The following is an 83,379-nucleotide window of genomic DNA, read 5'->3' on the forward strand; positions in this document are numbered from 1 at the left end:
GGGCCTCGCCGCGGCGGCGGGCGGGGGCCTCGGCGCGGCGGGACGCGGGGAGGCCGGCGCGGACCTCCTCGCCACGGCCGGGCGCGGCGGCTCCGGCGGCGCTGCGCGCACCGGCGGCCGCGGCTCGTCGTCGACGACCTCGTCCGCCTCGGCGGAGGCGAGCGCCGCTGCCTCGGCGAGCGCGTCCCCGGCGGCGTCGAGGTCGCTCTCGGGCACCTCGATCTCGATGCCGACGTGCACCTCGCGCGCGGGCGCGGGACCGACCGGCTCGTCCTCGACGATCTCCTCGCTCTCGTGGTCCGCCGCGGCGAGCGCGAGCGCGTCGTCCTCGGGCGAGGGGACGAGCTCGTCGGGCTCGATCGGCTCGAGCTCCAACTCCTCGCCGCCGCCCAGGACCGCGTTTAGCTCCTCGAGCTCCGGGAGCTCGGGCGCGAGCTCGCGCAGGCGCGCCACCGCCTCCTCTGCGCGGTCGTGCCGACCGCGCGCGAGGTGGGCGCGCGCGGCGCGGACGCCCGCGGCGGCCGCCTCGTCGCGCCGGTCCGCCGCGGCGTGGACGTCGCGGGCGCGCTCGTGCGCCTCGGGGCAGTCCGGGTCGAGCGCGAGCACCTTGCGCACGTGATCGAGCGCCTTGTCGTGCAGCCCGTACTTCACGTAAACGTCGGTCTCGGTGAGGAGCTTCGCGACCCCGCTCCCGGCCCCCCCCGGCGGCGGCACGGCCGCGGCGGGCGGAGGAGGCGGCGCGATGACCGACGGCGACGGCGCCGGGCTGCGCACCCCGGGCGGCGGTACGGCGAAGGACGGGGCGGGCGGCGGCGCGCGGCCCGGCACGGGCGGAGGCGTGAACGTCGGGCCGAAGGCGAGCGGCGTCGCCGCCGGGTGACCCGGGGCCGCCGGGCGCGCCGGGGCCGCTCGCGACGGCGCGCCGGCGCCGAGCGCCGCAGCCGCGTCCGGATCGCCCGGGGCGAGCTCCTGGACCTTGCGCCAGGCGGCGCGGGCCTCTCCCGCATGGCCGCGCTCCTCGTGGACGCGCGCGAGCTCCTTGTAGACCGAGATCGTCTTCGAGGTCTGACCGAGATCGCGAAACGCCTGGGCGAGGAGCTGCAGCGTCTCGACGTCCTTCGCGTCCACCTTGAAGCAGAGCTGGAGCTTGGCGAGGGCGCGCTTCGTGTCGCCCTTGCCGAGGTAGACGTGCGCGAGCTCGCGGATGAGCGCGTGATCGTCCGGCGTGAGCACCGCGATCCGCTCGGCGACCTTGAGGTACTCGTCGGCGCGGCCGTTCCGCTTCAGGTAGGCGGCGGCGCGGCGGAAGCACTCCAGGGCCGCCGCCGGCTGGCCCGCGCGCGCCTGCATCTCGCCGAGCTTGATCGACGAGGCGATGTTGTCCGGGTCGAGCTCCACCATGCGGCGGAGGACGTCGGTGAGCCGGGCGAGGTCGCCCGCCTTCTCGTGGGCGGCCGCGACGGTCTGGAGCTGGCCCATCGCGTCGCTCATGAGCCCGAGTTGCTGGTAGAGCGCGGCGAGCCGCTCGTTGGCCCGGACGTCGTCCGGGTCGAGCTTCACGATCTGCTTGTAGACGGCGACCGACTTGAGGAAGAAGCCCTGCTCGGCGTAGGTCTCGGCGACCTTCTGGAACGCGGCGGCGGCGGCCTTGTCGTCGCCCTTCTTCTGGTGGAGCTCGCCGACCTTGAGGAGGATGCGGACGTCCTTCGCGTCCTCCGCGAGGATCTTCTCGTAGCTCTTGATCGCCTTGTCGTACGCCCCCTTCTGAACGAGCTTCGTCGCCTCGGCGATGATCTTGTTCTTGTCGACAGCCATCGGGCCGAGGGATCTCGCTGCGCTGGGGGGGCCCCGGGCATGTGCGCACGGGCGCACCGGCGCCAGCGGAAGGGCCCAGGGGCGGCGTCGAGCGTAATGGAAGGTCCGGGGGCGGTCAAGGAGCCACCCCCGCGAACCTACATAGGAATTCGGGTGTTGGAGCGGCCGCGGAGGCGCCCTGCGCGGGCGCGCTCCGGAGCCGTGAGCCTACCCCGCCGCCGAGGTCTTCGGCGCCTCGACGGGCGCGGGCGGGTTCAGGATCTGATCGACGATGCGGGTGTCGTACTGACCGCCCGCGAAGCCGGCGTGCGCGAGGACGCGCTTGTGAAAGGGGATGTTCGTCTTGATCCCCTCGATCACGTACTCGTGCAGCGCCCGCGCCGCCCGCTGCAGGGCGATCTCGCGCGTCGCGCCGGTGATGACGAGCTTGGCGACGAGCGAGTCGTAGTAGGGCTGCACCTTGTACTGCTCGTACGCCATGGTGTCGACGCGCACGCCGTAGCCGCCGGGCTGGTGATAGCCCGTGATCTTGCCGGGCGAGGGCGCGAAGGTGACCGGGTCCTCGGCGTTCACGCGGAACTCGATCGCGTGGGCGTGCGGCACGACCGACTCCTGGGTGCGCTCGAGCGGCTCGCCCGCGGCGAGGCGGATCTGCTCGCGCAGGAGGTCGAGCCCGTAGACCTGCTCCGTCACCGGGTGCTCGACCTGGATGCGCGTGTTCATCTCCATGAAGTAGTAGCGGCCCTTCTCGTCCATGAGGAACTCGATGGTCCCCACGTTGTTGTAGCCGATGCGCCGCATGGCCGAGAGCGCCACCTCGCCCATCTCGCGGCGGAGCGCGGGCGTGACGGCGGGCGACGGCGCCTCCTCGATCATCTTCTGGTGCCGCCGCTGGACCGAGCACTCGCGCTCGCCGAGGTGGATCACGTGGCCGTGCTCGTCGGCGACGATCTGGAGCTCGATGTGGCGCGGCTCCTCGACGTAGCGCTCGAGGTACATCGAGCCGTCGCCGAACGCGGCCAGCGCCTCGTTGCTCGCGGTGTCGAAGAGCTGGCGGATCTGGCCGCGGTCGCGGCAGATCTTCATGCCGCGCCCGCCGCCGCCGGCGGCCGCCTTGAGGATGACCGGGTAGCCGACCTCCTCGGCGATCCGCTCGGCCTCCTCGGAGTCCTTGAGCTTCCCGCGCGCGCCGGGCAGGAGCGGGAGCCCGGCCTGCTCGGCCGCCTCGCGCGCCGCCACCTTGTTGCCCATCAGCCGGATCATCTCCGGCCGCGGGCCGATGAACTTGAGGTTCATCCCGGTGACCATCTCCGCGAACTCGGCGTTCTCGGAGAGGAAGCCGTACCCGGGGTGAATGGCGTCGGCGCCGGTGACGTCGGCGGCCGACAGGAGCGCCCGGACGTTGAGGTAGCTGTCCCGGGACTGCGGCGGCCCGATGCAGATGGCCTCGTCGGCGAAGCGGACGTGGAGCGACTCGGCGTCGGCGGTCGAGTGGACCGCGACGGTGGCGACGCCGAGCTCGCGGCAGGCGCGGATCACCCGGAGGGCGATCTCGCCCCGGTTCGCGACGAGGACCTTCTTGAACATTCGGTGTGCTCCCGCGGGGGACTACCCCGGGACGATACGGAAGAGCTGCTCGCCGAACTCCACCGGCGTGGCGTTCTGGACGAGGATCTCGGCGACGGTGCCGTCGATCTCGGCCTCGATCTCGTTCATGAGCTTCATCGCCTCGACGATGCAGAGCGTCTGGCCCTTCTTGACCTTCTGCCCCACGTCGACGAACGGCGGCGAGTCCGGCGACGGCGCGCGGTAGAACGTGCCGACGAACGGCGAGCTCACGATCGTGCCGGGCTTGTCGCTCTTCACCTCCGCCTTGGCCGCAGGCGCGGGGGCGGCGGCAGGCGCCGGCACGGGCGCCGCCACGGGCGCGGCGTGGACGGCCGGCGCGGCGTGGAGCGCGACCGGCGCGGGCGCGGCGAGCGCGCCGCGGCGGATGACGACCTTCTCCGGCCCCCGCTGCCAGGCGATGTGCGTGACGTCGCTCTTCTCGACGAGCTGCACGAGCTTCTTCACGTCCTCCATGGAGAAGCCCTGCCCCGCGCCGTTCTCCGGGGTGCGCGCGGGCTCCTGCGAGGGCTGCTGCTTCAGCGGGCGGGTCGCCATCGAGTGGATCTCCTTCGGTTCGGGACGGTGGGGCGGCTAGCCGGCGACGCGGGTCAGGTACTCGCCGGTGCGGGTGTCGATGCGGAGGAGCTCGCCCTCGTTGATGAAGAGCGGCACGTTCACGACGTAGCCGGTCTCGAGGGTCGCGGGCTTCGTGGCGCCGGACACCGTGTCGCCGCGGATGCCCGGATCGCACTTCACCACCTTGAGGTCCATCGCGTTCGGCAGCGTGACGCCGATCGCCTTCCCGTTGAAGAACAGGATGTGCGTGGTGGTGTTGTCCTTGATGAAGTTCTTCGCCTCTCCCATCTGCTCCTCGGTGAGGAACGTCTGGTCGTAGGTCTTGTTGTCCATGAAGTTGAAGTGGTCGCCCTCCCGATAGAGGTACTGCATCTCCTTCTCCTCGATGTCGGGCTTGCCCACCACGTCGCCGGACTTGAACGTCTTCTCGATCGTCCGCCCGGTGATGAGGTTCTTGATGCGCGTCCGCACGAACGCCGAGCCCTTCCCCGGCTTCACGTGCTGGAACTCGATGATCTCCCAGGGCTCGCGATCGATCTCGATCTTGAGGCCGCGGCGGAACGCCGAGGTGTCGAGCGTGTCGGCCATTGCTGTGTCGCTCCTTCGAAAGTCCGATGTGAAAGATGATCCGCCCCGCTGCGCTCCGGCAGCGGGGGCTGCCTGTTCCGACGGTCGGCCGCCCGTCCGCTAGAGCTCTTCCTCGAGCTTCGGCGCGGTCACGCGGAGCAGGTAGCGCGCCTTCCCGAGGTTCCCGCCGGGCGTGAGCGCCACGACCATGAAGTACTCCGGGGAGACCTGGCGGGCCACGGCGACGAGCCGGTCCGTCGAGATCGCCACCTCCGCGACGCCGCCCGCCTCGTGCGCCTCGGCCGCCTCCCGCGCGCCGCGGAGGACGCCCGAGTACTCGACGAGCAGCGACCGCACGTCAGCGACGTCGCCCAGACCGGTGAGGTGCGTGTCGACCTCGATGCCGTCCATGCCCATGAGCGAGCACGCGACGGCTCCGTCGACGCTCCGGCAGACCTGCTCGAGATGGGCGCGGAAGCTCATGTGCGAAGGCTCCGCCGGCCAAAAACCTCCGTCATTACGAGCACGGACACGCGGAGCGGGCTCGTACTTAGCCCGCCCGCGCGCTCAACGTCAAGCGTTCGGCCGGAACGCGGCGCGTCAAGGCGTGGTGGTGGTGGTGGTCGGCGCCGCGCACGCGACGCCGAGCGGCACCTGCCCCACGGTGCCGCCGCAGGTGCCGACCACCGTCTCGCCCGTCGGGCACTGCGGCGGGCCGACGGGCCCCACGATGATCGGGGTCTCGTACGCGGCGGTCTCGAAGGTCGACTGGTCCGCGAACCGCCCCTTGAGCTTCAGCTTCGCGACGAGCTGACCGGCCACGAGCGGCGGCTGGAGCAAGAGCCCCACGACGGTGCTGCCGTCCGCGGGGATCATCGCCTGGGTGTGTCCCGCCGAAGTCCCGCTCGCGGCGCCGTCGTACTCGACCTCGTACTCCGTCACGTAGGCGTCGTTCGTGTTGAGCCGGCCTGCGGACAGGTCCGTGTTGTCCGGCAGCTGGTTGTTGACCTGCATGTACACGGAGAGCGTCGCCGTGAGGCTCGGGTCGATGCGCAGCGGCCCCATGTGCACCATCGTGCAGGTCGACTCGAAGACGCAGTCGGCGCCGGAGGCGTCGGGCGGGGCGCAGATGGCGAACGGCTGGATCGACGCGGCGTTGTCGGCGCAGGCGAGCGCGAGCGACGCGAGGGCGAGGGCCGCGAGTCTCGTCTTCATGGCAGCTCCTAGTTCCCCGCGGCGACCGCGGTCGACCGGTTCAGGATGCGGGGGGTGATGAAGATGAGGAGCTCGGTGTGATCGTCCTGCTCGCTCGTGTTGCGGAAGAAGTAACCGAGCAGCGGGAGCTTCCCGAGGAAGGGGACCTCGCTCGTGCGGTTCGCGGTCTGGCGGGTGTAGATGCCGCCGATGACGGTGGTCTCGCCGTCCTTCACGAGCACCTCCGTCTCCGCCTCGCGCTTCGAGATCGACGGCTGCCCGTTCGCGCCGGTGAGCTGGGGGTTCGGCTGGTTGTTGGTCGCCTTGATCTTGAGGAGGATCGAGCCGTCCGCGGAGACGTGCGGGGTCACCTTCAGCTCGAGCTTCGCCTCGATGAAGGTGGTGTTCACGCCCGAGGCCGACACCTGCGAGAACGGGATCGAGATGCCCTGCCCGATCGTCGCCTCCTTGTTGTCGATGGTGGCGATCTTCGGCGCGGAGATGGTCTTCACGACGCCGTTGTTCTCGAGGGCGGAGAGCCGCAGGTTCAGGTTGAAGGCGCCGCCCGCGGAGCCGAACACGAAGCCGAGCGCGCCGCCCTGGCCGTCGCCCACCGGCGCGGGGAGCGACACCGCGTAGTTCGGGTTCGCCGCGGTCCCGAAGCTGTTGCCCGGGCCGGCGCCACCCGCGGCCGCGACGTTGTTCGGGAACGAGAGCCCCGTCGGGTTGCCGGTCACCTGCGTGAAGGAGGCGTTGCCGCCCCACTGCACGCCGAGCGCCTTGTTGAAGTTGGACGAAGCCTCGACGATGCGGCTCTCGATGAGCACCTGCGGGATCTCGGTGTCGAGGTTCCGCACGAGCCCCTCGGCGCGCACGAGCGCCTCCGGGACGTCCTTCACGATGAGGACGTTGGTGCGCTCGTCGGTGGAGACCGAGCCGCGCTCGGTGAGCACGTCCTTCACGCGGCCGGAGACGTCGCCGGCGCGCGCGAAGTTGATCGGGATGATCCGGACCTTGAGCGGCATGAGCGGGATGCGGGCCTTCTCGGCCTCGACGCGCGCGAGCTGCTCCTTCGCGATGTCCTCGAACCTCGCGATGCGGATGACGTTGCCGAGCTCCTCCTTGCCGAGCCCCTTCGACTTGAGGACGAGGTCGAGCGCCTGGTCCCAGGGCACGTTGCGGAGGGCGACCGTCACCTTCCCGGTCACGTCGTCGGCGACGACGATGTTCTTCTTGGAGACGTCGGCGATGAGGCGCAGCAGGTTGCGGATGTCGATGTCGTGGAAGTCGAGGGTGATGCGGCGGCCGGTGTAGCCGCGCGACTGCGGCGCTCCGGAGAGCGCGTAGGCGGGGGCCTCGGCCGCGAAGCCCGCCGCCTGCGCCTCGCTGGCGCGCACCTCCGGGACCGGCGCGGGCCCTGCCGCGGACGACTCCTTGTCCGTGGAGGCGAACGTCCAGGCGAGGCCGCCCTTCGTCTCCACGATCTCGTCCTTCGCCGCGCCGCGCAGCGTGGCGACGACCTTCACCTGGCCGGTGGACGGCTGGTTGAAGGAGGAGACCATGAGGACCGGCCCCTGGAACGCGCTGGTGTCGAGCGAGCGCTCGAGCTTCTTCGGGATCTCCGCGTCCTCGAGCGACAGCACGATGGTGCGCGGGTCGGGGCGGGAGAGCGTGTAGCGCGCCTTCCCGCCGATCTCGATGCGGGCGGCCTTGCCCTGCTGGCCGAAGCGGACGTCGGAGATGCGGGCGCGGGTGGCCGGGGCCTTCTTCGCAGTGGCGGGCGCGGTCGGGGTCGCGGTCGCGGTCGGGGTCGGGGTCGCGGTCGCCGCGGCCACCTGCGCCTGAGTCGGGGCCGGCGCCGCCTTCGCGGCGTGGGCCTCGGCCCCCGCGACGATCGCGACGCCGCCAGCGACGCGCTTCACCTCGTACTGCGGGAGCCCTCCGGCGGCGTCGAGCACCGCCCGGATCTTGCCGTCGTCCTTCCCGAAGCGGACCTGCGTGAACGCGCCCGAGAGCTTCACGGCGCCCTTCGGCGCGCGCGTCACGCCGTGCAGGTCCAGCACGAGGCGCGCGGGGTCGCGCAGCTCGAGGATCTCGATCCGGCCCAGCTCGCCGTCGGTGGCGAGCACGAGGCCGTCCTTGCCCGGGCGCACGGCGCGGAGCGTGCGGGCCGAGCCCGCGCCGCCCTCGTCCACGCGGCGGGAGACGACGTGATCGTCGGATGAAGGGGTCGGGCTCTGGGCCGCAGTCCGGGTCGTGGTCGCGGCCGTTGCCGCGGCCGCAGTCGAGGTCGACGCCGGGATCGGGATCGCAGCGGCAGTGGCCGCGGTGGCAGGCTTCGCGCCCTCCGCGAGCACCCGCACCACCACCGCGTCGCCGCGGGGCGTGACCTCGTACGGACGGGCGGCGTCGAGCGCGACGATGACGCGCCCGACCGCGTTCCGGTCGTCCTGGTACTGCGCGGTCGTGATCTCCGCGACGCCGCCCTTGTTCACGGCGACGGGCGAGGCGAGCTTCGAGACGTCGGCGCCGGCGAGGTCCACCACCAGCCGCGGTGGATCCTGGAGCTTGAAGACCGTGTAGGACGGCGGGCGCGTCCCCTGGATCGCGACCTCGATCGCGCCGTCGCGCTCCGCGACGTCGAGCGCGTGGATCGCGTTCGGCTCAGCGGCGAGCGCCGGGACCGCGAGGGCGCCCGAGAGAACCACGGCGAGGCGCAGGTGGTGGACGTTCATGGGTGCTACTCCTCGAGGTTCATCGCCGCCTCGCGCGGGAGGCGGATGACGGTCTGGGTCCGGTCACGGGTCCCATCGGCGCGGATCGCCCACTCGGTGACGACCACCTCGCCCGAGCGGACGGCGGCGACGGTACCCCCGTTCTTCCCGATGCACACGCCGCGGCGAAGCGTGTAGCCGACGCCGTTCGGCGCCTGCACCATGGCCACGGGGTTCTCGAGCCCGGTCACGACGGCGACGAGCTTCAGCTGCTCGATCTCGAACTTGCCGAGGGGGGTGGCGCAGCGGGTGGCGAGCTCACCGCCCTGCTTGGAGAGCTCCGTGAGGTAGCTGCGGAACGGATCGCGCTTGCCGACCGACGAGTACGACCACTCGGGCGCCTTCACCGGCGCCTTGGAGGTAGCGGCGGCGGGCGCCGCCGGCTGGGGAGCCGCGGCAGCGGTGGCGCCCGGCGCGGGCGGCGGCCGCTGGGCCGGCTTCGGGGAGCTCCCGCAGGCCACCGCCAGGCCGAGCAGCACGAGGAGCGCGAGACGCGGGCTCATCACTTCGCTCCTCCGGCGCCGGCGCCAGGCGCTTGCGTCTCGACGAACATGAACGCCGTCGCGAGGAACCTGGCGCTCAGGACGACCTTGCCGTTCACGTCCTTCGGGGCGTCGAGCGAGATGTCGTTCACGTTCACGATCCGGCGCATCCGCCCGAGCGCGTCGAAGAACGTCGCGATCTCGTGGAAGTTGCCGGTGACCGTCATGGGGATGGGCAGGCGGGCGTAGAAGCGATCGCGGACGGGCGCCTGCGGCTCGATCGTGCCGATCTCCAGCCCCGACTTCCGCGCGCGGTCCTGGAACAGGAGCAGGAGCTCGTCGACCTTCTTCTCCTCGGGGAGCTCCGCGAGCGCCTCGCGGAGCTGCTGCTCGAGGAGCTCCTTCTCGCGGCGGAACTGGTTCAGGTTGTTCGCGATGGCGGTCTTCTCGGTGAACTCACGGTCGAGCTGCGCCTGCTCGCGCCCGGCGCGCACGATCCGCTCGTTCAGCTCCGAGATGGACGGACCGAAGGTCATGGAGAGCACGAAGTAGTTGAGGACGGTGAGCAGGGAGACGACGAGGCCGACCACCGCTACCTTGGTGCGGACGGGCTCCTTCGCGATTCGCTCGATGAGCTGGTCCATGGCGCCTCTAGCCCCCCTGACGCGCGCCGGCGGCCGGCGCCGGACGGACGGCGTACGCGACGTTGGCGGTCATCATGAAGTCCACGACCCGGAACCCGTTCTCCACCTTCGACGCCGTCTTCTTGAGCTCGATCTCGCGGAACTGCGTCGAGCCCTTGAGCGCCGCCATGAGCTCCGAGACGTCGTCGATCGTCGCGGCCGTGCCCTCCAGCGTCACCGCCCCGCCCTTCTCCTCCAGCCTCCACAGCCAGAGCCGCTTCGGCGTGAGCGTGGCGAGCTCGTCGAGCATCTTCACCGGACCGGTGCGGGCGGTCTTGAGCTGGGCGAGGACTTCCAGCTTCTCCCGAAGCTCCGCCTGCTGCGCCTTGATGTCCTTCACCTCGCCGATGATGCGGTCGAGCTGCGCGATCTCGCCGCGCGTGCGGGCGATGGCGGCCTTCTTCGCGGCGAGCTCGCTCGCGCGCGAGGCCGCCCAGAGATAGTTGAGGACGACGCCCAGCACGAGCACGAGCGCGAACAGGAGGAGCTGCTGCTTGCCCGCCTCCTTCTTCTTCGAGACGCGGGCGGGGAGGAGGTTGATGCGGACCATGGCTACTTGTCCCCCGCGCTGCGCAGGGCGAGCCCGACCCCGACCGCCGCCGACGGCGCCGCGGCGAGGAGCACGCCCGCGTCGAACTTCCGGTTGTCGACGTCCACGTTCTTGAACGGGTTCAGGAGCTCGACGTGCACGCCGGCCCGCGCCTCGAGCACCTTCTGGAGCGCCGGGATCCGGGCGGTGCCGCCCGAGACGAAGACCCGCCCGATGCGCGCGTCACCCGAGGTGGAGGCGAAGAAGTCGAGCGAGCGCTGGATCTCACCGCCCATCTGCTCGGCGACGGCCTGGATCACCCGCTCGACCTCCTGCGGGACCACGGCGTCGGTCTCACCCTGCCCGCCGACCTTGAGGGCCTCGGCCTCGTCGTAGGAGATGTTGAGCTGCTTCTGGATCTCCTCGGTGAAGGCGTTCCCGCCCATGGTGATGTCGCGGGTGAAGGTCGTCGCGCCGCCGGAGAGGATGTTGATGTTGGAGACGGCCGCGCCGACGTTGATGAGGACCACCGTCTGGCCGTCGAGGTCGTAGTTCGCCTCGAACGCGTTCTGCACCGCGAACGCGTCCACGTCGACGACGGTGGCCGTGAGCCCGGCCTCCGCGCAGACCGACGTGTAGTCGTTGATCATGTCCTTCTTCGCGGCGACCAGCAGGACGTCCATCTGCCCGGCGGCGTTCGCCTCGGGCGAGAGGATCTGGGTGTCGATGTTCACGTCCTTCACGTCGAAGGGGATGTACTGCTCCGCCTCCCACTGGATGGACTCGTCGAGCTCCTCCTGCGTCATCCGCGGCATCGAGATCTTCTTGATGATCACGGAGTGGCCGCCGATGCCGATGGCGACCTCCTTCGTCTTCACCTTGTGCTGCGCGACGAGCTCCTGGATCGCCGAGACGATCGCGCCCGAGTTCATGAGCGCGCCGTCCACGATCGCCTCGGGCGGCAGCGGCGCGGTCCCGAACGCCTGCAGCGCGTACCCGCCCTTCTTCTCCTTGAGCTGGACGAGCTTGACGCCGGACGAGCCGATGTCGAGGCCGACGGCGAGCTTCCTCTTCGCCATGGCGGTTCCCTTCAGGCGACGGCCGGGCGGCGCCCGGCGTCCAGTTGACGGTAGGTCACGCGCGCCCTCCGCGGCCGCGTGCGAAGACCTTGAAGCGATCGGAGGGCGTGAGGCCCAGGGCGAAGATGATCTTGCGCTGCGTGTCCATGCGGCAGTCGAGGCCGCTCTCGATGCGGGCGACCGTCAGCGGCGACACCCCGGCCTTGCGCGCGAGCTCCGCCTTCGTGAGGAGCTGCTCCTCGCGCAGCCGCCGGACGTTGTTCACGGCGCGCCGGTGCGCGTCGTTCCGCTGTCTGGACGGTCGGGCAGGCATGCGAGCGCACGCTAAGCCAAGGCCGATGAAGGGATCAAGAAAGCGACCTGTGCGCGAGTCGGCAGGTGTGGGGAAACGACGCGTCGTCGAGATCGAGTGATATCTAATTGATAGTTTTCACTCTGGGTCGGTGGAGAGAGCTTGACGGGTGGAGGGAATGGAGGGCCGCGCCCAGCGCGCGGGGGACCTCGAGCTCGACCCCGCCCGCGAGCCAGCGCGAGCGAGGCTACCCGAGCCCGTAGTCCTTGATCTTGTAGAGCAGCGCCCGGTACGAGAGCTCGAGCAGCTCGGCCGCGCGGGTCCGGTTCCCGCCGGTCCGCTCGAGCGCGGCGCGGATGAGCTGCTCCTCCACGGCGCGGATGGCCCGCTTCACGGAGAGGGAGTCGTCCGGGAGCGCGGCCGGCCGCGTCGAGCCGGGCGGCCCGCGGACCGCGTCCGGCAGGTCCTCCTCGCCGATGATCGCCCCCTCGGCGAGCACCACCGCGCGCTCGACCACGTGCTCGAGCTCGCGGACGTTGCCGGGCCAGCGGTGGGACCGCAGCGCCGCCTCGGCCTCCGGGGAGAAGGACATCCCCACGAGCTCCGGCCGGAGCGGCGCGTAGCGCGCGAGGAAGTGCGCCGCGAGGGCCGGCACGTCCTCGGGGCGCTCCCGGAGCGGCGGCAGCCGGACGCCGACGACGTTGAGGCGCCAGTAGAGATCCTCGCGGAAGCGGCCCTCCGCGACGGCGCGGGCGAGGTCGCGCGCGGTCGCCGCGACGACCCGGACGTCCACCTTGCGCGCCCGCGTGTCGCCGACCGGGCGGACCTCCTCCTCCTGCAGGAAGCGGAGGAGCTTCACCTGGAGGTGCAGCGGCAGCTCGCCGATCTCGTCGAGGAAGAGCGTGCCGCCGTCGGCCTCGGCCGCGAGCCCCTTCTTGTTGCGGGTCGCGTCGGTGAACGCGCCACGCACGTGCCCGAACAGCTCCGACTCGAGGAGCTCGCCGGGGATGGCCCCGCAGTTCACGGCGACGAAGGGCAAGGCCGCGCGCGGCGAGCGCTCGTGCAGCGCCCGCGCCACGAGCTCCTTGCCCGTGCCGGACTCGCCCTCGAGCAGCACCGTCGTCTTCTGCGGCGCCACCTTCGCGACCTGCCGCAGCACGCCCTGCATCGCCTCGGACGCCCCGACGATCGCCTCCGGGCGGTACTCCGCGGCGAGCTCCGTCCGCAGCCGGCGGTTCTCGCGCGCGAGCCGCTCGCGCTCCTCCGCCTTCCCGAGGACGAGCAATACCTCGTCCGGCTTGAAGGGCTTCGAGAGGAAGTCGTACGCGCCGGCCTTCATCGCCTCGAGCGCCGCGTCGTGCGAGCCGTACGCGGACATGACGATGACGGTCAGCTCCGGCTCGCGCCGCTGGATCTCCCGGAGCAGCGCGAGCCCGTCCATGCCGGGCATCCGCACGTCGGTGAGGACGAGGTCGTACTCGCGGAGCTCGAGCTCGCGCAGCGCGTCGGCGGCGGTGGCGACGGCGCGCGCCTCCCGCCCGTGATCCGTCAGGATCACGGAGAGGAGGTGGCGCATGGAGGGCTCGTCGTCGACGACGAGGACGCTGCGGAACGTCACGGCGGGCACTCTAGCACGCGCCTCCGCTCCGCTCCGCGCCGCGCCCCGTCAGCCGGCGGCGCCGTCCCGCGGCGCGCGCCGCAGGCGGAGGACCACGCGCGCGCCGCCGCCCGGCGCGTTACCCGCGCGGATCTCACCCCCGAGCGCCTCGACGATGCCGCGGCAGATGGCGAGGCCGAGCCCGGTCCCCTCCCCCGCCGGCTTCGTCGTGAAGAAGGGCTCGAAGACGCGCGCCAGATCCGCCGCGGCGAACCCGGGGCCGCCGTCCTCGACGGCGAGCTCGACGGCCGGGCCGTCCTCGCGCGCGCTCACCCGCACCGCGCCCGCGCCCCCCGTCGCGTCGCCGGCGTTGAGGAGCAGGTTCAGGAGCACCTGCGCGAGCCGCTGCTCGTCCGCGAGCACGGCGGGGAGGTCCTCCGGGATCGCCTCGGTCACGTCCACGGCGCGGAAGCGCGCCTGCGCCCGCGCGAGCCGGAGCGCGGCGTCGAGCGGGCCGCGCACGTTCACGGGCCGCACCTCCGGCGCGCTCGGCCGCGCGAGGTCCAGGAGGTCCCGGACGAGCCGGTCGATCCGCGCCGTCTCGGCGGCGATCCGCTCGGCGAACTCCGCCGCCTGCGCGAGCGCCGCGGGGCGGCCGTCCCGGAGCCGCGCGCGCGCGAGCTCCGCGTACCCGGAGATCGCGCCGAGGGGGTTTCCGACCTCGTGGGCGATGCCGGAGGCGAGCTGGCCGGCCGTCGCGAGCCGCTCGGCGCGCACGAGCGACTCCCGCGCGTCGACGAGGGCGCCGTTCGCGCGCTCGAGCTCGGCCACCTTCTCGGCGAGGCGGAGCCGCTCCTCGACGAGCGCTCCGGCGAGCCGCTCGAACGCGACCGCCGCCCCCGCGACGCCCCGGCCGGCGGGTGCGGCGGGCTCGCCGGTGGGGGCGAGCAGCGGCAGCGCCTCCGCGTGCGCACCCGCCCCGAGCCGCTCCGCCGCCTCGAGGAGGCGGTCCACGGGGCGCGCGACGGCACGGAACAGGAGCGCCGCCCCGAGCGCGACGCCGGCGCAGGCGCCCGCGACGACGACGAGCGCGAGCGCCCTGGGCGTGAGCGCGCCGCGGGCGGCGAGCGGGAGCCCCGCGGCGAGGACCACCGCGGCCACGGCCGCGCCCGCCGCGGCGAGATCGAGCAGGAGGACGGGGCGGACTCCCGGACGCATGCTCAGCGGAACGCGCCGAGGGCGGGGAACGCGCGCGCGAGGAGCTCCGCCCCGTAGAGCCACTCGATGGCCCCGAGCGCGAGGAAGGGGCCGAAGGGGACCGCGTTCTTCGGAGGGACCCAGTCCTCGTCGGCGGCCGGGTGCTCCGGCGGCGCGGGGGTGTCCTCCGTCGGCCCTGCGGACGTCTCCGGCGCGGCATCGGCCGGCGGCGTCTCGAGCCTTGCCGCCGTCTCGCCAGCGGGCACCTCGATCTCGGCGGGAGCGGACGCGGCAGGGCCCTCGGCCGGAGCAGCCTCGGTGCCCGCACGCGGCGGCCGCTCCCCGGTCTCGCCCTTGCCGAGCAGCACGAGCGCTATCCCGACGGCGCTCCCCTGGACGGACGCGAGGAGCACCACCGGCAGAAGCGCCCCGAGCCCGAGCCACGCGCCCAGCCCGCCGAGGAGCCAGACGTCGCCGAACCCGAGCGCCTCCTTCTTCAGGATCTTCTCCCCACCCCACGAGAGCGCCGCGAACGCGCCCCAGCCGACGCCCGCGCCCCAGAGCGACGACGCCAGCGACGGCGCGGCGCTCCAGCCGAGCGCGGAGGCGACGATTCCGGCGCCGAGGAGCGGCCAGGTGATGACGTGCGGCAGGAGCCAGGTGTCGAGGTCGATGAAGGCGAGCGCGACGAGCGCGAGGACGAGCGCGAGCTCCGCGCCCGCCGCCGGCGCGATCCCATGCCGGCGCCAGGCCAGGTAGCCCGCGGCGGCGCCGAGGAGCTCGACGAGCGGGTACCGGATCGAGATCGGCAGCGCGCACCTGCGGCAGCGGCCGCGCAGCAGGAGCCAGGAGACGACCGGGACGTTGTCGTACCAGGCGATGGGCTCCCCGCACCGCGGGCACCGCGATCGGGGCCGGACGACGGAGAGGCCCGCCGGGACCCGCGCGATGACGACGTTCAGGAAGCTCCCGAAGAGCGCCCCGACGAGCGTGAACCACGCCGCGACGAGGGCGTCCACCGGCCCGCTCATCCGCGCCTCCCGCGGCGATGCTCGACCCTTCGGCTCATGTCCGTGGCAGGTCGCCGAGCGCGATGGTCGCGCCGGTCCGGACCGCGTCCTCGGGGAGCTCGAACTCGACGGGCCGGCCGCCGTTCGAGGAGACGGTCCACCGCGCCTCGGACCGGAGGCCGGGCCGCAGCATGCCGCTCGGGAAGGGCAAGACGAGGGTCCACGCTCCGTCACGCCCGGCGTCCGTCCAGGCCTTGTAGGTGTGGGCGCGGCGGTTCTCGGTGAAGCGGAGCTCCGCGATGACGCGCGCCCCGGCGGCGGCCGTACCGCTGACGGCTGCGCCACGGACGCGCTCGTACGTCCAGAGGAAGGGCAGCGGGAAGGCGATGCCGTTCACGATGGCGGAGGAGGCGTAGCGCGGCATGAGGTGCGGCAGGTGCGGCACGTCCCAGCCCGGCACGGCCGAGCCCGCGATGAGCAGCGGCGACAGCGGGGCTGACCTCATGTAGCTCGCGTTCAGCGCCCCCCGCGCGAACGCGTTCGCGTCACCGGCGCCGGAGATCTCGCTTCCGGCGGTGGCGGCGCCCGCCACGACGGCGCCGATGCGGTTCCTCACCATGTACGCGTCGAGGTCGCCCGGGGTTCCCTTGAAGATGTCCACCGCGTTCCAGAAGGCTCGCTCGTCCAAATACGACCCGAAGCCGTTCACGACGACGGGCACGTCCGCCTGGACCTCGAGCTGGTGGCCGAAGGTCCAGTTGGACAGGACTCCACGGTCCGGCGAGGAGAGCGGCAGATCGCGGAGGTTGAACGCGGCCTCGAGGATGGGCTCGGGCTTCACGCGCGGCGCGAGCTGGACGAGGAGCCGGGTGGGTGGATCCGCGACGAAGAAGACGAGCAGCAGCAAGGAAGGAACTGCGCTCGCGCGCAGCCACGGCCAGCGCCGGCCGAGCTGCCGGCACGTCGCCGTCACCGCGAGCCCCGTCGTGACCGCGACGAACGGCACCGCGACGCGGCTGAAGCGGGTCTGGAGGAGCGAGAGCGCCGCGAGCGCGGCGGTGAAGTACAGCAGCGCCGCGATGCGCGGGCGCTTTCCGAGGCGCACCGCCACCACGAGCGACGCCAGCGGCAGGAAGAACCCGGCCCACCCGAGCGACCAGTACGACTGCATCCAGCGCGTCTCGTCCGTCGGCAGGCGCCCGAAGAGCGGCTTGAACTCGGCGACCGTGGCGAGCCACGGGTCCCGCCGGAACAGCCAACCCTGGACCCCGCTCGCCACCTCGAGGAGCGCGCCTCGCTGGAACGCGACGACGACGGCGACGGCGGACCCGAGGGCCGCGGCGGCGGCGACGAGGCGGGCTCGCCGCCGGCCGGGCTCGGCAGCCGCGATCCACGCCCACGCGCAGAGCCCGAGGCCGGCGGCGCCGAGGAGCGCGGGCTGGAGGAGCGACGGGAACTTGAAGCTGACGAGGTGACCGTGGTCCAGGACGGCGGGGATCGAGAGCAGCGCGGAGAGCGCGCCGGCCGCCAGGAGGGCGGGACCGCCCGAGCCGACGATCCCGCCGTCCTTCCTGGCGGCCCACGCGAGCGGCAGCGTCGCGAGGGCGACGTAGATCGGGGAGCCGCTGAACACCCAGACGGCCAGCGCCGCCACGATCGCGCCCTCGAGCTCGAACCAGGCGCGGGCCGGCGGCACGACGCCCCGGCGAACGGGCACGCGCGCGAGCGCCCACGTCGCGAGGAGCGTCATCGCGAGGGCCTCCACGACGTGGTGGTCGATGCGCCCCAGGCGCGAGTGCACGACCGCCTCCGGAAGCAGCGCCGCGGCGACGCCCGCGGCGAGCGCGGCGCTCTTCCACGAAGGGCCGGGCGCGACGCGCCTGGCGAGCCGCACCGTGGCCCACACGGTGAGGAGCCCCAGGAGCACGGGCCAGAGCGCGACGGCGATCCGGGTCCGAGCAGGGTCCGCTCCTCCCGCCGCGAGCGCGAACGCGGCCGCGGAGAGGTCGAACCCGTCCGCCCAGGGGCAGAAGCCACCCTCCGGCCAGTTCATGAGCGGATCGAAGTGCGGGACGCGCGGGAAGCGCTTCACCGTCTCGAGCACGCGGTGGAGGTGGTACGAGGAGTCGCCGTCGATCTGCGGCGCGAGCTCTCCCCGCCCGAGCACGGCGGGGAAGTTCGCGACGCGCGCCCACGCGGCGAGGAGGAGGATCGCGACGAGCGCCGCGAGCCCCGGCGCGGCGCCCCGCAGCCTCGAAGGATTCCAGCTCATGCGACGGCGCGGGCCGCGCCGCTCTCCGGGCGCGCCTCGGAGGACTCACCGAGCCTGCGGAGGAAGAAGTCCTCGAGCGTCTCGCGGTGGCGGGTGAGCGAGACGAGCCTGCTGCCGGAGCCGACGAGGCCGCGCACCGCGGCGTCCGCGGCCTGCTCGTCGTCGAACGCGACGGTGACCCGCGGCCCGTCGCACGCGACGATGCGCCCTCGCGAGAGGTGCTCGGACCCGCCGCAGAGCTCGACCGTCAGCTCGACGCTCCGGACGCGCGGCGAGAGCAGCTCGCCGATGCGGCCCACGTCGCGCAAACGGCCCCGCATGATCACGCCGACCCGATCGCAGAGGGCCTCCACGTCGGGCAGGATGTGCGTCGAGAAGAAGACCGTCTTGCCCGCCCGCTTCAGCTCGAGGATCAGGTCGCGGACCTCCTTGCGCCCCACGGGGTCGAGCCCGCTCATCGGCTCGTCCAGGATGACGAGCGCTGGATCGGCGACCAGCGCCTGCGCGATCCCGAGCCGCTGCTGCATGCCCTTCGAGTACTTCCGGATCTGCCGGTCGGCGGCGCTCGAGAGCCCCACGAGCTCGAGCAGCTCGTCGCAGCGGCGGGGCGCCAGCGGGCGCGGCACCTCCGAGAGCGCCGCGAACAGCCGGAGCGCCTCGCGGCCCGTCAGGAACTCGTGGTACGCGGGGTGCTCGGGGAGATAGCCGATCCGCTTCTTCGAGGCGTTGCTGGGGATCGGCGCGTCGAAGATGGAGGCCTCGCCCGCGGTCGGGTAGATGAGCCCCATCAGCATCTTGATGGTGGTCGTCTTGCCCGCGCCGTTCGGCCCCACGAAGCCGAAGATCTCGCCCTCGTGCACCTCGAGGCTGACATCCTCGACCGCCCGCACCTTCCTTCGCCTGAAGCCGACCTCGAACGTCTTCGACAGGCCCTGGGTCCGCAGGATCATTCGAGCGCATCTTCAGACGCACCCGGCACGCTGTCAAAGCGCGGGCGGTCGGAACGGCTGACGAGAATCGTCACCTGTTCCGACCCGGACCGACCGAACGCGGCAGGGGACGCCGGAGGCCGTCCTCGTGTTTCGGAGGGGTTGGAGAGGCCGTGGCCCCTGGCATCCCGCTCGCAGAGGGCTGCCGCATGAGAACCGGGCGCCGGCTGTCGACACGCGGCGTCCCACAGCAGCGTCGGCGCGTCCACCTGGTCGCCCGGCTCATCCAGGAGGTCACATGAAGAAGACGAAGGGCTTCACCCTCATCGAGCTCATGATCGTCGTCGCGATCATCGGCATCCTCGCCGCCATCGCCATCCCGAACTTCCTGCGCTACCAGCTCCGCTCGAAGGCGAGCGAGCGCAAGATGAACGTCGAGGCGATCTTCAAGGCGCAGGAGGCCGGGCGTCAGCGCGAGGGTGGCGTGTACAAGAGCCTCGGGGCCACGCCGGCCAGCGGCACGGTCGGTGCCACGAAGATCGTGTGGCAGACCACGGATTACGCCGCCGCGTCGGGCCTCGACTGGGTGGTGCAGGGTTCCACCTACGGCAAGTACGCGGCGAACCAGACCGCGAACGTCGCCGTCTCCATCTGCGGCTGGACGGACATCGACAACGACGGCGTGCTCGCCGGCGATGCCCTGTGGCAGCCGCAGATCCGGGGGAACGGAGCGCTGGGCCAGGCGCCTCCGGACGCGCCGTGCACCGTCGATTTCACGGGCCACGTCGCTGCCTTCACGTTCGGCACGGACGCGCCGGGCCAGGTGACCGGGCTCTCGGGCGAGTCGGTCTTCTAGACACGACTTCGCGGGCCGACCGCCCGCGAGGTATCCTGCGCGGCACCGCCCGGCCTCCGGGCGGTGCCGCTCTTCGTTTTCGGTGCCCCGATGAAGCGCCTCCACGCCTCCGTGCTCGTCCCGGCCGCCCTCCTCATCGTGCTCGCGTTCGCGCTGGCGGGCGCTGCGACGCAGGTGTTCCGGATGCAGGAGGCGCAGCGCTTCGACATCCGGTACCTGCCCGCGAGCCGGCCGCTGCAAGCGCTCTCCCCGGCCGTGCAGCTCAGCGTCGCCAACTACTGGTGGCTCCAGACGGTCCAGTACCTGGGCGATCAGGCGCTGCGGCGCGGCTCGTTCGAGCAGGTCTTCCCGCTCGTCGATCTCGTCACCGACCTCGATCCGGGCCACGGGTACGCGTACCAGACCGGCGGGCTCGCGCTCTCCTCCGCGCTGCGACTCGAGGAGTCCGACGCGATCCTGAAGAAGGGCATGCAGCGCGGTCCGGGCTGGTGGTCGTACCCGTTCTACATCGCCTTCAACGACTTCTATTACCGCGGCGACTACGCCTCGGCGGCGCGCTGGGCGGAGATCGCGGCGCGGACCCCCGGCGCCTCGACCCGGATCGCGGCCCTCGCGCTCGCCCTCAACGTGAAGAGCGGCGCTCCGGAGCACGCGGTGCGCTTCATCGAGGAGATGCTCGCGTCGGCGACGGACGAGGGGCTGCGCGCCGGTCTCGAGGAGCAGTACCGCTCCGCCCGGCTGCAGCACGGGTTCGCGGTCCTGGACGCGGCCGTGGAGCGCTTCCGGACCGCTCGCGGACACGACCCGGCGCGCCTCGAGGACCTCCTCGCTGCGGGCTTACTGGAGCGCGTCCCGGAGGAGCCGTTCGGCGGCGCGTACGTGTGGCGCGACGGCGCCGTTCACTCCACGGGGCGCGACGTCCGGGTCGAGCCCGCCGAGCCGGGCCGGCTGCGCCGCCCCGTGCCGTACAAGGAAGCACGATGACCAAGGTCCTCCTCCTCTCGTGGGTGACGCTCCGCGAGGCGCTGCGGCAGAAGCTCGCGGTCAACCTGCTCGTGTTCGCGCTGCTGCTCATCGCGGCCTCGATCACGCTCTCCGAGCTCACCTACGGCGAGCAGCACCGCATCATCTCCGACCTCGCGCTCACCTCGGCGCAGCTGTTCGGCACGCTCATCGCCGTGTTCCTCGGCGCGGGGCTGGTCGCCGGGGACGTGCAGCGGCGCACGATCTACCCCATCGTCGCGAAGCCCGTCGGGCGGTGGCAGTACCTGCTCGGCCGGTACGCGGGGCTCGTCCTGACCCTGTGGCTCAACCTGCTCGTCATGGCCCTCGCGAGCGGGGGCGTGCTCGCGCTCTACACGGGCGGGCTCGCCTTCCTCTCGAAGACCCCGCTCGTCGCCGCCTTCGTCGGCATCGCTGCCCAGCTCGCCATCGTGGCCGCGATCGCGACCGTCTTCTCGAGCATGACCAATGCGACGCTCGCCGCGATCTTCACGCTCGCGCTCGCGCTCGCCGGCCACTTCTCCCGCGACGTGTTCGTCTTCTACAAGGAGCGGCAGCTCGTCCGGTGGGTCGCGTACGTCATCCCGAATCTCGGCGCGCTCGACTTCAAGGTCCAGGTCGTCTACCAGACCGCCATCCCCGCGGCCCGCGTCGCCTGGCCGCTCGCCTACGCCGCGCTGTACGTCGCGTGCGCCCTGGCGCTCGCCTCCGCGTCGTTCGCGCGGCGCGACTTCCGATGATCTCGCGGCAGCCGCGAGGGTTGGCCCTGCGCGCCAGTCGGTCCATTCAAGTACCGAACCCCCGGGCTGCTGCTGGGCGCGTCGCTCGCCGCCGCGCTCGCGGCAGGGTTGCTCCTGTGGGAAGCGGCGCGCCGCAGGTCGGCGCTCCGCCCACATGCAAACTTTAGCGACCGCTGCAACGAGTAGCGTCGCCGCCGGCCATCCGTACCTCGGCCTGCGGGCAAGAGCGCGGCGTCTCTAGGAATCTCGAGGAGTCGACGCCCCAGTCGTGGGCCCGCGGCTTGCTTGGCGTGAGCCCATGCGCCGGAGCCGCGGGTTCACGCTCATCGAGCTGATGGTGGTCGTCGCCATCGTGGGGATCCTCGCCGCCATGGGGATGGTCGTGTACCGGATGGCCCAGCGGAACGCGAACCTGGGCAGCGCGACGTTCGAGCTCGCCATGAAGCTCTCGGGGCTCAAGGCGCAGGCCATCTCGGACCAGAAGGACTACCTCCTGGTCCTCGTCGACGGCACGGATCCGGCGGCTTGCGGTGCGCTCGCCCGCGCCACCTGCACGCGCTACTTCATCCTGCGCGACCCGAACGCCTCCTGGACGCTCGCCGCGTTCTCTGCGGCGAGCTCCGCCACGAACGCGGAGTACGTCGACGAGGTCGCGATGCCGGCCGGCGTTCGCCTCGACCCGAGCGCCACGGGCGCGCCGCCCGCTCCGTTCGCGGCCATCCCCCTGTTCGATGCGGACCTGACCGCGACCGTCTCCAGCAAGAGGCGCTTCGCCTTCCGCTTCGCTCGCGACGGGAGCGTGTCCGCCGAGGGTGCGTCCGGGAAGCCGGGCTACGCCTTCGCGCTCACGACCGAGACCGACTCCCCCGCGGCCGACCGGCGAGGCATGGTCGTCGCGTTCCCCGCCGGCATCGTCCGCACCTTCGCCCTGAACTAGGAGCCGCCTCCATGCAGAGCCGCGCAAACGAGCGCCGTCCGCCGCCGCGGCGCGAGGCTGGGTTCACGCTCCTCGAGGTGATGATCGCGCTCGTCGTCCTGACCATCGGGCTGCTCGGGATGATGCAGATGCAGATCATGGGGATCACCTCCAACCAGGGCGCGCGGGTGCAGACGACCGCGTCGCAGCTCGCGACCGAGCTCGCCGGCGCGCTGGAGGCGCTGCCGTTCGACGACTCGCAGAGCCGACTCTCCGGACCCGCCGCCACCGCGACGCCGCCGGCGGGGTTCGGGCGGCTGCTCGAGGCCGGCACCGGCGGGAGCAACGTGCATACGTGGGACGACTCCACCAACACGGTCCCGGGCGCTCGCCTCGACGCCGCACTGGAGTCGGATCCGCTCGACCCAGGCAAGCCGCTGTATCGCCGACGCTGGACCGTCTGGAACTACTCGGCTGAAGGCACCGCGAGCGGCGCCTCCGCGAGCAAGGTGATCGCCGTGTCGGTCATCTACCACGAGCGCGGGAACGGCACTCCGCGCGAGGTGGTGGTCCTCTCGCAGCGCTCGAACGCTGGGCTCGCCCTCTCCTACGCCGCGGCGTACCGATGACCTCCATGCGCTCCCGCCCCTCCCCACGCGGCGTCACGCTGGTCGAGCTCCTCATCGCGATGGCGGTGTCCGCCATCGTGCTCGTCGGGATCGTGGCCGTCGTGCAGGCGCAGCAGCAGGCCTACACCGACGGGCACCGCGTCCGCGCGGCACAGTCGTCAGCGCGGAGCGCGCTCCTGTTCCTGGAGCAGAAGCTGCCCCTCGCCGGCTACGGAATGGCGCCGTCCCTCGCGCTGGACCTCGACCGGTACACCTCCGGCCCGTGCCCCGCCCTGCTGCAGGTCTCCGGCGCGTGCAAGCGGGACCGGACCGACGACTCGGACGAGCTCGTCTTCTACGCGCGAAATCCCTCCTACTGGATCCCGCCCACCGGGGTGGGGACGGCGGCGGGACACGCCTGGACGCTCACGACCTCGGGCGTCACGACCGCGGTGGCGAACATCCAGGCCCGCGACGGCGACGTCTTCCGCAAGGGCCGGATCCTGCAGGCGGTCTGCGAAGGGGCGAGCCAGTACGCTTACTTCACGGTGAGCACGACCACGCCTGCGCCCGCCGGTGGCGGTGCCGTCGCGGTCCCGCTCGAGGCGGCGGTCAGCGGCGATCCCTTCAAGCGCCAGGACGCGGCCACCGACGACTGCTTCGAGACCGGCACGGCGCGGGTCTTCGAGATCGACCGCTACCGCCTGCACGTTCGCCCGGTGACCGTCGGCACGCAGACCGATCCGTTCCTGGTCCTCGATCGCGGCGTGGACTCGGCCGGGAGCACCGCCGTCGACGAGGCGGACGAGGAGTTCGTCGCGGAGGGCATCGAGTCGATCCAGGTCGCATACGTGCTCGCGAACGGCTCCGTCGTCGGCGCGACCTCGGGAACGGCGATCACGCTCACCGCAGGCGCGCCCGGGTCGGCCTCCAGCTCGAACGCGCTCACGACCCTGCAGTTCCCCGGGGCGGCCCCCGAACCCGACGAGAGCATGTACTCGCCGACGAGCTGGTACCGCTACCTCATGAACCCCCCGGATCCGGCGCGCCTGACGGACCATCAGGCCAACATCCGCGCGGTGCGCATCGCGATCGTCGCGCGCTCTCCGGAGCCCGATCCGAACGACAGGGGCACGCCCCCCATCCTGCGGCTCAACCAGTCCGCGGTGCCGAGCTGGGCGGGCGCCGTCGGCGTCCAGGACGGGTACGAGCGCGTCGCGTTCGAGGCCACCATCCCCCTCCCCAACATGCTCTCGCAGGGCATGGTGTTCTTCTAGGAACGCCTCCATGAGACCTCGCGCGGCACCCCGCGGCAGCACCCTCGTCATCGCGCTCATCATGCTCGCGGTGCTCTCCGTCATCGGCGCCGCCGCCGTCCTCCTGTCCTCGCAGGAGCGCCAGAACGCCTCGGCCAAGTCCCGTGTGGACGCGCTCGCGGCCTGCGCGCAGGCGGCCCGGGCGAAGATCTGGGCGGAGATCGCGCGCTACGGCCCCCGCTACCTCTCGAGCGACGACCTGCTCACCACGCCGCTCGAGATCTCGGGCATCGGCAAGCTCCAGGCGCCCGCGCACTACGGGTCCACCGAGGCCATGAAGGTGAACGACGTGGTGCTCGCCGTCGAGAAGGCGGTCAGCGACGGCGCCCCCACGCCCGTCGTGGACCTCACGAACCGCACCGCGTCCCCCGACGCGCTCACCTCCGGCCGCGCCTACCGCGTCGTGGCGCGGTGCACCGACGCGCAGAACCGCGAGCTCGAGGTCGAGTTCGCGATGCGGTTCGCCCTGTTCTAGCTCGAGGCTCCGCGCATGCTCTCCTCACGACGAAACGCGCTCCGATTCGCCGCCGCCGCGGCGGCGGCCGCCCTCCTGCTCCCCGCCGCGGACGCGCCGGCCGAGACCTGCTTCACCCCCGCGGCCGCTCGTGGGCTCGTCGCGACGAGCTACACGGACACGGCCCTCAACGGCGCCGACCCGGAGGACGCGACCTTCTTCACGAGCGCCGGCGGCGTCCCGAACATCTTCATCCTGCTCGGCAACCCGACCTCGATGCGGCGCCTGCCGCCGAACGGCCCCTCGTCGTACCCCGGGACGCGTCCGCCTCTCGTGAACCCGCTCGACGCGATCCCCACGCTGAGGCCCTTCGACGCGGACTGCGATCTGATGGCGGGCTGCCCGGTGATGGGGTGCGGGGACGATCCCGTGTCTGCGGCTTACCTGGGCGACGGCTCTCTCCTCAACTGGCTGCGAGAGCGCTCGTTCCAGTCCCCCTGCGGCCAGGTCGCGACCGCGGGCGCCGCCGGCACCTACAGCGCGTCCATCGACTACGCCGCCGAGGGAAAGGCGTGCCCCTACTACTCCCAGGGAACCAACGCCACCGTCCCAGCCTTCGACTCGAGCCATCCGGGCGGCTACGATCCCGACTTCTACTGCGGGAGCAACGGCGACACCGTCGCGTGCGGCGCCCGGACGAACTTCTTCGACAAGGACCTCGTCTACCACGACACCGTCGTCGAGACGCCCGCCGGACTGCCGGTCAACGCGAACGACGGCTGGACCGCCCAGAGCGTCAACCCGGCGGCGCGCAAGAGCGGCACCATCCTCGCCATCGACAACTTCTGCACCAGCACCTACGGCAACGCGGATCAGGGCGCGGTGCCCAAGGCGAGCATCTGCGCCTCGTGCCTGCGGACGCGCGGCTTCTTCCTCGACGGGAGGCAGTTCCGGACCACGGTGGACGGCGTCGCGAACGTCACCTATCCCTCGATCTACTTCCTGGGGAACTGGCTCAACTTCTACCCGCCCAAGTTCCTCGTGGCGCGCAAGATCATCAAGGACGTGGTGAAGGACAAGGCGAACGTGCGCATGGGCCTCGCGCACTTCGGCGACACCGGCGCGGACCACACCTCCGGCGAGTGGATGTCGCTCATGCCGAGATGCGATCAGCCGGACTCGAACTGGACGGCCTCGCGCAGCACCTACATCAACGAGATCAACTCGTTCCACTTCAACAAGGGCGCCCCGCTCGCGCGCGCGCTGCTCGACCTCGGGCAGTACTACCACACGCCCGAGCTGCCCTGGTTCGACCTCGGCACGACCTGGAACGCCAACACCGGCACCACCGGGAGCGGCGCGTCCACCAACCAGCAGTCGATCTGCTACGCGTGCCAGGCGAGCTCCGTCATCGTCATGCTGGACCGCGCGCCCGCCTCGACCGAGGGCAACGCGCTGCCCGCGGGGAGCGTCGACGCGACCGCAGCCGAGACCCAGTACGCCGGCGCGACGACGACGGGCGTCGTCCCGGACACCACCGGCGCGACCGGGATCCCCACCTCGCTCTGTACCGACTGCGCCAAGTTCCCCGCCGACAAGGATTGGCTCAACAACCCGATCCGCGTCGCGTGGTACCTGCACAACTTCGATCTCCGTCGAAACAACGAGAGCACCGAGGACTGCGCCGCCATGGGCGGCAAGCAGGTCCTCGACGTGTACACGCTCGGCCTCGGCGCCATCGACGACGGCGCGACCATGCTCCAGTCCGTCGCGAGAATGGGCGGCGGCGCCTACGAGGCGGCGAACGACGCCCCGACGCTCAAGCAGGCGCTCGAGAACATGTTCCTCACCATCAGCGAGCGCTCCACGTCCTTCAGCGTGGCGACGGTCTCCACCCTGCAGACGACCTCGGGCCAGTCGGTGATCGTGCCGCGCTTCGAGCCCGGCGCGCCCAGCGATCGGCTCTGGCAGGGCCACCTCCTCCGCTACGAGCTCTACAGCGAGTTCATCAACGCCTGCCAGGAGACGGCGGACGGGACCGGCGCGGGCGACCTCGACTGCGACGGCAAGTGCCTGAGCGTCTTCCTCAAGGACAAGGACGGCGACTTCATCCAGGAGGACGGCACGGGCGCCTTCCGCAAGAACGACCCGCCGGACGCGGCGCCCTGCTACCAGGCCTCGGCGTGCGTGGCGAAGGGCGGGACGTGCGCCGTCGCGGGCACGGCCGCCGCCGCCGAGTACTGGGACGCCCAGAAGGCGATGCGGGCACCGAGCTGGCTGACGGACCGTCGCGTCTACACCGTCGTGGACGACGCCGGCCCGACCGGCGCCACGCCCGACGGCAAGGTCGACGCCTACGACACGGTGTTCCGACTCCTGCCCACCGACGCCGTCGCGACGAAGCTCCTGCCCTACCTCGCGCTCGAGGGCGGCGTCTGCACCCAGCTCGCCCTGAAGCTCGGCGCGGCCGGCGACGCCCTCACCGCGAACGCCGTCTCCGCGTCGCGCCTCTTCTGCGCGAAGACGCTCATCCGCTACGTGCTGGGTGCGGACGTCTTCAACGAGAACGAGGCGAAGCCCGAGCAGGGGCTCTGGCCGAAGGCCGCCGACGACGCGGGGCAGAACACGCTGCCGAATCGGTTCCTCATGCTCGGCGACATCTTCCACTCCGCGCCCGTGGTCGTGGATCCGCCCCTCCCGCCCGACGGCATCCTGTGCCCGAACGGCCTCCACAACCAGTGCCTCACCTCGCTCTGGGGAACGCCCGTCCCGGATCTCTCCAGCACGGAGGACGCCTACGCTGGGTACGCGAAGAGCGACACGTACAAGAACCGCCGCAAGGTCGTGGTCGTGGGCGCGAACGACGGGCTCTTGCACGCGTTCGACGGCGGTGCCTGGATCGCGGACCTGAACGATCCCACGACGACCGGAATCGACGAGTCGAAGCCTCCCTTCAACGGCTACTACACGCGCGGCACCGGGGCGGAGCTGTGGGCGCTCCTCCCGCCGGACATGCTGCCGAAGGTCGGGCTCCTGCTCCAGGGGCACCAGCTGTTCGTGGACGGCTCGCCCATGGTGCGCGACGTCTGGGTGGACGGCACGGAGAACGCCCTCGGCTCCGCCTCGGCCCTCAAGGACGGCAAGAAGGGCAAGGCGGAGTTCCACACGGTCGCCGTGGTCGCCGAGCGGCGCGGCGGGACGCACTACTTCGGCCTCGACCTGACGGACGCGACCAAGCTCCCGTCCGAGACGGGTCACCAGGCGCCGAAGTTCCTGTGGATCTATCCCCAGCCCACCGACAGGGAGTCGCTCTCGTTCGGCGCCACCTACGCGGACTTCCTGCCCGTCGGGCCGCCCATCGGCCCCGTGCGCATCAAGTCCGACTCGACCTCGAACGCGCTGTTCGGGACCCTGCCGCAGTCGACGCTGACCATGTCCGTCCCGGGCGCGACGACGGGGACGTCCACCGCCGTCCCGTATCACGAGCGCTGGGTGGCGCTCCTCTCTGGCGGCTTCGATCCCCAGTTCGTCCGCGGCCGCGGCGTGCACATGGTGGACGTCTGGACGGGCGACGAGCTCTTCGACTTCAGCCTCCCCACCCAGCAGGAGAGCCCCGCCCCCGCGACGGACGATCCGCGCTGGAAGCTCCGCGCGCCGGTGCCGGCCACGGCCGCCATGATCGTGTGGGGCAAGAGCGCCCGCCGTCTGGAGTCCTCGCCCAACGACGGCTACTTCGACACGGCCACCTTCGGAGACGCCGCCGGCCAGCTGTGGGTGCTCCGCTTCAGCGATCCGGGCGAGCTCGACGCGACCACGAAGAAGGTGACGAACTGGTACGGCGCGCGCGCCTTCGAGCTGGAGGGTTGCGCGGGCCAGCCGTTCTTCTACATCACCGCGAACGCCGCCATCCCCGGGGGCATCCTGCGCACGTTCGCGGGCACGGGCGATCGCTACAACCTGCTCGACCGGTTCGGCGGCACCTGCGGCCCGGACAACGTCCGGGCCTGCGTGCAGCGCGGGTGCACCGTCACGATCGCGGACGCCACGAACTCCATCTGGTCGACCGGGCTCGGCAAGGAGTCCGGAGCCGCGACCCTGAACGCGTGCACGGCGTCCGGCGCCCTGTCCTCCACGCGCAGCCAGACCGAGCCGAGCGCCACGGCGTGCACGCTCTCCGCCCAGGCGAAGGTCTCGATCGACTGCACGGGCGCGAACGACACCGAGAAGAACGTCACCGTCGCCTGCTCCGACTCGGCGGCCGGGCTCTCGTGCACCCGCTCCGGCACGAACGGCCTCTTGCTCAACCTGGGCGACTCCACCTCCCCGATCCAGCGGGACAACTGGTTCATCTCCGCGCGCGTCTTCGGGGACGACAACCTGCGCCCGGTGTTCCGCACCGCCGCCGAGGCGAAGACCTACGACACGAACCGGCTGAAGCTGACGGGCTCGGGCGACACCGCGACGCCGCTCGTGCTGATCGACGGGAACGACACCGCCGGCCCCTTCGCGTCCGCCACCGACGCGGGCTGGGCGCTCCACTACAACCACGACGGCACGATGACCGCCGACGACCACACCTACCCCGTCTCCCGGTACGACGAGCGCACCTCGTCGACGACGGCCCTGTTCCGCTGGCTCTCCTGGAACACGATCCAGACCGCGTCGCAGGCCGGCGTGACGCGCAAAACCGGGTCGAGCTGTCAGGTCGCGCAGTGCACCGCGGTGAACCGGCGCGTCGCGTACCACTACATCGTCGATCCGGTGAGGGGGAGCCCGGTCCTCGACGAGGGCGGCACCGCCGTGTTCGCCCGGGCGCAGAACACGCTCGTGCCGACGATGGGCGATCAGGCGACGGTGTTCGTGAACCAGAAGGGACAGGTGCAGGTCGGGCTCACGGCGGTGAACCCGGAGAAGGGCGCGTCCAACGTCTCGACGGCGGTGAGCCGCGATCCGGTCCCGAGCTACGGCGTGATCCAGGTCTCGAAGGGTCTGCACGACTGCCGCCACAACCCGAGCGCGCCGAACACCTGCAAGTGAGCCGCGGCGAGTCGGGGCGGCGCCCTCAGTCGCGGCCGATCCCGAACTTCGCGAGCCGGTAGCGCAGCGAGCGGAAGGTGAGGCTGAGGAGGCGCGCCGCCTCGGTCTTCACGCCGCCGGTGCGCGCGAGCGCCTGCTCCAGCAGGTGGCGCTCGATCGCGTCGAGGTGCGCCTGGAGGTCCATGCCGGCGTCGGGGAGCTGCGCCTGCGCGTCGGGCAGCGCCGCCGCGCGACCGCGGAGCGCGGGCGGCAGCACGGCGGGGTCGATGGTCTCCGCCGCCCCGGCCAGCGTCACCGCGCGCTCGACGACGTTCGCGAGCTCGCGCACGTTGCCGGGCCAGTCGTGCGCGAGGAGCGCGCCCTCGGCCTCGGGCGAGAGGCGCGGCACCGGGCGTCCCGCCTCTGCGGCGAAGCGCGCGAGGAAGTGCTCGAGGAAGAGCGGCACGTCCTCCTTGCGCTCGCGCAGCGCCGGGACGCGGATCTGGATGACGTTGAGCCGGTAGAAGAGGTCCTCCCGGAACCGCCCGCGCTGCACGTCCTCGGCGAGCTCGCGGTTCGTCGCGGCGACGATGCGCGCGCCCACCGCGAGATCGCTCTGCCCGCCCACGCGCCGCACGCGCCGCTCCTGCAGCGCGCGGAGGAGCTTCACCTGGAGCTGGGGCGGCAGCTCGCCGACCTCGTCGAGGAAGAGCGTGCCCGTCCCGGCGACCTCGAACAGGCCCGCCTTGGCCTCCGTCGCGCCGGTGAAGCTCCCCTTCTCGTGGCCGAAGAGCTCGCTCTCGAGGAGCCCCTCCGGGATGGCGCCGCAGTTGATGGCGACGAACGGCCGGTCGGGGCCGGCGCCGCGGTGGATCGCCCGCGCGACCACCTCCTTGCCGGTGCCGCTCTCGCCCATGACGAGGATGGTCGAGCGGGAGCGGGCGACCCGCTCCACGAGCGAGCGGACCTCCTCGATGCCGGCGGAGCGGCCGAGCAGCTCGGGCTCGGCGAAGGTCGCGCCGGCGCGGTGGCGGAGCGCACGGTTCTCCGCGACGAGCGCGCGCCGCTCGAGCGCCTTCGCGACCACGAGCTTCAGCTCGTCGAGCTTGAACGGCTTCAGGACGTAGTCGTACGCCCCGAGCTTCATCGCCTGGATGGCGTTCTCGGCCGTCGCGAACGCGGTGACGATGACCACCTCGGTCGCGGGCGAGTGCGTCTTCACCGCCGCGAGGACGTCCATCCCGGAGCCGGCGCCGAGCCGGAGATCGGTCACCACGAGGTCGAGGTCGCCCTGGGCGGCGCGCGCCACGGCTCCCGGCGCGTCGGCCGCGAGGTGCACCTCGTGACCCTGCTTGCGGAGCAGGATCTCGAGCATGTCGCGCATGGACGATTCGTCGTCGACGACCAGGATCGAGGCCACGGCGCATCCTAACCCGGGGCGCCTGCGCCGCCCGCGTCCGCGCCCTCGCGCGGGAGCAGGACCACGAAGCGCGTCCCACGCCCAGGAGACGAGTCCACCGTCACGCTGCCGCGGTGCGCGTCGACGACGCGCTGGACGGTGGGGAGCCCGAGGCCGGTGCCGTTCCGCTTGGTGGTGAAGAACGGGAGGAAGATGCGGGGCAGGTCGGCGGCGGGGATCCCCGGGCCATCGTCCTCGACCACGAGGCGCGCGCCCTTCACGTCGGGCCCGCAGGCGACGCGCACGCGCCCGGCCCCGCCCTCGCGCGCGGCGGCCGCCTGGGCGGCGTTCACGAGGAGGTTCCAGAACACCTGGCGCGTCTGGTCCGGGTCGCAGGCGACCGTCACGGGCGAGAGGTCCTGCTCGACGGTCACGCGAGCGGCGGTCGGATCGTTCGCGAACACCCGCAGCGCCTCGTCGAGGACGACGGAGAGGTCGGTCCGGACGCGCCGGAGCGGCGCCGGGCGGGTGTACTCGAGCAGGTCGTTCACGAGCCCGTCGAGCCGCGCCGCCTCCCGGAGCACGATGTCCATGAGCCGGCGCTCGTCGGGCGGGAGCGCCGCGTTCGTCTGCAGGAGCTCCAGGGAGCCGCTCATCGCGGCGAGGGGGTTGCGGAGCTCGTGGGCGAGCCCGGCCGCCACCCGGCCCAGGTCCGCGAGCCGGCGGCTGCGCTGGACGGCGTTCTCCATCTCCCGGAGGGCGGTGAGGTCCTGGAAGATCACCGCGCTGCCGATCGCGGCGGCCGCCGGGCCGCGCAGCGGGAACGCCGAGTACCCGAGCCGGAGGGGCCGCCCGGAGGGGCCCGTCCACTCGACCTCGCCGCGCGGCGTCGCCTCGCGGAAGGCGCCGAACCGCTCGGTCGCGGGCCGCCCGCGCACCTCCTCGAGGCGGAGGCCCGTGAGCAGCTCCCCGGCCGGATTCAGGTAGGTGACCTTGCCGGCGAGGTCGAGCGTCATGAGCCCGCTCGTGAGCGACGCCACGATGGACTCGTGGAGCGCGGTGATCTCGGCGAGGGCCCCCTCCTGCGCGACGATCCGCTCGCCCGCCGAGCGGAGCTGCTCGGCGAGGTAGGAGGAGAGGAACGCGACCGCCACGAACGAGGCGGCGTGGACGAGGAGCGTGATGCGCGAGACGTCCGCGCCGTGCGGGTCGACCCGGAGCGCCACGGTGAGGTAGGCGGGGACCGCCAGCGCGGCCGCGAAGAGCGCGCCGCGCCGGAAGAGCAGGATCGCGCCGTTCACGACGCCGATCGAGAAGATCACGACGAAGACCGACGCGGAGTACCCGGTCACCGCGACGACCGCGGTCGCGACCAGCACGTCGAGGACCACCTGCGCGTAGGCGAGCGAGGTCAGGCCCCGGCCGGCCCGGAGCGCGAGCGCGGTGGCGAGCGCGACGAGGTACGTCGCCGCCACGACCGCGTAGAGAGGCAGGAGGTCCCGCTCGATGACGGGGCCGAGCTCGAGGTTCACGACGATGGTGCCGGCGAGGAGCACCGTCACCGTGACGACGCGGAACAGCGTCAGCCAGCCGAGCTTCCGGCGAAGCCCGTCGCGAGGCGCGGCGGCCGGCGGCTCCGCCGCGGGCTCCGTGGCGAGGGCGGCGGCGGTCGGCTCCACGGCGCCCCGCTACTTGATGTTGCCGGCGATGCTGAAGATGGGGAGGTACATGGCGACGAGGAACCCGCCGACCATCCCGCCCAGGAACACCATCATGACCGGCTCGATCATGGCGGTGAGGCCAGCGACGGCCACGTCGACCTCGTCGTCGTAGAAGTCGGCGATCTTGTTCAGCATGGCGTCCATGGCGCCCGTCGCCTCGCCGACGCCGATCATCTGCACGACCATCGGCGGGAAGACCTTCGTCTCGGCGAGCGGGCCGGCGATGTTCTTGCCCTCCGAGATCTTCGCGCGGACGTACATGATGCCCTTCTCGATGATCTTGTTGCCGGCGGAGCGGGCGACGATCTGGAGGGCGTCGAGGATGGGCACGCCGGACGAGAGCATCGTCCCGAGCGTCCGGGTGAACCGGGCGACCGCCACCTTGCGCACGAGCGACCCGAACAGCGGCATCTTGAGCACGAACGCGTGCCACTTCTCGACGCCGCGCGGGTTGCTCGTGAACACCTTGAAGGCGATCACGATCGCGATGGGGACCGCGACGTACCAGTACCAGTTGTCGCGCAGGCCATGCGACAGGTCGATGAGGAACTGCGTCGGCGCCGGCATCGCGCCGCCGAAGTCCTTGAACATCTTCTCGAAGGTCGGGGTGACGAAGGCGAGCAGCACGACCGTCACGCCCACGCCGACGGTGAGGACGATGGACGGGTAGACCATCGCGCCCTTCACGCGCCGCTTCAGCTTCTCGTTCTTCTCGATGTACGCGCCGAGCCGCTGGAGGATGGTGTCGAGGATGCCGCCGATCTCGCCGGCGCGCACGAGCTGGACGAAGAGCTCGTCGAAGGCCTTGGGGTGCTCGGCGAGCGCGTCGGCGAAGGTGGAGCCCGACTCCACGCGGACCTTGACCGCCGTGAGGACCTTCCTGAACGCCGGGTTGTCAGCCTGGGTGGCGAGGATGTCGAGGGCCTGCACGAGCGGGAGGCCTGCGTCGATCATCACCGAGAACTGCCGGGTGAAGACCAGGATGTCCTTCGTCCCGACGCTCGGGCCGAGGCCCGGGATGACGAGGTCCTTCGGCTTCCTGCGGACCCGCGTCGGCTCGAGGCCCGTCTGGCGGAGGCGCGCCTCGACCGCCGACGCGTCGGCGGCCTCCATCTCGCCGGACTTCACCTCGCCCTGCTTGGTCTTCGCCGACCACTTCCAGACCGGCACCTGCTTGGGCGCAGGCGCGGCCTTCGTCTTCGCGTTCGCGGCTGCGGCCTGTGCCATGAGCTCCTCGCGGGGTGCGGGCCGATCCTAGCCGAGGGTCGCCCGCGGGTCGAAATCGTGGTCAGCGCGCCGGCGGCGGGGGCGGGCGCATCCCGGCGCCGCTCGCGAGCAGGTTCTTCAGCTCCTCGGGATCCGAGGACCGGCCCATCGCCTCCTCGAGCGTGATGAGCCGCCTCGCGAACGCCAGCGCGAGGCTCTGGTTGAAGGTCTGCATGCCGAACTTGGTCTGGCCGACCTGCATCTGCGAGTACACCTGGTGGATCTTGTCCTCGCGGATGAGGTTCCGGATGGCGGGGTTCGGGACCATCACCTCGATGATGAGCGCGCGCCCCGGGCCGCCCGCGCGGGGCAGGAGGTTCTGCGTGAGCACGCCCTCGAGCACGAACGAGAGCTGCGCGCGGACCTGCGGCTGCTGGTAGGGCGGGAAGACGTCCAGGATGCGGTTGATCGTCTGGACCGCGCTGTTCGTGTGCAGGGTCGCGAACGCGAGGTGGCCGGTCTCGGAGATGACGAGCGCCGCCTCGATGGTCTCGAGGTCGCGCATCTCGCCGACGAGCACCACGTCCGGATCCTGGCGCAGGATGTACTTGAGGGCCTTCTTGAACGACTGGGTGTCCGCCCCGACCTCGCGCTGGTTCACCACGCAGTTCTTGTGCGGGTGGAGGTACTCGATCGGATCCTCGATGGTGATGATGTGCTCGTGCCGGTCGGTGTTGATCTTGTCGATGATCGACGCGAGCGTCGTCGACTTGCCGGAGCCGGTCGGGCCGGTCACGAGCACGAGCCCGCGCGGCTTCTTCGCGAGCTCGGCGACGATGGGCGGCAGGCCGAGGTCCTGGAAGGTGAGGATCTTGAACGGGATCGTGCGGAACGCGCCCGCGACCGCGCCGCGCTGCATGAAGACGTTCGCGCGGAAGCGCGACAGCCCCTTGACGCCGAACGACAGGTCGAGCTCGCTCTCCTCCTCGAACTTGTGCTTCTGGGCGTCGGTGAGGATCGAGTAGCAGAGCTGCTTCGTCTCGACGGGCGTGAGCGGCGGCGTCTTGAGCGGCACGAGCTTGCCGTCGATCCGGAGCTGCGGCGGCGACGCGGTCGTGATGTGGAGGTCGGAGGCCCCCTTCTCGACCATCGCCTTGAGGAGCTGGTGCAGGTTTGCCAAGTCTTCGTTCGCCTTCGTGCCTTCGGGGCTAGAACTTGTCCGGCGCGGTGTTGCCCACCGCCTCGGCGAGGGTGGTGACGCCGAGCTTCACCTTGTTGAGCGCGCTCATGCGCAGCGTCCGGAAGCCGAGCCGGATCGCCTCCTGCTTCAGCTCCGCGGTCGAGCAGCCCTGGATGACGAGCTCCTTGAGGCCGTCCCAGAGCGGCATCACCTCGTACACCGCGACGCGGCCCTTGTAGCCGCGGTCGTTGCAGGTCCTGCAGCCGACGGGCTCGAACGGCTGGAAGGTGCCGATCTCCTCGGGCGCGAACCCGGCGTCGAGGAGCGCCTGGTCGTCCACCTGCGCGGGCCGCTTGCACTCGGCGCAGAGCCGGCGGCAGAGCCGCTGCGCCACGATCGCGTTCAGCGAGGCCGTCACGAGGAAGGGCTCGATGCCCATGTTGAGGAGGCGCGAGACCGTGCCCGGCGCGTCGTTCGTGTGCAGCGTCGAGAGCACGAGGTGGCCGGTGAGCGCGGCCTTGACGCCGATCTCCGCGGTCTCGAAGTCGCGGATCTCGCCGACCATGATGATGTCGGGGTCCTGGCGGAGGAAGCTGCGCAGCGCGGCCGCGAAGTTGAGGCCGATGTCCTCGTGCATCTGGACCTGGTTGATGCCGAAGAAGTTGAACTCGACCGGGTCCTCGGCGGTCGAGATGTTCCACGCGACCTCGTTCAGCTTGGAGAGCGCGGAGTAGAGCGTCGTCGTCTTGCCCGAGCCGGTCGGGCCGGTGACGAGGACCATCCCGTACGGACGGTCGATCGCCTCCATGAAGTCCTTGAGCTGCTGCTCCTCGAAGCCCAGCTTCGTCATGTCGAGCTGGAGGTTCGACTTGTCGAGGAGGCGCATCACCACCTTCTCGCCGAACAGCGTCGGGCAGACGGAGACGCGGAAGTCCATCTCCTTGCCCTTGCCGAGCTTCAGCTTGATGCGGCCGTCCTGCGGGAGCCGCCGCTCGCTGATGTCCAGCTCGGACATGATCTTGAGGCGGGAGATGATGGCGCTCTTCAGCTTCATCGGCGGCTTCATCACCTCGTACAGCGAGCCGTCGATGCGGAAGCGGACGCGGAAGTCCTTCTCGTAGGGCTCGATGTGGATGTCGGAGGCGCCCTTCTTGATGGCGTCGAGCAGGATGAGGTTCACCAGCTTGACGACCGGCGCCTCCTCCGCGCTCTTCTCGAGGTCGACGGCGTTGATGTCGTCGCCCTCGGCCTCGACCACCGAGATGTCGCCGTCGTCGAACCCCGCCATCACCTCCTCGAGGTTCGGCCCCTTCTCCATGTAGTGCTTGTCGATGGCCTCCTTGATCGCCTGCTCGGAGGCGACCACGACCTCGACGTTGTAGCCGGTGAGGAACTTGATGTCGTCGATGGCGAAGATGTTCGACGGATCGCTCATCGCGACGATGAGCGAGGCGCCGGCGCGGTTCACCGGCACGACCTGGTGCTTCTCGGCGGTCGACCTGGGGATGAGCTTCAGGACCTCCTCGTCGATGTCGAAGTCCTTGAGCGAGATCGCCGGGACCCCGTACTGCTTCGAGAGGAAGCTCGTGAGGTCGTGCTCGGCGATGGCGCCGCTGCGCACGAGGAGCGATCCGATGCGGCCGCCCGTCTTGCGTTGCTCGTCCTGGGCCTTCTGCAGCTGCTGCAGGGAGATGAGGTTCTCCCGGACCAGGAGTTCGCCGAGCCGTCCAGACATGCGTGAAGATCCCTCGGGGTGGAGCGCGCGAGAAGGCCGTGAAGCTCCGCGAACTTAGCAGGCAGCTCGGCGAGGGGTCAAGGAAGCGGCTACCGTAAGTACGCGATTCGAGAGGGTAAATCACGGAGCCCGGCCTACATGGGCGCCTTGTCCAGGACCTCTCTCGCGCGCTCCGCGTCCTCGGCGATCTGGGCCCGGAGCGCCTCCACGGACGGGAAACGCCGCTCGTCCCGCAGCCGCGCGACGAAGGCGAGGCGGATCCGCTCCCCGTAGAGGTCCCGGCCGACGAAGTCGAACAGGTGGGCCTCCGCGGTCACCGCCGCGCTCGCCTCGACGGTAGGCTTCACGCCCACGTTGCACACGCCCGCGTGGACCACCGCGCCCTCGAGCCCGCGCGGCCCCGGCTGCCCGCCCACCCAGGCGCGGACGGCGTACACGCCGTTCGCGGGGAGGAGCCCGGCCGTCTCGACGTTGGCGGTCGCGAAGCCGAAGCCGCGCCCCCGGCCCGCCCCGCGCACCACGACGCCGTCCACGTCGTGCGGACGGGTGAGGAGCAGGGCGGCCGCCTCGACGTTCCCCTCGAGGAGGAACTCGCGGACCTTGGTCGACGAGACGACGAGGCCGTCCACCGTGACCGGCTCGACGACGTGCAGCCGGATGCCGTGCGGGGCGAGCAGCGCGCGCAGGGTCTCCACCCGCGCGCGCTCGTGTCCCGCCGTGAAGTCGTAGCCGACGACCACGTCCGCGCAGCCGAGCGCGCCCGCCAGGTCCCGGGAGACGAACGCCTCCGCCGACGTCGCGGCGTAGGCGAGATCGAACGGCTGGAGGATCGTGGCGTCCGCGCCGGCGGCGGCGAGCAGCTCGAGCTTGCGCGGCAGCTGCACGAGGAGCGGCGGCGCGAGCTTCGGCCGGAGCACGCGGACGGGGTGGGGCTCGAAGGTGAGGACCGCCGCGGCGGCGCCGCGGCCGCGGGCGAGCTCGCCGGCGAGCGCGAGGAGCCGCTGGTGCCCGAGGTGGACGCCGTCGAAGTTGCCGACCGCGACGGCGGAGCCGCGGAGGCGCCCCGCGGCGCGGGCCTCGTCGAGCGAGCGGTACACGTCCATCGCGCCCGTTCATAGGGCGCGGGCCGGCCGCCGTCAAACGCACGGCGCGGTTGCGCGCCGGGGGACGCCCTGGCTGCGGTGCGCGACGTCGGCTCGAGCGAGCAGCGCCCTCAGAGGAAGCGCTTCGTGAACGCGCGCGGAAGGAGCTCGCCGAGCGTCGTGTCGACCGCCCCGCCGCGCGCCCCGACGAGCCTGACGGGCAGCTCGGGCCCGGCGAACTCCGCGAGCGTCTGCAGGCACATCCCGCAGGGCGGCGTCGGCTCGTCCGTCCCGCTCGCCACGGCGATGGCGTCGATCCGGCGCGCGCCCGCGGCCACCGCGGTGGCGACCGCCACCCGCTCCGCGCACAGCGTGAGGCCGTAGCTCGCGTTCTCGACGTTGCACCCGGCGTGAACCGCGTCGCCGGCGCGCACCGCCGCCCCCACCCGGAAGCTCGAGTACGGCGCGTAGGCGCGCTTGCGCGCGGCGCGGGCGGCGCGGGCGAGCGCGGCCGCGCCGCCGCTCTTTCCGGAGCGCGCGCTCACTCTTCCTGCAGGAGGCGCGCGATGGCGAGCTCGGCCGCGAGCGGCATGTCCACGAACTTCACGTGCGCGCCGAAGCGCGGCCCCTCACGCGACACCCGCAGCACCTCGCCGGACGCCTCGATCTCCTGCCGCGTCCCGGGGATGAGGAACCGGAGCTGGACGCGGTTCCCCGCGGGTGGGTGGAGCCCGCCGAAGTACACGCCGCCGAGGGCGAGGTTGCCCTCGTACGGCTCGAACGACCCGCCGAGCGCCGCGTCGCGCACCAGCAGGTGGATCGGGATGCGCCCGCTCTCGCGCCGGTCCGCCTCGGCCTCTTTATCGGTCGGGTCGGCGGCGTCGCTCTTCGGTGGCAGACGATCGTCCATGCTCGCCCCTCCGGAAGGGACGCTAGCAGCCTGGGGCCACCCTTTTCAACGAACCGCTCTGGGGAGGAACCCTTCCACGACCGCGGCCAGCCGGTCCTTGACGCGGCCGGCGGTCTCCGCGACCTCCTCGTGCGAGAGCGGCTGCCGCGAGAGCCCCGCGGCGGGGTTCGTCACCACCGAGATCCCGACGACCGGCACGCCCATGTGCCGCGCCGCGATGACCTCGGGCACCGTGGACATCCCGACGAGGTCCGCGCCGAGCAGGCGCAGCATCCTGATCTCCGCCGGCGTCTCGTAGGACGGGCCCGGCATGCAGGCGTAGACGCCGCGGCGGAGCGGAACGCCGCGCTCGGCGGCGGCCTCGTCGAGCAGCGCCCCGAGGCGCGCGTCGTACGCCTCCGACAGATCGGGGAAGCGCGGACCGAGCCGCTCGTCGTTCTCGCCCACGAGCGGGTTCATGCCGGAGAGGTTCAGGTGATCGACCATCCGGACGAGCTCGCCCGGGGCGTACGCGGGGTTCACGCCGCCCGCCGCGTTCGTCACGAGGAGCAGCTTCACCGGCATCGCGCAGAGCACCCGCGCCCCGAAGGCGACGTCCGCCGCGCTCCAGCCTTCGTAGCCGTGCACCCGCCCCTGCATCGCGGCGACGGCGACCCGCCCTCCCGGCGCGGCGAGCTCGCCGACGACCAGGCGCCCCGCGTGCCCCGGGACGCGCGAGACCGGGAACGACGGGATCTCCTCGTAGGGGATCGACACCGCCCGCTCGAGCCGGTCGACGAAGTCCCCGAGGCCCGAGCCGAGCACGAGCCCGGCCGCGGGCGCGAGGTCCGTCTTCCCCCGGATCCAGGCGAGGGCGTAGGAGAGGCGCGTGGAGAGATCGGCGCGGTGGGTCATGGCTCGCCCCTGTTCGCGCGCCCCGGCGGGCCCGCTTCGCTCGTTGGCTGCTCTCGGGTCATGGTCGGCCGCCTACAATCGCTCGAGGACGATCGGCCGCGCCGCGGGCGCGGCGGGGCCGATCCGGTAGGCGCCCGCGATGCGCCTCGCGATCCGCTCGCGGGCCTCGCTGCGCTCGCCCGCGTGCACCGTGCAGAGCGGCTCGCCCCGCTCGACGCGATCGCCGAGCTTCTTCGCGACCACGATCCCGACCGCCGGGTCCACCCGGTCCTCGACGCGCGCGCGGCCCGCCCCGAGCGCCACCGCGGCGAGGCCGAGCGCCTCCGCGTCGATCTCCGTGACGAAGCCGGCCTCGGGCGCGGCGACGTCGTAGCGCGCCGGCGCGCGCGGCAGCCGGCCGGGATCGCGGAGCACCGCCGCGTCGCCCCCCTGGGCGCGGACGATCTGCTCGAGCTTCGCGAGGCCGCTCCCGTCGGCGATGGCCGCCTCGACCCGCGCCCGCGCGGCGGCGAGGCCGGGCGCGGCGTCGCCGAGGACCAGCATCTCCGCGGTGAGCTCGACGGTGACCTCGCGCAGGTCCGGCGGCCCTCCGCCCGACAGGAGCGCCAGCGTCTCCTCGACCTCGAGCGCGTTCCCGATCGCCCGGCCGAGCGGCTCGTCCATGCGCGTGAGGAGCGCCGAGACGCGCTTGCCCATGCCGCGGCCGATCCCGGCGAGGGTCCGCGCGAGCGCGCGCGCGTCCTCGGGCCGCTTCATGAAGGCGCCCGAGCCGACCTTCACGTCGAGGACGAGCGCGTCGATCCCCTCGGCGAGCTTCTTCGACATGATGGACGCGGCGATGAGCGGGATCGACTCGACCGTCGCGGTGACGTCGCGGAGCGCGTAGAGCTTCCGGTCCGCCGGCGCGAGCCGCTCGGTCTGGCCGACGAGGCAGGCGCCGACGTCGCGGACCAGCGCGCGGAACGTCTCGACCGGCAGGTCCACCCGGAAGCCCGGGATCGCCTCGAGCTTGTCGAGCGTGCCGCCGGTGTGGCCGAGGCCGCGCCCGGAGATCATCGGCACCTTGACGCCGCAGGCGGCGGCGAGCGGCGCGAGGGCGAGGGAGACCTTGTCCCCCACCCCTCCCGTGGAGTGCTTGTCGACCTTCGCGCCCGGCACGTCGGAGAGGTCGAGCACGTCGCCGGAACGGAGCATCGCCTCGGTGAGCGCGCGGACCTCGCCCTCGTCCATGCCGCGGAAGAACACCGCCATGCAGAAGGCGGCCATCTGGTAGTCGGGGATCTCGCCGCGCGTGAAGCCGTCGACGAGCGCGGCGATCGCGTCCGGCGGGATGGCCCCTCCGTCGCGCTTGCGGTGGATGATCTCGTACGCGCGCACGCAGCCCTCCCGGAGCCTCACGCCGCCTCGGCCCGCCCGCGCCCACCCCGCGGGTGCGGACCGCCGGCCCGTTCGCCGCCCCTCGACGCCGTCCGCTGCCGCCTCAGGCGAGCCGCTCCATCAGCTCGTCGTCGATCTCGAAGTTGGCGTGGACGTTCTGGACGTCCTCGAGGTCCTCCAGCATGTCCACGAGCTTCAGCATGGAGCGCGCCTTGTCCGGGTCCGTGATCCGCAGCGTCTCCCGGGGGACGAAGGTGAGCCGCCTCGCGCCGAGCGGGAGCTTCTTCTCGAGCGCCGCGGCGACGCCGTGCAGGTCGTTCGGGAGCGTGCGCACCTCGAACCCCTCCGCGCCGAGGCTCACGACGTCCTCGGCCCCCGCCTCGATCGCCGCCTCCGTGACCTCGTCCTCGGTCGGGCCGGGCTTCACCTCGACGACCCCGCGCCGGTCGAAGTTCCACGCCACCGCGCCCTCGGCGGCGAGGTTCCCGCCGCCCTTCGCGAGGGAGGAGCGGACGTCACCGGCGGTCCGGTTGCGGTTGTCGGTGAGGCACTCGACGATCATCGCCACCCCGCCCGGCCCGTACCCCTCGTAGACGACCTCCTCGTAGGAGACGCCCTCGAGCTCGCCCGTGCCCTTCTTCACCGCGCGGGTGACGTTCTCCTGCGGCATGTTCGCCTCCTTGGCCGCGTCGATCGCGGCGCGGAGGCGCGGGTTGCCGGCGGGGTCCCCGCCGCCCATTCGCGCGGCGACGGTGATCTCCTTGATGACCTTCGAGAAGAGCTTGCCCTTGGCCGCCCCTTGCGCCTCCTTGTGGCGCTTGATCTTGGACCATCGGTTGTGGCCGGACATGGCGGCGTTCCTCTCGGCGGCCGCGACCCCGGGCGGCCCCTCGTCCCGAGGTAGCACGCGCTCCCCCGGATCTTCAAGCAATCGTGGGGAGTTCTAAGGCGCCGCGGGCAACCGCGCCTACCACAGGATCGAGTCCACCATCTCGTCGACCATGTCGCCGAGCCGGTCGATGCCGTGCGACTTGGAGAGGAACCCGTCGGCGCCCACCTGCTCGGAGATCTCCGCGAGCTCGTCGTCGCCCTTCGAGCTGAAGAGGATGATGGGGATCTTCTCGGTGTGGAAGTCCTGCTTCAGGACGCGGACGATGTCCTTGCCGGAGATGTCCGGCATCATGAGATCGGTGAGGATGATCTCCGGCTGGAAGCCGTCGAGCTGCGCCTGGAACTCGAGCAGGTTCGAGGCGATCGCGACCTTGTAGCCGCGGTCCTCGAGCACGGCCTTCTCCATCTCGAGCGTGATCGTCGAGTCGTCGAGGAGCAGGATCCGCTTCTTCTCGGCCATCGTTCTCCTCACAGCGCGGCGAGGGCGTAGTGCGCGGCCCGGACGAAGGCGGCGCCGTCCTCGGGGACGTCCGGATAGTAGCCCAGGAAGGCCTGACGCTTCCCATCCGGCCGGCGGGCGTGCGCGGCGAGCGCGTTCCGGTAGGCGAGCCGCGCGCGGTCGGGATCGCGCTGCGCCTCGCGGCAGCGCCCGAGCCAGTAATGCGCGAGCGCGAGGTCGGGGTCGAGGAACAGCGCCCGCGAGAGCTCGAGGGCGGCGCCGTCGGTCTCGCCCTCCTCGAGCAGGTGGATCCCGAAGAAGAGGTGCGCCTCGGCGCTGAGCGGCTCGAGCTGGAGCGCGGCCACGTAGCACTCGCGCGCCCGGTCGGTCTGCCGGAGGATGCCGTACAGGTTCGCCAGCGTGAGCCGCACCGCGAGGTCCTCGCCGCCCTTCTCGAGGAGCCGCTCGAGCAGCTCGCGCGCGGCGCCGAAGCGGCCGTCGGCGAACAGCGCCACCGCGGCGTCGAGGTACTCCTGGGGCGCGAGCGGCGGCTGCGGCGCCGGGATGGGCGCCGGGGTGGGGAGGCGCGGGGGCGCCGCCGGGGGCAGCGACACGTGGCGCACGAGCGGCGGCGCGGACGGCACCGGGACGACGGGGCGAACCGGGCGCGGGGCCGGGAGCGGCGTCGTGCGCGGCGTCTCCGGGCGCCGGTAGAGGAACGCCCCGGCGACCTCCGTGAGCTCGAAGCCCTCGAAGATGCGGAAGAGCGACTCGGAGTAGCCGAGGAACAGGTAGCCGCCCGGCGTGAGCGCGTGGAGGAACTGCGTGAGCACGTGCTGCGTCGTGGGCGTGTCGAAGTAGATGATGACGTTGCGGCAGAAGATGACGTCCCACCCGCCCTCGGGCCGCGGCATGGTGCCCGAGACCAGGTTGTGCGGACGGATCGCGGTGATGAACCGCCTGAGGCTCGCGCGCACGTGGTGGCGATCCCCGTCGGCGTCGAAGTGGCGCTCGCGGAGCGGCTGGGGGATCTCGCGCGCGCGCCGGGCGTCGTACGCGCCGCGCGCGGCCTGCGCGACCGCCTCCGGGTTCACGTCGGTGGCGAGGAGCTCGAGGTGCTCGGGCTCCGCCCCGGCGCCCTCCGCGGTCATCGCGATCGAGTACGGCTCCTCCCCGGTGGCGCAGCCGGCCGACCAGATCGCGACGCGCCGGCCGCCGCCGCGCGCGCGCGCGACGAGGCCGGGGAGCAGCGCCTCGAGCGCGCGGAACTGGCGCTCGTCGCGGAAGAAGCTCGTCTTGCCGACCGTGACGAGCGGGAGCAGCCGCCGGAGCTCCTCGTCGCCGCCGTCCTGCGAGCGCAGGAGGCCGACGTACGCGCGCCCGTCCGGTGCGTTGGGCCCGAGCTCCTCCAGCCGGGCGCCGAGGGCGAGGCGCAGCGCCGAGTGACCGTCCGGGCGCACGTGCAGGCCCACCCGCTCCTTGAGGAGCGCGGCGAGCTGCGTCAGGTCGTCCGGCGTGATCGGCCTCACCGGGTCAGCTCCTGGAGCGCGCGGGGGATCGCCTCGATCGGGAGCACGCGATCGACGGCCCCGAGCTCGATGGCCGCGCGCGGCATCCCGAACACCGCGCTCGTCGCCTCGTCCTGCGCGATCGTCGGCCCGCCGGCCGCGCGGATGGCGCGCAGCCCCTCGGCGCCGTCGCGGCCCATGCCGGTGAGGATCACGCCGCAGGCGCGCGCGCCGTGCTGCCGCGCCGCCGAGAGGAAGAGCGGCGTCACCGACGGCTTGAAGGTCTCGACCGGCGGCGAGTCCGAGAGCCGCACCGCGCCGTCGGCGACGACGAGGTGACGGCCGGAGGGGGCGAGGACGATCCGGCCCGGCGCGAGGACGTCGCCGTCCCGCGCCTCCCGCACGTCGAGCCGGGTCTCCGCGGCGAGCCAGGCCGCGAGCCCCTCGGTGAACCCGTCGGCGATGTGCTGCACGATCGCGACCGGGGCCGGGAAGACCGGCGCGAGCCCGCGCAGGAGGGACACGAGCGCGCGCGGGCCGCCGAGCGAGGCGCCGATGACGACGAGCTCCACGCCCGCGCTCCGCCGGGGCGGCGGCTCGCCCTCGGTGCGCAGCCCGCGCAGGTGGCGGATCACCTTCACGCCGGCGAGGAGCCTGAGGCGCGAGCGGAGCTGCCGCCCGTACGTCTCGAGGTCGGTCGTCGCGTGCGGCTTCTCGAGGATGTCGAGCGCGCCGAGCGAGAGCGCGCGGAACCCGACCGCCTCGGCGGGGTTGCCGGTGAGGACCAGGATCGGGGTGGGCGTCTCGGCCATGATCCGCGCGATGCCCGCGTAGCCGTCGGCCTCGGGCATGTTGAGGTCCATGGTGATGACGTCGGGCCGGTGCTGCCGCGCGAGCGCGGCGGCGGCGTGTCCGTCGGCCGCGACGGCGACCACCTCGAACCCCGGGCCGTCCGCGACCACCCCGGCGAGGAGCTCGCGGAACAGGGCGGAGTCGTCCGCGACGAGGACGCGGACCTGCCGCGCCTGTGGAGGCGTCACGCGCCGACCCCGCAGAGCCGCTCGAGCGTGGCGGCGAGGCTCTCGGCCTCGAGCTCGCCCTTGACGATGTACGCGTCGGCGCCGGCGTCCACGCCGCGGCGGCGCTCCTCGGGCGCGGAGAGCGAGGACATGATGACGATGGGCAGCTTCACGAACCGCGGCGTCGCCTTCACGCGGCGGGTGAGGTCGATGCCGTCGAGCACCGGCATCTGCACGTCGGTGACGAGGAGCTGGTAGCTGCCGGTCTGCAGCTTCCGCCAGCCGTCCTCTCCGTCCACCGCCTCGTCCACCTCGTGCCCGAGCGAGCGGAGCAGGGCCGCCTCCGCCTCTCGCGCGATCGCGCTGTCGTCCACGAGGAGCACCCGCAGGCGCCGCCGGTCGCGGCCGCGCGCCAGGGCCGGCGAGGCGAGCCGGCGGGCCGCGGCCACGATGTCCGGGGTCGAGAGGAGCAGCGCGACGCGCCCGTCCTCCAGCGCGGCGGCGCCGGTGACGAAGCGCATGCCCTTGAGGAACGCCCCGGGCGCCTTCACCGCCACCTCGCGCTCGCCGTGCAGCCCGTCCACCACCACCGCCGCGCCCTCGCTGCCGTGGTCGACGTACGCCACGAGCGGCCGCTTCGAGCGCGGGCCGCCGTTGAGCGAGAGGAGGGGCCCGAGCGCGACTACCGGCATGAGCCGCCCGCGGTAGCGCACGGCCCGGATGCCCGCGACCTCCGTCGCCTCCTTGGGGTCGAGCCGCCCGACGCTGTCCACGTCCACGGCCGGGATCCCGTAGACGTCCTCGTCGATGCGGACGAGGAGGACCTTCATGAGCGACAGCGACTGCGGCATGCGCAGCGTGAACCGCGTGCGCTTGCCCACCTCGGACTCGACCGTGACCGACCCGCCGAGCGCCGTGACGCGCTTGCGCACCACGTCGAGCCCCACCCCGCGGCCGCTCGTCTCGCCCGCCTGCTCGCGCGTCGAGAACCCCGCCATGAAGATGAGGTCGAGCGCGTTCCGCGCCGACAGGCTCGCCGCCTGCTGCTCGCCGATGATCCCCTTGCGCAGCGCGGAGGCGCGGACCTTCTGCGGGCTGATCCCGCGCCCGTCGTCCTCCACGGTCACGGCGAGCAGGTCGCCGTCCACCCGCGCGGAGATGACGATCTTCCCCGCGCGCGGCTTGCCCGCCTGCACTCGCTCGGCAGGCGTCTCGAGCCCGTGATCGACGCAGTTGCGGACGAGGTGGACGAGCGGGTCGTTGAGCGAGAGCAGGATGGCCTTGTCGACCCCGGTCTCGCCGCCGCGCACGACGCACTCGACCTCCTTGCCCTGCTCGCGCGCCATGTCGCGGGCGGCGAGGGGGAAGCCCGCGAGCACGCCGGAGAGCGGGATGAGCCGCGCCTCCCCGATCCGCTCGGCGAGCATCCCGAACTGCGCCTGGGAGGAGGAGGCGGCCTCGGTCTGCGCGCGGGCGAAGCGGAACGTGTCCGAGCGGAGGAGGTGGACGTCTCCCTCGATCTGCTCGACGAGCCGGGCGGTGCGCGCGTCGCGGAGCCGCTCGGCGAGCGCGATCACCCGGTCCGACAGCCGGCCCCACCGCGCGAACAGCGCGTTGAGGTCGCGGGAGCGGCGGATGGCCCGCTCTCCCTCGACGAGCACGTCGCCGGCGAGCGCGGCGATCTCGTCCAGCCGGTCGACGTCCACGCGGATCGAGGCGGCCGGCTTGTCCCCGCGAAGCTCGAGCCGGGCCTCGGGCGACGGCGCCGCGGGCCGCGCCGGCGCGGGCGCCGGGGCGGCCGGGGCCGCGCGCTCGCTCGTGGTCGAGGTCGTGGTCGAGGTCGTCGCGGTCGCGCTCGAGCTCGCGTGCGAAGGCGACGGCCCGGGCGCGGGCGACGCCGCCACCGTCGAGACCTCCGCAGCGCCCTCCGGCGCGCCCCGCGGTCCGGCGATGAGCGCGCGCAGGGACTCCGCGAGCTTCCCGGCCGCGTCCCCGCCCTCCGCGGGCGCGTCGAGCATCGGCACGATGGCGCCGCACGCCCGGAGGAGCGCGTCGAGCCGCTCGCCGGGGCTGTCCTTGGGGAGCGCCTTGAGCAGGTCCTCCGCCGCGTGCACCACGCTGGAGATGCCGACGAAGCCCATCATGCGGGCCTCGCCCTTCAGCGTGTGCAGCTCGCGCGCGAGCTCGTCGAGCGCCTCCGGCGTCCCGGCGCCGCGCTCGAGCTCGAGCAGCGCGCCCGAGATCTTCTCCACCCGGTCCGCGGTGGTCTCGCGGAAGCGGGGGAGGAGCTTCTTGCGGATCTCTTCGGAGACGCCCATGCGCGGCTCGCGGCGTGCCTTTCCCTGAGCGGCCCGGGCTACTCCACCTTGAAGCGCTTCACGAGCTCTGCGAGGCGCTCGGCGAGCTTCGTGAGCTCGGAGGCCGCGCCGGTCGCCTGCTTCGACCCGGCCTGCGCCTGGCGAGTGACCTCCTCGATCTCCGACATCGACTGCACGACCTGCTCGGTCGCCGTGCGCTGCTGCTGCGTCGCGAGGTGGATCACGCGGGCGGCGTCGCTCGTCTCCTGGATGCCGGAGAGGATGCCCGAGACGCTCGCCATGGCGTTGCCGCCGAGCTTCTCGCCCTCGGAGGCCTCGCGCTTGTTCCCGTCGGACGCCTCCTTGGCGGCGTGCGTCGCCTCGCGGATCTCCGTGATGAGGTTCTTGATCTCCTTCGTCGACTCGAGGACGTTCTCGGCGAGGCGGCGCATCTCGGCGGCCACGATGGAGAACCCGCGACCCGCCTCGCCCGCCTTGGCCCCCTCGAGGGCGGCGTTCAGGGCGAGGAGGTCCGAGCGGTCCGCGATCTCGTCGATGACCTCGACGACCGTGCCGATGCGCTCGACCCGCTTGGAGAGCTTCGCGATCGCGTCGTCCACCTCGACGGCGTTGTGGCGGACCTTCTCCATCGAGCCCATGAACGCCTTGATGGCGCCCTCGCCCTGCTTCGCGCCGGAGAGGGTCTGCTCGGCGATCGCGGCCACCATCTGCGCGTTCTCGGCGATCTGGTGCGAGGCGCCCTTCAGCTCCTCCATCGTCGCGGTCGTCTCGTGGATGGCCGACGCCTGCGCGCTCGTCGAGGACTCGTTCTGCGTCGCCGCCGCGAGCACCTCCGCGGAGCTGGTCGACAGCTGCATCGCCGCCTCGCGCGTCTCGGTGACGAACTTCTTCAGCGTCTCCATCACCTGGCCGATGCCGGCGATGAGCGGCGTGAGCGCGGAGTCGGTCGAGCCGGCGCGGAGCGAGCCCGAGAGGTCGCCCTGGATGACGAGGCGGATCATCGCCTCGATGGCCTCGTCGATGCCGGCCGTCACGATCTGCACGCGCTGGTGCGCCTGGCGAAGGTCCTCGACGACCGCGCTCGCGGCCCCGTTCACCGCCTCGGCGATGGCGCGCAGGCCGGGATCGTCGATCGCCCCGGCGTCCACGCGGCCGTCGTAGTTCCCCTCGGCGAAGCCGCGGAGGACCACGGCGATGCGGGCGGCGTCGGCGCCGACGACGGTGTTCCGCCTCTTCGCCGCCGCCGCGCGCGGCGCGGCCGCGCGGGCCTTCGGCTTCTGCTGGACGTCGAACGGATCGCGGGTGCTCATGGCTGCTCCGGGGGAGGCGTCACACGGGCGCGGCGGAGGTGGCGTGCTCGCGGACGAGGGTGGGGAGGTCGACGAGGAGGACGGGGTCGCCGTCGAGGAGCACGAAGCCCGTGACGGCGCCGGAGGTGAGGCAGGCGGCGGCGAAGGCGGGGAGCGGCTGCACCTGCACCTCCGGCACGCTCCGGGTGCCGATCACCTGATCGACCACCAGGGTCCGCTCCACGGCCTCGTCGTGGCTCGCGACGACGATGCCGCGCGTGCAGGCGCGCGGCGCGCCGAGCGCCGTCTCGAGGACGAGGTCCTCCGCGGGCACGTCCCGCACGCTGCCGATGCGGATGGCGTCGTGCACGACCGCCGCGAAGGTGCGCGGGCCGACCTGGAACAGGACGAGCTCGCTCGTCGGGCCGGTCACGCCGCGGCGCTCCCCGCTGGCACGGCGCGCGCCCGGGCGGTCTCGACGAGGCGCGGCAGATCGAGGATCGCGATGGCGCCCGCGCGGTCGCGGCCGACGGCGGAGAGGAACTCGGCGACGCCGCTCGACTCGGCCGGCGGCGGCTCGAGCTGGCGGCGCGGGATCGCGACGAGCCCCTCGACCGAGTCGCTCACCACCGCCACCTTCCACGGGCCGCAATGGACGATCGCGGCGCGCGTGCTCGGGCGGAGCGACACCGACCCCTGGCCGACGAGCTGGGCGATGTCGAGCACCGGCAGGACCTCGCCGCGGTGGGTGAACACGCCGGGGAGGAAGGCCGGCGCGGCCGGGAGCCGCGTGAGCGGACCGAGGCGGACCACCTCGGTGACGAGCGGGGCCTCGAACGCGTAGCGGCCGCCGAGGAGCCTCAGGCAGAAGAACCATGCCTCCGGCGCGGACGCCTGGGCGCCGGACTCGGGTTGCTGCGCTTCCTTCGGCTCGGCCATCGGGCGCGGATTATCCGCGAGCCCGGGACGACCGGGCAAGATCGGTGCTATTTTGATTCACCGGGAGAGGGGCGACGTGAAGGTCCTCATCTGCTGCGAGAGCGAGATCGTCCTACATGTGACCGGCATGGCCCTCGAGGCCGCCGGGCACCAGGTGGTGCTCGAGCGCGAGCCGCACGCGCTCGTCGCCGAGGCGGGAAACGCCGCGGCGCTGCTCGTCGACGCGGTGCGCGCGAAGCAGGCGCCGCCGCTCCTGCGCGACCGGGGCTTCCGCGGGCGCGCCCTGCTCGTCGGCGACGGGACGCCGGAGGAGCTCGCGCAGAAGGCCGCGGAGCTGAAGCTCGACGGCGCCGTCCCGTCCTCCCCGCCGGAGGACCTGCCGCGCCGCTTCACCGCCGCGCTCGAGGCGCGCCGCCGCGTGCTCATCGTGGACGACTCCGAGATCGTCGCGCGTCTGCTGAAGGAGGAGCTCGAGGCCAAGGGCTTCGAGATCCAGTACGCGCCGGACGCCGAGAAGGCGACCTCGATCATCCTGAAGCGCCAGACCCGGCCCGACCTCATCCTCCTCGACATCAACATGCCGAAGGTGGACGGCGCGCAGTTCTGCCGCTTCGTGAAGAAGAACGAGATGTTCCGCTCGATCAAGGTCGTCTTCTGCTCGGGCGAGGACAAGCAGAAGGTCGAGAAGCTCGTGACCGAGTGCGGCGCCGACGGCTACCTCCTGAAGGACGAGCTCCTCGGGAAGTGGATCGTCGACAACGCCCGCTGACCCGGGCCCCGGCTCCGGCTCACTCGCCGGGCGTCCCCTCCCCCTCGGCGCAGGCCAGGTTCTCCGCGACGTCCGGCCCGTCCACGTCGACGCGGACCGCCGCCGCGGGGCAGAGCGGCGCCGCCCCGCCCGCGCCGAACGTGGAGGCGACCGCGCCGGAGGGATCGAGGAGCAGGAGCTCCGGCGGCCGCTCGTTGGCGATCCCGCCGAGGAGCGCGGTCGCTCCGCAGGCGAGCACGGGCGTCCCGGGGGGCAGCGCGTACCGCCCGTCGTACGCGCCACCCGCGACGAGCGCGATCGCGCCCGGCGGGAGCGCGTCCTCGAGCCGCGCGCTCACCACGCACGAGGACAGCGCCCCGGTCGCCGAGCGCTTCGCGAGGCGCCAGCCGAGGAGATCGAGCACGCCCTCCCCGCGGTTCGCGATCTCCACGTACTCGCCGCCCGCCTCGGGCGTCGCCGCGTCCGCCCTCACCTCGGTGACGACCGGCCGCGGCGGCGGACCGGCCGCGCGCGCCGTCTCGAAGGCCCCCACGGACGGCCGGCGGCGGCCCTCGACGTCCAGCACCGGCCGTCCGTCCGCGGCGTGCACGCGCGACGACAGCACGAGCACGTAAGGGGCGAGCGCGCGCAGCGGCGCGCCGGGCGTGAGCATCGCCCGACGCCCTCCGTCGGCGAGCGCGACCGCCGCCGGGACGCGCGAGGCGAGCGCCGCGGCGCCCGCGTCCGACTCGACGGCCTCGAGCGCCTCGCGCAGGTCGGCTGCGGGGACGAGCGCGAGCCGTTCGCCGTCGAGGATGCCCTCGGGCGCGATGGGCGCGGTGAAGCGGATCTCCGCCACGACCGCCTCCGGGGCGACGCCCGGGCCCTCGGGCGCGACGCTCTCCACGCGCACGAACGGGGCGGGCTCGGGGAGGCCGCAGGCGGCGGCGAGCAGCAGGATGGCGGCGCGCCTCACGGCCGCCCCCGCACGCCGCGGGCGCCGGCGATCGCCGCGAGCTCGGCGCCGAGGCGATCGATCTCGAGCTCGGCCTGCGCGCGCGCGAGCGCGCTGCCGGGCGGGTCGAGGAGCAGCGAGAGCCGGAGGCGCTGCCGCTCGTAGTAGAGGGTGGTGGCGCGCTTCACCGCCTCCGCCCGGGCGCGGGCGCGGGCCGTCGCCTCCGCGGCAGCGGCGACCTCGCCCGTCGCGGCGACGAGGCCGCCCAGGTCCCACGTCGCGCGGAGCGTGACGGCGAAGCCCGGCGCGAGCCGCAGGTAGTCCACCTCGCCCGAGCCCTGCAGGCCGACGACGCGGTGACTGCGCTCGTCGCGCTGGTACTCGGCGGTCAGGCGCGGCAGCAGCGCGGCGAGGCGTGCACGCCGGGCGAAGCCCACGGCGCCGGGCGCCTCGGAGTCCGCCGCCTGCGCGGCGGCGGCCTGCACCTCCGCGATGGCGGGCTCTCCCGAGGAGAGGACCGCGAGCGCCCGGAGCGCCTCGGCGTCGGCCGCGGCCGCAGCGTCGGCGGGGCCCGCGCGCGCGGGCGCGGGATCGAGGGTGGAGGGGGCACGCGGGGTTGCCGCGACGAGCGCGGCGGCGACGGCGAGGGAGATCGGGGTCATGCGGTGCGCCCGAGCAGGGTCCGCGCCGGGGCATCTCAGCGTGATCCTGGGCTGTTTGCGTCCGCAGCACGTCCGCGCTCCGTCCGACGGTCTCCCGCGCGCCCGCCGCCCCCCATGCCGCGGCGGAGCGCCCCGGGCTCCCCCTACCCGGGGCTCGGGACACCCCGAGCCCGGGTCCTCCGGCTGTCGCACGTGGGCGAGACGTCGCGCCCCGTTCACGGTACGTCGATATCGTGCGCTCGGCTCGGCGGCGCGCGCGCAGGCGGGCGCGGATCCTCGGGAAAAGGGCTGGCCAGCGCGGCGGGCCCTGGGCGGCGCCGGTGGCGAGCGCGTACGCGTCGCACCCACCCTGCGCAGTGGTGCCGCGCTTGCACCTCGGCGGGTGCTCGCAGCTCCGAGGAGGCCGCCGTGATGGACCGGAAGAAGATCCTGCTCGTCGACGACTCGTCCACGGTGCTCCTCATGGAGCGGATGATCCTGTCGAAGGACGCCTACGACGTCGTCACCGCCAAGGACGGCGCGGAGGGCGTGGAGAAGGCGATCTCGGAGCGCCCGGACCTCATCCTGATGGACGTGGTGATGCCGCGCATGGACGGCTTCGAGGCCTGCCGGAAGCTGCGCCAGCAGCCCGACACGCGCGAGATCCCGGTCATCATGGTCACGACGCGCGGCGAGCTCGCGAGCGTCGAGTCCGGCTACGCGAGCGGCTGCAACGACTACGTCACGAAGCCCATCAACGGCCTCGAGCTGCTCGCCAAGGTGCGCAGCTGCCTCGGGCAGTAGCGAGCGACGCCATGGCCGATCCGCGCGACCGGACCCCTCCCCCGCCGCCCGCCGCCGCGGGCCAGGACCTCCAGAAGATGAGCGAGCGCCTGCGCGAGGTGATCACCTCGCTCCGCTCCGAGCAGCAGCGGCTCGCCTCCGAGGCGACGACGCCCGTGCCCGGTCGGGGTGCGCCCTCCGACCCGGGCGAGCACGAGCGGCGGCGGCTCACGAGCGAGCTCGCGCTGGCGCACGAGGCCATCGCGCACGCGAACGCGGAGCGCGACCGGCTCCGCGCACGGGTGGAGGAGCTCGAGGCCGAGCAGCGGAGGCTCTCCGACGACTACGTCGCCGCGCAGGAGCGCACCACCGAGCTCGCGCAGCTCTTCGTCGCGCTGGAGCGGCTGCACGGCGGCCGCTCGCGCGCGGACGTCGTCGCCGCGGTGCAGGAGATCGTCATCAACGTGGTGGGGTCGGAGGAGCTCGCGCTCTTCGAGCGGCGCGGCGACTCGCTCGATCTGCTGAAGGCGTTCGGGGTGGACCCCGGGCCGATCCACACCGTCGCGGTCGGCGAGGGGATCATCGGCCGGGCCGCTTCGTCCGGCGCCACGTGGATCGCGGGCCGCGATCCCGCCCCCGAGCCCTGCGATCCGGAGCTCTCCGCCTGCATCCCGCTGCGCGCCGGGGACGCGACCGTCGGCGCGCTCGCCATCTGGCGGCTCCTCGGCCACAAGCCGATCCTCGACGAGCAGGACCACGCCGTGTTCGACCTCCTCTCCACGCACGCCGGGCTCGCGCTCGCGCTGCGCGCCTGAGGCCGCGAGGCGCGTGACCGCTCGCACCGCCACCCTCCCCGAGCGGCCGAACGCCGCCGCGCCCGACCTCGCCGGCCGCGCCCAGGTCTACCTGCACGCCGGCCAGCTCGCGACCGCCGCCACGCGCACGGCCATCACCACCGTGCTCGGCTCGTGCGTGGCGGTGTGCCTGCACGATCCCGCGAGCGGGGTCGGCGGCATGAACCACTTCCTCCTGCCGCACCCGGTGGGGCGCGAGCGCTCGGTCCGCTTCGGCAACGTCGCGGTGCCCGAGCTCGTGGACGCGGTCGTCCGGGCCGGGGCGGCGCGCGCCGCGCTCGTCGCGAAGGTGTTCGGCGGCGCGAGCGTCATCGGCGCGTTCCGCGGCTCCCGCAACCTCGGCGAGGAGAACGTCGAGCTCGCCCTGCGCCTCCTCGGGGAGGCCCGCATCCCGGTGCTCGACCAGGACGTCGGCGGCGCGCGGGGTCGCAAGCTGATCTTCTTCGCGGACGAGGGCACCGCCTGGGTGCGGCAGCTGTGAACGGCGGAGGCGACATGGACGAACTCGGCATCGATCGCGAGCTGCTCGTGCAGACGTTCCTCGCGGAGGCGGAGGAGACGTTCGGGCGCATGGAGCAGGCGCTCGTCGCCCTCGAGGCACGGCCCGGCGACGAGGCCATCCTGCACGCGCTCTTCCGGGACGCGCACACCGTGAAGGGCGGGGCCGCGCTCGTCGGCTTCGACGGCGTCCGCGAGCTCGCGCACGACCTCGAGGACGTGCTCGAGCGGCTCCGAGGGCGGAGCCTCGGCGTCACCGACGCGCTCGTCACGCTCCTCCTCCGCTCCGTCGACGTGCTCCGCGGGTCGGTCGCGGCGGCCGCCGCGGGCGCGCGGGAGGAGCCCGCCGCCGCGCTCGCGTTCCGGCGCCGACTCGCCGCCGCCGCGCAGGCCGCCGGGTCCGCCCCCGGCGCGGGCGAGCCCGGGGCGTCCTCCTCGCCGGCCGGAGGCCACGCCGGCCCCGGCGACGCGTACGAGCCCGCCGGGCCTGCCCACGCGAGCGCGCGCACGCTGCGCGTGGACGTGACGAAGCTCGACCGCATGCTCGACCTGTCGGGCGAGATCGCCATCGCCCGCGGCAGGCTCACGGATCTCCTCGAGCAGCGCGCCGGCGCCGGGGCCGAGCAGCTCCTCGAGGCGCACCGCGAGGCGGACCGGCTGTACCAGGACCTGCAGGAGCTCATCACGAAGGCCCGGATGGTGCCGATCGGGCCGACCTTCCACCCGCACGCCCGGACCGTCCGCGACGCCGCGGCCGCCCTCGGGAAGCGCGCGCGCCTCGTCGTCGAGGGTGAGGACGTCGAGGTGGACACCGCGGTCATCGAGCACATCCGCGACCCGCTCACGCACATGGTCCGCAACGCCCTCGACCACGGCATCGAGCCGCCCGACGTCCGGCGCGCGCGCGGCAAGGCTCCCATCGGGACCGTGGTGCTGCGCGCCTTCCACGAGGCGGGGAGCATGGTGATCCAGGTCTCGGACGACGGGGCCGGCCTCGACCGCGCGCGCATCGCGGCGCGGGCGGTCGCGCAGGGGCTCGCGCCGGACGCGGCGCGCGTCACGGACGAGGAGGCGGGACGGCTCGTGTTCGAGCCGGGCTTCTCCACCGCCGACGCGGTCACCGAGCTCTCGGGCCGCGGGGTCGGCATGGACGTCGTGCGCAGGAACGTCGAGGCGCTGCGAGGCTCGGTCGCGATCCGGAGCGTCCCGGGCGCTGGCACGGAGATCACGATCCGCGTCCCGCTCACGCTCGCCATCATCCAGGGCTTCAAGGTGGGCGTCGCCGCGGAGACCTTCATCCTGCCGCTCGACGCGGTCGTGGAGTGCCTCGAGCTGCCCACGGAGGAGTGCGCGGCGTCCGCGCCCTGCGGGATCCTGAACGTGCGGGGCGCCCCGCTGCCGTACCTGCGCCTGCGGGACCACTTCGGCCTCGGCGGCGCGCGCCCCGGGCGCGAGAACGTGGTGGTGGTCCGGCATGGGGCGCACACGGCCGGCGTCACCGTGGACGCGCTGCACGGTGAGTCCTCCACGGTGGTGAAGCCGCTCGGCCGGATGTTCGGCGGAGTGCCCGGCATCTCGGGCTCGTCCATCCTCGGCAACGGCCGGGTGGCGCTCATCCTCGACGTCGGCGGGCTCCTGCGGGAGACCCTGCGGCGCGCGGCCACGGCAGAGGCGAATGCGGCGTGAAAGGACGGGGGCGCAACCTCGTCATGACTGGGAGCCCGATATGACACAGGCGACGGAAGCGGACGATCGCGCGCAGTACCTCTCCTTCTCCCTCGCGGGCGGCGAGTACGGCGTCGGCATCCTCAAGGTGAAGGAGATCCTCCAGTACGAGACGGTCACGCGCGTGCCGTCCACCCCGCGCTCCGTGCGCGGCGTCATCAACCTGCGCGGCCAGGTCGTCGCGGTCGTCGATCTCGCCGCCAAGTTCGGGCTGCCGGAGACGGAGGTCTCCCGCCTCACCTGCATCCTCATCGTCGAGGCGCGGCTCGACGGCCAGGACACGGTCGTGGGCGTCATGGCGGACGCGGTGCAGGAGGTCATCGAGCTCGGGCCCGCGGACGTCGAGCCGGCCCCGCCCTTCGGCACGGCGGTGAAGGTCGACTTCCTCCTCGGCATGGGGAAGGTCGGCAAGCGCTTCGTGCTGCTGCTCGACCTCGACCGCGTCATCTCGGCCGACGAGAAGGAGTTCGCGCGCGACGCCGCCACCGGCGCGCTCGAGGCCGCGCTCGAGGCCGCTCCGGAGGCTCCGGCCGGCGACGCGGTCGAGGCCGCGTAGGCGCGCGTGACGGTGCACGCGGAGCGGCGGGCGCGACAGGTGGCCGGCGCGGGGAGCGTCCCCGCCGTCGTGGCGCCGGCCGTGAGCGCCGTGACGGACGGCGAGTTCGAGCTGTTCCAGCGCCTCATCCACGCCGAGGCCGGGATCTGGCTCGCGCCGGTGAAGAAGGCCCTCCTCGTGGGCCGGCTCGCCCGGCGGCTGCGGGAGCTCGGCCTCACGAGCTACCACGCCTACTACGAGCGCGTCCGCGGGGACGCGGCCGAGAAGGTGCGGATGCTCGACGCGATCTGCACGAACGAGACGCACTTCTTCCGCGAGCCCCGCCACTTCGAGTTCCTGCGAGAACAGGTGTTCCCCGCGCTGCGCGAGGAGGCCGAGGCGGGCCGGCGCGCGCGGCGGATCCGGGTGTGGAGCGCGGCGTGCTCGAGCGGCGAGGAGCCCTACTCGCTCGCGATGTCGCTCCTCGACGCGTTCCCCTCCGGCTGGGAGCTCGAGATCCTCGCGACCGACCTCTCCACCCGGATCCTCGACCGCGCCCGCGCCGCGGTGTGGCCGATCGACAAGGCGAGCGAGATCCCCGAGGCCTACCTCAAGGCCTACATGCTCCGCGGGGTCGGCAGCCAGGAGGGGCTCATGAAGGCGGGGCCCGAGATCCGCGCGCGGGTGCGCTTCGACCGGGTGAACCTGAACGGCGACGCCTGGCCCGACGCGCGCTTCGACCTCGTGTTCTGCCGGAACGTCCTCATCTACTTCGAGCGCAAGGCGAAGGAGCGCGTGGTCGAGCGGCTCATCGACCGGCTCGAGCCGGGCGGGCACCTCTTCCTCGGGCACGCGGAGAGCCTCGGCGGGCTCACCACCCGCGCGCGGGCCGCCATGCCCACCGTGTACACGCTGCCGCCTCCGGCGCGGAGCGCCTGATGCCCGCCCGCGTCCTCGTGGTCGACGACTCCGCCGTGGTGCGGCTGGCGCTCACGCAGATCCTCGGCCGCGCGGGGCTCACGGTCGCCACGGCGCACGACCCGCTCATCGCCATGGAGAAGATGCGCCGGGAGCGCCCGGACGCGATCGTCCTCGACATCGAGATGCCGCGGATGGACGGGCTCACCTTCCTGCGCAAGGTGATGGCCGAGGATCCCGTCCCGGTGGTGGTCTGCTCCGGCCTCGCCGGCCCGGGCACCGAGATCGCGCTGCGCGCGCTGGAGGAGGGCGCGGTCGACCTCGTGGCGAAGCCGCGCCTGGGGGTGAAGGGGTTCCTCGAGGACTCGGCCGTGCGCCTCGTGCAGGTCGTCCGCGCCGCCGTGCTCGCGCGCGTCCCCCGCCGGACGGCCGGCTCGCGCCCGGGGATCAAGCTCTCCGCCGACGCGGTGCTCCCGGCCCGCCCGGCGGCCCGCGGCGCGGCCGAGCGCGTCGTGGTCATCGGCGCGTCCACCGGCGGGACCGAGGCGCTCCGCCAGATCCTCGAGGCGCTGCCCGCGGACGCCCCGGGCATCGCCATCGTCCAGCACATGCCCGAGGTGTTCACCGCGCAGTTCGCGGCGCGCCTCGATCGGAGCTGCCGCGTGGAGGTGAAGGAGGCCGCGCACGGCGACCGGCTCGGTCCGGGCCGGGCGCTCGTCGCCCCCGGCAACCGGCACCTGGCGCTCCGGCGTTCGGGCGCGCAGTACGTCGTCCACGTCCTCGACGGTCCCCCCGTGTCGCTGCACCGGCCGAGCGTGAACGTCCTGTTCCGCTCCGCGGCCCAGGCGGCGGGCGGGAATGCGGCCGGCGTGATCCTCACCGGCATGGGCGACGACGGCGCGGAGGGCCTCGCCGAGCTCCGCGCCGCCGGCGCGCGCACCTTCGCGCAGGACGAGGCGAGCTGCGTGGTGTTCGGCATGCCGAAGGAGGCGATCGCGCGAGGCGCGGTCGAGCAGGTCCTCCCGCTCCCGCGCATCGCGCCCGCCCTGCTGGAGTGGTGGCGGGCGCCGCCGCGGCGCGGCTGAGGGCCGGGCTCGCTTTGCTCGCCGGTCCGCGCCTCACGACCGGCGAGGGTCCGTCAGTCCTCGACCTCGTCGAGCCAGGCCATCTGGATGGCCTCGAGGACCTTCTCGTTCGACTTCTCCGGATCGTCCGCGAAGCCGGGGAGCTCGCGCACCCAGCGGTGCAGGTCGGTGAAGCGGACGGAGAGCGGCGCCACGCCGGGGTGCGTCTCGGCGAGGGCGATGGCGATGTCGCGCACGTCGGTCCATCTCATCGGTGACTCCTGTTCTGACGGGGACTGCGCCCCCGGCCGGCGGGCTCGCTTCGCTCGCCGAGCGTTCGTGTGGAGAACGGGTCCGTCAGGAGGCGATCCGGTTCCCGGGGATCCGCACGACCACGTCCTCGTCCGAGACGCAGGCCTGGCAGCCGAGCCGCGAGCTCGGCTGGAGCCCGGCGGCCTCGTTCAGCTTGTCGTCCTCGCGATCCTCGATCTCGGAGAGCGAGTCGAGCCCCGCCTCGATCCAGACGTGGCAGGTGGTGCAGGCCGCGACGCCGCCGCAGTTGTGGGGGAGCTCGACCCCGGCCTGCTCGGCGGCCTCCAGGATCGACGAGCCGCGGCGGACCTCCGCGCTCTTTCCCTCGGGCAGGAAGGTGACCTTCGGCATGCGCGCTACGCCCCCTCGTCCTCGAGATCGCCGTCCTTGGAGCCGGTCGCGCGCGGGTGCTCGACGATGCTCTCGGCGAACTCCTGCACGCGGTGGCCGGCCATCGCCTGGCGGATGTGCTTGTCCATCCGCCGCTCGGCGAACGCCTTCGAGGCGGCGTCCACCGACTCGATCCACGCCTTGATCGCGAGGTAGTCCGGGCCGGCCATGGCGTCCCGCAGCCCGCGCATGCGCTCCTCGATCGGCGCCCGCTCGGCGTCGGTGAGCAGCCCGCCGTCGAGCTCGAAGGCGGACTCGAGCGAGCCGAGGATCCGGTCGCCCTCCACGCGCCACTCGACGAGGAAGCGCTGGGTCACGTCCTCCTCGGCGTGCTCGATGCTCTCGACGAGCATCTGCTCGACCTCCTCCTCCGTGAGGCCGTAGGTCGCCTTCACCTGGATCTTCTGCTCGATGCCGGTCGTGAGCTCGCGCGCCGAGACCTGGAGGATCCCGTCCGCGTCCACGGCGTAGGTGATCTCGACGCGCGCGATCCCCGCCGGCATGGGGGGGATGCCCTTCAGCGTGAAGCGCGCGAGGGAGCGGCAGTCGCGGGCGAGCTCGCGCTCGCCCTGCACGACGTGCACGACCATCCCGGTCTGGCCGTCGGCGTAGGTCGTGAACTGCTGGGTGGCGCTCGCCGGGATGGTCGAGTTCCGCATGATGATCTTCTCGACGACCCCGCCCATCATCTCGACGCCGAGCGACAGCGGGATGACGTCGAGCAGGAGCAGGTCCTCGCGCCCGCCGCGGTCGAGCGCGTCGGCCTGCACCGCGGCGCCGAGCGCGACCACCGTGTCGGGGTCGAGGTCCGTGAGCGGCTCCTGCCCGAAGATCCGCCGCACGTGGCGGCGCACGAGCGGCGTCCGCGTCGCGCCGCCGACGAGGACCACCCCGTCCACCTTCGCGACGTTCGCGTCGCGCAGCGCCGCCTCGCACGGTCCGGTCGTGCGATCCACCACCGGCTGGATGAGCGCCTCCAGCTCGGCGCGGGTGAGCCGCGCCCGCAGGCGGTGGCCCTCGGGGAGCTCCACGTCCGCCTCGACCACCTCGTGCGCGGTCAGCTCCTCGCGGATCTTCTGCGCCGCGGCCACCGCCCCGCGCAGCACGGCCGGCGACGGCGCGCCGTTCGGGGGCGTGAGCCCGTCCTCCATGAGCCTCCGCGCCACGAGCCGGTCGAAGTCGTCGCCGCCGAGGTGCGTGTCGCCCACGGTGGAGAGCACCTCGAAGACCCCGGCGTCGAGCCGCAGGATCGACACGTCGAACGTGCCGCCGCCGAGGTCGTACACGGCGAAGATGCCCTGCGAGCGCTTGTCGAGCCCGTACGCGAGGGCCGCCGCGGTGGGCTCGTTGAGGAGCCGGAGCACGTCGAGGCCGGCGAGCCGCCCGGCGTCCTTGGTCGCCTGGCGCTGCGCGTCGTCGAAGTAGGCGGGGACGGTGATGACGCAGCCGCCCGGCGCGCCGCCGAGCGCCTCCGCGGCGCCCCGCTTCAGGACGCGGAGGATCTCGGCGGAGACCTCGATCGGCGTGACGGCGCGCGTGCCGCCGTTCAGGACGAGCCGCACGACCGCCCCGGACTCGTCGAAGCGGTAGATGCCGCGGTCCTCGGGGCGGATGTCCCCGGGGCCGCGGCCCATGAAGCGCTTCACCGAGAGGATGGTGTCGAGCGGCCGCTCCGGCGCCCGGCGCTTCGCGCCCGCGCCGACCTCCGGGTCGCCGCCCGCGTCGTAGTACACCGCCGAGGGGAGGAGCCGGCTCCCGCCGTCCACCTCCAGCACCTGCGGGCGGTTCCGCTCGTCCACGTGGGCGACGAGCGAGTTCGTCGTGCCGAGATCGATCCCGATCGCGCGCGGCATGTGGCTCCTCAGGGTCCGGCGGCGGCGGCGCCGCGTTCGGCGTCCGCCACGATGTTGTCGTAGTACCGCGCGCGGGAGAGGCGCCGCGCGATCTCCACCGGCAGCTCCGAGAACCAGTGGTCGTCCTCGAACATGCCTCCGACCTCCGCCTCGATCCCTTCGAGCCGGGAGCGCGCCGCGCGCGCGATGCGCCGCAGGGCCTCCCCGTCGCCGTCGGAGAGCGCGAGGGCGAGCGCCTCCCGCCACTCCAGCTGCTCCTCCAGGAACTCGGGGTCGGTGAAGGTCCGCCCCTCGGAGAACACGTCCGTCCCGGCGAGCTTCAGGAGGTAGGCGGCGCGGAGCCGCCAGTCCTTCAGGTAGCGGAAGGCGTCGTTGAGGCGGGTGGCGCGCTCCAGGGAGAGCCGCCGCTCCCGCGGTTCGGCGCGCGCGAACCGATCCGGGTGGAGCACGCGGGAGAGCTCGCGGAAGCGCCGCTCGAGGTCGGCCCGGTCGAGCGCGAACTCGCGCGGGAGGCCGAGGAGCGAGAAGTAGTCCTCGGTGCGCGCGACCGGCTGGATCTTGCGGCAACGCGGGCAGAAGAGCGTCCCGCTCTCCAGCTCCAGCTCGCAGCTCCAGCAGGTCGGGTGGCGCATCTCAGATCGGGTGGCGCATGCTCTCGAAAAGAGCATTCCCGCTCGCCCGGGGAGATCCCGGCGCCGAGCGGGAACGCACTAGCACGTATCGACTAGATCGTGAACGACTCGCCGCAGCCGCAGGCGCTCTTCACGTTGGGGTTTCTGAACACGAAGCCGCTCTGCATCAGCGTCTGCTGCCAGTCCACCACCGTGCCCGCGAGGAACACGGCGCTCTTCGGGTCGACGAAGAGCCGCGCGCCGTCCCGCTCGATCACCTGATCGTGCTTGGCGGGCTCGGCGGCCCAGTCGATGACGTAGGAGAGGCCCGAGCAGCCGCCCCCCTTCACGCCCAGGCGAAGGCCGCCGTTGGGCGTCCCCTTCTCCGCCGAGAGGGCGCGGATCCGCACCGCCGCCTTCTCGCTCAGGTCGATGTTCCCCGCCATCCTTCGCGCCTCCCCTCAGATCCCGGACTTCAGCACGCCGCGCTCGAGCAGCGCCGCGCGATCGCCCTGGACCGTGTCAGCCTTCACCGTCGGGTCGAGGCCGTGCTTCTTCTGCCAGTCGGCGACGGCCGCCTTGATGGCGTCCTCCGCGAGGACCGAGCAGTGGATCTTCACCGGCGGCAGGTTGAGCTCGTTCGCCACGTCGGTGTTCTTGATGGTCAGCGCCTCGTCGACGGTCTTGCCCTTCACCCACTCGGTCACGAGCGAGGAGGACGCGATCGCCGATCCGCAGCCGAACGTCTTGAACTTCGCGTCCTCGATGACGCCGTCGCCGTTCACCCTGATCTGCAGCTTCATCACGTCCCCGCAGGCCGGGGCGCCGACGAGCCCGGTCCCGACGTCCGGGTCGCCCTTGTCGAGCGAGCCGACGTTGCGGGGGTTCTCGTAGTGATCGAGGAGCTTTTCCGAGTACGACATCTTCGTTCCTTCGCTAGTGGGGGTTCGCCCACTCGATCTGAGACAGGTCGACCCCGTCCTTCACCATCTCGTAGAGCGGCGACATCTCGCGGAGCTTCTTGACCTTCGCGACCACGAGGCGGACGACGTGGTCCACCTCCTCCTCGGTCGTGAACCTCCCGAGGCCGAAGCGGATCGAGGAGTGCGCGAGGTCCTCCGAGATGCCCATCGCGCGCAGCACGTACGACGGCTCGAGCGACGCGCTCGTGCAGGCCGACCCGGACGACACGGCCACGTCCTTGATGGCCATCATCAGCGCCTCGCCCTCGACGTAGGCGAAGCTGACGTTCAGGTTGCCCGGGACGCGGTGCGCGAGGCTGCCGTTCACGGTCAGGAGATCGAGGCCCGCCTGGAGGCCCTTGCGGAGCCGCTCGCGGAGCGCCAGCACCCGCGCCGCCTCGGCGGCGCCCTCGAGCCGCGCGAGCTCGGCGGCCTTGCCCATCCCCACGATGCCGGGCACGTTCAGCGTGCCGGAGCGGAACCCGCGCTCGTGGCCGCCGCCGTCCATCTGCGCCGTGAGCCGCACGCGCGGCTTGCGCCGGACGTACAGCGCGCCCATGCCCTTCGGCCCGTACATCTTGTGCGCGGAGATCGAGGCGAGGTCCACGTTCGCCTGCTCCACGTCGAACGGGACCTTCCCGACGCCCTGCACCGCGTCGCAGTGGAAGAGCACGCCCGCCGCGCGCGTGATCCGCCCGATCTCCTCGATGGGGTGGAGGACGCCGGTCTCGTTGTTGGCGTGCATGATCGAGACGAGGGTCGTGTCCTTCCGCAGCGCCGCCTTCAGCCGGGCGGGATCGAGCCGTCCGTCCTTCTCGACGTCGAGGAAGGTCACCTCGAAGCCCTGCCGCTCGAGCGCGTGCATCGAGTCGAGCACCGCCTTGTGCTCGGTCTTGCAGGTGACGAGGTGCTTGCCCTTCGACTGGTAGAACTGCGCGACGCCCTTCACCGCGAGGTTGTCGGACTCGGTCGCGCCGCTCGTCCAGACGATCTCCTTGGCGGAGGCGCCGATGAGCTTCGCCACCTCCTCGCGCGCTGCCTCGACCGCCTCCTCGGCGTGCCAGCCGAACACGTGGCTCTTGGAGGCCGCGTTTCCGAACTGCTCGGAGAAGTACGGGAGCATCGCCTCGAGCACCCGGCGATCGACCGGGGTCGTGGCGTGATAATCCATGTAGATGGGAATCTTCATCGCACCCGAGGGCTCTTAAGCTTCAGGGAACGCTAACGCCCGGACGTCGACGGGCGGGGTCGAGTATAAGGAAATCAGCCACCCGGTCAAGCGTGCACCGCAAGCAAGCATCGGGCGACACAGCGGAATTTCGTTACCGTTCCCAAGGGACACATGCGCCTTCCGACCCGGATCCTCCTCGCAGCGCTGACCTTCGCGGCGGTCGCGTGGCTGCCTGAGCTGGTCGGCCTGGGCCCGACCGGGTCCCAGAGCGACCTCCAGCTCGGCACCCTGCTCGCCGAGGGCTCGATCGTCGCGTTCGCCGTCGCCTTCGTGGGGGGCGTCGCGACGAGCCTCACCCCCTGTGTGTACCCGCTCATCCCGATCACCGTCTCCATCTTCGGCGCCCGCAAGGCCGGCACCCGCTCCGAGGCGATGGCGCTCTCCGGGCTGTACGTCCTCGGGATCGCCGCGATGTACTCCGCGCTCGGCGTGGGCGCGGCGCTCACCGGCAAGGCGTTCGGGAGCGTGATGCAGAACCCGTGGGTGATCGGGCTCGTCGCGCTCGTGCTCGCCGCGATGGCCGCCTCGATGTTCGGCGCGTTCGAGCTGCAGCTCCCCTCGTCGCTCCAGGCGCGGCTGTCCGGCGTCGGCGGCGCGGGCCGCGCCGGCGCGTTCGCGATGGGGCTCGTCTCCGGCGTCATCGCCGCGCCCTGCACCGGGCCCGTGCTCGCGGCGGCGCTCACCTTCGTCGCCGCTAAGGGCTCGGTCGCGTTCGGGCTCGGCATCATGTTCACCTACGCGCTCGGCATGGGGCTGCTCTTCTTCCTCATCGGCGCGTTCTCGATCTCGCTGCCGAAGAGCGGCGCCTGGATGGAGACCGTGAAGTCGGTCTTCGGCGTCGCGCTCCTCGCCGCGGCCGGCATCTTCCTGAAGGACGCCTTCCCGCAGGTGAAGCCGATCTTCTCCGCCGCCCGCGAGGCGGCGTTCGTCGCGGCCGCGCTCGCGGCTGCCGGCGTCGCCCTCGGCGCGCTGAACGCGAGCTTCCACGGGCCCGCCGGCGAGCGGCTCGCGAAGGGGCTCGGGGTCGCGCTGCTCGTGGGTGGGATCGTCTACGCCGCCGGCGCCGCCGGGGCGCGGGAGCGCGCGCGCTCGGCCGCGGCGTTCGCGTGGCTGCACTCCGAGGAGGAGGCGATCGCGCTCGCGAAGACCTCCGGTCGCCCGGTCATCATCGACTTCTGGGCCGAGTGGTGCACGGCCTGCAAGGAGCTCGACAAGACCGCGTGGGCCGACCCGCGCGTGCGCGAGGAGGCGAGCCGCTTCGTCGCGGTGAAGCTCGACGGGACGGACGGGTCCGAGGCGTTCCAGGCGCTCGCGGAGAAGTACGGGGTGGTCGGGATGCCGACCGTGGTCTTCATCGACCCGCGCGGCCGCGAGGTGCCCGACCGCGTGATCGGCGCGATCCCGGCGCAGGAGATGGTGGGCAAGCTGCGCGCCGTGGACGCGGCCTGCGAGCGCGCGCCGGCCGCCCCGAAGACGGCGGGCGCGCTCGCCTGCGCCGCGCGCTGGTAGCGCGCGGCGGCGCTGGCGCGAAGGGGAGGAGGCCCCGCCGCGGGCCCGCGAGCGCTACAGGACCTGGTAGCCCGCCAGCACCAGGAACTGAAGATCCGCCATGCCGTCGCGCAGGGGCGCGTCGCCGGCGCCGACGCGGAAGCCGACCGCGGCGCGGACGCCGACCGTCAGCTCGTCGTAGAGCGGGGTCTCGTAGGAGGCCGCGGCGCGCGGGGTGAAGAGCACGCCGGCGTCGTAGCGGGTGGTCACCGTGATGGGCGCCTCGCCGGAGAGCGAGACGACCCCGCCGGCGGCGCGCGTCGAGAGGACGAGCGCGGGCGCGAGCTCGAGGCCGCGGTCCTTGTGGTTCTCGTCGTGGATCCACTCGCCGCCGAAGTTCGCGTACCAGGCGAGGCCCACGCGGCCGGCGAGGTCGAAGCCGCCGGCGGTGCCGAGCGGGCGGCGGTAGAAGGCGCCGAGGCGCAGCTCGGTCTTCGCCCAGTCGAGATCCCCGAACACGCCGAGGTCGTCCTGCGGCGTGAGCCCCTGCGCCCAGGCGATCCCGAGCGAGGACCAGCCGGCCCAGGCGAGCGTCGCCGACCCGCCGCCGAGCGGCTCCGCGGAGAGGAGCGAGAGGGTGCGGGGGGGACGCCGCGCAGTGCCGGTCGGGGTGGAGGTGGCGCGAGGCGCCGCGGGGGTCGCCGGGCGCGCGGGCTCGGCCTGCGCCGGGGCTTCCTGGCCCGGCGGCGTCTCGTAGGGCCAGTCCTCGGGCGGCGCCTGGGGGGCGCCCTGCGCGGAGCCCGTCGCGAGCACGAGGTTGAGGGCGAAGAGCGAGGCGAGCATGCGGGTCCTCCGGGCCGCGCATTCTAGCGACGAAGCGGCGCGGCAGGGACGGAACGGATGGGCGGCCGGGGGATTCCCGGTTGACACCCCGTCGGCGCACGGCATATGAGGAGGCCCCCAAAGCCCAGGTGGCGGAACTGGTAGACGCACCAGATTCAGGGTCTGGCGGCCTCAAAACCGTGGAGGTTCGAATCCTCTCCTGGGCACTCGGGCCGGCGGGACACGCTCCCGCCGGCCCGTTTCCGTTCCGCCCCCCCCCGCTTGACCTTCCCCGCGCGTCTGCATAGATATGCAGACCCATGCATGTCCATCCGGTCTCGGTGGTCGGGGCCTCCGGCTACACCGGCCTCGAGCTGACGCGGCTCCTCGCGCGCCACGCGCACGTCCGCGTCGCGGCGCTCTACTCCGATCGCTGGGCGGACGAGCCCGCCGGCGGGCGGCTCCCGCTCTCGGGTGAGCTCGCGGCGCTGCGCTACCGCCCGCTCGCCGAGGCCGAGCGCGCCGACGGCGAGATCGTGTTCCTGGCGACGCCCGCGGAGGTGTCCGCCGCGCTCACGCCGAGGCTGCTCGCGCGCGGCGCCCGCGTCGTGGATCTCTCCGGCGCGTTCCGGCTCGCGGACCCCGCGGCCTACCCGGCCTGGTACGGGTTCCCGCACCCCGCCCCCGAGCTCCTCGCCGAGGCGCGGTACGGCCTGCCCGAGCTCGCGCGCGCCGGGCTCGCGGGAGCCAGGCTCGTCACGAACCCGGGCTGCTACGCGACCTCCATCGCGCTCGCCGTGGCGCCCCTCGTGAAGTCGGGGCTCGTGTCGCCGGACGGGATCGTCGTCACCGGCCTCTCCGGCGTGTCCGGCGCCGGCCGCAAGGCGAGCGAGGACTACAGCTTCGTCGAGGTCGGGGACGACCTGCGCGCCTACCGCCTCGGCCGCCACCAGCACGTGCCCGAGATCGAGCAGACGGTGCTGCGCCACGCCGGCGCCTGCGGCCCGATCGCGTTCACCCCGGTGCTCGTCCCCATCCGCCGCGGGATCCTCTCCTCCGTCGCGCTCCGGCTCGCCGGCGGCGCGCGTCCGGCCGACCTCGAGGGCGCGCTCCGCGCCGCGTACGCCGAGGAGCCGTTCGTGAAGGTCCTCGCCGCGGACAAGGTCATGGTGAAGGACGTGCTCCACACGAACCGCGCCCACGTCGGCGTCGCGGTGGACCCGCGGGCCGGGATCGCGCTCGCCACCTCCGCCATCGACAACCTCGTGAAGGGCGCCGCCGGCCAGGCCGTGCAGGCGATGAACGCGGCGATGGGCTGGCCCGAGACGGCCGGGCTCGACCTGCTCGGAGGCTGACCGTGAGGATCCCGAAGGGCTTCCGGTTCGGCGGCGTCGCCTGCGGGCTCAAGCCCCAGCGGCGCGATCTCGCCCTCGTGGTGTCGGATCACCCCGCCGCCGCGGCCGGCGTCTTCACCATCAACAAGGCCGCCGCCGCGCCGATCCAGGACGCGCGCCCGCGCGTCCCCGCCGAGGGGATGCGCGCCATCGTGGCGAACTCCGGGAACGCGAACGCGCTCACCGGGCCCGCGGGCCTCGACGACGTGGCCGTGATCCGGAGCGCCGTCGCCGACGCGCTCGGGGTGCAGAAGCGCGCGGTGCTCACCGCCTCCACCGGCGTCATCGGCGCGCGGCTCCCGGCGATGAAGATCGTGACCGCCCTGCCCGCCCTCGTGGATCAGCTCGGCGATCACCCCGACCTCGCCGCCGAGGCGATCATGACCACCGACACGCGCCCGAAGATGGCGGCGCGCGAGGTCACGCTCGGCGGGAAGACCGCGGTCGTGTCGGCCATCTGCAAGGGCTCGGGCATGCTCGCGCCGCAGCTCGCCACGACGATGTGCCTCGTCACGACCGACGCCGCCGTGACGCCCAGGGCGCTGCAGGACGCGCTCTCCCGCGCGGTCCAGAAGACCCTCAACATGGTCACCGTGGACGGCGAGATGTCCACGAACGACTGCGTCATCGCGCTCGCGAACGGGCTCGCCGGGAACCCCCGCATCTCCGAGCCGGGTCCCGACCTCGCGGTGCTCGAGACCGCGCTCGGCGACCTCCTCGGCGAGATGGGCCGCGCCATGGCCGCCGACGGCGAGGGCGCGACGAAGCTCGTCGAGGTGGTGGTCTCGGGGGCGCCCGGCGACGAGGCGGCCCGCGACTGCGCCCGCTCGATCGCGTCGTCGCCGCTCGTGAAGGCGGCGCTCTTCGGCGCCGATCCGAACTGGGGGCGCATCCTCTCGACCGTCGGCGCCCGCGCCGGCGCCGCGGGCTACCCGATCGATCCCTTCAAGGCGCGCGTGTCCTTGCAGGGCATCGCGGTGTTCGGCGGCGGAGCGCCCATCGAGTTCGACCGGGAGAACCTCCGCACGCGCATGCGCGAGAGCCGGATCGACGTGCTCGTCGAGCTCGCCGACGGCGAGGCGCGCGCGACCGCCTGGGGCTGCGATCTCTCCTACGACTACGTGAAGATCAACGCGGACTACACCTCCCTCATCGTCCAGAAGCCGGACGGCGGGATCGCCAAGGACGACCGCGTCTCGAACTACAGCCCTGCCTTCAAGCGGGCGCTCCTCGCCGAGGCGCTCAAGTACATCTCCGCCTTCTCCGGCCAGATCGCCGTCATCAAGTACGGCGGCGCGGCGATGGTGAAGGACAGCCTCAAGGAGGCGTTCGCCGAGGACGTGTCCCTCCTCAAGAAGGTGGGCCTGAAGCCGGTGGTGGTCCACGGCGGCGCGCCCGAGATCACGAAGACCCTCGAGAAGCTCGGCGAGCGCAGCGAGTTCGTGGACGGCATGCGCGTGACCGACGCCCAGAGCCTGCCCGTCGTGGAGATGGTCCTCACCGGCAAGGTGAACCAGGAGCTCGTGGCGCTCCTCAACGCGCGGAACGCCGGCGCGGTCGGCCTGTCGGGGAAGGACGGGCGGCTCCTGCGCGCCAAGAAGGCGACGCACGAGTCCGGCCGCGACCTCGGGCACGTCGGCGAGGTGGTGGAGGTGAACCGGGAGTTCCTCCGCATGCTCCTCGACGGCGGCTACGTCCCGGTGATCTCGCCCATCGGCCTCTCCGACGAGGGCGGCAGCCTGTCCATCAACGCCGACGAGGTCGCCGCCGCGGTCGCGGTGGCGCTCGGGGCGAAGAAGCTCATCTACCTCACCGACGTCCCCGGCATCCTCGAGTCCAGCCCGGACGGCGCGCTCGTGCGCCAGCTCGACACCCGCGATCTCGCGCGCCGGGTGCAGGCCGGCGCCGTGACCGGGGGCATGAAGTGGAAGGCCCAGTCGATCCTCGCCGCGCTCGCGGGCGGCGTGGAGCGCGTCCACGTGCTGGACGGGCGCCAGCCGCACACCGTCATCGCCGAGCTCTTCACCGACCGCGGGGTGGGCTCGCTCGTGACCTCCACATGAACAGCCAGCGCCGCCGCCGCGACGCCGTCGTCCGCCTGCTCCGCGGGCGCCAGATCGGCACCCAGGACGAGCTGCTCGACGCGCTGCGCGCGGGGGGGATCGAGGCGACGCAGGCGACGCTGTCGCGCGACCTCGCGCAGCTCGGCGCCCGCCGCGTGTCGCGCCCGGAGGGGGGCACCGTCTACGAGCTCCCCGACGGCGCCGGCGGCTCGGACGGCCTCGCGACGCTGCGCGGCCTCGTCTCCGAGGTGACCTCGAACGCCTCGCTCGTGGTCATCCGCACCCACCCCGGCAGCGCCCCCGCGATCGCCCGCGCGATCGACCTCGCCGAGCTGCCGGAGGTGCTCGGCACCATCGCCGGCGACGACACCATCTTCGTCGCGCCGGCCGGGGAGCTCCGGCCGCGGCGCCTCGCCGCCCGGCTCGGCGAGCTGCTCGGCGCACCCGTCTCGAACGGCGGCGGCGCGACCGCGTAACGGGGGCTGCGCCCCCGCCCCGCCGACGGCTGGCCGCCGTCGTCGGGGCCCCACCCCTGCTCGCCGGGTCCCGTGCGCCGCCGCGAGCGGCTTCGCCGCTTCCGCGGCGTCGCCCCGGCGGGCTCGCTACGCTCGCCTGTTCGCGACTCGCGTCTAAGGTCGGGCGCTCGCGCCCGCGCGGCGCACGGCCCTCCCCCCGCTCCCCCGATTCTCCCCGCCTCGCCGCGGGCGCGCGGAGCCTACGTTTGCGTCGGAGGGATTCCGACGTGGCGACCCTACTCTGCGAGAACTGCGGCGTGCGACCTGCGGCGATCGAGCTGCGCCGGCGGATGAACGGCGGCGGAGAGGCCGCGGTGCGGCTCTGCCACCACTGCGCGAGCGCGATGGCGGGCGGGGGCCGGCTCGGCTCCCTGGAGAGCCTGATGGAAGGGCTGTTCGGGCCCCGCCTGCGCGGGCGAGAAGGCATGCTCGGGCGCCTGTCGGAGATGGCGCAGCGGGTGCTGCAGCGCTCGGCCCAGGAGGCGCTCGCCTGGGGCCAGCCGCGGGTCGGCGTGGACTTCCTCCTGCTCGCGCTCCTGCACGAGGTCCCCGAGCTGCGCGAGGCGCTCGGCGCCTCCGGCGTGGCGGTGGAGGAGTACGAGGCGCGGCTCGAGCAGGCGATCCCGCGCGGCGCGCCGATCGAGGCGGAGCAGGTGGGGCTCTCGTCCGGCATGAAGCGCGTCCTGCAGGTCGCGCGGATGCAGGCGGCGCAGCGCGGCCAGGACTTCATCGGCCCCGAGCACCTCCTCGCGGCCATCGTCGTCGACGGCGAGAGCTTCGCGGCGCAGTTCCTCCGCGACGTGGACCCGCGCGCGCTCGAGGCGCGGCTCCAGGGCGGCGCGCCCGAGGCGTCGGGCGGGGCGGCGCCGCCGCGCCGCACCGATCTGCCGCCGAACCTCGCCCGCTTCTCGCGCGATCTCTCCGCGCTCGCGAGGGCCGGCGAGCTCGACCCGGTGATCGGGCGCGAGGCGGAGGTGGAGCGGGTCATCCGCATCCTCTCCCGCAAGACGAAGAACAACCCCGTGCTGGTGGGCGAGCCCGGCGTCGGCAAGACCGCCATCGCCGAGGGGCTCGCCCAGCGCATCTCCGCGGGCGACGTGCCCGAGGTGCTGCGCGACAAGCGCGTCCTCGCGCTCGATCTCGGCGGGATGCTCGCCGGCACGCGCTTCCGGGGCGACTTCGAGCAGCGGCTCACCGGCCTCATGGACGAGGTCCGCAAGCTCAAGGGGAAGATCATCCTCTTCATCGACGAGATCCACACCGTGGTCGGCGCGGGCGGCGCCGAGGGCGCGATGGACGCGTCGAACCTCCTGAAGCCCGCGCTCGCCCGCGGCGAGCTGCAGGCGCTCGGCGCCACCACGCTCGACGAGTACCGCAAGCACATCGAGAAGGACGCCGCGCTCGAGCGCCGCTTCCAGCCGGTGCTCGTCTCGGAGCCGACCCCGGCGCAGACGCTCGAGATCCTCCGCGGCCTCCGCGACTCCTACGAGGCCCACCACCGCGTCAAGATCACCGACGCGGCGCTCGACGCCGCGGTGGACCTCTCGGACCGGTACGTCACGGACCGCTTCCTCCCCGACAAGGCCATCGACCTCATGGACGAGGCCGCGGCCATGGTGCGGCTCTCCGCCGCGAGCGGCCCGGACCGGCTCTCGCAGCTCGAGGGGCGCGTCGCGCAGCGCGAGAAGGACAAGGCGCAGGCCGTCGCCGCCGAGCGCTACGCCGAGGCGGCCGAGCTCAAGAAGGAGCTCGAGGGCCTCAAGGCGGAGCTCGACCGGATGCGCAAGGGCTGGCGCGAGCAGCGCTCCACGCAGGAGCCGTCGGTCGGCCCCGAGGACGTCGCGCGCGTCGTCGCGGAGTGGACCGGGATCCCCGCCGAGAAGCTGCGCATGGAGGAGATGCAGCGGCTGCTCGAGATGGAGCGCGCGCTCGAGAAGCGGGTCGTGGGCCAGGAGGAGGCGATCCGCGCCGTGTCCGAGGCGGTCCGCCGGGCGCGCACCGGCCTCAAGGACCCCAACCGTCCCATCGGGACGTTCCTCTTCCTCGGCCCCACGGGCGTGGGGAAGACCGAGACCGCCCGCGCCCTCGCCGAGTACCTCTTCAACGACGAGGGGGCGATGATCCGCTTCGACATGTCGGAGTTCCAGGAGCGGCACACCGTCTCCCGGCTCGTCGGCGCGCCCCCGGGCTACGTCGGGTACGAGGAGGCGGGCAAGCTCACCGAGGCCGTGCGGCGGCGCCCGTACTCGGTCCTGCTCTTCGACGAGATCGAGAAGGCGCACCCGGACGTCTTCAACGTGCTCCTCCAGCTCATGGACGACGGGCGGCTCACCGACGCCAAGGGGCGCACGGTGAGCTTCAAGAACACCATCGTGGTGCTCACCTCGAACGTCGGCGCCGACGCGCTCGCCTACCGCACGACCGTCGGGTTCTTGCGGAGCGACGACGAGTCGGCGCGCGCCATGCGCGATCAGGCGATGGAGGCGCTCAAGACCGCGTTCCGGCCGGAGTTCCTGAACCGCATCGACGAGATCGTCGTGTTCCACCCGCTCACGCGCGAGCAGATGGGCGGCATCGTCGAGCGGCTCCTCGAGGTCACGCGCCGCAAGCTCCACGGCCAGGGCATCTCGCTCGAGGTGACGCCCGCCGCGATCGACGGCCTCGTCGAGCGCGGGTTCGAGCCGCGCTTCGGCGCGCGCCCGCTCCGGCGCGCCATCCAGCGCGAGCTCGAGACGCCCATCTCGCGGATGATGCTCCGCGGCGAGGTGACGGAGGGCGCGCGCGTGCGGGTGGACTTCGCGGACGGCGCCTTCCGCTTCGAGCCGGCGCCGCGGGCGCCCGCCGCCGCGGAGCCGGCGGGCCCGCCCGGACCGCCGCCCTAAGGCGAGCTCCCCACCCGCGCCCACTCCGCGTTGGAGCGGAGCACGCAGTCCTCGATGGCGAGGCCGGCGAAGTAGTTGCCGGTCACGGCGAGCCGCTGCCCGGCGAGGCCACGGTCGATCTCCGCCACGATCTCGGGGTGGCCGAGCGCGGGAGCCGGCAGGACGATCCGCTGCTCCACGACGTCCGGGAGCTCCGCCACCGGGACGCGCAGCACCGCGGAGATCCGCTCGAGCCGCTCGTCGCGCGAGAGGCCGGGCTTGAAGTGGAAGGCGAAGCCGCGGAAGCGGGGATCCGGGAACGGGTCGCGCGTCACGCAGGAGTGGAACACGTCGTCCACGGGGACGAGGAACGCGCACTCCGGCATCCAGCACCGCTCGCGCGGCAGCGCGACGCCCACGCTCTCGACGGCCACCGTCCGGACGCGCTCGATCGCGCCCGCGAGGGCGGGGAAGTCGTCGCGGAGGAGGCTGGGCGCCTGGTCGACCGGAGCGGCCACCGCCGCGATCGGCGCCTCCCAGGTGCGGCCGTCCGCGGCCGTCACGACGAAGCCTCCGCCGGCGCGGGCGACCCGGGTCGCGCGGACGCCCTTCTCGACGGTGATCCCCGGCGCGGCGGCCGCCGCGTCGCACACCGACTGCAGGCCGCCCTCGAGGCCGAAGCTCCGCACGAACTCCGGCCGGCGCGGCCGCTTCTTGAACAGCGACCCCGCCCCCTCCACCGGGAACCCATCGGCCTTCTGCGAGGGGACGGCCGCGAAGAACGGGGAGAAGAGCCGCGCGTAGTTTCCGGGCCCGAGGAGCTTCGAGTAGTACGACCCGATCGTCTCCCCGTCCTTCTTGCGCAGGAAGTTCAGGGGGAAGTGGACGGCCGCCTCGAGCCAGTTCAGCTGGAGCAGGATCTTGGGCGGCGTGAGCCAGCGGTACTCGCCGTTCCGGAGCAGCCCGAATCGCCCCCGCGCCGGCCCGCGCTCCTTCACCTTGCCCGTCATGCCCGTGCCGACCACGATGTCGAGCAGCGCGCCGTAGCTGTTGTAGGCGGTGTGCGCGCCCATCTCGAACCAGTAGCCGTCCGGCCGCCGGTGCGAGTGGAGGCAGCCGCCCACACGCGCCTCGCGCTCGAGCACGAGCACCTTGCGGCCCGCCTGGGCCGCCTTCCACGCGAGCCCGAGCCCGCTCACACCCCCACCCACCACGATGACGTCCGCCGTCGCCATGCGCCTTGGAGCTCCCTAACCTCGGGTGAACACTGCCGGCGCGGGGGCCGGCGAGCGGGAGGAGCGTCGCAGAGAATGCCGCGCCGCGCCAGAGGCGGGTTCGCCGCACCCGCGGCTGACGCCCACGCCGCTTCCGTGACGTTGGCCGGGTCCGCCGCGTCGGGTTACAAGGCCAACATGCGACTCCGCATCGGTTTCCTGGGGCTCGGGACCATGGGAGAGCCCATCGCAAACAACCTCCGGAAGGCCGGCCACGACCTGACGGTCTGGAACCGGACTCCCTCGAAGGCCGGCCACATCGTCTCGAAGGGCGGCAAGCTCGCGGGGTCGCCGCGCGAGTGCGCGACGGGCCGGGACCTCGTCGTCTGCTGCCTCACGGACGAGCGCGCGCTCGACGCGGTGCTCGAGGGACCGGACGGCGTCCTGGCGGCGCTGCGCGAGGGGGACGTGCTCGTGGACATGAGCACCGCCGGCGTCCAGGCGGCGCGCTCGGTCGGCGAGCGGGTGAGCGCGCGAGGCGCCCGGTTCGTCGCGTGCCCGGTGCTGGGATCGCGGACGGCGGCCGAGCAGGCCCAGCTCGTCCTCGTGGTCGGCGGCCCGGCGATCGCGCGCGAACGCGCCCGGCCTGCGCTGCACGCGGTGTCGGCCCGCCTGTTCGAGGTCGACGAGGCCGCCCAGGCGGCGCTCCTCAAGCTCTGCGTGAACGCCATCGGCGGCGCCATGATCACGGCCTTCGGCGAGGCGCTCGCGCTCGCGCAGGCGGGCGGCATCGCCGTCCCCAAGCTCGTGGAGGTGCTCCAGGCCTCGTCGTTCCACTCGCCCCTCTACCTCATGAAGGGGGAGCTCGTGGAGCGCAGGGACTTCGCGCCGCGGTTCTCCATCGCCCTCGCCGAGAAGGATCAGCGGCTCGCGCAGGAGGCCGCCGCCGACCTCGGCGCGAAGGTCCCGCTCAACGAGACCGTGCGCCGCCTCCTCGCCGCCGCCGCGGAGAGCGGCCGAGGCGACAAGGACGTCGCGGCGATGGCGCAGCTGTTCTTCGAGTGGGTGGAGAAGAAGTAGCGGGGCGACGCGCGCGCCCGCGCAGGCCGAAAACGGTTTCTCTGGCGCGCTAGGCCAAGGCCTCGCCGACCACCCTCACCAGATCGTCCAGGTGGAACGGCTTCTTCACGTAGCCGACCGGCCGGCCGATCCGCTCGACCTCGCGCGCGACCTCGTCCGGGGGGGTCGCCGACACGAAGAGGATCTTCGGGCAGCGCTCGCCGAGCGCCTCGCGAAGCGCGAGGAACAGCTCCGCGCCGTCCATGCCCGGCATGCGGAAGTCCACGAGGGCCAGATCCGGCGGCTCCAGCCGGGCGAGGGCGAGCGCCTCGGCGGCGTTGGAGGTGGACACGGCGGCGTGTCCCATCCGCCGCACGGCGAGCTCCAGCGCACGCCGGACGATGTCGGTGTCGTCGACGATCAGGACCCGGGCCAAGGCACCTCCGCGAGATTGCGGCGGCCCGGGATGCGGTTCGCGTGCCGCCGCCAAGTCCCGTTTTATCGGGTGGCGGGAGGTGGTCCTGGGGAACCCAGGGTGTGCGCGCCCGAGCGCTCCTCACCCGTAGCGGGCGAGGGTCCGCCGCACCGCGTCCACGAAGTGCCGGCGCGCCGAGGCCGGCGCGATCACCTCGGCGTCGCCGCCGAGGGAGAGCGCGTACCGGGTGGCGTACTCGTCGCTCGCCCCGGCGAGCTCGACGACCGCCCCGCCCTTCTCCGTGCGCTTCACGAGCCGCACCCCGGGCCGGGCGAGCGCCCAGGCCGCGGCGAGGGGCCCGAGCTTTATCTGCGCGGGCTCTCCCTGCGCCTCCGAGAAGAGCCGCGCGAGCACGAGCTCCGCCTCGCTCGGCGGATCGAAGCGCTCGTCCGTGACGGCGCACTCCCGGATCCGGTCGAGGCGGAACGCGAGCGCCTTCCCGCGCTCGGAGTCGTGGCCGTAGAGGTACCAGTGGCCGAACCGCTGGGCGAGCGTGTAGGGCCGGACGACGCGCTCGGTCTCCGCGTCGCGCGAGGCGGAGTGGTAGGCGAGCCGCACCGCGCGGCGCTCGGCGATGGCGCGCTGGAGCCGGCCGAGCACCGAGTCGCGCGCGGGCGGCGCGCCGGCGTAGATGCGGCCGACGAGCTCGTCGAAGCTCGCGCGGCGGTCGCGCGGCACCGACTCGCGGAGCGCCTTCACGGCGCGCTCCCGGCCCTCGCCGCCGAGCCCCTGCGCAGCGGCGGCGAGCGCGGCCGCCTCGCTCTCGGTGAAGCGCGGCGGGCGGGAGAAGCTCTGGTGCAGCGCGACGTAGACGCGGTCCCCCTCGACGTACAGGTCGAGGAAGTCGTCGGGCGCGAACGGCGGCGAGCCGACCTCGAGGAGGAAGTCGAGATCCGCGAGCAGCTCCCGCTCGGTGCAGGCGCAGCGGCGCGCGAGCTCCTTCACCGGGATGCCCGGGTGGCGCACCGCGTACGGCACGAGGAACAGGACGCGCCGGAGCCGGTCGCGGGGGTCGGGCCGCGGCGCGGCGGCGGCGGCCTTGCGGGCGGCGGCCTTCGGGGCCGGGGCCTGGGCCGGCTTCGGCGCGGCGGACCTCGGCGCCGCGCGCCGCGCCGGAGCGCGGGACGCCGGGGCCGCGGGCGACGCCTTGCGTCCCTTCGCCGCGCTCACGCGAGCCCCCGCTCGAGGCCGGCGAGCACCGTGCGCGCCTTCTCGCGCAGGGCCTTCGGCTGGAGGAGCTCCGCGCGATCGCCGAGCGCGAGCACGTGCCGCAAGAGCCCCTCCTCGTTCGTGGCGTCCACCTCGACGAGCGTCGCGCCGCCGTCCTCCGCGAGCCTCGCGCGCGGGCCGAACGAGGCGATCACCTCGGCGGGCACGGGCGGCTCGAGCCGGATCCGGCAGCGGACCGCGCCGTGGACGTCGTACTCCCAGATCTCGCGGGTCGCGAAGTCGGCGAGCGAGAAGTCCTTGCGCGTCGCGAAGTCCGGCGTGCGGGGCGCCGACGGGTTCATGGCGAGCGAGACGATGCGCTTGAGGTGGAACGTGCGGATCGCCTGGCGCAGGTGGCAGAAGCCCGCGAGGAACCAGGCGCCGCCGCGCTGGAAGAGACCGTACGGATCGACGTCGCGCTCGGTCGTCTGGCGCCGCTCCGCGCCGAGGTACACGACGTGGACGCGCTTCTTGTGCGCGACCGCGCGCGAGAGCTCCTCCACGCGCGCGCCGACGTCCACGCCGTCGCCCTCCTCGGGCGCGGAGAGCTGGCGCGTCGCGAGCGCCGCGGCCTCGGAGGCGCCCGGCGCCCGCGCCGCGAAGGAGAGCTTGTTGAGCGCGTGGGCGAGGTCGCGGGAGTAGGGGAACGTGCCGCTCGCGAGCGCCGCCGAGCCGGCGAGGTAGAGGAGGGCGAGGTCCTCCGGCGGGAGCCGCAGGTCGGGCAGGTAGAACTCGTCCCGCTCGATGAGGTAGCCGGCGGGGAGGTCCTCGTCCCCCGCCGCGTAGCGCACGGGGATCCCGAGCTCGAGCAGGTCCGCCTTGTCCCGCTCGAACTTGCGGATCGCGGCCTCGCCCTTCCCGCCGTAGTCCTCGGGGAACTGCTCCTGGATCTCGCGCCAGGAGACGGGCTCGGCGGCCTTGAGCAGGAGCGCCGCGAGGTCGAGGAGCCGCTGGTCCTTCTGCATCGGAGGGGTGAACCTAGGCCCACGCCGCCCGGGCCGTCAACGTGTGTTAGGATCGCCCGCCCAATTGCGCTGGGGGCGCTCATGGCAGGCCTCGGCCTCGGTCCACCCGACTTCGGGATGTTCGAGATCGACGATCCCGACGCGCGGTCCGCCGCGCTCACGGGAAAGCTTCAGCCGAAGCTCGTCGAGCTCGGGAACCACTGCCTCTCCGGCCTGTCCCGCGTCGCCGGCCGGGAGCTCTTCGTCCACGCCGGCAAGATCGTCCACCGCCGGGGCGTCGCCCCCGACGAGGCGCTCGTCACGTTCTGCGAGAGCCCGAAGGGCTACCGCGGGATCCCCTACCTCGCGGTGGTCGCGACGCGCGAGCACCTGCACGCGCGCGTGGGCGTGAAGGGGGACTCCCCGTCGCGCGCCGCGCTGCAGGCCGCCCTCGCGCGCGAGGCGCCGAACCTCGCGCGGAAGGGCAAGCCGTTCCGCAAGCTCCGCAGCTTCCGGGACTGGAACTACGAGGAGCTCCCCGAGCTCGCGCCCGCGCACACCGCGGCCTTCTGGCTGGAGCTCGCGGAGGACCTCGCCCCCGGCGCGGTGGGGCTCGACGTCGGGATCGCGTGGACGAGCGAGGAGGCGCGGAGCCTGTCGCTCGGCGATCTCCTCGGCGTGTTCCGCGACCTCGCGCCCGTGTTCAAGCTGCTCGCGAACGCGAGCGTGAGCAGCCCGATCACCGGCGGTGAGGCGCAGCCCGCCTGAGCAGGCCTGCGCGTTCCCGGGCCCGCCGCTACGCGGCGGTTCCGCCGGCGGGCTCGCTCCCCTCGCCCTTCCCCTTGGCGCTCTCGGCGAGGCGGCGCTCCTCCCGCGCGGCCTGCCGCACCGCCTCGACGAGCTCGTCGTGCTCCTTGCGGAGCGTGTCGTGGCGGCGGCGCAGCTCGGTGTAGCGGTCGGCCGCGAGCTCGAGCTCGCCCTTCTGCACCATGTAGACCCGCTTCTCGGTCTCGAGCCGCCCGCGGATGGCCTTGAGATCTCGCTCCAGCTCGGCGACCCGCTTGCGCGCCTCCGCGAGCTTCGACTCGGCCTTGTCGGCGCGATCCTTCTCGGCGGCGAGGCGGCCGTCGTCCACGGCGGGAGCCGCGGCGGGCACCGCGACCGGGGCCGGCGCGGGGGTCGGGGCGCGAGGCGCCTCGACCGGGCGGCTCCGCGCGCGCTCGAGCTGGGCCGCAGCCTTCTGCAGCTCGCCCTCCACCGCGCGGGCCCGCTCCGCCTGGTGCGCCGCCTCGGCGCGCGCCTCCGCGAGCCGCGCCCCGAGCTTGTCGATCTCCTCGCGCAGCGCCGGCGCGCCGCCCGCGCGCCGCGCGGCCTCCGCCTGCTCGAAGGCCTTCTTCTTCGCGCGCTCGAGATCGCCCCGCAGCGCCGAGGCCTCCTCGCGCGTCTTCTTCGCCTCCGCGCGCGCGTCCTGGGCCGCCTTGCGCGCCGCCTCGGCGTCCGCCTCGAGCTTCGCGCGGTCGCCGGTGCGCGCGGCGAGCTCGGCGCGCGCACCGCGGGCAGAGAGGAAGAAGGCGACGGCTGCGAGGACGCCGACGAGGGCGAGGAAGGCGAAGAGTCCGGTCATGGCGGATGTGCTCCGGTGGAGGACCACCGTAACTAACAGACCTTCCAGCCTCTTGGAAGGAACGCGGCGGGCGTGCGCTCGGCCGCCGCGCTCCGCTCCGCGGGAGGTTAGGAACGATTCGGCGGGGCCGCGCCTTTCGGACGCGCTAGGATCCCCGCCCCTCGAATGCGCCGCGTCGCCACCCGCATCTTCCTCACCTTCGCCGTGGCCCTCGCCGCCTTCGGCGCCGTCGCCGCGTTCGCCATCGTCCGGCTGCACGACGCCCGCCGCGACCTCCGCCTCCTCTCGACGGGCTACCAGCCGCTCACCCGCATCGCGGCGCAGCTCGAGACGAAGGACTGGGTCGCGGCCCGGGCGCTGGAGGCGCGGGCCCTCGATCGCGCCGCGCGCCAGGCGTACCTCCCGGTGGCGCGCGCGCACTTCCCGGCCCTCGTCCGGGAGAAGATCGAGGAGGCGAACCGCGTCATCGCCGACGCCCGGCTCCTCGCCCGCGACGAGGACGCGCGCTTCCTCGACGACGTGCAGGGGCGGCTCGCCGCGCTCGGCACCCGCTGGTCGGAGTACGACGCCAAGGCGCGCGCGCTCTTCGACGCGCTCGAGGCCGGCGAGGGGCAGGATCCGCGGACGGCCGCCGCCTTCGAGGCGCACGCGCAGGAGGTCCGCCAGCTCGAGAAGGGGCTCTCGCTCGACGTGAAGCTCCTCCAGGTCGCGCTGGAGAGCCAGACCGCCGATCGTGTCCGGGCGGCCGAGCGGGCGGAGGGCCGGACGGTGGCGCTCATCGTCCTCTACTCGCTCGGCGCGCTCGCGATCGGCGTGGGCGCCGCCCTGCTCTCGCAGCGGCTCCTCGCGCCCATCCAGACGCTCACCGAGGGGGTGAAGGCCGTCGCCGCGGGCGATCTCACGCGCATGGTCGACGTGAGGAGCGACGACGAGATCGGCCTGCTCGCCGGCGAGTTCAACGCCATGGCGGCCTCGCTCGGGCGGCAGCGCGACGAGCTCCGGCGGGCGGAGCGGCTCGCCGCGGTCGGCCGCATCTCCGCCCAGATCACGCACGAGATCCGCAACCCGCTGAACGCGATCGGCCTCAACGCCGAGCTCCTCGCCGAGGAGCTCGCGGAGCTGTCCGCTCCCCGCGAGGCGACGCAGCTCGTGGCGGCCATCTCGCGCGAGGTCGATCGCCTGAACGGCGTGGCCGAGGAGTACCTGCGGTTCGCGCGGCTGCCGAAGCCTGCGCTCGAGCGCCAGGACCTGAACGAGCTCCTCGCTGGCCTGCTCGACTTCCTCGCCCCGGAGCTCGCGGCCGCCCGGATCGAGCTCCATCGCGAGCTCGAGCCGGGGCTGCCCACCGTGCAGGCGGACGAGGGCCAGCTCCGCGCCGTGTTCCTCAACCTGCTCCGCAACAGCCGGGAGGCCATGCCCTCGGGCGGGATCGTGACGGTGCGCACCCGCCGCGCGGGGGAAGCGATCGAGGCCGAGGTCGCCGATACGGGCGGGGGGATCCCCCCAGGGGATCTGACGCGCATCTTCGAGGCCTTTTACTCGACGAAGGAGCGCGGCACCGGTCTCGGTCTCGCCTTCACCCGGCAGGTGGTAGAGGAGCACGGAGGCTCGATCCGCTGCGACAGCGCGGTCGGTCGAGGGACGACGTTCGCCGTCCGCCTGCCGGCGGCGGCGGACGAGCAGACTGCAACACCCACGGAGGTCGTGAGTACGAGATGAGGCAGCCGAGGCACGAGATCCGGCGGAAGCGCCGCAAGCTCCTTCCGCAGAAGGCCGGCGCGATGATCCGCGCCGGCGATCCCCGCCAGCGCGTCGCGGCGCGTCCGAGGCCCCCGCGCGAGAACTGGGGGGAGGTGCATCGCTCCGTGCTGTCGAACGGGCTGCGCGTGCTCACGGCGCGCGCGCCGGGCCTCCACTCGGCCATGATCGCGCTCTACGTGCGCGCCGGCTCGAGACACGAGACCGCCGCGCGGAACGGGGTCTCGCACTTCCTCGAGCACCTGTTCTTCCGAGGCTCGGTGGCCTGGCCGGACACGGTCGCGATGAACGCGGCGGTGGAGAGCGCCGGCGGGAGCCTGAACGGCATCACCGCGCGCGACCACGGCTGCTATTACACGCCCATCCACCCGGACGAGGTCGGAACCGGGCTCGCCATCCTCGGCGACCTCATCCGCCGGCCGCTCCTCAAGGAGATGGACGTCGAGCGCGAGGTGATCCTGGAGGAGATCCTCGACGAGGTGGACGCCGACGGCCGCGACATCGACCCGGACAACCTCTCGAAGCGCATCGTCTTCGGCGATCACCCGCTCGGCTACAAGATCGCGGGGACGCCGGAGATCGTGCGGCGCCTCTCGCGGCGCGACGTGCGGGCGCACCACGAGCGCTTCTACAGCGGGGCGAACCTCGTCCTGGCGGTGGCGGGTCCCGTGCGGGCGAGCGACGTGGAGGAGCTCGCCGAGGAGCACCTCGGACGCCTGCCCCGCGGCAAGGCCAGCACCGACCTCGCGCCGCCGCCCTGGCCGGGCGGGCCGCGCCTCGAGCTCGTGGACCACGACGACGCCCAGGCGGAGTTCTCGGTCTCGTTCCCCTGCCCTCCGGAGCGCCACGCCGACTACCCGGTCCACCTCTGCATCCGGCGCATCCTCGACGACGGGCTCTCCTCCCGGCTGCCGTTCGAGATCGTCGAGCGGCGCGGCCTCGCCTACTCGCTGCACGCCGGGATCGACACGTTCGCCGACGCGGGCATGACGGTCGTGGACGGCGCGTGCGCCCCGCGCAAGCTCCCGCGCGTGCTGGAGGAGGTCCTGCGGGTCCTCGGCCAGCTCGCCGAGCAGCCCATGCCGGAGGAGGAGCTGCTGCGCGTCCAGCGGCGCCACCGCATGACCCTCGCCTTCTCGCTCGACAGCGCGGCCGACCTCGCCGGCTGGTACGGCGCGGGCGAGGTGCTCTCCGCGCCCGAGAGCTTCGAGGAGCGCTGCCGCCGCGTCGAGCGCGTCACCCCCGCCGACGTGCAGCGCGTCGCGGCCGAGACGTTCCGGCGCCGGAACCTCGTCGCGGTGGTCGTCGGCCCCTCCGGCCGTCGCGACCGCGCCAGCCTGTCGCGGCTGGTCGCGACCACGACAGCCATCCCCACTTAGAGTGTGGGCGAAGGCGCGCACGCCGCTCCTCTCGGGGCGGTCGTGATGTCCGTCAACCGTGGGCGTGTCAGCGGGCTCCAGGGCTCGTACCCTCCGTCAGAGGACCGCGCGACCATGGCGCGGGAGGGGAGATTCCATGGCGCTCCGCTGGACGTCGGCCCTGTCGCTTGGCGTGGCCGAACTGGACGCGCAGCACGAGGAGCTGTTCCGCCGCTTCGACCGGCTCCTCGACGCCATGCTCCGGCGCGACCGCAGCGAGGCGACGAGCCTCATCGGCTTCCTCCAGCACTACACCCGCGATCACTTCGCCGCGGAGGAGCGGCTCATGCGCGAGGTGGCGTACCCCGACGCCGCCCTCCACGCCGCCGAGCACCTCGCCTTCGGCGCCGAGATCGACGCGCTCTCGAACCTGTTCGCGGTGGAGGGTGCGAGCGCGCGGCTCGTGCTCCGGCTGGAGCGCGAGGTGACCGGCTGGCTGCAGGATCACGTCTACTCGACCGACCATGCGCTCGCCCGCTTTCTGCTCGCGCGGGCGGCCGGGCCCACGCCCGTCACCGGGAGCCCGGCGCGCCAGCGGCGCGCCTCGGAGGCGTGATCCCGTGGCCCGCCGCCGGGACGGGTGCTAACGTCCTGGGCTCCCATGGCGGACTTCGTCACGCGCGCGGTCGAGCGACTCCGGCAGGACCCCGGCTTCAGCCGGAACCGCTACTTCCACGCGCTCTCCTCGCCCGAGGGAAAGCGGGCCCTGCGCATCCACCGCCACCTGCGCTCGCTCGAGCGGGATCTGTCGGCGGGCGCGGCCGCGACCGTGGCGCACGACGCGGAGCGGGTGCGCCTCGTCCTGCGCGGGAAGCGCTCGTCCCGCACAGCCTGGCTCACGCGCGCGGAGTTCCGGCTCCTGTGCACGAGCCCGATCGTCCGCGCCGCGCTCGGCGACCCCGACCTTCCCTAGTGTCCTGAGTCGTAAATTCGTGGACGGATGGGCGAGGGCGTGATCTACGGTCATGATGCTGACCGAGATGACGCCCGCTCCCGGTGACCCGCTGGGCCTCACGAGCGACGAACGCGAGACGCT

The 83,379-nt window shown here is 73.1% G+C and carries 77 protein-coding genes and 1 tRNA gene; 28 read left to right on the top strand and 50 right to left on the bottom strand.

Features of this window, described 5'->3' with window-relative positions:
- The 17 genes from MLV88_RS15955 to MLV88_RS16035 form a co-directional block, all read right to left on the bottom strand.
- Window positions 1-1,815, bottom strand: a 1,815-nt coding sequence (locus MLV88_RS15955; RefSeq protein ID WP_243337969.1) for a tetratricopeptide repeat protein, incomplete at its 3' end; no start/stop codon positions are given.
- A 207-nt stretch (window positions 1,816-2,022) separates the two neighbouring features.
- On the bottom strand, window positions 2,023-3,402 hold the full coding sequence (accC, locus tag MLV88_RS15960) for an acetyl-CoA carboxylase biotin carboxylase subunit (RefSeq protein WP_242340956.1): 1,380 nt from the start codon (window positions 3,400-3,402) through the stop codon (window positions 2,023-2,025).
- Between the two features lie 21 nt (window positions 3,403-3,423).
- On the bottom strand, window positions 3,424-3,978 hold the full coding sequence (gene accB / locus MLV88_RS15965; protein ID WP_243337970.1) for an acetyl-CoA carboxylase biotin carboxyl carrier protein: 555 nt from the start codon (window positions 3,976-3,978) through the stop codon (window positions 3,424-3,426).
- 36 nt (window positions 3,979-4,014) lie between these two features.
- Window positions 4,015-4,587 (bottom strand): elongation factor P, encoded by a 573-nt coding sequence (gene efp, locus MLV88_RS15970; RefSeq protein ID WP_242340959.1) that lies wholly within the window; start codon window positions 4,585-4,587, stop codon window positions 4,015-4,017.
- A 99-nt stretch (window positions 4,588-4,686) separates the two neighbouring features.
- On the bottom strand, window positions 4,687-5,049 hold the full coding sequence (locus MLV88_RS15975) for a roadblock/LC7 domain-containing protein (protein ID WP_243337973.1): 363 nt from the start codon (window positions 5,047-5,049) through the stop codon (window positions 4,687-4,689).
- Between the two features lie 117 nt (window positions 5,050-5,166).
- Window positions 5,167-5,781 carry a hypothetical protein gene (locus tag MLV88_RS15980; RefSeq protein WP_242340963.1) on the bottom strand — a complete coding sequence of 205 codons (615 nt, stop codon included), beginning with the start codon at window positions 5,779-5,781 and terminating at the stop codon, window positions 5,167-5,169.
- An 8-nt stretch (window positions 5,782-5,789) separates the two neighbouring features.
- Complete coding sequence (gene pilQ / locus MLV88_RS15985) at window positions 5,790-8,495, bottom strand: type IV pilus secretin PilQ (RefSeq protein WP_243337976.1); 2,706 nt, start codon at window positions 8,493-8,495, stop codon at window positions 5,790-5,792.
- Between the two features lie 5 nt (window positions 8,496-8,500).
- A complete protein-coding gene (locus MLV88_RS15990; RefSeq protein ID WP_242340966.1) occupies window positions 8,501-9,037 on the bottom strand; it encodes a pilus assembly protein PilP in 537 nt (178 codons plus the stop codon).
- The gene (locus MLV88_RS15995) at window positions 9,037-9,660 is read right to left on the bottom strand and encodes a type IV pilus inner membrane component PilO (protein WP_242340967.1); all 624 of its coding nucleotides are present in this window, start codon (window positions 9,658-9,660) and stop codon (window positions 9,037-9,039) included. The genes MLV88_RS15990 and MLV88_RS15995 overlap by 1 nt, the downstream gene beginning before the upstream one ends.
- 7 nt (window positions 9,661-9,667) lie before the next feature.
- Window positions 9,668-10,249 (bottom strand): PilN domain-containing protein, encoded by a 582-nt coding sequence (locus MLV88_RS16000; RefSeq protein WP_243337978.1) that lies wholly within the window; start codon window positions 10,247-10,249, stop codon window positions 9,668-9,670.
- Window positions 10,250-10,251: 2 nt separating this feature from the next.
- Window positions 10,252-11,307 (bottom strand): type IV pilus assembly protein PilM, encoded by a 1,056-nt coding sequence (gene pilM / locus MLV88_RS16005; protein ID WP_242340969.1) that lies wholly within the window; start codon window positions 11,305-11,307, stop codon window positions 10,252-10,254.
- 55 nt (window positions 11,308-11,362) lie between these two features.
- Window positions 11,363-11,620, bottom strand: a complete 258-nt coding sequence (locus tag MLV88_RS16010) for a helix-turn-helix transcriptional regulator (protein ID WP_242340970.1) — start codon at window positions 11,618-11,620, stop codon at window positions 11,363-11,365.
- A 226-nt stretch (window positions 11,621-11,846) separates the two neighbouring features.
- Window positions 11,847-13,217, bottom strand: coding sequence for a sigma-54-dependent transcriptional regulator (locus tag MLV88_RS16015; RefSeq protein WP_243337980.1), 1,371 nt, complete (start codon window positions 13,215-13,217; stop codon window positions 11,847-11,849).
- A gap of 48 nt (window positions 13,218-13,265) precedes the next feature.
- Complete coding sequence (locus tag MLV88_RS16020) at window positions 13,266-14,414, bottom strand: sensor histidine kinase (RefSeq protein ID WP_243337982.1); 1,149 nt, start codon at window positions 14,412-14,414, stop codon at window positions 13,266-13,268.
- Window positions 14,415-14,416: 2 nt separating this feature from the next.
- On the bottom strand, window positions 14,417-15,412 hold the full coding sequence (locus MLV88_RS16025) for a prepilin peptidase (RefSeq protein WP_243337984.1): 996 nt from the start codon (window positions 15,410-15,412) through the stop codon (window positions 14,417-14,419).
- A 46-nt stretch (window positions 15,413-15,458) separates the two neighbouring features.
- Window positions 15,459-17,675 carry a hypothetical protein gene (locus MLV88_RS16030; protein ID WP_243337986.1) on the bottom strand — a complete coding sequence of 739 codons (2,217 nt, stop codon included), beginning with the start codon at window positions 17,673-17,675 and terminating at the stop codon, window positions 15,459-15,461.
- Complete coding sequence (locus tag MLV88_RS16035; protein ID WP_242339432.1) at window positions 17,672-18,625, bottom strand: ABC transporter ATP-binding protein; 954 nt, start codon at window positions 18,623-18,625, stop codon at window positions 17,672-17,674. Before MLV88_RS16035 ends, MLV88_RS16030 begins: the two co-directional genes overlap by 4 nt.
- A 277-nt stretch (window positions 18,626-18,902) precedes the next feature.
- Here MLV88_RS16035 and MLV88_RS24655 point away from each other — a divergent pair, with 277 nt between their 5' ends.
- From MLV88_RS24655 to MLV88_RS16075, 8 genes are all read left to right on the top strand, one after another.
- Window positions 18,903-19,460: a type IV pilin protein gene (locus MLV88_RS24655; protein ID WP_243337988.1), complete on the top strand. Its 558-nt coding sequence runs from the start codon at window positions 18,903-18,905 to the stop codon at window positions 19,458-19,460.
- A 90-nt stretch (window positions 19,461-19,550) separates the two neighbouring features.
- Entirely contained in the window at window positions 19,551-20,444 is an 894-nt protein-coding gene (locus MLV88_RS16045) for a tetratricopeptide repeat protein (RefSeq protein ID WP_243337989.1), read from the top strand.
- Window positions 20,441-21,202: an ABC transporter permease gene (locus MLV88_RS16050; protein ID WP_243337991.1), complete on the top strand. Its 762-nt coding sequence runs from the start codon at window positions 20,441-20,443 to the stop codon at window positions 21,200-21,202. Before MLV88_RS16045 ends, MLV88_RS16050 begins: the two co-directional genes overlap by 4 nt.
- A 298-nt stretch (window positions 21,203-21,500) precedes the next feature.
- Window positions 21,501-22,139 carry a pilus assembly FimT family protein gene (locus MLV88_RS24245; RefSeq protein ID WP_277957256.1) on the top strand — a complete coding sequence of 213 codons (639 nt, stop codon included), beginning with the start codon at window positions 21,501-21,503 and terminating at the stop codon, window positions 22,137-22,139.
- Between the two features lie 11 nt (window positions 22,140-22,150).
- A complete protein-coding gene (gene pilV / locus MLV88_RS16060) occupies window positions 22,151-22,747 on the top strand; it encodes a type IV pilus modification protein PilV (RefSeq protein WP_242339438.1) in 597 nt (198 codons plus the stop codon).
- 5 nt (window positions 22,748-22,752) lie between these two features.
- Window positions 22,753-24,003, top strand: coding sequence for a PilW family protein (locus tag MLV88_RS16065; RefSeq protein WP_243337993.1), 1,251 nt, complete (start codon window positions 22,753-22,755; stop codon window positions 24,001-24,003).
- Between the two features lie 10 nt (window positions 24,004-24,013).
- Complete coding sequence (locus MLV88_RS16070) at window positions 24,014-24,517, top strand: pilus assembly PilX N-terminal domain-containing protein (protein WP_243337995.1); 504 nt, start codon at window positions 24,014-24,016, stop codon at window positions 24,515-24,517.
- 15 nt (window positions 24,518-24,532) lie between these two features.
- Window positions 24,533-29,533, top strand: coding sequence for a pilus assembly protein (locus MLV88_RS16075; protein WP_243337997.1), 5,001 nt, complete (start codon window positions 24,533-24,535; stop codon window positions 29,531-29,533).
- 25 nt (window positions 29,534-29,558) lie between these two features.
- Here the strand turns inward: MLV88_RS16075 and MLV88_RS16080 are convergent, their stop codons facing one another.
- The 18 genes from MLV88_RS16080 to MLV88_RS16165 all read right to left on the bottom strand — a co-directional run bounded on the left by MLV88_RS16080 (window position 29,559) and on the right by MLV88_RS16165 (window position 49,419).
- Complete coding sequence (locus MLV88_RS16080; protein WP_242355092.1) at window positions 29,559-30,932, bottom strand: sigma-54-dependent transcriptional regulator; 1,374 nt, start codon at window positions 30,930-30,932, stop codon at window positions 29,559-29,561.
- Window positions 30,933-30,940: 8 nt separating this feature from the next.
- Window positions 30,941-32,590: a two-component system sensor histidine kinase NtrB gene (locus tag MLV88_RS16085; protein WP_242339448.1), complete on the bottom strand. Its 1,650-nt coding sequence runs from the start codon at window positions 32,588-32,590 to the stop codon at window positions 30,941-30,943.
- 9 nt (window positions 32,591-32,599) lie between these two features.
- Entirely contained in the window at window positions 32,600-33,859 is a 1,260-nt protein-coding gene (locus MLV88_RS16090) for a type II secretion system F family protein (RefSeq protein ID WP_242339450.1), read from the bottom strand.
- A gap of 61 nt (window positions 33,860-33,920) precedes the next feature.
- Complete coding sequence (locus MLV88_RS16095; RefSeq protein ID WP_242339452.1) at window positions 33,921-35,018, bottom strand: type IV pilus twitching motility protein PilT; 1,098 nt, start codon at window positions 35,016-35,018, stop codon at window positions 33,921-33,923.
- Window positions 35,019-35,046: 28 nt separating this feature from the next.
- On the bottom strand, window positions 35,047-36,753 hold the full coding sequence (gene pilB, locus MLV88_RS16100; RefSeq protein ID WP_242339454.1) for a type IV-A pilus assembly ATPase PilB: 1,707 nt from the start codon (window positions 36,751-36,753) through the stop codon (window positions 35,047-35,049).
- 134 nt (window positions 36,754-36,887) lie between these two features.
- Window positions 36,888-37,856 (bottom strand): riboflavin biosynthesis protein RibF, encoded by a 969-nt coding sequence (ribF, locus tag MLV88_RS16105; protein WP_242339456.1) that lies wholly within the window; start codon window positions 37,854-37,856, stop codon window positions 36,888-36,890.
- Between the two features lie 110 nt (window positions 37,857-37,966).
- Window positions 37,967-38,380: a cytidine deaminase gene (locus MLV88_RS16110; protein ID WP_242339458.1), complete on the bottom strand. Its 414-nt coding sequence runs from the start codon at window positions 38,378-38,380 to the stop codon at window positions 37,967-37,969.
- The gene (locus tag MLV88_RS16115; RefSeq protein ID WP_242339460.1) at window positions 38,377-38,745 is read right to left on the bottom strand and encodes a PilZ domain-containing protein; all 369 of its coding nucleotides are present in this window, start codon (window positions 38,743-38,745) and stop codon (window positions 38,377-38,379) included. The genes MLV88_RS16110 and MLV88_RS16115 overlap by 4 nt, the downstream gene beginning before the upstream one ends.
- Before the next feature lie 45 nt (window positions 38,746-38,790).
- On the bottom strand, window positions 38,791-39,639 hold the full coding sequence (locus MLV88_RS16120; RefSeq protein ID WP_242339462.1) for a purine-nucleoside phosphorylase: 849 nt from the start codon (window positions 39,637-39,639) through the stop codon (window positions 38,791-38,793).
- Between the two features lie 72 nt (window positions 39,640-39,711).
- Window positions 39,712-41,016 (bottom strand): thymidine phosphorylase, encoded by a 1,305-nt coding sequence (locus MLV88_RS16125; protein ID WP_242339473.1) that lies wholly within the window; start codon window positions 41,014-41,016, stop codon window positions 39,712-39,714.
- A gap of 103 nt (window positions 41,017-41,119) precedes the next feature.
- Window positions 41,120-41,866 carry a YebC/PmpR family DNA-binding transcriptional regulator gene (locus MLV88_RS16130; RefSeq protein ID WP_242355094.1) on the bottom strand — a complete coding sequence of 249 codons (747 nt, stop codon included), beginning with the start codon at window positions 41,864-41,866 and terminating at the stop codon, window positions 41,120-41,122.
- Between the two features lie 117 nt (window positions 41,867-41,983).
- Window positions 41,984-42,367, bottom strand: coding sequence for a response regulator (locus MLV88_RS16135; protein ID WP_242339466.1), 384 nt, complete (start codon window positions 42,365-42,367; stop codon window positions 41,984-41,986).
- A gap of 8 nt (window positions 42,368-42,375) precedes the next feature.
- Window positions 42,376-43,875, bottom strand: coding sequence for a CheR family methyltransferase (locus MLV88_RS16140; protein ID WP_242355096.1), 1,500 nt, complete (start codon window positions 43,873-43,875; stop codon window positions 42,376-42,378).
- Complete coding sequence (cheB, locus tag MLV88_RS16145) at window positions 43,872-44,894, bottom strand: chemotaxis-specific protein-glutamate methyltransferase CheB (protein WP_242339469.1); 1,023 nt, start codon at window positions 44,892-44,894, stop codon at window positions 43,872-43,874. Before cheB ends, MLV88_RS16140 begins: the two co-directional genes overlap by 4 nt.
- Window positions 44,891-47,191 carry a hybrid sensor histidine kinase/response regulator gene (locus MLV88_RS16150; protein ID WP_242355098.1) on the bottom strand — a complete coding sequence of 767 codons (2,301 nt, stop codon included), beginning with the start codon at window positions 47,189-47,191 and terminating at the stop codon, window positions 44,891-44,893. The genes cheB and MLV88_RS16150 overlap by 4 nt, the downstream gene beginning before the upstream one ends.
- Window positions 47,192-47,229: 38 nt before the next feature.
- A complete protein-coding gene (locus MLV88_RS16155; protein WP_242341343.1) occupies window positions 47,230-48,501 on the bottom strand; it encodes a methyl-accepting chemotaxis protein in 1,272 nt (423 codons plus the stop codon).
- A gap of 19 nt (window positions 48,502-48,520) precedes the next feature.
- A complete protein-coding gene (locus MLV88_RS16160) occupies window positions 48,521-48,913 on the bottom strand; it encodes a chemotaxis protein CheW (RefSeq protein ID WP_242341344.1) in 393 nt (130 codons plus the stop codon).
- On the bottom strand, window positions 48,910-49,419 hold the full coding sequence (locus tag MLV88_RS16165) for a chemotaxis protein CheW (RefSeq protein ID WP_242355100.1): 510 nt from the start codon (window positions 49,417-49,419) through the stop codon (window positions 48,910-48,912). The genes MLV88_RS16160 and MLV88_RS16165 overlap by 4 nt, the downstream gene beginning before the upstream one ends.
- 76 nt (window positions 49,420-49,495) lie before the next feature.
- Here MLV88_RS16165 and MLV88_RS16170 point away from each other — a divergent pair, with 76 nt between their 5' ends.
- A complete protein-coding gene (locus tag MLV88_RS16170; RefSeq protein ID WP_242355102.1) occupies window positions 49,496-50,188 on the top strand; it encodes a response regulator in 693 nt (230 codons plus the stop codon).
- 19 nt (window positions 50,189-50,207) lie between these two features.
- Here the strand turns inward: MLV88_RS16170 and MLV88_RS16175 are convergent, their stop codons facing one another.
- Window positions 50,208-51,143: a lamin tail domain-containing protein gene (locus tag MLV88_RS16175; RefSeq protein ID WP_242355104.1), complete on the bottom strand. Its 936-nt coding sequence runs from the start codon at window positions 51,141-51,143 to the stop codon at window positions 50,208-50,210.
- Complete coding sequence (locus MLV88_RS16180; RefSeq protein ID WP_242355106.1) at window positions 51,140-51,784, bottom strand: hypothetical protein; 645 nt, start codon at window positions 51,782-51,784, stop codon at window positions 51,140-51,142. The genes MLV88_RS16175 and MLV88_RS16180 overlap by 4 nt, the downstream gene beginning before the upstream one ends.
- Before the next feature lie 411 nt (window positions 51,785-52,195).
- Between MLV88_RS16180 and MLV88_RS16185 the strand changes: the two genes are divergently transcribed.
- The 7 genes from MLV88_RS16185 to MLV88_RS16215 are packed head-to-tail and all read left to right on the top strand — an operon-like array spanning window position 52,196 to window position 58,161.
- Window positions 52,196-52,567 carry a response regulator gene (locus MLV88_RS16185; RefSeq protein WP_242341349.1) on the top strand — a complete coding sequence of 124 codons (372 nt, stop codon included), beginning with the start codon at window positions 52,196-52,198 and terminating at the stop codon, window positions 52,565-52,567.
- An 11-nt stretch (window positions 52,568-52,578) separates the two neighbouring features.
- Window positions 52,579-53,361, top strand: coding sequence for a GAF domain-containing protein (locus tag MLV88_RS16190; protein ID WP_242355107.1), 783 nt, complete (start codon window positions 52,579-52,581; stop codon window positions 53,359-53,361).
- Between the two features lie 13 nt (window positions 53,362-53,374).
- A complete protein-coding gene (locus tag MLV88_RS16195) occupies window positions 53,375-53,881 on the top strand; it encodes a chemotaxis protein CheD (RefSeq protein ID WP_308197058.1) in 507 nt (168 codons plus the stop codon).
- A gap of 14 nt (window positions 53,882-53,895) precedes the next feature.
- Window positions 53,896-55,584, top strand: coding sequence for a chemotaxis protein CheA (locus MLV88_RS16200; RefSeq protein WP_242360574.1), 1,689 nt, complete (start codon window positions 53,896-53,898; stop codon window positions 55,582-55,584).
- 40 nt (window positions 55,585-55,624) lie between these two features.
- Complete coding sequence (locus MLV88_RS16205) at window positions 55,625-56,179, top strand: chemotaxis protein CheW (protein ID WP_242353070.1); 555 nt, start codon at window positions 55,625-55,627, stop codon at window positions 56,177-56,179.
- A gap of 6 nt (window positions 56,180-56,185) precedes the next feature.
- A complete protein-coding gene (locus MLV88_RS16210; protein WP_242353067.1) occupies window positions 56,186-57,097 on the top strand; it encodes a CheR family methyltransferase in 912 nt (303 codons plus the stop codon).
- The gene (locus MLV88_RS16215) at window positions 57,097-58,161 is read left to right on the top strand and encodes a protein-glutamate methylesterase/protein-glutamine glutaminase (protein ID WP_277956944.1); all 1,065 of its coding nucleotides are present in this window, start codon (window positions 57,097-57,099) and stop codon (window positions 58,159-58,161) included. Before MLV88_RS16210 ends, MLV88_RS16215 begins: the two co-directional genes overlap by 1 nt.
- 53 nt (window positions 58,162-58,214) lie before the next feature.
- Here the strand turns inward: MLV88_RS16215 and iscX are convergent, their stop codons facing one another.
- The 7 genes from iscX to MLV88_RS16250 all read right to left on the bottom strand — a co-directional run bounded on the left by iscX (window position 58,215) and on the right by MLV88_RS16250 (window position 63,457).
- Window positions 58,215-58,412, bottom strand: a complete 198-nt coding sequence (gene iscX / locus MLV88_RS16220; RefSeq protein ID WP_242340275.1) for a Fe-S cluster assembly protein IscX — start codon at window positions 58,410-58,412, stop codon at window positions 58,215-58,217.
- Between the two features lie 85 nt (window positions 58,413-58,497).
- Window positions 58,498-58,803: a 2Fe-2S iron-sulfur cluster-binding protein gene (locus MLV88_RS16225; protein WP_242340276.1), complete on the bottom strand. Its 306-nt coding sequence runs from the start codon at window positions 58,801-58,803 to the stop codon at window positions 58,498-58,500.
- A gap of 5 nt (window positions 58,804-58,808) precedes the next feature.
- Window positions 58,809-60,695 (bottom strand): Fe-S protein assembly chaperone HscA, encoded by a 1,887-nt coding sequence (gene hscA / locus MLV88_RS16230; RefSeq protein WP_242340277.1) that lies wholly within the window; start codon window positions 60,693-60,695, stop codon window positions 58,809-58,811.
- An 8-nt stretch (window positions 60,696-60,703) separates the two neighbouring features.
- On the bottom strand, window positions 60,704-61,327 hold the full coding sequence (gene hscB, locus MLV88_RS16235) for a Fe-S protein assembly co-chaperone HscB (RefSeq protein ID WP_242340278.1): 624 nt from the start codon (window positions 61,325-61,327) through the stop codon (window positions 60,704-60,706).
- A 92-nt stretch (window positions 61,328-61,419) separates the two neighbouring features.
- A complete protein-coding gene (locus MLV88_RS16240) occupies window positions 61,420-61,752 on the bottom strand; it encodes a HesB/IscA family protein (RefSeq protein WP_242340279.1) in 333 nt (110 codons plus the stop codon).
- A gap of 15 nt (window positions 61,753-61,767) precedes the next feature.
- Window positions 61,768-62,229, bottom strand: a complete 462-nt coding sequence (gene iscU / locus MLV88_RS16245; RefSeq protein ID WP_242340280.1) for a Fe-S cluster assembly scaffold IscU — start codon at window positions 62,227-62,229, stop codon at window positions 61,768-61,770.
- Window positions 62,230-62,242: 13 nt separating this feature from the next.
- Window positions 62,243-63,457, bottom strand: a complete 1,215-nt coding sequence (locus tag MLV88_RS16250) for an IscS subfamily cysteine desulfurase (protein WP_242340281.1) — start codon at window positions 63,455-63,457, stop codon at window positions 62,243-62,245.
- A 153-nt stretch (window positions 63,458-63,610) separates the two neighbouring features.
- On the opposite strand from MLV88_RS16250, the gene MLV88_RS16255 reads away from it, so the two are divergent.
- Window positions 63,611-65,008: a protein-disulfide reductase DsbD family protein gene (locus MLV88_RS16255; RefSeq protein ID WP_242340282.1), complete on the top strand. Its 1,398-nt coding sequence runs from the start codon at window positions 63,611-63,613 to the stop codon at window positions 65,006-65,008.
- A gap of 54 nt (window positions 65,009-65,062) precedes the next feature.
- Here MLV88_RS16255 and MLV88_RS16260 read toward each other — a convergent pair whose 3' ends face one another.
- Window positions 65,063-65,830, bottom strand: a complete 768-nt coding sequence (locus MLV88_RS16260; RefSeq protein WP_242340283.1) for a hypothetical protein — start codon at window positions 65,828-65,830, stop codon at window positions 65,063-65,065.
- Window positions 65,831-65,952: 122 nt separating this feature from the next.
- Between MLV88_RS16260 and MLV88_RS16265 the strand changes: the two genes are divergently transcribed.
- The 5 genes from MLV88_RS16265 to MLV88_RS16285 all read left to right on the top strand — a co-directional run bounded on the left by MLV88_RS16265 (window position 65,953) and on the right by MLV88_RS16285 (window position 72,663).
- A tRNA-Leu gene (locus MLV88_RS16265) sits at window positions 65,953-66,036 on the top strand.
- Between the two features lie 93 nt (window positions 66,037-66,129).
- The gene (gene argC / locus MLV88_RS16270; protein ID WP_242340284.1) at window positions 66,130-67,164 is read left to right on the top strand and encodes an N-acetyl-gamma-glutamyl-phosphate reductase; all 1,035 of its coding nucleotides are present in this window, start codon (window positions 66,130-66,132) and stop codon (window positions 67,162-67,164) included.
- Between the two features lie 2 nt (window positions 67,165-67,166).
- On the top strand, window positions 67,167-69,266 hold the full coding sequence (gene argJ, locus MLV88_RS16275; RefSeq protein WP_242340285.1) for a bifunctional glutamate N-acetyltransferase/amino-acid acetyltransferase ArgJ: 2,100 nt from the start codon (window positions 67,167-67,169) through the stop codon (window positions 69,264-69,266).
- A complete protein-coding gene (locus MLV88_RS16280; protein WP_242340286.1) occupies window positions 69,263-69,742 on the top strand; it encodes an arginine repressor in 480 nt (159 codons plus the stop codon). The genes argJ and MLV88_RS16280 overlap by 4 nt, the downstream gene beginning before the upstream one ends.
- Window positions 69,743-70,008: 266 nt before the next feature.
- On the top strand, window positions 70,009-72,663 hold the full coding sequence (locus MLV88_RS16285; RefSeq protein ID WP_242340287.1) for an ATP-dependent Clp protease ATP-binding subunit: 2,655 nt from the start codon (window positions 70,009-70,011) through the stop codon (window positions 72,661-72,663).
- Here MLV88_RS16285 and MLV88_RS16290 read toward each other — a convergent pair.
- The gene (locus MLV88_RS16290) at window positions 72,660-73,877 is read right to left on the bottom strand and encodes a protoporphyrinogen/coproporphyrinogen oxidase (protein WP_242340288.1); all 1,218 of its coding nucleotides are present in this window, start codon (window positions 73,875-73,877) and stop codon (window positions 72,660-72,662) included. The two genes, MLV88_RS16285 and MLV88_RS16290, sit on opposite strands and share 4 nt — an antisense overlap.
- Window positions 73,878-74,054: 177 nt before the next feature.
- Here MLV88_RS16290 and MLV88_RS16295 point away from each other — a divergent pair, with 177 nt between their 5' ends.
- Window positions 74,055-74,936: an NAD(P)-dependent oxidoreductase gene (locus MLV88_RS16295; RefSeq protein WP_242340289.1), complete on the top strand. Its 882-nt coding sequence runs from the start codon at window positions 74,055-74,057 to the stop codon at window positions 74,934-74,936.
- 49 nt (window positions 74,937-74,985) lie between these two features.
- On the opposite strand, the gene MLV88_RS16300 is transcribed toward MLV88_RS16295, so the two are convergent.
- From MLV88_RS16300 to MLV88_RS16310, 3 genes are all read right to left on the bottom strand, one after another.
- Window positions 74,986-75,351: a response regulator gene (locus MLV88_RS16300; RefSeq protein WP_242340290.1), complete on the bottom strand. Its 366-nt coding sequence runs from the start codon at window positions 75,349-75,351 to the stop codon at window positions 74,986-74,988.
- A 120-nt stretch (window positions 75,352-75,471) separates the two neighbouring features.
- Entirely contained in the window at window positions 75,472-76,560 is a 1,089-nt protein-coding gene (locus MLV88_RS16305; protein ID WP_242353063.1) for a helix-turn-helix transcriptional regulator, read from the bottom strand.
- Window positions 76,557-77,564 (bottom strand): helix-turn-helix transcriptional regulator, encoded by a 1,008-nt coding sequence (locus tag MLV88_RS16310; RefSeq protein WP_242334517.1) that lies wholly within the window; start codon window positions 77,562-77,564, stop codon window positions 76,557-76,559. Before MLV88_RS16310 ends, MLV88_RS16305 begins: the two co-directional genes overlap by 4 nt.
- Window positions 77,565-77,645: 81 nt before the next feature.
- On the opposite strand from MLV88_RS16310, the gene MLV88_RS16315 reads away from it, so the two are divergent.
- Window positions 77,646-78,311 (top strand): DUF1054 family protein, encoded by a 666-nt coding sequence (locus MLV88_RS16315; RefSeq protein WP_242353061.1) that lies wholly within the window; start codon window positions 77,646-77,648, stop codon window positions 78,309-78,311.
- Window positions 78,312-78,339: 28 nt separating this feature from the next.
- Here MLV88_RS16315 and MLV88_RS16320 read toward each other — a convergent pair whose 3' ends face one another.
- Window positions 78,340-79,167, bottom strand: coding sequence for a coiled-coil domain-containing protein (locus MLV88_RS16320; RefSeq protein ID WP_242334523.1), 828 nt, complete (start codon window positions 79,165-79,167; stop codon window positions 78,340-78,342).
- A 165-nt stretch (window positions 79,168-79,332) separates the two neighbouring features.
- On the opposite strand from MLV88_RS16320, the gene MLV88_RS16325 reads away from it, so the two are divergent.
- The 4 genes from MLV88_RS16325 (at window position 79,333) to MLV88_RS16340 (ending at window position 83,256) form a co-directional block, all read left to right on the top strand.
- A complete protein-coding gene (locus MLV88_RS16325) occupies window positions 79,333-80,886 on the top strand; it encodes a sensor histidine kinase (protein WP_242334525.1) in 1,554 nt (517 codons plus the stop codon).
- The gene (locus tag MLV88_RS16330) at window positions 80,883-82,304 is read left to right on the top strand and encodes a M16 family metallopeptidase (RefSeq protein ID WP_242334528.1); all 1,422 of its coding nucleotides are present in this window, start codon (window positions 80,883-80,885) and stop codon (window positions 82,302-82,304) included. Before MLV88_RS16325 ends, MLV88_RS16330 begins: the two co-directional genes overlap by 4 nt.
- A 136-nt stretch (window positions 82,305-82,440) precedes the next feature.
- Window positions 82,441-82,899 (top strand): bacteriohemerythrin, encoded by a 459-nt coding sequence (locus tag MLV88_RS16335; RefSeq protein WP_242353059.1) that lies wholly within the window; start codon window positions 82,441-82,443, stop codon window positions 82,897-82,899.
- A gap of 45 nt (window positions 82,900-82,944) precedes the next feature.
- A complete protein-coding gene (locus MLV88_RS16340) occupies window positions 82,945-83,256 on the top strand; it encodes a hypothetical protein (RefSeq protein WP_242334534.1) in 312 nt (103 codons plus the stop codon).
- Window positions 83,257-83,379 lie beyond the last annotated feature (123 nt).

It is taken from the genome of Anaeromyxobacter soli (assembly GCF_022808855.1).
Taxonomy (GTDB): Bacteria; Myxococcota; Myxococcia; order Myxococcales; family Anaeromyxobacteraceae; genus Anaeromyxobacter; species Anaeromyxobacter soli.

Coding starts and splice junctions, on each gene's coding strand:
- accC (WP_242340956.1), bottom strand. CDS start 3,402: ATGTTCAAGAAGGTCCTCGTCGCGAACCGGGGCGAGATCGCCCTCCGG.
- accB (WP_243337970.1), bottom strand. CDS start 3,978: ATGGCGACCCGCCCGCTGAAGCAGCAGCCCTCGCAGGAGCCCGCGCGC.
- efp (WP_242340959.1), bottom strand. CDS start 4,587: ATGGCCGACACGCTCGACACCTCGGCGTTCCGCCGCGGCCTCAAGATC.
- MLV88_RS15975 (WP_243337973.1), bottom strand. CDS start 5,049: ATGAGCTTCCGCGCCCATCTCGAGCAGGTCTGCCGGAGCGTCGACGGA.
- MLV88_RS15980 (WP_242340963.1), bottom strand. CDS start 5,781: ATGAAGACGAGACTCGCGGCCCTCGCCCTCGCGTCGCTCGCGCTCGCC.
- pilQ (WP_243337976.1), bottom strand. CDS start 8,495: ATGAACGTCCACCACCTGCGCCTCGCCGTGGTTCTCTCGGGCGCCCTC.
- MLV88_RS15990 (WP_242340966.1), bottom strand. CDS start 9,037: ATGAGCCCGCGTCTCGCGCTCCTCGTGCTGCTCGGCCTGGCGGTGGCC.
- MLV88_RS15995 (WP_242340967.1), bottom strand. CDS start 9,660: ATGGACCAGCTCATCGAGCGAATCGCGAAGGAGCCCGTCCGCACCAAG.
- MLV88_RS16000 (WP_243337978.1), bottom strand. CDS start 10,249: ATGGTCCGCATCAACCTCCTCCCCGCCCGCGTCTCGAAGAAGAAGGAG.
- pilM (WP_242340969.1), bottom strand. CDS start 11,307: ATGGCGAAGAGGAAGCTCGCCGTCGGCCTCGACATCGGCTCGTCCGGC.
- MLV88_RS16010 (WP_242340970.1), bottom strand. CDS start 11,620: ATGCCTGCCCGACCGTCCAGACAGCGGAACGACGCGCACCGGCGCGCC.
- MLV88_RS16020 (WP_243337982.1), bottom strand. CDS start 14,414: ATGCGTCCGGGAGTCCGCCCCGTCCTCCTGCTCGATCTCGCCGCGGCG.
- MLV88_RS16030 (WP_243337986.1), bottom strand. CDS start 17,675: ATGAGCTGGAATCCTTCGAGGCTGCGGGGCGCCGCGCCGGGGCTCGCG.
- MLV88_RS16035 (WP_242339432.1), bottom strand. CDS start 18,625: ATGATCCTGCGGACCCAGGGCCTGTCGAAGACGTTCGAGGTCGGCTTC.
- MLV88_RS24655 (WP_243337988.1), top strand. CDS start 18,903: ATGAAGAAGACGAAGGGCTTCACCCTCATCGAGCTCATGATCGTCGTC.
- MLV88_RS16045 (WP_243337989.1), top strand. CDS start 19,551: ATGAAGCGCCTCCACGCCTCCGTGCTCGTCCCGGCCGCCCTCCTCATC.
- MLV88_RS16050 (WP_243337991.1), top strand. CDS start 20,441: ATGACCAAGGTCCTCCTCCTCTCGTGGGTGACGCTCCGCGAGGCGCTG.
- MLV88_RS24245 (WP_277957256.1), top strand. CDS start 21,501: ATGCGCCGGAGCCGCGGGTTCACGCTCATCGAGCTGATGGTGGTCGTC.
- pilV (WP_242339438.1), top strand. CDS start 22,151: ATGCAGAGCCGCGCAAACGAGCGCCGTCCGCCGCCGCGGCGCGAGGCT.
- MLV88_RS16065 (WP_243337993.1), top strand. CDS start 22,753: ATGCGCTCCCGCCCCTCCCCACGCGGCGTCACGCTGGTCGAGCTCCTC.
- MLV88_RS16070 (WP_243337995.1), top strand. CDS start 24,014: ATGAGACCTCGCGCGGCACCCCGCGGCAGCACCCTCGTCATCGCGCTC.
- MLV88_RS16075 (WP_243337997.1), top strand. CDS start 24,533: ATGCTCTCCTCACGACGAAACGCGCTCCGATTCGCCGCCGCCGCGGCG.
- MLV88_RS16090 (WP_242339450.1), bottom strand. CDS start 33,859: ATGGCACAGGCCGCAGCCGCGAACGCGAAGACGAAGGCCGCGCCTGCG.
- pilB (WP_242339454.1), bottom strand. CDS start 36,753: ATGTCTGGACGGCTCGGCGAACTCCTGGTCCGGGAGAACCTCATCTCC.
- ribF (WP_242339456.1), bottom strand. CDS start 37,856: ATGGACGTGTACCGCTCGCTCGACGAGGCCCGCGCCGCGGGGCGCCTC.
- MLV88_RS16115 (WP_242339460.1), bottom strand. CDS start 38,745: ATGGACGATCGTCTGCCACCGAAGAGCGACGCCGCCGACCCGACCGAT.
- MLV88_RS16120 (WP_242339462.1), bottom strand. CDS start 39,639: ATGACCCACCGCGCCGATCTCTCCACGCGCCTCTCCTACGCCCTCGCC.
- MLV88_RS16130 (WP_242355094.1), bottom strand. CDS start 41,866: ATGTCCGGCCACAACCGATGGTCCAAGATCAAGCGCCACAAGGAGGCG.
- MLV88_RS16135 (WP_242339466.1), bottom strand. CDS start 42,367: ATGGCCGAGAAGAAGCGGATCCTGCTCCTCGACGACTCGACGATCACG.
- MLV88_RS16150 (WP_242355098.1), bottom strand. CDS start 47,191: ATGGGCGTCTCCGAAGAGATCCGCAAGAAGCTCCTCCCCCGCTTCCGC.
- MLV88_RS16155 (WP_242341343.1), bottom strand. CDS start 48,501: ATGAGCACCCGCGATCCGTTCGACGTCCAGCAGAAGCCGAAGGCCCGC.
- MLV88_RS16165 (WP_242355100.1), bottom strand. CDS start 49,419: ATGGCCGAGCCGAAGGAAGCGCAGCAACCCGAGTCCGGCGCCCAGGCG.
- MLV88_RS16180 (WP_242355106.1), bottom strand. CDS start 51,784: ATGACCCCGATCTCCCTCGCCGTCGCCGCCGCGCTCGTCGCGGCAACC.
- MLV88_RS16185 (WP_242341349.1), top strand. CDS start 52,196: ATGGACCGGAAGAAGATCCTGCTCGTCGACGACTCGTCCACGGTGCTC.
- MLV88_RS16190 (WP_242355107.1), top strand. CDS start 52,579: ATGGCCGATCCGCGCGACCGGACCCCTCCCCCGCCGCCCGCCGCCGCG.
- MLV88_RS16200 (WP_242360574.1), top strand. CDS start 53,896: ATGGACGAACTCGGCATCGATCGCGAGCTGCTCGTGCAGACGTTCCTC.
- MLV88_RS16205 (WP_242353070.1), top strand. CDS start 55,625: ATGACACAGGCGACGGAAGCGGACGATCGCGCGCAGTACCTCTCCTTC.
- MLV88_RS16215 (WP_277956944.1), top strand. CDS start 57,097: ATGCCCGCCCGCGTCCTCGTGGTCGACGACTCCGCCGTGGTGCGGCTG.
- iscX (WP_242340275.1), bottom strand. CDS start 58,412: ATGAGATGGACCGACGTGCGCGACATCGCCATCGCCCTCGCCGAGACG.
- MLV88_RS16225 (WP_242340276.1), bottom strand. CDS start 58,803: ATGCCGAAGGTCACCTTCCTGCCCGAGGGAAAGAGCGCGGAGGTCCGC.
- hscA (WP_242340277.1), bottom strand. CDS start 60,695: ATGCCGCGCGCGATCGGGATCGATCTCGGCACGACGAACTCGCTCGTC.
- hscB (WP_242340278.1), bottom strand. CDS start 61,327: ATGCGCCACCCGACCTGCTGGAGCTGCGAGCTGGAGCTGGAGAGCGGG.
- MLV88_RS16240 (WP_242340279.1), bottom strand. CDS start 61,752: ATGGCGGGGAACATCGACCTGAGCGAGAAGGCGGCGGTGCGGATCCGC.
- iscU (WP_242340280.1), bottom strand. CDS start 62,229: ATGTCGTACTCGGAAAAGCTCCTCGATCACTACGAGAACCCCCGCAAC.
- MLV88_RS16250 (WP_242340281.1), bottom strand. CDS start 63,457: ATGAAGATTCCCATCTACATGGATTATCACGCCACGACCCCGGTCGAT.
- MLV88_RS16255 (WP_242340282.1), top strand. CDS start 63,611: ATGCGCCTTCCGACCCGGATCCTCCTCGCAGCGCTGACCTTCGCGGCG.
- MLV88_RS16260 (WP_242340283.1), bottom strand. CDS start 65,830: ATGCTCGCCTCGCTCTTCGCCCTCAACCTCGTGCTCGCGACGGGCTCC.
- argC (WP_242340284.1), top strand. CDS start 66,130: ATGCATGTCCATCCGGTCTCGGTGGTCGGGGCCTCCGGCTACACCGGC.
- MLV88_RS16280 (WP_242340286.1), top strand. CDS start 69,263: ATGAACAGCCAGCGCCGCCGCCGCGACGCCGTCGTCCGCCTGCTCCGC.
- MLV88_RS16290 (WP_242340288.1), bottom strand. CDS start 73,877: ATGGCGACGGCGGACGTCATCGTGGTGGGTGGGGGTGTGAGCGGGCTC.
- MLV88_RS16295 (WP_242340289.1), top strand. CDS start 74,055: ATGCGACTCCGCATCGGTTTCCTGGGGCTCGGGACCATGGGAGAGCCC.
- MLV88_RS16310 (WP_242334517.1), bottom strand. CDS start 77,564: ATGCAGAAGGACCAGCGGCTCCTCGACCTCGCGGCGCTCCTGCTCAAG.
- MLV88_RS16315 (WP_242353061.1), top strand. CDS start 77,646: ATGGCAGGCCTCGGCCTCGGTCCACCCGACTTCGGGATGTTCGAGATC.
- MLV88_RS16320 (WP_242334523.1), bottom strand. CDS start 79,167: ATGACCGGACTCTTCGCCTTCCTCGCCCTCGTCGGCGTCCTCGCAGCC.
- MLV88_RS16325 (WP_242334525.1), top strand. CDS start 79,333: ATGCGCCGCGTCGCCACCCGCATCTTCCTCACCTTCGCCGTGGCCCTC.
- MLV88_RS16330 (WP_242334528.1), top strand. CDS start 80,883: ATGAGGCAGCCGAGGCACGAGATCCGGCGGAAGCGCCGCAAGCTCCTT.
- MLV88_RS16335 (WP_242353059.1), top strand. CDS start 82,441: ATGGCGCTCCGCTGGACGTCGGCCCTGTCGCTTGGCGTGGCCGAACTG.
- MLV88_RS16340 (WP_242334534.1), top strand. CDS start 82,945: ATGGCGGACTTCGTCACGCGCGCGGTCGAGCGACTCCGGCAGGACCCC.